Here is a 113655-nt window from a genome sequence, read left to right as displayed (position 1 = left end):
GGGCGGTGTCCCTGGGTTCGCGGTCACCGGTCCACAGCCGTGGGGTGACCCCGCGTTCGGCGTCGAACTCGGCGTCCAGCTCCGCGCGGACGGAGGTGTCCTCCTCCTGCGGCCCCGCGGGCGGGGTGTGGCCGGGCGAGACGCCGCCCAGCTCGTCGGGGTCGGTGAGCAGCCTGCGGTAGAGGGCGGAGCGCCGCTGGAGCTCGGCGTGGGTGCCGATGTCGGCGAGCCGGCCGTCGTCGAGGACGGCGATGCGGTCGGCGAGGTTGAGGGTGGAGCGGCGGTGGGCGATCAGCAGCGTCGTACGGCCGCGCATCACGCTCTTCAGCGCCTCGTGGATCTCGTGCTCGACGCGGGCGTCCACGGCGGAGGTGGCGTCGTCCAGGACCAGCAGGCGCGGGTCGGTGAGGATCGCGCGGGCCAGGGCGACGCGCTGGCGCTGGCCGCCGGAGAGGGTCAGTCCGTGCTCGCCGACGGTCGTGTCGTAGCCGTCGGGCAGTTCGCTGATGAACCGGTCGGCCTGGGCGGCGCGGGCGGCGGCGGTGATCTCCTCGTCGGTGGCGTCCGGGCGGCCGTAGGCGATGTTGGCGCGCACGGTGTCGGAGAAGAGGAAGGAGTCCTCGGGGACCAGGCCGATGGCCGCGCGCAGGGACTCGGTGGTCAGCTCGCGGACGTCGTGGCCGCCGACGAGGACGGCGCCGCGTGTGACGTCGTAGAAGCGCGGCAGGAGGAGGGAGACGGTGGACTTGCCGGAGCCCGAGGCGCCGACGACGGCGAGGGTCTCGCCGGGGCGGATGTCGAAGCTGAGGCCGTCGAGGACGGGCCGGCCGGGGTCGTAACCGAAGGAGACGTCGTCGAACTCGACGGTCGCCGGGGCGTCGGCGGGCAGCTCCCTGGTGCCGTCGGTGAGGGACGGCTCGGTGTCGATCAGGTCCAGGACGCGTTCGGTGGCGGCGCGGGCCTGCTGGCCGACGGTGAGGACCACGGCGAGCATCCGGACCGGGCCGACCAGCTGGGCGAGGTAGGTGGAGAAGGCGACGAACGTGCCCAGCGTGATGTGTCCGCCCACCGCGAGCCAGCCGCCGAGCGCCAGCATCGCCACCTGGCCGAGCGCGGGGACGGCCTGGAGGGCCGGGGTGTACCGGGAGTTCAGCCGGACGGTGCGCAGCCGCCCGGCGAACAGCCGCCGTCCGACCTCGCGCAGCTTGCCGGTCTCCTGCTCCTCCTGCCCGAAGCCCTTCACCACGCGGACCCCGCCGACCGCGCCGTCGACCACTCCGGCCACGGCGCCGGCCTGTGCCTGCGCGTACCAGGTGGAGGGGTGCAGCCTGACGCGGCTGCGTTTGGCGATCCACCACAGGGCGGGGGCGACGGCCAGGGCGACGGCGGTCAGCGGCAGGGACAGCCACGCCATGATCACGAGGGAGATCAGGAACAGCAGGAGGTTGCCGATGGTCATCGGCAGCATGAAGAGCAGGCCCTGGATCAGCTGGAGGTCGCTGGTGGCGCGGCCGACGACCTGCCCGGTGGACAGCTCGTCCTGACGTCTGCCGTCGAGCCGGGTGATCGTGTCGTACATCTCGGTGCGCAGGTCGTGCTGCACGTCGAGGGCGAGCCGGCCGCCGTAGTAGCGGCGGACGTAGGTGAGGACGTAGACGACGAGCGCGGCGCCGACGAGCAGACCGGCCCAGGTGGTCATGGACCTGGTCCTGTCACCGATGACGTCGTCGATGACCACCTTGGTGATCAGCGGGACCAGTGCCATGACGGCCATGCCGCCGAGGGAGGAGCCGAGCGCGAGGACGACGTCCCCCCGATGACGCCAGGCGTACCCGGTCAGTCGTCCTGCCCATCCCCGTTGCGCTGTCACTCGGGTGCCCTCCGGTCGTCCTGATCTACCGGAAGGCACCAACGCGGCCGATGGCGGATTTCATCCCTCCGCAGCATTCCGGGGAGTACACGCAGAGCGTAGTGACAGGTCCTTGTCACACAATCGCCACGTTCCCTCCACTCGCTTGACTGCATGTGCATGCCACTCTCTCGGGTATCCCCATCGTGCAACCCGCGTAGATCGGACACCCCACATGCTCGCGATACGCATACGCCGCCGCAACGCGGTGGCACTCGCCACGGCCGCCGTCCTCGCCGGCCTCACCGCCCCCGCCCTGACCCCCACGGCCACGGCCACCGCGGCCACCTACGACGCCGCGTACTACGACGCCGCCGCCGACAAGACGGGCGACGCCCTCAAGGACGCCCTCCACACGATCATCAGCGACCAGACCAAGCTCTCGTACTCGGCCGTCTGGAACGCCCTGAAGGTCACCGACCAGGACCCCGCCAACAGCAACAACGTGATCCTGCTGTACTCCGGGATCTCCCGCAGCAAGTCCCTCAACGGCGGGGACACCGGCGACTGGAACCGCGAGCACGTGTGGGCCAAGTCGCACGGCGACTTCGGCACCTCCACCGGCCCCGGCACCGACCTGCACCACCTGCGCCCCGAGGACGTCCGGGTCAACTCCGTCCGCAGCAACAAGGACTTCGACAACGGCGGCAGCTCGTTCACCAACGGCGGCGGCAGCCTGACCGACTCGAACTCCTTCGAGCCGCGCGACGCGGTGAAGGGCGACGTGGCCCGCATGATCCTCTACATGGCCGTCCGCTACGAGGGCACCGACGGCTGGCCCGACCTGGAGCCCAACGACTCCGTCACCAACGGCAGCGCCCCGTACATCGGCAAGCTCTCCGTCCTCAAGTCCTGGCACCAGGAGGACCCGCCGGACGCCTTCGAACGGCGCCGCAACGACGTCATCCACGACTCCTACCAGCACAACCGCAACCCGTTCATCGACCACCCGGAGTGGGTCGAGTCGATCTGGTGAACCGGACACCGGCACCGGCTGCCACGGTGGCCGGTGCCGGGGCGGTACCCCCTCATGCCCGACGCGTCTCAGGGACCCGCGGCCCCACCCGCGGGCGGCACCGCCCGGACCTCGGCGTCCCAGGCGCGGGCCGCGACGGTCTCGGGATGGTCCTCGCCCAGGATCGCGGCCCGCTGCCCGGCCACCTCGCGCGCGCTCTCGGCGGCCTGCTCCCGCTTGCCCTGCGCGTACTGGGCCCGGCTGAGCTGGATGAGCACCCCGAGGACCAGCGGATGGTCGTCCCCGTACCCGGCCCGCTGTCCGGCGAGCACCCGACGGAAGAGGTCCTCGGCCTCGGCGCCCCGGCCGGAGCGCAGGAGCCCCCGCGCCAGTGCGTCGCGCGCCCACACGGTGACCAGGTGGTCGGGGCCGAGACGGCGTTCGCAGTCCCCCACCAGCTCCTCTGCCGCCGTCGTGTAACCATCGAACTCGTCCTGAGTGAGGCGGAGTTCCAGCACCTCACAGCGGGTCTTGAGGGTGGCGACGTGGTCCTCGCCGAGCATGTGGCGGCGACCGTCCAGGACTGCTTCCAGCAGCGTACGGGCTTGTGTCAGGTCACCCAGTCGGTGCAGCACCCGCTGCAGTTCGTAGGCCGCGTCCAGGGTGCGCGCGTCATGGGGTCCGAGCGTGCGCAGCGCGCCCTGGTGGATCGGCCGCAGGAGGCCGGCGGCTTCGGCGTACCGGCCGAGTCTGAACAGGACGGTGCCCTGACCCGACCGGGCCTCGACGGTCGCCGGGTTCTCGTCCCCCAGGTGCTCCGCGGCCGTCTTCCCCACGGTGGAGGCCAGGGCCAGCGCGGCGGTCCAGTCCCCCGCCTCGTACACCAGCCGCGCGACGCGCGCCGCGATCCGTACGGATTCCGCCGTCACCAGGCCGTGGCGGTGGGACCGGTGCAGCAGGCCGGTCGCGTGCGGTGCCAGGAGCCGCACCTGGGAGCGGGCCCGCGGTGACGCGGCGCCCTCCCGCGGCAGTGCCGCCCGCAGCAGCCGGCCCGCCGCTCCCGCCAGCAGCTCGCGCTCCGCGTCGGGCACGCCCGCGGCGACACTGTCCAGCAGGACCCCGTGGGCCTTCACACAGCGGTGCCCGTCCGTCTCGACCATGTCGATCAGCGAGTGGTCGAGGAGCGCGCGCAGGGCCGGTTCGACCCTGGCGGCGGTCAGCGGCGGATCGAGGTGTTCGAGGCCGGCCCCGCCCTGTGCCGCCGGCATCAGCAGCGACAGCGGCACGGGGTCCGCCGCCCAGAAGGACAGCAGCCGCAGCAGGGCCGTCGCCTCCGGCAGGCCGCCTTCCGCCAGGCTGTCCAGCGACAGCTGCCACGTGCGGCCCACGAGGTGACGGGACTGTCCTCCGCCGGTTGCCGACGCTCCCCGGTCGACCAGGGCCGTCGACTCCTCGGTCAGTTTCCGGTCGTACTCGTCCATGGACCACGACTCCAGCAGCTGGTGGGCCAGATGTGCCCCGGCCAGGGTCAGTGCCAGGGGCAGGCAGCCCAGGCGCCGGGCGACCTTCCGCGCGGACTCCCGCGTACCCGCGTCCGGAGCCAGATCACGCAGGACCAGGGTCGCGTCCTCCAGGGGAAGCACACCGAGCCGGTGGCTGCTCGTCCCCGGCGTGCGCCACAGCGGGGAGGTCGCGTGGCGGGTGGTCACCAGCACCGTCCCCGAGGGGCTCGGGCGCAGCCAGGCGCCTTCCTCCAGGATGCCGGGGTCGTCGGCGTTGTCGAGGACCAGCAGCCAGGGTTGTGCCGAGTGGTCCAGGTAGTGCCAGACCAGGTCGGCCGCGGCGCGTCGGCCGCCGGCCGCGGCGGCCAGTTCGCCGTCGGCGGCACCGCGGTCACCGGCGACGGCGAGCATGCCGGCGCGCAGGGACACCCGTTCGGAGGCGTTGACCCACAGGCCGACGCGGCCGTGGTCCCGTACGGCCTCGGTGAACAGGGTGTGGGCGACGGCCGTCTTGCCGCAGCCGCCCATGCCGTGCAGGACCTGGACGCCGCCGCCGGGTCCGGTCACAGCGGCCCGTAGGCGCTCCATGAGGTCGGTGCGGTCCCGCAGGACGCCGGGCACGCGGCCGACCAGGGGCATGCGGACGGAGTCGGGAGCGGTTCCCCGGGGTTCGGCCGGGCCCGTCCACGGGTGACCGAACAGCGGGGCCGAGCCCGGGGCGTAGTGGTGGACGTGTTCCTCGATGTACTGGTCGCCACCGGTCTGGTAGACCCGGGCGCTGCCCGAGGCGCGGCCCTCCATCGGCCTCGGCAGGCTCACCGTTCGGTGATGTGCTGGTCGCGCCCGGCCTGGTAGACCCGGGCGCTGCCCGACGCGCGGGCCCGCAGGTGGATGTGGGGTGTATCCGGTTCCTCCGGCATCGACGGGGCCAACTCGTCCAGGAGGCTGCGCAGTTCGTCGGCGACATCCGGCCGGGCGAGCAGCAGGCGCCGTACGCGGCCCTGCCACTCGGCGGTCAGCTCGGCCTCGGCTTCGGCGTCACCGGCCCGGCGCGCGAGGAGCAGTTCCTCACGGCCTGCGTCCAGTTCCTCACCGACGCTCTCGGCTCTGGCGGGCTGGAAACGGCGCCACAGGGCGACCATGCCGTCCCGCGCCGATTCCCAGGCACTCGTCACCATCAACGTGACGACGGTCGTGCCCGCCGTCCCTGCCAGTGCGGCGATCTCCGGATCCATGGTCCTCCCCTACGGCCGATCCCCGATCCTAGAGCCCCGGGCCGCTCGCGGCACGGGGATTCACTCCCCGTGCGCCGGCGCGAACATCCGCAGCACGGCGGGGAGTACGACCACCGACGGGCCCGGTGCCGTCAGGGACTTCGCCAGGTCCGCGCGCCGCTCCTCGTACTCGGGCAGCGCGGTCCGCAGCAGCCGCCAGAAGTCCTCCCGGTGCCCGGACACCTTCACGTGGGCCCGTTCGTGGCCACGTCCGACGGTGGCCCGGCCGGGAAGCCTGCGACCTCAGGGAACATATCGCTCACCGGATCACCTCCGCAGCCGATCGAATGATCAACATTCTGCACGTGCGGGGAAGTCGGCCACCCGTGGAGAGCCGGTCCGGTGACGCCGGGCGCGTACGCCCCGCGCGGACGTCTCCGCCGCTCGGCGGGAGCACGCCGCCGAGCCTCCGGTTCGCTCCATCAGGTGGTGTGAGCGGCGACGCCGGGCGATCGGCTCCGGCCCGCCGCGACCATGGAACGGCCCCGGCACACCCGCCGGGGCCGTTCCATTCCCCCCCACGACCGCCTTGCTGGAGAGTTCCGTGAAGACTCGTTCCTGGTCCCTCGCCGCCGTCCTCGCCCTGGCCGCGCTCCTGTTGCCCGCCCACACGGCGTCCGCCGCCCCGGCCGCGCCCCCTTCCTGCCCCGACGGGTCCGTGTGCTTCTGGAGCAAGGAGGGCTTCGGCGGCGACTACTGGGAGTGGACCGCGCGCAGCGGCTACCGCGACATGCCGCCCCGTCTCCACGACCACGTCGGCTCGGTCGTCGCGAGCACCCGGGCCTGCTTCGTGAACTGGCAGCCGGTCGAGAAGCGGGACGTCTTCAACGGCGACTGGCGCTCCCGCTACCTCGGCGACTTCGGCGGGCGCATCGACGGGGTGGGTCCGGGCGGCTGCTGACCGGCCGGATTCAGTCCAGGTGCGTCGGCGCGAACATCCGCAGGACCGCCGGGAGCACGACCACCTGGGGCCCGGGCGTCGACAGCGCCTTCGCGAGGTCCTGTTCCAGGGTCTCGGGGCTGGTGCGCACACCCGGTACGCCGAAGGACTCCGCGAGGGCCACGTAGTCGGGGCGGGTGGGTTCCGTCGCCGTGGGTTCGCCGGAGGCGTCGGTCATGTACTCGCGCAGGATGCCGTGGTCGCCGTCGTCGACGATCAGCCAGGTGACGTCGAGGTCGTACTGGCGGGCCGTGGCCAGCTCGGCGACGGAGTACAGGGCGCCGCCGTCGCCGGAGACCGCCAGCACCGGGCGGGTGGGGTCGGCGACCGCCGCGCCGAGGGCGGCCGGGAAGCCGTAGCCGAGGCCGCCGGCGCCCTGCGCGGAGTGCAGGTGGTTGGGGCCCATGGCGTCGAACGCGGACCAGGCCCAGTAGGCCAGGGTCGTCATGTCCCAGAAGGACGGCGAGCCGGTGGGCAGGGCGCGGCGGACCGCTGTCAGCACCTGCTGTTCCAGGGCGAGTTCCTGGGCGGCGATGCGCTCACGGACACGGTCCAGAACCCCCCGTACCCGCTCGGGAGCCGCCGCGTCCTCGCGCGGTTCCACCGTCTCCAGGAGCGCCTGGAGCGCGAGGCGGGCGTCGGCGTGGATGCCGAGGCCCGGGTGGTTGGACTCCAGCTTGCCGAGGTCGGCCTCGATCTGGATCACCCGGCCGCGGGGCTTGAACGTGTGGCGGTCGGAGGAGAGTTCGCCGAGACCGGAGCCGACGACCAGCAGGACGTCGGCATCCTCCAGGAAGTCGGTGGTGTGGCGGTCCTGGAGCCAGGACCGCAGCGACAGCGGGTGCGTCCAGGGGAAGGCGCCCTTGCCGCCGGGGGTGGTGGCCACCGGGGCCTGGATCCGCTCGGCGAGCTGCCTCAGCTTGCCGGAGGCGTCCGAGCGGACCACTCCCCCGCCGGCGACGATCGCCGGCCGGGCGGCGTTCGCCAGCAGGTGGGCGGCGAGCGCGGTGAGTTCGGGGCGTGGGGGCAGCTCGTCGGGGGTGGCGTCCATCGCCGTCACCACGGGCAGGGTCGTCTCCGCGAGCAGGACGTCCTGCGGGATCTCCACCCACACCGGGCCGTGCGGGACGGTCAGCGCCGACTGCCAGGCCGCCGCGATCACGGACGGGATCTGGGACTGCGTACGGGCCGTGTGGACGGACTTGACCACACCGCGGAACGCGGCCGACTGGTCGGGGAGTTCGTGCAGGTAGCCGTGGCGGCCACCGCCCAGGCCGGCCGTCGGGACCTGGCTGCAGATCGCCAGTACCGGCGCCGAGGCCGCCGCCGACTCCTGGAGCGCGGCCAGCGAGGTGAGGGCGCCCGGGCCGGCCGACAGCAGCAGCGGGGCCGCCTCGCCGGTGATCCGGCCGTACGCGTCCGCCGCGAAACCGGCGTTGTTCTCCACGCGCAGACCGATGTACCGCAGGTCGGAGCGGCGCAGGGCGTCGAACACGCCGGGGGCGTGCCGGCCGGGCAGGCCGAAGACGGTGGTCGCGCCGAGCCCGGCCAGGGTCTCCACGACCAGGTCCCCGCCGTTGCGGCCGGGGGGAGGATTCAGCGCGGCCTCCGTCTGCGCGGCGGTCGGGCGGAGCACCAGGTCGTGGTCGTGGGTCACTGCGTACGGGCCTCTGCAATCCGGCGGGACATGATCGTGGTCAGTTCGTACGCCGTGTGGGAGGCGGCGACCGAGGTGATCTCGGCGTGATCGTACGCGGGCGCCACCTCGACGACGTCCGCCGAGACCAGGTTGCAGGAGGCGAGTCCGCGCAGGATCTCGAGGAGCTCGCGGGAGGTCATGCCGCCGGCCTCGGGGGTGCCGGTGCCGGGGGCGTGGGCCGGGTCCAGGCAGTCGATGTCGATGGAGATGTACAGCGGGCGGTCGCCGATGCGCTGCCGCAGCTGGTCGGCGACCTCGTCGGCGCCCCGGCGGTAGACGTCGGCGGAGGTGACGATGCCGAAGCCCATCTTCTCGTCGTCGGTGAGGTCCTGCTTGCCGTAGAGCGGGCCGCGGGTACCGACGTGGGAGAGGGCGGAGGTGTCGAGGATGCCCTCCTCGACCGCGCGGCGGAACGGGGTGCCGTGGGTGTACTCGGCGCCGAAGTAGGTGTCCCAGGTGTCGAGGTGGGCGTCGAAGTGGAGCAGGGCGACGGGGCCGTGCTTCCTGGCGACGGAGCGGAGCAGCGGCAGGGCGATGGTGTGGTCGCCGCCCAGGGTCATCAGGCGGGCGCCGGTGCCGAGGAGGTCGTCGGCGGCGGCCTCGATCGTCTCCACGGCCTCGTTGATGTCGAAGGGGTTCACGGCGATGTCACCACCGTCCGCGACCTGGGCGAGGGCGAAGGGGGAGGCGTCCTGCGCGGGGTTGTAGGGGCGCAGCAGCCGGGACGCCTCACGGATGGCGTTGCCTCCGAAGCGGGCGCCCGGCCGGTAGGAGACGCCCGAGTCGAACGGCACGCCCACCACGGCGACGTCGGCGCGGCCGACCTCGTCGAGACGCGGCAGCCGGGCGAAGGTCGCGGGACCGGCGTACCGCGGGACGCGGGAGGAGTCGACGGGGCCGCGGGGCGTCTCGTTGCTGCTCATGGGTACTGCCTTCTTTCCTGCTCTTCGCCTTGGCTCATGCGTCCGCCCGCACCCGCGGGCTGCCGGTCCGTCCCGACCATAGAGGGGCGGAAAGCATCTGCGAAGTGTACGTTTCATCCATTCCCGCCGCACGGAATGGAGGAAGTGTCCAGCATGTCGGACCCCATGGTTCCGCCCACGCCGCCCGTGCCCCTGGAGGCCCTGCTGGCCCGCGCGGACCTCGGCCTGCGCCGGGTCGCCGGGCCCGACGACCCCGGCACCGTCGTGCACTGGGCGCACGCCTCGGAGATGGCGGACCCGTACCCGTATCTGCTGGGCGGGGAGCTGCTGCTGTCGGCGGGGGCGCACATCCCTCAGGGGGCGGGCGCGGGGTACTTCGACGCGTACGTCTCGCGGATCATGGCGGCGGGCGGGGCGGCGCTCGGGTTCGGCGTGGCACCGGTGCACGAGGCGGTGCCCAAGGCGCTGGTGGAGGCCTGCGAGATGCACGGTCTGCCGTTGCTGGAGGTGCCGCCGCGGACCACGTTCTCGGGGGTGGCGCGGGCGGTCTGGCAGCTGATGGCGCAGGCCCGGCTGGCGGAGCTGCGCCGGGTCACGGAGGCCCAGCAGAGCCTCGCCACCGCCGCCGCCCGCCCGGACCCGCTCCGGCCGGTGCTCCACCAACTGGCCCAGCGGACCGGCGGCTGGGCCGTGTTGTTCGCCCCGGACACCACCGAACTGGCCACCGCGGGAACCACCCCACCCCCCGAGGCAAGACAGTCCCTGACCACCCTGGCCGCGGTGGTACGACCCCCCGCCCCGACTGCGGGCAGTCATGCCGCCGCAGCCGCGGGCAGTCGTGCCGCTGGGGCGATGGGGGTCCCCCCGCTCGAGCGAAGCCGAGAGTGGGGGAGGGTGGGCGCGGCGGCACCCGGCAAACGCCGGCAAGTGAAACCCTCACCCGGCGAGCACCGACAAGCGGCGCCCACCCCCGCCTCCGCCAGCGACACAGTCAGCGGCACCCACCTCGCCGCCTACGCCCTGGGCGCACAGCAGGGCTTCGTACTCGGCGTGGCCTCACCCCACCGCGCCCCCGGCGACCACACCATCGCCTCCGTCGCAGCCGCCCTGCTCTCCCTCCTCACCGGCCGGCAACGGAGCGGCACCGCAGCGGCCCACTCCTCCGCACTCGTACGGCTGCTGCTGGGCAGTCCGCCCGGGGACGTGGCCCCCCTGCTCGGCGGGGAGCGGTGGCAGGTGGTCCACGCCCGGCCGGACGGCCACACCGCACCGGACCCCCTGGCCGCCTCCGCGCTCGGCACAGCGCTCGGCTCGCCCCTGGTCGACCCGGCCGGCGAGACCGTACGCGTCCTGGTGCCGGCCGACCGCCCCGTGGGGCCGCTGCCGGGCTGGACCCTCGGCGTCAGCACCGCCGCCGCCCCGCCCGACTGGCCGGACGCCGACATCCAGGCCGCCCGCGCCCTGGCCCGGGCCCGCGCCACTCGCGCCCCGCTGCTCCGGCACGGCGAGCGCCCCGCCCTCGCCGACCTCGTCCCGCCGCACGACGCGGACGCCCACGCCCGGTCGCTGCTCGCGCCGATAGCGGCCGCTCCCGCCCTCACCGACACCCTGCGCACCTGGCTCTCCCTGCACGGCAGCTGGGACCGTACGGCGGTGGCGTTGTCGGTGCACCGCAACACCGTGCGGCAGCGGATCGCGCGGTGCGCGGCACTGCTGGAGGCGGACCTGGACGACCCGGACGTACGGATGGAGCTGTGGTTCGCGCTGCGCCGGACGTGAGGACCTGAGTAGCCGTACGGAGTCGACTGAGTACGTGACGCACGTCCCAGCGCGCGATACGCCAGGGACGCCCACGGGCCGCTGCTCCACAATGGGGGCATGCCGATACCCGGGACACCCAGCCGCGCCGAACTCGTCGAACACCTAATCACCACGCGTATCGCGGGCGATGTCGCCACGCCGCGCGAGAACAACCTCTCCCACTACCGCAAACTGGCGAACGGCGACCGCCACTTCTGGCTCGGACTGGAACTCGGCGACCGCTGGACCGACGAGCAGGACGTGCTGGCGGTGATGGCGGAGCGGGTCGGCGTCAACGACGATCCCGAGCACCGGTACGGGCAGGACACCATCGACCCGGAGCTGACCGTGGCCGGGATCGAGCGCATGGCCGGGCGGCTGCGCAAGGCGGCGGAGGGGCAGCAGCGGGTGCTGTTCGCGACCGGTCACCCGGGCGGGCTGCTGGACGTGCACCGTGCGACGGCCGCCGCGCTGCGGGCCGCCGGCTGCGAGATCGTGGTCATCCCGAACGGGCTGACCACGGACGAGGGTTATGTGATGCAGTTCGCGGACGTGGCGGTGCTGGAGCACGGCGCCACGCTGTGGCACACCCACTCCGGTGAGCCGATGAAGGCCATCCTGGCCGCCCTGGAGCGCGAGGGCCGCCCGCTGCCCGACCTGGTCGTCGCCGACCACGGCTGGGCGGGTGCGGCCGGGCAGTACGGCGTCGACTCCGTCGGCTACGCCGACTGCAACGACCCGGCCCTCTTCGTCGCCGAGTCCGAGGGCACCGTTCAGGTCACGGTCCCCCTCGACGACCACGTCACCAGCCCCCGCCACTACGACCCGATGACCGCGTACCTGCTGGCGGAGGCCGGTCTGGCGCGGTGAAACGCCCCGTCGGCCGGGCGCGGGGGACACGCCCGGCCGACGGGGCAGCCGGTGAACGCGGGGATCAGTTGAGGAACGGGACGGCGTCGGCGGCGTCGGCGTGCCAGTTGGTGGCGATCGGCCGGTCGACCGTGGCGGTGTCGGGGAGGCGGAGCGTGACGGCGTTCTCCTCGTCGCCGGCGACCGAGAGGTGGAGCCGGTCGAACTGCACGCCGTTGTCGTTGTTGGTGGACTTGGGGCTGATGCCGGCGTAGGCGACGGCGGAGCCGGCGAGGACGACGTCGTCGCTGACGCTGTGCTCGGCGGGCGAGACCTCGGTGTCGGGGTGGGAGCCGAAGGAGGCGGAGGGGAACACGCCTTCCAGGTGGCAGATGATGCCGGGCTTGGCCTTGGCGGTGATCAGGTAGTAGCCGCCCGCCTGCGTCTTGGACGTGACCTTGAAGGTCAGGTCGCTGGTCGCGCAGGCCTGGGTGGTGGAGCGGCCGCTGTCGGCGGTGGCCGTGGCGGTGGCGGCGCCGCCGAGGGCGAGCGCGGCGACGGCGGCCAGGGCCAGACGGGCGGAGCGGGTGGTGAGGCGTGAACGCATGGTGGTCTCCATGGTGTGACGTGGTGGATCGGCCGGCGGGCTGCCGGGATGACCGCAGCTTGTGCCGTGATCCGTCCCACCCGCCACATCAGCCGCCCATCACGGGACGCCGGAACGCTGGAACGGCCTCTGACCAGCACGGATGCCGACCGCCTGGAACGGTCCCCTGGGACGCGGACAGCCGTCCGGCCCCCGCGCGGGACACGATGCCGTCGGCGGATCCCGTCGCCGTTCGGTGAGGGGAGCGGTTCTCCCGGAGTGACGCCGTCCACGCGGTGTTCCGCTGGGAGAAACGCTCCCATCGTGTTGCGGGGGCGGGTGCCTGGCGGCCGTCCGACGAATTCGCCAACGGCGTCGGGACACGTGCGGGGGCCGCTTCCGCACGTCACGTGGAGGGGAAGGGGACGTCCGGGGCCGGCTCAGGGGCGCGGGACCCGGACCACGCCCTCCTGGATGACCGAGACCGCGAGGCGGCCGTCCTGGGTGTGGATGCGGGCCTGACCGAGGCCGCGGCCGCCGTGGGCCGACGGGGACTGCTGGTCGTACAGGAGCCACTCGTCGGCGCGGAACGGGCGGTGGAACCACATCGCGTGGTCCAGGGACGCGCCGACGACGTCGCCGACGGCCCAGCCGCCGCGGCCGTGGGCGAGGAGGACGGAGTCCAGCAGCGTCATGTCGGAGACGTACGTGGCGAGGACGACGTGCAGCAGGGGGTCGTCCGCGAGCTTGCCGTTGGTGCGGAACCACACCTGGGAGTGGGGTTCGCGGGGCTCGCCGAAGCGGCCGTAGGGCGGCTCGTCGACGTAGCGCAGGTCGACGGCGGCGCGTGCCTGAAGGAAGCGCTCCACGACCTCGGGCGCGAGGTGGGCGTACCCGCGCAGGCGCTCCTGCGACGTGGGCAGCGTGGCCGGGTCGGGGGACGGCGGCATCGGTTCCTGGTGGTCCAGGCCCTCCTCGTACGTCTGGAAGGACGCCGAGAGGTGGAAGATCGGCTTTCCGTGCTGGACCGCGACCACCCGCCGGGTGGTGAAGGAGCGGCCGTCGCGGATCCGGTCGACGGTGTAGACGATCGGGGCGCCGGGGTCGCCGGGGCGCAGGAAGTACGCGTGCAGGGAGTGGGCGGGCCGGTCCTCGGGGACGGTCCGCCCGGCGGCGACCAGCGCCTGCGCCGCGACCTGCCCGCCGAAGACGCGGGGGACGACGGCGGGGCGGGAGTGGCCGCGGAAGATGTTCTCCTCGATCTGCTCGAGGTCGAGCAGATCGAGGAGTTCCTGGAGTGCCTGACTCATGGGGTCAGTTGTATACGGCAGGGATTTCCGGGACCTTACAGCCCCATGTCCTTGGCGATGATCGACTTCATGATCTCGCTGGTGCCGCCGTAGATGCGGTTGACGCGGTTGTCCGCGTACAGACGGGCGATCGGGTACTCGTTCATGTAGCCGTAGCCGCCGTGCAGCTGGAGGCAGCGGTCGATGACGCGGTGCGCGACCTCGGTGCAGAACAGCTTGGCGCTGGCGGCCTCGGCGGGGGTGAGCTCGCCGGCGTCCAGGGCCTCGGTGGCGCGGTCGGCGACGGCCTCGGCGGCGTCCACCTCGGCCTGGCAGGCGGCCAGCTCGAACTTGGTGTTCTGGAAGTGGGCGACCGGCTTGCCGAAGACGGTGCGTTCCTGCACGTACTGCTTGGCGAACCGGACGGCGGCCTTGGCCTGCGCGTAGGCGCCGAAGGCGATGCCCCAGCGCTCGGAGGCGAGGTTGTGGCCGAGGTAGGAGAAGCCCTTGTTCTCCTCGCCGAGCAGGTCCTCGACGGGCACCTTGACGTCGACGAACGCCAGCTCGGCGGTGTCGGAGGTCTTCAGGCCGAGCTTGTCGAGCTTGCGGCCCACCGAGTAGCCCTCGGACTTGGTGTCGACGGCGAACAGGGAGATGCCGTGGCGGCGGTCCTCGGCCGTCGGGGCGGCGGTGCGGGCGCAGACGATCACCTTGTCGGCGTGCACACCGCCGGTGATGAAGGTCTTGGCGCCGTTGAGGACGTAGTGCGTGCCGTCCTCGCTGAGCTTGGCGGTGGTCTTCATGCCCGCGAGGTCGGAGCCGGTGCCCGGCTCGGTCATCGCGATGGCCCACATCTCCTCGCCGGAGACGAACTTCGGCAGGAAGCGCTTCTTCTGCTCGTCGGTGGCCAGCATCTTGAGGTAGGGCAGGGCGAGCAGCACGTGCACGCCGGAGCCGCCGAACTGGACGCCCGCGCGGGCGGTCTCCTCGTAGAGGACGGCCTCGAACTTGTGGGTGTCCATGCCCGCGCCGCCGAACTCCTCGGGCACGCTGATGCCGAAGATGCCCAGCTCACCGAGCTTGTAGTAGAAGTCGCGGGGCGCCTGGCCCGCCGCGAACCACTCGTCGTAGACGGGGACGACCTCGGCCTCGATGAAGGCGCGGATGGTCTCCCGGAACGCCTCGTGATCCTCGTTGAAAACCGTACGGCGCACTGTCCGCCACCTCCAGTACCTGGGCATGTCTAAGCGCTTGCTCAGATCAAAGGTACCGGCGAGTATCCACAGCCGTCCAGAGCGGAGGCCCCGTAACGCTCGTCACTCCGCCGGGGTCATCGCGAGCCCGCCGCCGCGAAGGCCCCCCGGGCCATCCGGTGCAGCAGCTCGGCGGTGCCGGCCCGGCCGGGCAGGGAGCCGGGGCGGGTCAGGTGCGGGGTGGAGTTGAGCAGGCCGAACACCGAGTGGACCGCCGAGCGGGCGGCCGGTTCGGCCAGCTCCGGGTACAGCTCGCGGACCACCCCCACCCACAGCTCGACGTACTGCCGCTGCAGCTGGCGGACCAGCTTGCGGTCGGTGTCCCGGAGGCGGTCCAGCTCACGGTCGTGCAGGGTGATGAGGGGGCGGTCGTCGAGCGCGAAGTCGATGTGCCCCTCGATCAGCGAGTCGAGGACCGTCTCGGGGGCCGCGACCCCGTCGGCCTCCTCCAGGCGCCGCTTCGCGCCGGTCAGCAGCTGCCCGCTGATCCCCACCAGCAGTTCCGCGAGCATCGCGTCCTTGCCCGCGAAGTGCCGGTAGAGCCCGGGGCCGCTGATGCCGACCGCGGCGCCTATCTCGTCGACCCCGACGCCGTGGAAGCCGCGTTCGGCGAAGAGCCGCGCGGCCTCCTTGAGGATCTGCTCGCGGCGGGTGGGGGCGTCGGTTCTGGTGGCCATGAAGACGATTCTAGACAGGGAGGTTAGCGGTCGTTAACCTGGAGGAAATGCGTTAACGCTCATTAACAAGGTGAGGGGACCCGCAGGATGCATGAGGCACCGGAGCTTCACAGCGCGGCCGATCCCGCGTCGGAGGCCTTTCGGGCCAACGAGGAGGCGCACCGCGCGCTCGTCGAGGAGCTGCGCGGCAAGCTGGCCGCGGCGGCGCTCGGCGGCGGCGAGCGGGCGCGGGCACGGCACACCGCGCGGGGGAAGCTGCTCCCGCGCGAGCGCGTGGACACGCTCCTCGACCCCGGATCGCCCTTCCTGGAGCTGGCCCCGCTGGCGGCCGACGGGATGTACGAGGGGCAGGCCCCGGCGGCCGGCGTGATCGCCGGGATCGGGCGGGTGAGCGGCCGGGAGTGCGTGGTCGTGGCCAACGACGCCACCGTCAAGGGCGGCACGTACTACCCGATGACGGTGAAGAAGCACCTGCGCGCGCAGGAGGTGGCGCTCGACAACCGGCTCCCCTGCGTCTACCTGGTGGACTCGGGCGGTGCCTTCCTGCCGATGCAGGACGAGGTGTTCCCGGACCGGGACCACTTCGGGCGGATCTTCTACAACCAGGCCCGGATGTCCGGCGCCGGCATCCCGCAGATCGCGGCGGTGCTCGGCTCGTGCACGGCGGGCGGGGCGTACGTCCCGGCGATGAGCGACGAGGCGGTGATCGTCCGCAATCAGGGCACGATCTTCCTGGGCGGCCCGCCGCTGGTGAAGGCGGCCACCGGTGAGGTGGTCACGGCGGAGGAGCTGGGCGGCGGCGAGGTCCACTCGCGGGTGTCGGGCGTGACCGACCACCTCGCGGAGGACGACGCGCACGCGCTGCGGATCGTCCGCACCATCGTGTCCACGCTGCCCGCGCGGGGCTCCCTGCCCTGGCGGGTGGAGCCGGCGGTCGAGCCCAAGGTGGACCCGGCGGGGCTGTACGGGGCGGTGCCGGTCGACTCCCGCACGCCGTACGACGTACGCGAGGTCATCGCGCGCATCACCGACGGCTCCCGTTTCGCCGAGTTCAAGTCGGAGTTCGGGCAGACCCTGATCACCGGCTTCGCCCGGATCCACGGCCACCCGGTGGGCATCGTCGCCAACAACGGCATCCTGTTCTCCGAGTCGGCGCAGAAGGGCGCCCACTTCATCGAGCTGTGCGACCAGCGCGGCATCCCGCTGGTGTTCCTGCAGAACATCTCGGGCTTCATGGTGGGCCGGGACTACGAGGCGGGCGGTATCGCCAAGCACGGCGCCAAGATGGTCACGGCGGTCGCCTGCACACGGGTGCCGAAGCTGACGGTGGTGGTCGGCGGGTCGTACGGGGCGGGCAACTACTCGATGTGCGGGCGGGCGTACTCGCCCCGGTTCCTGTGGATGTGGCCCAACGCCAAGATCTCGGTCATGGGCGGTGAGCAGGCCGCCTCGGTCCTCGCGACCGTGAAGCGGGACCAGCTTCAGGGGCGCGGCGAGGAGTGGGCGGCGGAGGACGAGGACGCTTTCAAGGCCCCGATCCGTGCTCAGTACGAGCGTCAGGGGAACGCCTACTACGCGACGGCCCGCCTCTGGGACGACGGCGTGATCGACCCGATGGAGACCCGGCAGGTCCTGGGCCTGGCCCTGACCGCGTGCGCCAACGCGCCACTGGGCGATCCCCAGTTCGGCGTCTTCCGGATGTGAGGGGACGGACGAAGATGTTCGAGACAGTGCTTGTGGCCAACCGGGGCGAGATCGCGGTCCGCGTCATCCGCACGCTGCGGTCGACGGGCGTGCGCTCGGTGGCCGTGTACTCCGACGCGGACGCCGACGCCCGGCACGTCCGGGAGGCCGACACGGCCGTACGGATCGGACCGGCGGCGGCCTCGGAGAGCTACCTGTCGGTGGAGCGGCTGCTTCGGGCCGCCGCCCGCAGCGGCGCGCAGGCGGTCCACCCCGGGTACGGCTTCCTCGCCGAGAACGCCGCCTTCGCGCGGGCGTGCGCCCAGGCGGGGCTGGTGTTCATCGGACCCCCGGCGGACGCGATCGCCCTGATGGGCGACAAGATCCGCGCGAAGGAGACGGTGCAGGCGGCCGGGGTGCCGGTGGTCCCCGGCTCCAGCGGCAGCGGCCTCACGGACGAGCAGCTCGCCGACGCGGCCCGGGGGATCGGCATGCCGGTGCTGCTGAAGCCGTCGGCCGGCGGTGGCGGCAAGGGCATGCGCCTGGTGCGGGACGCGGCGCGGCTGGCCGACGAGATCGCCGCCGCGCGGCGCGAGGCCCGCGCCTCCTTCGGTGACGACACCCTGCTGGTCGAGCGGTGGATCGACCGCCCCCGGCACATCGAGATCCAGGTGCTGGCCGACGGCCACGGAGGCGTCGTGCACCTGGGGGAGCGCGAGTGCTCGCTGCAGCGCCGCCACCAGAAGATCATCGAGGAGGCGCCCAGTGTGCTCCTCGACGAGGAGACCCGGGCCGCGATGGGCGAGGCGGCGGTCCAGGCGGCCCGCTCCTGCGGCTACCGGGGCGCGGGCACGGTGGAGTTCATCGTCCCGGGCACCGACCCGTCGTCGTACTACTTCATGGAGATGAACACCCGCCTCCAGGTGGAGCACCCGGTCACCGAGCTGATCACCGGGCTCGACCTGGTGGAGTGGCAGCTGCGGGTGGCGGCGGGCGAGCCGCTCGGCTTCGGGCAGGAGGACATCACGCTGACCGGTCACGCGGTGGAGGCCCGCGTCTGCGCCGAGGACCCCGCGCGAGGCTTCCTCCCCTCCGGGGGCACGGTGCTGAGGCTGCGCGAACCGCAGGGCGACGGGGTGCGCACCGACTCCGGGCTGAGCGAGGGCACGGAGGTCGGCAGCCTCTACGACCCGATGCTGTCCAAGGTGATCGCGTACGGCCCCGACCGGGCGAGTGCGCTGCGCGGGCTCCGGGCGGCGCTCGCGGGGACGGTGACGCTGGGCGTGCAGACCAACGCCGGGTTCCTGCGGCGGCTGCTGGCGCATCCGGCCGTGGTGTCGGGCGAGCTGGACACGGGGCTGGTCGAGCGTGAGGTGGACGGGCTCGTACCGGACGGGGTGCCGGCGGAGGCGTACGCGGCGGCGGCGCTGCTGCGCCAGGCCTCCCTCGGCCGGTCCGCCGGCAGGTCCGGCTGGGCCGATCCGTTCGACGCCGCCGACGGCTGGCGCATGGGCGGTGAGCGGGCGTGGACGGCACATCACCTGCGGGTGCCGGGCCACGACCCGGTGACCGTGCGCGTGCGCAGCACACCGGACGGCGGTACGGAACTGCTGCTGCCCGGGGCCGACGTCCCGCTGCGGGGGTCCGCGGGCGTACGGGGCGAGGACCGGTTCACGTTCGCACTCGACGGCGTCACCCACACCTTCGCCACCGTGGCGGACGGCACCTGGCTGGGCCGCGACGGCGACGCCTGGCACGTGCGTGACCACGACCCGGTCGCCGCGTCCCTCACCCGCGCCGGCCGGGCGGGCGCCGACTCGCTGACCGCGCCGATGCCGGGCACGGTGACGGTGGTGAAGGTCGCCGTCGGCGACGAGGTGGCCGCCGGCCAGAGCCTGCTGGTGGTGGAGGCGATGAAGATGGAGCACGTCATCTCCGCCCCGCACGCCGGCACGGTCACCGAACTGGACGTGGCCCCTGGCACGACGGTCGCCATGGACCAGGTGCTGGCCGTGATCGCACCCGTGGAGGAGGAGACGGCATGAACGCCCCGGAACTGGGCCTGCCCATGGCCGTACCGGCCGGGGGACTGCCCGCGCGGGTCCGCATCCACGAGGTGGGCGCGCGCGACGGACTGCAGAACGAGAAGGCGACCGTCCCGACGGCCGTCAAGGCGGAGTTCGTCCGCCGCCTGGCCGGGACCGGTCTGAGCACCATCGAGGCGACGAGCTTCGTGCACCCCACGTGGGTGCCCCAGCTGGCGGACGCCGAGGAGCTGTACCCGGCCGTGGCCGGCCTGCCGGTGTCGCTGCCGGTGCTGGTGCCGAACGAGCGCGGCCTGGACCGCGCGCTGGCGCTGGGCGCCCGGCGGGTGGCGGTGTTCGCCAGCGCCACGGAGTCCTTCGCCAAGGCCAACCTCAACCGCACGGTGGACGGGGCGCTGGCCATGTTCGAGCCGGTGGTGCGGCGGGCGAAGGCGGAGGACGTCCACGTCCGCGGTTACCTGTCGATGTGCTTCGGCGACCCGTGGGAGGGCGCGGTACCGGTCCCGCAGGTGGTGAAGGTCTGCCGGGCCCTGCTGGACATGGGCTGTGACGAGCTGAGCCTGGGCGACACCATCGGGGTGGCGACCCCGGGCCATGTGACGGCCCTGCTCACCGCGCTCACCGAGGCGGACGTCCCCGTGTCCGCGCTCGGCGTGCACTTCCACGACACCTACGGCCAGGCGCTGTCCAACACGCTGGCCGCGCTCCAGCAGGGCGTCACCACGGTCGACGCCTCGGCCGGCGGTCTCGGCGGCTGCCCGTACGCCAAGTCCGCCACCGGCAATCTCGCCACCGAGGACCTCGTGTGGATGCTGCGGGGCCTCGGCATCGACACCGGGGTCGATCTCGGCCGTCTGGTCGCCACAAGCGTCTGGATGGCCGCCCACCTGGGCCGACCCAGCCCGTCCCGCACCGTACGAGCCCTCTCCCACCAGGAGTCGTGAAGGACCATGGACCACAAGCTCTCCCCCGAACTGGAAGAACTCCGCCGCACGGTCGAGGAGTTCGCACACGATGTGGTGGCGCCGAAGATCGGTGACTTCTACGAGCGGCACGAGTTCCCGTACGAGATCGTGCGGGAGATGGGCCGGATGGGCCTCTTCGGGCTGCCGTTCCCGGAGGAGTACGGCGGCATGGGCGGGGACTACTTCGCGCTCGGCGTGGCCCTGGAGGAGCTGGCGCGGGTCGACTCCTCGGTGGCCATCACCCTGGAGGCGGGCGTCTCCCTGGGCGCGATGCCGCTCCATCTCTTCGGCACCGAGGCGCAGAAGCGCGAGTGGCTCCCCCGGCTGTGCTCGGGCGAGATCCTCGGCGCGTTCGGTCTGACCGAGCCGGACGGCGGCAGCGACGCGGGCGCGACCCGTACGACGGCCCGGCTGGACGAGTCGACGAACGAGTGGGTCATCAACGGCACCAAGTGCTTCATCACCAACTCGGGCACGGACATCACCGGGTTGGTCACGGTCACCGCGGTGACCGGCCGCAAGCCCGACGGCAGGCCGCTGATCTCGGCGATCGTCGTCCCGTCGGGCACGCCGGGCTTCACCGTGGCGGCCCCGTACTCGAAGGTCGGCTGGAACGCCTCGGACACGCGTGAGCTGTCCTTCGCCGACGTCCGCGTCCCGGCCGCCAACCTCCTCGGCGAGGAGGGCCGCGGTTACGCGCAGTTCCTGCGCATCCTGGACGAGGGCCGCATCGCCATCGCCGCGCTGGGCACGGGTCTGGCGCAGGGCTGTGTGGACGAGTCGGTGAAGTACGCCAAGGAGCGGCACGCCTTCGGCCGGCCGATCGGCGCCAACCAGGCGATCCAGTTCAAGATCGCCGACATGGAGATGAAGGCCCACACGGCCCGCCTCGCCTGGCGCGACGCGGCCAGCCGTCTGGTGGCCGGCGAGCCGTTCAAGAAGGAGGCGGCCCTGGCCAAGCTGTACTCGTCCACGGTCGCCGTGGACAACGCCCGGGACGCCACCCAGATCCATGGCGGCTACGGCTTCATGAACGAGTACCCGGTGGCCCGTATGTGGCGCGACTCGAAGATCCTGGAGATCGGTGAGGGCACGAGCGAGGTCCAGCGGATGCTGATCGCCCGGGAGCTGGGTCTGGCGGGCTGACCCGCCGCCCGCCCGGGCCCTGACGGACACCGGCCCCGCGCCCTTCGGCGCGGGGCCGGCCGGCGTGTGCGGGCGCCCGTACCGCCCGGTCGACGAGGAGGCGTCGCGCCTCCGCGACACCCGAGACGGCCTCGGGGTTGTGCACGATCTCCATTCCCTTTCGGTCACGGTTCCATCACGAACTCCCCTCCTCCGCTCCCGGAACAACACAGTCCGTCCATAGCGGACTTGACCGGCCGTCAGGGGAAAAGAAAGATCACGAACGTTGCCACGGAGCACGCGACCGGTGCGCCGGGCACAGAGCCGAGGGGGGCGTATCCGGGTCCGCGCGACAGCTTCCAGCAGCGCATGCCGCCGTACGGGGCGGCGTGCACGGACACTCGGGGGGACCTGTTCCACAGTGCCGCGCCACGATCCGGTGGCGGACGTTCCACTGACCCGCACCCCCTGAAGGGCTGCCCCGCCGTCGAGCGGCCGCGCACCCGCGGCCGTCGCACGCCCCGCGCGCCGTCACCGCTCACGGCCGGGCGGACGGTGCCGCGCCCGACGCAGCCGCACAGGCCACGAACGACCTCATGACCGGCGGGCCCCACCGGGCCCGCTCCGTGCCGGACCGACAGGAGAAGACGGATCCATGGCTGACGAAATGGTGCTTCGCGCCCAGAGATTCATCAACACCACGTACAACAACGGCGCGACCCTGGGCATAGGCAAGCTGGAGGAGAACGGCCAGACCGGCTGGCCCGTGATGTACGCCCTGACCCGGGCGCTCCAGTACGAGATGGGCATCACCTCCCTGTCCAACTCCTTCGGCCCGACCACCCTCGGGAAGCTGGGGGAGCTGTACGGCAAGCTCGACGAGACGACCGTCCCGTCGGCCAACTTCTGCCGCATCATCCAGTCCGCCCTGTACTGCAAGGGCTACGACGGCGGCGAGATCGACGGAAAGTACAACGACCGGGTCAAGGACGCGGTCGTGAAGCTCAACCAGAACATGGGCGTCTCGGGCACCTACCCGGGCAGCTCCCTGTGGCCCAAGGTGGTCAAGGGCCTGTTCAACATGGACGCCTACGTCACCGTCAGCAACGGATCGGACACCATCCGCTCCATCCAGCAGTGGCTGAACGGCAAGTACGTCCTGCGCAAGGACTTCTACATCATCCCCTGCGACGGCCACCACTCCCGCGACGTGGCCAAGTCGATGCTGTTCGCGATCCAGTACGAGCTGGGCATGGCGGACGGCGTCGCCAACGGCGTGTTCGGACCGGGCACCCAGTCCGGCCTGAAGAGCCACACCGTGTCGAACGGCACCACCGGCGTCTGGGCGCAGCTCTTCACCGCGGCCATGATCCTGAACAAGCGGAACGTCCCCTTCGGCAACTTCACCTCCACGGTGCAGTCCGGCGTGGAGACCTTCCAGTCCTTCAGCAAGCTCCCCGTGACCGGCAAGGGCGACTTCCAGACCTGGGCCTCGCTGCTCGTCTCCTACGGCGACCAGTCCCGCAAGGGCACGGCCTGCGACGGCGTCACCAAGATCACGCCCGCGCGTGCGCAGGCGCTGAAGGACGCCGGCTACAAGTACATCGGCCGCTACCTCTTCAACCCCTCCGCCACGGACCTGCCGGAGAAGCAGATCCAGCCGGGCGAGCTCGCCACCATCAAGGAGTACGGGCTCAACTGCTTCCCGATCTTCCAGACGTGGAGCCGCTCCGCGGACTACTTCAGCCACAACCAGGGCACCATCGACGCGTTCCGCGCGATCGAGTGGGCCAAGTACCACGGTTTCAAGGCCGGCACCATCATCTACTTCGCCGTCGACTACGACGCGATGGACGGCGAGGTGACGTCCTACGTCATCCCACACTTCCGCGGGATCATGCGCACGATCGGCGAGAACTCCGGCTACGGCGTCGGCGTCTACGGTCCGCGCAACGTCTGCCAGCGCGTCGCCGACGCCGGCTACGCGGCGGCGAGCTTCGTCTCCGACATGTCCAGCGGCTTCTCCGGCAACCTCGGCTACCCGCTGCCCACCAACTGGGCGTTCGACCAGATCTCCACCGTCACGGTCGGCTCGGGCTCGGGCTCGATCGAGATCGACAACAACATCGTGTCCGGACGGGACTACGGCCAGAGCGACTTCGCCCCGGGCGCCGACCTCAACGAGCTGGACACGAACCTGGACAAGGACGCCTACCGGGCCCCGATGCTCCAGGACGTGAAGAGGTACCTGGAGTCGATCGGTGTCCCGGAGACCGGCGGCGACGGCTGGACCGACAAGGACTGGGCCTCCCTGGGCGGCATCTCCACCACCGAGGCGTTCGGCGCGGTGATGGACTCGGACTGGCTGTTCACCTCGCTGGCCCGGTCGCTGCGGATGCGCAAGGCGCTCATCCAGGCCCCGGTCCTGTGGGAGCTGCGCAAGCTCAACCCGCTCGACTTCGCCTCCGACGCGGCGGTCCTCGCGGGCCAGATGGACGACTGCAGCACCGGCTGGGGGCAGATCTTCGCCTCGACCGCCATCAAGGCCCGCAACTACTGCATCGGCGAAGGCATCATCAACGGCGAGGGACTGGACTACAACTCCAAGACCGACCTCCGCAAGGTCTGGGACCAGCTCCACGACGACCAGGAGTACAACGTCCGCACCGTCGCCTACGTGCTGCTCTGGAACTCGGAGCTGCTCGGCATCGACCGGCCCGACCTGAGCGGCAACGTCCACGTCACGGAGGCCGTGCTCGGCCGGTACAACGGCACCGGTCCGGACGCCGAGCAGTACGGCCAGGAGCTGATGGGTCTGTACAACGTCCTGGAGCAGTACAACGCGTTGTCGCGCGCCTAGTGGCGGCGGCGGACGGAGGAGGGCCGGTCGCGATGACCGGACGGTGGCAGGTCGCCCTGGGCGGGCGGGCCCGAACCGGCGGACGACGACCCCATGGTGCTCCGGCTGCCGGTCGTCGCCGTCGTCCCGTACGTCCTGCTCCGGCTGTCCGTGAACCGTTCCTTCAAGCGCCGCAGTCCGCTCGAACCCCGCACCTACTGGCTGCTCAGCGCCCTGGCCACCTTCCTGCCGACCACGGCGCTCATCATCTACTCACCGTGAGAAGGGAACAATGACGTGCACACCGAGAGGCGCGGCAGCGTGAACGGCATGTCGAGACGAGTCCTGGTGAAGACCACCGGGGTGATCACCGCCGCGGTCGCCGCGGGGCTCGTCGCCCCCGGCACCGCCCTGGCCGGCCCCCGGGCCGGTGCGACGACCGGGCCCGTGGCCGCGCCGGGGAAGAAGGCGCCCACATCGGCGAACGGCTGGTCCCTGGAGAAGGAGGCCAACCACGTCTCCACGGTGTGGACCCGTCCGGTGTCCGGCACCGGACTGGAGGCCGACGTGCGGATCGGCGACGTGGAGGCGCTGCTGCTGCACGTCGTCCGGCGCTACCACTACGAGGTCGAGCAGCTGCACCCGGGCGACCTCGCGGGCTGGCAGCCGATCGGCGGTCTGGCCGAGGACCGTCCGGAGTCGAACCTCGCCTCCGGCACCGCGGTGCGGATCCGTCCGGGCGCCGGCGCGAGCGGTTCGCTCTTCCCGCTGCAGGTGCTGACCGTGCGGGACATCCTCGCCGACTGCGAGGGCGTGGTGCGCTGGGGCGGCGACGACGACCGCGTCGACGAGTCGCTGTTCTACATCGACCTCGGCCCGGACGACGTACGGGTGCGGGAGGTCGCCGGCCGGTTCCGCGTCCGGGAGGTCACGCCCGGTCTGGGTGCCGGCGCCACCGTGGACGTGCTGGCCCCGTCCCGGCGGGAGCGCGCGAACCGCCTGCACCGGCAGCAGCGGGCGCACTGACCGGACACCGCCGGGGGCCGTCCCGTCGCCGAAGCCGGCGACGGGACGGCCCTTCGTCGTACGCGGGCGGCGGCCACGGCCGGACGGTGCACCGGTATCCGGCCACGGACGACGGCGGCCCCCGGCACGGTGAGGGCGCCGGGCACGCGGCGCGGTCCGGTCTTCCGGGCGCGCTCCGGGACGGCCACGAGGTGGTGCCGGTGATGCGGTACGGCGCCGGTCGCCAGGCGGACACCGGCGAACAGCGGGAACGGGGTGCCGGGTTCTCCGGCGAGGCGGGAGGATCATCTTCCGTCCGGCGGGATCGCGACCCGCGTCACGAGGAGGGCCACCTTCGACGAACTCTTGAGGTTAGGCTAACCTAATCACGTTTCAGGCCATCGGCCCCGCACGCACGAAAGCAGACCCGCCCATGTCGAACGCCAGTACCGCCCGCTTCTCCCGTCGGGGACTGCTCGCCGCCGGTGGCGCCCTTGGACTCGGTGCCGTGCTCACCGCCTGCGGGGACGACGACGCGAAGAGCGGCGGCTCGGACGCGACGGGGTCCGGCGACGCCAAGTCCGGTCCGTGGTCCTTCAAGGACGACCGCGGCACCACCGTGAAGCTCGACAGGGTCCCGACGAAGATCGTGGCGTTCACCGGTGTCGCCGCCGCGCTGTACGACTACGGCGTCGAGGTGAAGGGCGTCTTCGGGCCGACGAAGACGACGGACGGCAAGGCCGACGTCCAGGCCGGCGACATGGACGTCAGCAAGCTGACAATCTTCGGCAACAAGTTCGACAGCTTCAACGTCGAGCAGTACGCGGCCTTCGGGCCCGAGGTGCTCATCAGCACGACGTTCGACGACGCCGGGACGCTCTGGTACGTACCCGAGGCATCCAAGGACAAGATCGCCAAGCTCGCCCCGAGCGTGGCCGTCTCCGTCTACGACCTCCAGCTGCCCGAGCCGCTGCGGCGCATGGCCGAGCTGGCCGAATCGCTGGGCGCCGACATGAAGGCCGCGAAGGTCGTCGAGGCGAAGAAGAAGTTCGAGGCCGCCGCCGAGCGGCTGCGCAAGGCCGCGAAGGCCCGGCCGGAGATCAGGGTGCTGGCCGGTTCCGCGGCGCAGGACGTCTTCTACGTCTCCGGCTCCAACTTCTCCATCGACCTGGAGTACTTCAAGTCCCTCGGCGTGAACCTGGTGGAGCCCCCGGAGGAGGCCAAGAAGGCGACCGGCGGCTGGTTCGAGACGCTGAGCTGGGAGAACGTCGACAAGTACCCGGCCGACGTCATCATCATGGACGACCGCGCCTCGACCATCCAGCCCGCCGACATCACCGAGGCGACCTGGAAGAAGCTCCCCGCGGTCAAGGCCGGCCAGGTCATCGCCCGCTCGCCCGAGCCGATCCTGTCCTACGACAAGTGCACGCCGCTGCTCGACAACCTCGCCGAGGCCATCGAGAAGGCCGAGAAGGTCGGCTGACCACGCCCGCCGGAAACCCTCCCTCCCCGGAGCCGCACGTGACCACCGCCGTGGCCGCCCCGTTCCGTTTCCTCGCCCTCCAGGTCGTGACGGCGAGGCGGCTCGGCCCGTCCCTGGTCCGGGTCACCTTCGCGGGCCCCGATCCGCGGGACTTCCGCTCCGACGGGCGTGACCGGTCCCTGTCGCTGTCCCTGCCGCATCCGGGGCAGAGCGAGCCGGTCGTGCCGGTCGAGCCGGGACGGGGGTCCCCCCGCTCGAGCGAAGTCGGGAGTGGGGGAGGCTGGTGGCAGGACCGGCACGAACTCCCCGACGGCGTGCGGGCCGTGATGCGCTCGTACACGCTCCGGGAGCTGCGCGCGGACACCGGGAGGCACACCACCGAGGCCGGCATCGACTTCGTGCCGCACGGCGTCACCGAGGAGGCCGGCGCGTCCGCCGAGGCGGGCCCGGCCTCCCGCCGGGCCGCCCGCGCCGGCACCGGTGACCGGGTACTGCTGCCCGGCCCCGCGATCGCCGACGACCGCGCGATCCGCCTCCGCCCGCCAAAGGACACCGACCTCGTCCTCCTCCGGGCCGACGAGACCGCCCTGCCCGCCACCGCCGCCGTCCTCAAGGCCCTGCCGGCCGGCACCCGTACCCGGGTCCGGCCGGAGGTGCCGCACCCCGGGGACGTCCAGGACCCGGTGACCGACGCCGACGCCGAGGTCACGTGGTTCGTCGGGGACGCGCACGACCAGGGAGCCCCCACGGCCCCGGACGCCCTCCGCACCGCCGAACTCCCGCCCGCCGAGCGGCCGTACGTACGGATCGCCGGGGAGGCGGATTGTGCGGCGGCTGCGGCGGCACTTCACGGGTGAGCGGGGGATCGACCGCGGGCGGGTGACGTTCGCGGGCTGCCGACGACGCGGGCCGGCCGAGGAGCGGTTGCGCGAACGGGGGTAGCGCAAAACGGATTTGACCCCGATTACACCTGGTGCAGGAGTGACAACAGTCACGGCCGAGGCAGGTTTAAGTCCGAAAAAGTTAGGTTAGGCTCACCTAAGTTTTTCACCACCGGCCCTTTCCCGCACCGGATCGTCCCCACCGGAGGACCCCCACATGCGCTCGCACCTGCTCAACGACACCACCGCGGAGCACTACCGCCGCTCCGTGACCGAAGGAGTCGAGCGGGTGGCGGCCAAACTCGCCACCACCGACCGGCCGTTCACCGGCGTCACCGTCGACGCGCTCTCCCCCCGCATCGACGGCATCGACCTCGACCGGCCGCTGTACGACACCACCGCCGTACTGGACGAACTGGAGGACGTCTACCTCCGGGACGCCGTCTACTTCCACCACCCCCGCTACCTCGCCCACCTCAACTGCCCGGTCGTCATCCCGGCCGTGCTCGGCGAGGCGGTGCTCTCCGCCGTCAACTCCTCCCTGGACACCTGGGACCAGTCGGCCGGCGGCACCCTCATCGAGCGGAAGATCATCGACTGGACGGCGGGCCGCATCGGCCTCGGCCCGGCCGCCGACGGCGTGTTCACCTCCGGCGGCACCCAGTCCAACCTCCAGGCACTGCTGCTGGCCCGCGAGGAGGCCAAGCCGGGGCGGGAAGGAGGGGCCGACCTGGCCGCACTGCGGATCTTCGCCTCCGAGGCCAGTCACTTCAGCGTGAAGAAGTCCGCGAAACTGCTCGGTCTCGGACCCGACGCCGTGGTGGCGATACCCGTCGACCACGACAAGCGCATGCAGACCGTCGCCCTCGCCCGCGAGCTGGAGCGCTGCGCCGAGGCGGGCCTGGTCCCCATGGCCGTCGTCGCCACCGCCGGCACCACCGACTTCGGCTCCATCGACCCGCTGCCGGAGATCGCCGAACTGTGCGCGCAGTACGGCACCTGGATGCACGTCGACGCCGCCTACGGCTGCGGCCTGCTCGCCTCGCTGAAGTACCGGGACCGCGTCGACGGCATCGAGCGCGCCGACTCCGTCACCGTCGACTACCACAAGTCCTTCTTCCAGCCGGTCAGTTCGTCGGCCGTGCTGGTGCGCGACGCGGCCACGCTGCGGCACGCCACGTACCACGCCGAGTACCTCAACCCGCGCCGCATGGTGCAGGAACGTATCCCCAACCAGGTGGACAAGTCCCTGCAGACCACCCGCCGCTTCGACGCGCTCAAGCTGTGGATGACGCTGCGCGTGATGGGCGCCGACGGCATCGGGCAGCTCTTCGACGAGGTGTGCGACCTGGCCGCCGAGGGCTGGAAACTGCTGGCCACCGATCCCCGCTTCGACGTCGTGGTCGAGCCGAGCCTGTCCACCCTGGTCTTCCGCTTCATCCCGGCCGCCGTCACCGACCCCGCCGAGATCGACCGGGCCAACCTGTACGCCCGCAAGGCCCTGTTCGCCTCCGGTGACGCGGTGGTCGCGGGCACCAAGGTGGCGGGGCGCCACTACCTGAAGTTCACCCTGCTGAACCCCGAGACCACGACGTCCGACATCACCACCGTCCTCGATCTGATCGCCGGCCACGCCGAGCAGTACCTGGGAGAGTCCCTTGACCGCGCTTCCTGACACCACGAACACGACCCACGACTTCGTGGGGATCGGACTGGGCCCCTTCAACCTCGGCCTCGCCTGCCTCACCGAGCCCATCGGCGAACTGAACGGCGTCTTCCTGGAGTCCAAGCCCGACTTCGCGTGGCACGCCGGGATGTTCCTCGACGGCGCCCACCTGCAGACCCCGTTCATGTCGGACCTGGTCACCCTGGCCGATCCGACGTCCCCGTACTCCTTCCTCAACTACCTGAAGGAGAAGGGCCGGCTGTACTCGTTCTACATACGCGAGAACTTCTACCCGCTGCGGGTCGAGTACGACGACTACTGCCGCTGGGCCGCCGGCAAGCTGAGCAGCATCCGCTTCGGCACGACGGTCACCGAGGTGACGTACGACGAGAGCGACGAGCTGTACGCCGTGGCGACGGCGGCCGGTGAGACGTACCGCGCCCGGCACCTGGTGCTCGGCACCGGGACCGTGCCGTTCGTCCCTCAGCCGTGCCGCGGCCTCGACGGCGACCTCTTCCACAACGCGCGGTACATGCAGCGCAAGGCGGAGCTGCTGAAGAAGGAGTCGGTCACGGTCGTCGGCAGCGGACAGAGCGCCGCCGAGATCTACTACGAGCTGCTCTCCGAGATCGACGTCCACGGCTACCGGCTGAACTGGGTCACCCGCTCCCCGCGGTTCTTCCCGCTGGAGTACACCAAGCTGACCCTGGAGATGACCTCCCCCGACTACATCGACTACTTCCGCGCGCTGCCCGAGGAGACCCGCTACCGGCTGGAGAAGCAGCAGAAGGGCCTGTTCAAGGGCATCAACTCGGAGCTGATCGACGCCATCTTCGACCTGCTGTACCAGAAGAACGTCGAGAGCGGCGACCGCGGCGTCCCCACCCGGCTGCTCACCAACTCCTCGCTCACCACCGCCCGGTACGAGGACGGCGGCTACACGCTCGGCTTCCACCAGGACGAGCAGGACAAGGACTTCGAGATCCGCACCGAGGGCCTGGTGCTGGCCACCGGCTACCACTACGAGCCGCCGGCCTTCCTCGACCCGGTCCGCGAGCGGATCCGCTTCGACGGCCACGGCCGCTTCGACGTGAGCCGCGACTACGCCATCGACGTCACCGGCCACGGCATCTTCCTGCAGAACGCCGGCGTCCACACGCACAGCGTCACCAGCCCCGACCTGGGAATGGGCCCGTACCGGAACGCGACCATCATCCGCGAACTGCTCGGCACCGAGTACTACCCCGTCGAGAAGACCATCGCGTTCCAGGAGTTCGCCGTATGAGCAGGACGAGCATCGGTACGTTCACCGTCCGCCCCCTGGACCCGCTGAAGGACGCCGGGCTGCTGCACCGCTGGGTCACCGACCCCAAGGCGGCCTTCTGGATGATGCAGGACGCGCGGCTCCAGGACGTCGAGCGTGAGTACATGCGGATCGCCGCCCACGAGCACCACCACGCCTACCTGGGCCTGCACGACGGCGAACCGGCCTTCCTGATGGAGAAGTACGACCCGCGGTACGTCGAACTCGTCGGCCTGTACGACCCCGAGCCCGGCGATGTCGGCATGCACTTCCTGGTCGCCCCCACCGACCGGCCGGTCCACGGCTTCACCCGGGCCGTCATCACCGCCGTGATGGAGGAGCTGTTCGCCGACCCGGACACCCGGCGGGTCGTGGTCGAGCCGGACGTGACCAACAAGGCCGTGCACGCGCTGAACGAGGCCGTCGGCTTCGCACCCGTACGTGAGATCGACAAGCCGGAGAAGCGCGCGCTGCTGAGCTTCTGCACGCGCGCACAGTTCGAGGCCGCCCGAGGAGTATCCGCATGACCCTGTCCGACGCCGTGGCGCATCTGTCCCCCCACCGCTGGGCGCGGGCCAACCGCCTGCTGATCCGCAAGGCGCTCGCCGAGTTCGCGCACGAGCGGCTCATCACGCCGGAGGCCACCGGCGACGGCGGGTACGTCGTCCGCAGCGACGACGGTCTGACCCGGTACGCCTTCACGGCGAAGCTCCGCGCGCTGGACCACTGGGTGATCGACGCAGCCTCGATCACCCGTCACCGCGACGACACCGAACTCCCGCTCGCGGCACTCGACTTCTTCATCGAGCTGCAGAAGTCGCTGGGCCTGAGCGAGGAGATCCTGCCGGTGTACCTGGAGGAGATCTCCTCCACCCTCTCCGGCACCTGCTACAAGCTCACCAAGCCGCAGGTCCCGGTCGCCGAGCTGGTCGACGCCGGCTTCCAGGCCATCGAGACCGGGATGACCGAGGGCCACCCCTGCTTCGTCGCCAACAACGGGCGGCTCGGCTTCGGCGTCCACGAGTACCTGTCGTACGCGCCGGAGACCGCGAACCCGGTCCGGCTGGTGTGGCTGGCCGCGCACCGCTCACGGGCCGCGTTCACGGCGGGGGCGGGGATCGCGTACGAGTCGTTCATCCGGCAGGAGCTGGGTGAGGAGACCGTCGAGGGCTTCCACGGCGTCCTGCGCGACCAGGACCTCGACCCCGAGGACTACCTCCTCGTCCCCGTCCACCCCTGGCAGTGGTGGAACAAGCTGTCCGTCACCTTCGCCGCCGAGGTGGCGCGCGGGCACCTGGTCTGCCTGGGCGAGGGCGACGACGAGTACCTGGCCCAGCAGTCCATCCGTACCTTCTTCAACACCTCGCACCCCGAGAAGCACTATGTGAAGACGGCCCTGTCCGTCCTCAACATGGGCTTCATGCGCGGACTGTCCGCCGCCTACATGGAGGCGACCCCGGCGATCAACGACTGGCTGGCCCGGATCATCGACAACGATCCGGTGCTGCGGGCCACCGGGCTGTCGATCATCCGCGAGCGGGCCGCCGTGGGCTACCGGCACCTGGAGTACGAGCAGGCCACGGACCGCTACTCACCGTACCGGAAGATGCTGGCCGCGCTGTGGCGGGAGAGCCCGGTGCCCTCCCTCGAGGACGGCGAGTCGCTCGCCACCATGGCCTCGCTGGTCCACGTCGACCACGAGGGGAAGTCCTTCGCGGGCGCGCTGATCGAACGGTCGGGGCTCGCTCCGGCCGAGTGGCTGCGGCACTACCTGCGGGCGTACTACGTCCCGCTGCTGCACAGCTTCTACGCCTACGACCTGGTGTACATGCCGCACGGCGAGAACGTGATCCTCGTGCTGGAGGACGGGGTGGTGCGGCGGGCGGTCTACAAGGACATCGCCGAGGAGATCGCGGTGATGGACCCGGACGCGGTGCTGCCGCCGGAGGTGTCCCGCATCCGGGTGGAGGTCCCGGACGACACGAAGCTCCTGTCGATCTTCACGGACGTCTTCGACTGCTTCTTCCGCTTCCTCGCGGCGGACCTCGCCGAGGAGGGCGTCCTGGACGAGGACGCCTTCTGGGGCACGGTCGCGGACATCACCCGCGAGTACCAGGCCTCGGTCCCCGAACTCGCCGACAAGTTCACCCGGTACGACATGTTCGCCCCCGAGTTCGCCCTCTCCTGCCTCAACCGCCTCCAGCTCCGCGACAACAAGCAGATGGTGGACCTCACGGACCCGTCCGGCGCGCTCCAGCTGGTGGGCACCCTGAAGAACCCCCTCGCGGGGCGCTGACCCACCAACGGACGGGCACCCCGGAGTACGGTCCTTGGGGGTGCCCGTCGGCACGGACACCCTTGAACTCCGCGGCTCCGCAAGGGAAGCCGGACGGGTGCGGACCGCCCTCCCGCAGATCCGGTGGAACAATCCCCCCATGGCGGAAATCATCCAGAAGGACGGCACCTGGACCTTCGACGGGGACGCCCTGCGGCTGACTCCCGGGCGGGACAAGAACGTCGGACTGCTCCGCAGGACCCTGGGTGAACTGGTGCTGCCGCTGACGGCGTTGGCGGGCATCTCGCTGGAGCAGGGCAAGAGGACGGGACGGCTCAGGCTGCGGCTGCGCGACGGCGCCGACCCCCTGCTGCACGCGACCGGCGGCCGGCTCACCGAGCCGCACGACCCCTACCAGCTGATCGTCGACTCCGACCGCTACGGCGTCGCCGAGTACTTCACGGAGGAGGTCCGCACCGCCCTGCTGCTGGACCGGATCCCCGCCGACCCGGTGACCGGGTATCTGCTGCCCGGTCCGTCCGTGCCGCTGTCCGTCTCCGCCGGGGACGGCACGGTGAGTTTCGACGGCGAGCGCATCCGGCTGGAGTGGAACTGGAAGGCGGAGGACGCCAAGGCCGCCGGCGGCACCCGCACCCTGGCGATGGCGGACCTGACCGGCGTGGAGTGGCAGCCGGCGGTCGGACTGGAGAACGGCCACCTCCGCTTCTCCGTGCGGCACTCCCCCACCAAGGCGCCCGCCAAGTACGACCCCAACGCGGTGGAGCTGTGGGGCTTCAAGAAGGACCCGTTGATGGCGCTCGTCGCCGCCGCCGTCCAGGCCCGTCTGCCGCACCCGGCCGCACCCGTCGACGAGCCCCCGCGGGAGCTCGCGGCCGCCCGGCCGCAGGCGGCCCCCGCCCCGGCCGAGGACGACCACGACGCCCTGCTGCGCCGGCTGCGGGAGCTGGGCGAGCTGCACCGGTCCGGGGTGCTGACGGACGAGGAGTTCACCCTCGCCAAGCAGGCGATCCTCAAGCGCATGTAGCCGAGCCTGAGCACCGCCGGTGAGTCCTGCCCGGAATCGGGCACGATTCTTGCGAAACCGCGGCCGGTACCTCAGGATCATCGGGTGCACGACGAACTCGTTGATCATCTGACGCGGTCCACGCCCCTCAGCCGGGGCGAGGCGCTGCGCGTGGTCCAGGACGTGCTCGCCTACTTCGACGAGACGACCGAGGAGTACGTCCGTCGCCGCCACCGCGAGCTCCAGGCCCAGGGCCTGGTGAACGCGACGATCTTCGAACGGATCGAGGCGGACCTCAGATACCGCGCGGTGGCCCCGCCCGAGCTCTCGCTCCGGCAACTGCGCCGCATCGTCTACGGCTAGGAACATACTCATATGTGCGGAATCGTCGGATACATCGGCAGGCGTGAGGTCGCTCCCCTGCTGCTCGAGGGCCTGCAGCGCCTGGAGTACCGCGGCTACGACTCGGCGGGCATCGCCGTCACGTCGCCGAAGGCGTCCGGCCTGAAGATGGTCAAGGCCAAGGGCCGGGTGCGCGACCTGGAGGCCAAGGTTCCGGCGCGCTTCAAGGGCACCACCGGCATCGCCCACACCCGCTGGGCCACCCACGGCGCCCCCTCCGACGTGAACGCCCACCCGCACCTGGACGCCGAGGGCAAGGTCGCCGTCGTCCACAACGGCATCATCGACAACGCCTCCGACCTGCGCCGCAAGCTGGAGGCGGACGGGGTCGAGTTCCTCTCCGAGACGGACACCGAGGTCCTCGTCCACCTCGTCGCCCGCTCGACGGCCGAGAAGCTGGAGGACAAGGTCCGCGAGACCGTGCGCCTCATCGAGGGAACGTACGGCATCGCCGTTCTGCACGCCGACTTCCCGGACCGCATCGTGGTGGCCCGCAACGGCTCGCCGGTCGTGCTCGGCATCGGCGAGAAGGAGATGTTCGTCGCCTCGGACATCGCCGCGCTGGTCGCCCACACCCGCCAGATCGTGACGCTGGACGACGGCGAGATGGCGACGCTGAAGGCCGACGACTTCCGCACCTACACCACCGAGGGCACCCGTACGACCGCCGAGCCGACCACCGTGGAGTGGGAGGCGGCGTCGTACGACATGGGTGGCCACGACACCTACATGCACAAGGAGATCCACGAGCAGGCCGAGGCCGTGGACCGCGTGCTGCGCGGCCGGATCGACGACCGCTTCTCCACCGTGCACCTGGGCGGCCTCAACCTGGACGCCCGCGAGGCGCGCCGGATCCGCCGGGTGAAGATCCTGGGCTGCGGCACCTCGTACCACGCCGGCATGATCGGCGCGCAGATGATCGAGGAGCTGGCCCGGATCCCCGCCGACGCCGAGCCGGCCTCCGAGTTCCGCTACCGCAACGCGGTCGTGGACCCCGACACCCTGTACGTCGCGGTCTCGCAGTCCGGTGAGACGTACGACGTGCTGGCGGCCGTGCAGGAGCTGAAGCGCAAGGGCGCGCGGGTGCTGGGCGTGGTCAACGTCGTCGGCTCCGCGATCGCCCGCGAGGCGGACGGCGGCGTCTACGTCCACGCCGGGCCCGAGGTCTGCGTGGTGTCCACCAAGTGCTTCACCAACACCACGGTCGCCTTCGCCCTGCTCGCCCTGCACCTGGGCCGCACCCGGGACCTGTCGGTGCGTGACGGCAAGCGGATCATCGAGGGCCTGCGCAGGCTCCCGGCCCAGATCTCCGAGATCATGGAGCAGGAGGAGGAGATCAAGAAGCTGGCCCTGGAGTACGCCGAGGCCCGCTCGATGCTCTTCATCGGCCGCGTGAGGGGCTACCCGGTGGCCCGTGAGGCCTCCCTGAAGCTCAAGGAGGTCTCCTACATCCACGCCGAGGCGTACCCGGCCTCCGAGCTGAAGCACGGCCCGCTGGCCCTGATCGAGCCGGCCCTCCCCACGGTCGCGATCGTCCCGGACGACGACCTGCTGGAGAAGAACCGCGCGGCCATGGAGGAGATCAAGGCCCGCAGCGGCCGGATCGTGGCGGTCGCCCACCAGGCCCAGGAGAAGGCCGACCACACGATCCTCGTCCCCAAGAACGAGGACGAACTCGACCCCATCCTCATGGGCATCCCCCTCCAACTCCTCGCCTACCACACGGCCTTGGCCCTCGGCAGGGACATCGACAAGCCGCGCAACCTGGCGAAGTCGGTCACGGTCGAGTAGGACACCTCGCAGAAGCGAACCGCTGCGCTGCCCCGGTCCCCGGTGCAGCGCAGCACCCGTCCCGGGCCGAACACGGCCCCCGCGAACACGAACCGCCCCACCCTCCGCCACCCCGGCCGGCCCGACACCCCAGGGGCGCGGGGAACCGCGCGACCAGCCCCCACGCACCCACACGGGCCGAAGCACAGCCACGGGCCCCACGTACCGCCACCCCGCACAGGGGCCCATGAGACTTACGGAATGACGACAACCGGCCGCTGCGCCCGCTTCGCCAGCCTCCCGGCGACGGACCCGAAAAGCCGCCCCACGAGACCGTGGGTGGAACCCACGACGATCGCGTCGGCGGCGTACTCCCGCCCCACCTCTTCGAGTTCATGGCAGATGTCCCCACCACGCTCGACGAGGATCCACGGCACCTCGGCCAGATAGTCCGCACAGGCGAGCTCGAGTCCGAGCACCTCCGTGCGGTGGTCGGGGACGTCCACGAAGACCGGCGGCTCGCACCCCGCCCACACCGTGGTGGGCAGCCGGTTGGCGACGTGGACGATGATCAGGCCCGAGCCGAAGCGCCGGGCCATGCCGATGGCGTAGGCGAGGGCCCGTTCACTGGAGGTGGAGCCGTCGAAGCCGACGACCACACCGTGCCGGAACGCGGGATCGCAGGGATGGCGTGGCTCCTCCGCCGCCAGGGGTTCGGCCGCCGTGGGATCGGCGACCGGCCGCTTGCGGTCCGCGGGTTCGAAGAATTCGTGACCGGCCATGGCTGTCTCGGGGTTGTGATCCTTTGTGGGGGACGACAGTGTGCGGCGGAGCTGTGTCCGGGAATTACCTTCCCAACCCCATACCCCCAAGGGTACGGCGGCACGCCTCCTAAGCCCAGATCCCGCGCATACCGGCAGGCGGGTTCCCCGGAGCATGCACGAGGGTCCGCCCGTCACGCAATGGTTGCTGCCCTGTACAGGTGGTTTGCACGGGATTCACCTGCCGGTGGGAGTGGGCCGTGCCGAGTGGTCCGCCGCGGCCCCGCGGTGACCGAAGGGCCGGCCGTGCGTTGAGTCCTGTGAGCCGCGCCACGGAGCCGCTTCGTGCCGGCTGCCCCCGGAAGGGCCGGAGCCCTTGCGGGGCCGGCGCGGGCGGGCCGGAACCGGGGTGCGGCGGGACCGGTGGCACGGTGGCGGGGAGACACCGGTCAACTGACCGGTTTCCGCACCTCCACCCGTATCTTTTCAGCCAACTTCTGGCTTGTGCGCATCCCCCGCCGCACATACCCCCCAACCCCCGTTCGACCTGCACGAAAAGGGTCCGACGGGCCCTGCGCACCCTACGTGGATTGGCCACTGCGACAAGGCGCACTTCCCCACACGGCCCACGAGTGCAACGCTTCGTGATCGAATGCTTCACGCCAAGTTGCCAAGTCGACAATGCACCGGGTGCCGAACCGGCCACCGGCGCGTGACGGGACGCAGTAGATTCGATCTTGATGTCTTACGGCGGGGGACTCGTGCAGGACCGAGGGGAAACGTGTTGGAGCGACAGACCCGAAGGATAGAGGGTGCCGCGACCACCGAGGGGGGCTTAGCAGTATGAGCCACGACTCCACCGCCGCGCCGGAGACGGCGGCCAGGAAACTCTCCGGGCGCCGCCGCAAGGAGATCGTCGCGGTGCTGCTGTTCAGCGGCGGCCCCATCTTCGAGAGTTCCATACCGCTGTCGGTGTTCGGGGTTGACCGCCAGGACGCCGGCGTACCGCGCTACCGCTTGCTCGTGAGCGGAGGCGAAGAGGGCCCGCTGCGGACGACGGGAGGCCTGGAACTCACCGCGCCGCATGGCCTGGAGGCGATATCCCGGGCGGGCACCGTCGTGGTGCCGGCCTGGCGTTCGATCACCTCGCCACCGCCGGAGGAGGCCCTGGACGCACTGCGCCGGGCCCATGAGGAGGGTGCCCGCATCGTCGGGCTGTGCACCGGCGCCTTCGTCCTCGCGGCGGCGGGCCTGCTGGACGGCCGTCCCGCGACCACACACTGGATGTACGCGCCGACGCTGGCGAAACGCTATCCGTCGGTGCACGTCGATCCACGGGAACTCTTCGTGGACGACGGCGACGTGCTGACGTCCGCGGGCACGGCGGCCGGAATCGATCTGTGCCTGCACATCGTGCGCACCGATCACGGCAACGAGGCGGCCGGCGCGCTGGCCCGCCGCCTGGTGGTGCCGCCGCGCCGCAGCGGAGGCCAGGAGCGCTACCTGGACAGGTCTTTACCGGAGGAGATCGGCGCCGACCCGCTCGCCGAGGTCGTCGCCTGGGCGCTGGAGCACCTCCACGAACAGTTCGACGTGGAGACGCTGGCGGCACGCGCGTACATGAGCCGTCGTACGTTCGACCGCCGCTTCCGCTCGCTGACCGGCAGCGCGCCGCTGCAGTGGCTGATCACGCAGCGGGTGCTCCAGGCGCAGCGCCTGCTGGAGACATCGGACTACTCGGTGGACGAGGTCGCCGGCCGCTGCGGCTTCCGCTCGCCGGTCGCGCTGCGCGGCCACTTCCGGCGCCAGCTGGGTTCGTCCCCGGCCGCCTACCGGTCCGCGTACCGCGCGCGGCGCCCGCAGGCCGACCGGAACCAGGACACCGAGGGCACCCCGGGCGCCCTCCCGTCCGGCCAGCAGGGACACCAGGCGCCGCCCGCCCTGCACCCGGACAACCCGCTCCCGCACCAGTCCCGCCGCACGGCGGCGGCCAGCGCCCTGGGTCCGTCCCTGACGGCCTCGGCCTTCCCGGGCCAGCGCAGCGCTCCGTGAGCCGACAGCGGTGAACGACGGGCGGAGGCCATGGCCTCCGCCCGTCGGCCCGTCGGGCCCGTGCCGACGGGGCCACGCCCGGCCCGAGCGGGGCCCGGGGCGGCAGCCCCTGTGACGTTCACACCCGCACCACGGGTACCGCCACCCGGTCCCGCGCGGCGCGGCGCCCCGTAAGGTTAGACACATGAACGATCGCATGGTGTGGATCGACTGCGAGATGACCGGCCTCTCGCTGTCGGACGACGCGCTCATCGAAGTGGCCGCCCTCGTCACCGACTCCGAACTGAACGTGCTCGGCGAGGGCGTGGACATCGTCATCCGCCCGCCGGAGCAGGCCCTGGAGACGATGCCGGAGGTGGTGCGGGAGATGCACACCGCGTCCGGACTGCTCGCCGAACTGGAGGGCGGCACGACGCTCGAGGAGGCCGAGCAGCGGGTCCTCGACTACGTGAGGGAACACGTCAAGGAGCCCGGCAAGGCCCCCCTGTGCGGCAACTCCGTCGGCACCGACCGCGGTTTCCTGCTGCGGGACATGCCGACCCTGGAGGACTACCTCCACTACCGCATCGTGGACGTGTCCAGCATCAAGGAGCTGGCCCGCCGCTGGTACCCGAGGGCGTACTACAACAGCCCCGAGAAGAGCGGCAACCACCGCGCCCTCGCCGACATCCGCGAGTCCATCGCGGAGCTGCGCTACTACCGCGAGGCCGTCTTCGTACCGCAGCCGGGGCCCGACTCGGACACCGCGAGGAAGATCGCCGCCAAACACGTACTGCCTGCCCGGTAGGGACACCGAGGGGTCCTGGGAGGCACTCGCGGAAAGCCGTGCGCGAGCACCCCTTCGGACCCTGTACACTTTTTCTCGGCCGGTCGGAGAAGTCACTGACCTCAACCGACAAGGCCATGGTGGGTGTAGCTCAGCTGGTAGAGCACCTGGTTGTGGTCCAGGAAGTCGCGGGTTCAAGTCCCGTCACTCACCCTCACCAGTCAGCCGGTGACCTTGTATCGAGGTCACCGGCTGAACTTGTTTCCGGCACCGGGATGTCAGCGGGCCGACCTGTGGTCGTCGGCGAACAGGCACAGGGCCGATGACCGGCACCGGGACCGCAGGGACCACGAGCGGGCCCCCGGCCCCCGGCGGTGGGAGCGCGGGGCACACCGCGTCGCCGTCGGCACCTTCCGCACCGGCGGGGCCCGAAGGCCCCGGACCCCGGCACGGAGCACCGAGGCGTCACGACGAGGCGCGGCCCACCAGCTCCGTCGCCAGCACCATCTGCCGACGCTCCAGCTCCCGGGACGCCGGCGGGCGGCGGTCGGCGACCTCGGCGAGGAGGAGGTCGATCATCGCGCGTCCCATCTCCTCTATCGGCTGGCGCACGCTGGTCAGCGGCGGGTCCATGTGGCGGGCGATGGCGGAGTCGTCGTAGCCGACCAGGGCCACGTCGTCGGGGATGCGGCGGCCCGCGTCGCGCAGGGCGTGCCGGGCGCCGGCCGCGGTGACGTCCGAGGCGGCGAAGACGGCGTCCAGGTCGGGGCGGCGTTCCAGCAGGGCCGCCATCGCGCGCCGGCCGCCGTCCTCGGAGAAGTCACCCGGTTCGATCAGCAGGTCGTCCGTCTCGTGGCCCGCCTCGCGCAGGGCGTCGCGGTAGCCGTCGATGCGCCGCTGGGCGCCGTACACGTCGAGGCGGCCGGTGATGTGGGCTATGGTGCGCCGGCCCCGGCCGATGAGGTGTTCGACGGCCTGGCGGGCGCCGCCGTAGTTGTCCGAGTCCACGGAGGTGAGTGTTTCGGCGGCCGAGCGGGGGCCGCTGATCACGGCCGGGATCTCCAGCTGGGACAGCATGTCGGGCAGCGGGTCGTCGGCGTGCACCGAGACCAGCAGCACCCCGTCCACCCGGTGGGCGGCGAGGTACTCGGCGAGCCGCTGCCGTTCCCGGTCGCTGCCCGCGAAGATCAGCAGCAGTTGCATCGGGGAGTCGGAGAGCGCCGCGCCGACACCCCGGAGCATGTCGGAGAAGTACGGCTCGGCGAAGAACCGGGTCTCCGGCTCGGGCACGACGAGGGCGATGGCGTCCGTGCGGTTGGCGGCCAGGGCGCGGGCGGCCGTGTTCGGGACGTAACCGAGCTCGGAGACCGCGGCTTCCACGGCGGCGCGTGTGGCGTCGCTCACCCGGGGCGAACCGTTGATCACCCGGGAGACCGTGCCGCGGCCGACACCGGCGCGCGCGGCCACCTCTTCGAGGGTGGGCCGGCCGCCGCTCCGGCCCCGCGCTCCGTGGCTTGCCATCGGCTCCGCCTTCCGTCGTATGTCACGCTGGCCTGGAATGTAACAGCCCCGTCGGTGACGGTGGCCACCGCCGGGAGCGACTCCGGCGGACTCCGGGTTTCCGGGGGCGGATGTCCGGCGTCAAGTTAACAGGCAGATAACTGAAGGCACTTTGCCGCGTCTGTTCCCTTGACACCCCCGCCCGGACCCGCGACTCTTCAACACATCACTTGTGGGAGCGCTCCCACGGTACCTGACACATACACAACCCGCACGTTCCCCGCCCGAGCCGCAACGCGCAAGATACGGGTCCAACAAAGCCGTTGGCCGGGGGGTCGGCACGTCAGGGCAACAGGAGGACGCAATGCGAGCACGTACCCTCCCCCTCTCCCGTCAGCGGTCGGGTGGGGGGAAGCCCATCACCCGCAAGGCGCTGGCCGTCGCGGCGGCGGTGGCGCTGAGCACCGGGCTGCTGGCCGGCTGTGCCGACGACGGCAGTGACGGCGGTTCCGGATCCTCGTCCGACAGCGAGGGCAAGACCAAGATCACGCTTGGTCTGTTCGGCACCATGGGCTTCCAGGAGGCCGGTCTCTACGCCGAGTACGAGAAGCTGAACCCGGACATCAAGATCGAGCAGACCGTCGTCGAGCGGAACGAGAACTACTACCCCGCTCTGCTGAACCACCTCACCACCAACAGCGGTCTGATGGACGTCCAGGCCATCGAGGTCGCCAACATCGCCGAGGTCGTCGGCACCCAGGCGGACAAGTTCGCGGACATGTCCAAGGCCGAGGGCGTGAAGAAGGACGGCTGGCTGCCCTGGAAGTGGGAGCAGGCCACCACCAAGGACGGCCAGACCATCGGTCTCGGCACCGACGTCGGCCCGATGGCCATCTGTTACCGCAAGGACCTCTTCGAGAAGGCCGGCCTGCCGACCGACCGCGAGGAGGTCGGCAAGCTGTGGGCCGGTGACTGGAACAAGTTCATCGAGACCGGTGAGAAGTACAAGAAGGGCGCCGGCAAGGACTCCTTCTTCATGGACTCCCCCGGCGGCCTGCTCAACGCCGTCCTCAGCAGCGAGGAGGAGAAGTTCTACGACGCCTCCGGCGAGGTCATCTACAAGACCAACCCGGCCGTCAAGGACGCCTTCAACCTGACCGCCGAGGCCGCCGAGAAGGGCCTGGTCCAGTCGCAGACGCAGTTCCAGCCGGCCTGGGACACGACCATCGCCAACAGCAAGTTCGCCACCGTCGCCTGCCCGCCGTGGATGCTCGGCACCATCAAGGGCAAGGCCAAGCCGGACGCCGCGGGCAAGTGGGACGTGGCCGTGGCGCCCAAGTCCGGCAACTGGGGCGGCTCCTTCCTCGGCGTGCCGAAGAGCGGCAAGAACGTCGAGGAGGCGCAGAAGCTGGTGGCCTGGCTGACCGCGCCCGAGCAGCAGGCGAAGCTGTTCAAGGTGCAGGGCAGCTTCCCGAGCGCCCCGGCCGCGTACGACAGCCCCGAGGTGACCGGCGCGAAGAACGAGATGACCGGTGACTCCCCGATCGGCGAGATCTTCTCCGAGGCCGCCAAGCAGATCCCGGTCCAGGTCATCGGCCCGAAGGACCAGATCATCCAGCAGGGCCTGACGGACAACGGCGTCATCCTGGTGACCAAGGGCAAGTCCGCCGAAGAGGCCTGGGAGACGGCCACCAAGACCATCGACAACAGCCTGGACAAGTGACCCACATGGCCACCCGCCACGACACCGCCGCGCTCCCCGTCAAGGGGGGCGCGGCCCCGGGCCGTCCGCCCGGGGGCTCCGCGCCCGCGGACAAGGAACAACGACGCCGGGCCAAGCTGTCCCGGCGCTGGCAGCGCGACATGCGCTGGAGCCCGTACGCGTTCGTCTCGCCGTTCTTCCTGCTGTTCATCGCCTTCGGCCTGTTCCCGCTGATCTACACGGGCTGGGCCTCGCTGCACCAGGTGGAGCTGACCGCCCCGACCGACATGAGCTGGGTCGGGCTGAAGAACTACACCCGGATCTTCGACGACGAGTTCTTCTGGAACGCCGCGCAGAACACCCTGACCATCGGCATCATCGCGACCGTTCCGCAGTTGCTGATCGCGATGGGCATCGCCCACATCCTCAACTACAAGCTGCGGGCCTCGACCTTCTACCGGGTCGCGATGCTCGCGCCGTACGCCACCTCGATCGCCTCCGCCTCCCTGGTCTTCGTACTGCTCTTCGGCTACGACTACGGCATGATCAACTGGGGTCTCGACCTCATCGGGATCGACCCGGTCGACTGGCAGGGCGACAAGTGGCCCTCGCAGTTCGCCGTCTCGGCGATCATCATCTGGCGCTGGACCGGCTACAACGCGCTGATCTACCTGGCCGCGATGCAGGCGATCCCGCAGGACCTGTACGAGTCGGCGGCGCTGGACGGCGCCAGCCGCTGGAAGCAGTTCATCCACGTGACGCTGCCCTCGCTGCGTCCGACGATCCTGTTCACGGTGGTGGTCTCCACCATCGGCGCCAGCCAGGTCTTCGGAGAGCCGCTGCTGTTCGACGCCAACAAGGGCGCGTCCGGCGGCGCCGAGCACCAGTTCCAGACGCTCGGCCTGTACCTGTACGAGCAGGGCTGGGTGAACCAGCACCTGGGCCGCGCCTCGGCGATCGCCTGGACGATGTTCGCGATCCTGATCGTCATCGGCATCATCAACCAGCTCATCTCGCGCCGGCTGCGCGCCAGTAGTTAAGGAGTTGTGGCCGTGACGACGACTGTGACGCCCCCCGAGACCACCCCCGCCAAGGAGTCCAGGCGCCCGCGCCTGCCGAAGTCCGCGCGGGCCGGCGGAACGCTGCACGGCGGCCCGATCGCGTACGCGATCCTGATCGTGTTCACGCTCGTGTCGCTGTTCCCGCTGGCGTGGACCGCGATCGCCGCCTCCCGGGACAACCAGCGGCTGGCGGAGAACCCGCCGCCGCTCTGGTTCGGTTCCAACCTGTTCAAGAACCTGGAGATCGCCTGGAAGGACGCCAACCTCGGTGAGGCCTTCCTCAACACCACGATCGTGGCGGGCATCTCGGCGGTGACCATCGTCGTGCTGTCGACGATCGCCGGGTTCGCCTTCGCCAAGCTGCGCTTCAAGGGCCGCAACGCGCTGATGCTGATCGTGATCGGCACGATGATGGTGCCGCCGCAGCTCAGCATCATCCCGCTGTACATGATGGTCGCCAAGCTCGACTGGTCCGACCAGCTGCAGGCGGTCATCTTCCCGTCCCTGGTGAGCGCGTTCGGTGTGTTCTTCATGCGGCAGTACCTGCTCCAGGCGCTGCCGGACGAGGTCATCGAGGCGGCCAGGGTGGACGGCGCGAGCAGCTGGCGCGTGATCTGGCACGTGGTGTTCCCGGCCGCGCGGCCGGCGATGGCCGTGCTGGGCATGCTGATGTTCGTGCAGACCTGGAACGACTTCCTGTGGCCGTTCCTGGTGCTGACCCAGACCGGCAACCCGACCGTGCAGGTGGCGGTCGCGGGCCTCGGCCGCGGGTACACCCCGGACCAGTCCCTGATCATGGCGGGTGCGCTGCTGGGTACGCTGCCCCTGCTGCTGGTCTTCACGATCTTCGGCAAGCAGATCGTGGGCGGCATCATGCAGGGCGCCGTCAAGGGCTGACGCCCGCTTCGCCTTCGTACCCCTGGGGGCCGGGTCACCGCCGCCTCGGCCCCTCCCCCCTCCTTTCGTACTCGTCGGTCTTCCACGACCTCCTATGGGAGCGCTTCCATGTCTGACTCCGCAACGCCGGCGACCCCGGTGACCTTTCCCCCCGCCTTCCTCTGGGGCGCCGCGACCTCCGCGTACCAGATCGAGGGGGCGGTGCGGGAGGACGGGCGTACGCCTTCCATCTGGGACACCTTCAGCCACACGCCGGGCAAGACGGCCGGCGGCGAGACCGGTGACATCGCCAACGACCACTACCACCGCTACCGCGATGACGTGGCGATGATGGCGGACCTCAACCTGAACGCCTACCGCTTCTCCGTCTCCTGGTCGCGGGTGCAGCCCACCGGCCGCGGCCCCGCCGTGCAGCGCGGTCTGGACTTCTACCGCAAGCTGGTCGACGAGCTGCTGGCGAAGGGCATCAAGCCGGCCGTCACCCTCTACCACTGGGACCTGCCGCAGGAGCTGGAGGACGCGGGCGGCTGGCCGGAGCGCGACACCGCCTACCGCTTCGCCGAGTACGCGGGGATCGTCGGCGAGGCGCTCGGCGACCGCGTGGAGAACTGGATCACGCTCAACGAGCCCTGGTGCAGCGCCTTCCTGGGGTACGCCTCCGGTGTGCACGCCCCCGGCCGCACCGACCCGGCGGCCGCGCTGAAGGCCGCCCACCACCTGAACCTGGCGCACGGCCTGGGCACCAAGGCGCTGCGCTCGGTGATGCCGGCCCGCAACTCCGTCGCGCTCAGCCTCAACACCTCGGTGGTCCGGCCGCTCTCGCCGAGCGACCCGGCGGACGTGGCGGCGGCGCGCAAGATCGACGACCTGTCCGGCGGCATCTTCCACGGCCCCATCCTGCACGGCGCGTACCCGGAGACGCTGCTGGAAGCGACCTCGTCGATCACCGACTGGTCGTGCATCCAGGACGGCGACCTGGACCTGATCCACCAGCCGCTGGACGCGCTCGGCCTCAACTACTACACGCCCACCCTGGTCTCGGCGGCGGACCCGGACGCCAAGGGCCCGCGGGCAGACGGTCACGGGGCGAGCGAGCACTCGCCGTGGCCCGCCACGGACGACGTCGCCTTCCACCAGTCACCGGGCGAGCAGACCGAGATGGGCTGGTCCGTCGACCCGACCGGCCTGCACGAGCTGATCATGCGCTACCACCGTGAGGCTCCCGGACTGCCGATCTACATCACCGAGAACGGCGCGGCCTTCGACGACAAGCCGGACGCCGACGGCAGGGTGCACGACCCGGACCGCGTCGCCTATCTGCACGGCCACCTCTCGGCGGTGCGCCGGGCCATCGCCGACGGCGCGGACGTGCGCGGCTACTACCTGTGGTCCCTGATGGACAACTTCGAGTGGGCGTACGGCTACGACAAGCGCTTCGGCGCGGTGTACGTCGACTACGTGACCCAGCAGCGGACCCCGAAGTCCAGCGCCCTGTGGTACGCGCGGGCCGCGAAGTCGGGAGCGCTTCCGGAGCCGGAGCACATCTGACCGACTCCGGCTCCGGGAGACGGGGGAACGGGGAACGGGGGGGCGCGGCACTCCGAGGGAGTGCCGCGCCCCGTTTCGTGCGCCGGGCGGATTACTTGTAGGGCGCGAACGCCTTCGAGAAGGCGAACTTGTCCTGGAGGACCGAGCTGCAGGTGGGGTCGGCGGCCGGCTTGGTGCCGCCGGCGCACTGCTGGTCACGGGTGCCGGACCACATGGACAGCCAGCCCAGGCCCTTGGACTTGGCGAAGTTCACCAGCTGGGTGGCGTCGTCGACCTCGAAGATCTCGGTGACGACGTCGTTGACGCCGATCATGGGGGTGACGGCGACCGTCTTCCAGGCGTCGGCGTCGCTCAGTCCGAGGACGCCCTTGATCTGGGCCTGGGTGGCGGTGGCGGCCTGCTCGGCGTAGGTGCCCATGTCGTCGCTGTAGGCGGGGCCGTAGTCCATCGCCATGATGTTGACGGCGTCGATCCGTACGCCGTTCTTCTTCGCGTCGGCGAGCAGGTTCACGCCGTCCTGGGTGAGGCCCTCCGGCATCACCGGGAGGGTGAAGGAGACGTCCAGGTCCGGGTGGGCCTTCTGGAGCTCGGCGATCGCCTGGGCACGGCGGGTGTTGGCCGCCGTATTGGGCAGGGCGCCGCCCTCGACGTCGAAGTCGACCTTGGTGAGCTTGTAGGTGTCGACGACCTTGGTGTAGGCGGCGGCCAGCGCGTCCGCCGAGGCGCAGGTGGTGCCCAGTTCGGAGCCGGCCGCGCCGCCGAAGGAGACCCGGACGTCGCCGCCCTGGGCGCGCAGCGCGCCGATCTGCCCGGCCACCGCGTTGTTGCCGAGGTCGCTGACGCCACCCCACTTGGGGGTGCAGCCGCCGCCGTCGGTGATGAAGGCGAGGTTGTAGTTCTTCACGCCGGTCGCCTCGGCGCTCGCGACCAGGTCGAAGGCGGGGAAGAGGGAGGTGTCGACGTACGGTGCGAAGCCGGCGCCGGTGCCGGTGCCGGTGCCGGTTCCGGTTCCGGTGCTTTCGGTGGGTTCGGCGGTCGGCTCCTGCGTCCCGGTCGGCTCCTCGGTGGGGGTCGGCTGTGTGGTGGGGGTGGGGGCGTCGGTGGGACGGCCGCTGGGTTCGGGCGTGGGGGCGCCGTCCGTGCCGCACCGGGCGCCGTCGACCAGGCAGCCGGTCGGGTTCCCGGTGCCCTTGGCGACGAAGCCGACGGTGACGGACTCGCCGGCGGCCAGGCCGTCGGTGTCCCACTTGGCCGACCGCACGGTGACGTGCCGGCCGCTCACACTCGACTCGGCGTTCCACAGCGAGCCGAGCTCGGTGCCGGCGGGCAGGTCGAACTCCAGCTTCCAGTCCTGGTCGCGCTCACCGCTGTTGTTGGTCACCACGTACTGGGCGGTGTAGCCGGTCGACCACTCGCTGGTCCTGGTGTACGCCGCGCCGACGCCGGCCGCCTGGGCGGTGCTGGTGAACAGGAACGCGCCGCCGCCGGCGACGGCCGCGGCGACCACGCCGCCGATCGCCTTGTTCCTGCCGCTGACCCTGCGCCGGTGCGTGCTCATCGCGTGCCTGCCTTCGTTGCCGTTCGGGGGTGTGCGGCAGCACGCTAGCGAGCCGGATTCGGACAAACTTCCTGTTCCGGGAGGCCGTTGAGGATCTTAGGGTGCGCTTAAGGAAGGGATCGGGGCCGGTTAAAGGAGGCGACCAGCCGGCCCGGTCCGCGACGGCGGCGTACGGTCCCCCGGTGCCCACGCCGCCGGGGTGCCCGCTCGCGTCCGTCGAGCTGGATCCAGATCCGCACCTCGGTCCCGCCGAGCACGGACGAGCCGATCCGTACGTCCCCGCCGGTCGACTCGGCGAGCCGGCGCACGATGTCCAGGCCGAGCCCGGTGGAGCCGTCGTTCCCGGAGCCCCGGCCGCGGGCCATCGCCCCCTCGGGGTCGGGTATGCCGGGGCCCGCGTCGGAGACCAGCACGATCACCGCGTCCTCGCCGTTGTGCACGTCGACCGCGAACGCGGTGCCCTCGGCGGTGTGCCGGAAGACGTTGCCGAGCAGCGCGTCGAGGGACGCGGCCAGGTCGGTGCGGGCCACGGGTATGCGCACCGGCCGGTCGGCGCCGGCCACCCGCCATTTGCGGCCCTCGTCCTCGGCGAGCGCCGACCAGAAGCCCATCCGCTCGCGCACCACCTCGGCCGCGTCGCAGCCGGCGCCTGGTCCGGCGGCGGCCGTCTGCGGCTTGGCGTCGCGGGCGGTGCGGATGATGGTGTCCACCTCCCGCTCCAGCTGCTCGACCGCCGCCCGGGTCTGCTCGGCGGCCGGGCCGTCACCGAGGGAGGCGGCGTTGAGCCGCAGCACGGTCAGCGGCGTACGCAGCCGGTGGGACAGGTCGGCGGCCAGTTCCCGCTCGTTGGCGAGCAGTTGGACGACCTGGTCGGCCATGGAGTTGAACGCCACGGCCGCGAGCCGCAGTTCGGTCGGCCCCTCCTCGGGCACCCGGGCGCCCAGCTTGCCCTCGCCCAGTTCGTGCGCCCCCTCGACCAGCCGCTGCGCGGGCCGCACCATCCGTACGCCCAGCCGGTCGGCGACCGCGACCGAGCCGAGGATCAGGGCGACCCCGACCGCGGCGAGCACCGCCCAGGCGGTGCCGACGCCGTTGGTGACCTCGGACTCGGGGACGAACACCTCGACGATGGCGATCTCCCCGCTGCTGAGCGCGACCGGCTGGAGCAGGGTCGAGCCGCCGGACACCGTGGAGGTGGAGGCGCGGCCCAGTTTCCGCACGGCCTCGATGTCCTCCTCGGCGGCCCGCCGCTGCCCTATGTCGAGGGCCTCGCTGCCGTCGCCGGCCGGGATGTGCACGGCCATCGCGGCGTCGGAACCGGCGGAGGCGACGACGCGTTCGAGCTGGTCGCGGTCGGTGGTGATGGACAGCGCGGGGGCGACGGCCGCCGCCTCCCGCTCGGCGCCCGCGAAGGCGCGGTCGCGTGCCATCTCCCGGATGACCAGACCGAGCGGCACCGCGAAGGCGACCACGACCATCGCGGTCACCGCCAGCGACACCTTCACCAGGGCCCATCTCATCGCGGTGGCTCCGCTCCGGGCGTGTGCGGCGTGTGCGGCGTCTGCGCGGCGGGCGGTTCCAGCTTCACGCCGACGCCCCGCAGGGTGTGCAGGTAGCGGGGCCGCGCGGCGGTCTCCCCCAGCTTCCGGCGCAGCCAGGACAGGTGGACGTCGATGGTCTGGTCGTCGCCGTAGGACTGCTGCCACACCTCGGCGAGCAGCTCCTTGCGGGGGACGACCACGCCTGGCCGTCCGGCGAGGAAGGCGAGCAGGTCGAACTCGCGCCGGGTCAGGTCCAGGCGTATGCCGTCCAGTTCGGCCCGGCGGCGCAGCGGGTCGACGGTCAGGCCGCCGACCCGGATGACCGGAGAGGGCGCCGCCTCCCCTCCGCCGGCTCGGGCCCTGCGCAGCACGGCCGCCATGCGGGCCGACAGGTGCTCCACCGAGAAGGGCTTGGTCAGATAGTCGTCCGCGCCGGCGTTCAACAGCCGTACGACCTCGGTCTCGTCGTCCCGGGCGGTGGCGACTATCACCGGTACGTCGGTGATGCCGCGCAGCATCTTCAGGGCCTCGGAGCCGTCGAGATCGGGCAGTCCGAGGTCCAGGACGACCACGTCGAAACGGTAGTGGGCGACCTCGCGCAGCGCCTCAAGCGCCGTGCCCACACTGCGCACGGTGTGCGAGGCGTCGGTGAGCTGCCGGATGAGCGCCGAGCGTACGAACTGGTCGTCCTCGACCACGAGAACACTTGCCATGCGCCGCACCGTACGCCATGCCGGACGGGCCGGGTGCGGGCCTGTGGACAACTCCGGACACCTCCGCCGGCGCGACACCCCCGAGGCGGATGGGGCAGTATGGGCCGACGATGCGCAGAGGACTCGTACATGTACTGGCCTGGCTGCTCGCCACGGGCGCGGCGGTCACACTGTCGTGGTGGGGCGTCAGCACCGTGATGGAGGGCACCGCCTACGACCCGCCCCGCGCCCTGCCCATCGCGGCGGCCGAGTCGGCCGACTCGGCCGACGAGAAGTCGCAGGCGGTGTCGTCGTCGACGCGGCGGCCGTCGGGGGCAAAGCGTTCGAAGGAACCCGAGGGGACGCGGAAGCCGTCGGCGAAGCCCGACGGGGCGTCGTCCCCCGAGCCGGATCCGAAGCCGTCCCGGACCACCACGCCCCCGCCTCCCCCCTCCCCCACCACTCCGGCCGCCTCCGGCCAGGTGAAGGGTTACGACACCAAGGGCGGCCGGGCGGTGTTCGACCTCGGCGAGACCTCCGCGTCGCTGGTGTCGGCGACACCGGGGGCCGGCTGGTCGATGCAGGTGTGGAAGACGGAGACGTGGATCCGGGTGGAGTTCTCCTCGGGCGCGGACCGGGTGTCGGTCTTCTGCACCTGGCACGACGGACCGCCGCGGGTGGAGATCGGAACGTACTGACGTACTGAGGGGTTCCGTCACGGGTGCCGCGGACGGATGGTCCTTGATCCGTACGCGTCGGCCGGCCGCCCGGTCACTGGAACACGGACGCGGGTGGCGCCGGTGAGGCGACCGCCGCCAGGTCCGTCACGGGGGCGGCCCCGCCGGTGAAGTCGGTGAGGTCCCTGCCGTGCTGGACGCGGCCCGGGTGCGGGTCGGAGGCGGCCCGGCGGGTCAGCTCGGCGATCGGCAGGGGGGCGTCGGAGGCGACCAGGACGGCGTTGCCGAAGCGTTTGCCGCGCAGCACCGCGGGGTCGGCGATCAGCGCGAGTTCGGCGAACCGGGCGGCGGCGGTGGCGATCTGGCCGCGCAGATGCGCGAGCGGCGGTCCGTCGGCGAGGTTGGCGGCGTAGACCCCGCCGGGGGCGAGGGCCCTGCGGACGTCGTCGAGGAACTCGGTCGAGGTGAGGTGGGCGGGGGTGCGGGCCCCGCTGAAGACGTCGGCGACGACGAGTCCGGCCCAGCCGTCCGGCACCTTGGCGAGCCCTTCACGGGCGTCCACCGAACGCACCCGGATGCGGGCCCTCGCGTCCAGCGGCAGTTCCCGCCGGACCAATCGCACCAGCGCCGCGTCCCGTTCGACGACCTGCTGGGTGGAGCGGGGCCGGGTGGCGGCGACGTACCGGGCGAGGGTGAAGGCGCCGCCGCCGAGGTGCACGGCCCGCAGGGGCTTGCCGGGCGGGGCGACGAGATCGACGACATGGCCGAACCGGCGCTGGTACTCGAAGGACAGATACGCCGGGTCGTCGAGGTCGACGTGCGACTGCGGCGCGTCGTCGATCAGCAGCGTCCAGGCCCGCGCCCGCTCCCGGTCCGGAACGAGCCGCGCGAGCCCTCCGTCGACCGGCTCGACAACGGCCTCGACGGATGCCTGGTGACGTCCACTGTTCCTGGTCCTTCCCATCCCCCCATGCTTTCAGCCTCTCCGGCGTCCGAGGAGCGGGGGTCCGGGGCGGAGCCCCCGAGGGATGGGAACGGGCAAGGGCGGCGGGGGCGAAACCCCTCCCCGAGCCCACAGCTCACGCACACCCGTCCGCAGCCTCGATCATCCGCTGGGCCTCGTCCAGCGCCTCCCGCAGCGCCGCGGGATCCGTCGCCGGCTCCACCTCCCCCGGCGGCAGCAGCCAGTACGCCCCCTCCCCCGCCGGTTCCGGCGCCGGTCTCAGCCCGCAGCCGTCCGTCTCCGTACAGACACTGCCCGGCACGTCCCAGGCCGCGGCCGTCCCCGGCGGCACCAGGAAGCCAAGGGTGTCGCACCCGTCGTCGTGCAGCACCGGCCCCACCGCGTCCCCGGCTCCGCGCCGCAGGATGTCGACCGCCTCCAGGCCCTGTCGCGCCGGAACCGTGACCACGTCACAGTCCGTACTCGGCGGTTCCAACGAATCCCTGCTCCGACTGGTCATCATCCCGGCCTCCAACGCGCACATCGGGCCCCCGGTCCACAGGGCTCAACGAGCCGGAACGTCAACGGCTACGACGAAAGTCCGCCGCAAAGGATGGCAGTTCATGGCAGATCGCGGATGACATATCCGGATTGTTGCCAAACTCCGCGTAGTGACTCCGTCACAACAGGTACGTTCTAGCCCGCCGGAAACAGGACAGCACACGTACAAATCATCCTGATTCCGGCATGGTTCGACGGTTCGCAGAGAGGACCCGGCCATGGCGTCGTCAACGGTGCCCTCGTCCCAGCCCCCCCGGCCCCCGCGGCCGAACCTCGTCTTCCGGCAACTGCGCGGAGCGCGCTCGCCGGCCGAGTTCGCCGCGGTGGTCCGGCGGGCCGCCCGTGAGATCGGCGAGCGGGTCAGCTGTGACGCGCGGTATGTGCACCGGGTGGAGGCGGGTGAGATCCGCTGCCCGAACTACGCCTACGAACGGGTGCTCCTGCACCTGTTCCCCGGCCGCACGCTGACCGACCTGGGCTTCGCGCCCCGCTCGTCGGTGCGCGGGCGTGGGGCGCGGGCCGCCGGGGACATGCCCCCGGCCCCCACCGGGAACCCGGCGAACGTCACGAGTGAGAACAGCGGGGCGTACGAGCCGTATGAGACGCAGGACCGGTACGACACGTACGACACGCACGACTACGAGGAGAGCGACGTGCTGCGTCGCGCATTCATGACCGGCGGGGGCGCCACGGTGGCCGCCGCCTCGCTGAGCCCGTACGGGTTCGCCTCGGACGCGTCGGCGGCGCAGCGCGCCGTACGCCGCGCGGGGGCGAGCGACGCGGGCGCCCTGGAGGAAGCCGTCCGCCGCATCCGGTTGCTGGACGACCGGCACGGGGCGGACGGGCTGTACCGCCGCGCGGCGGCCCCCTTGCGTGCCGCCTACGCGCTGCTGGACGCGGGGACGATCCGGCAGCGGACGGCGGACCGGCTGTACTCGGGCGCCGGTGAACTCGCCATCTCGGTGGGCTGGCTGGCGCACGACTCGGGCCGCTTCGACGACGCGCGCTCCCACTACGCGGAGGCGCTGGCGACCGCGCGGGTGACCGGGGATCCGGCCGTGGAGGCGCACGCCTTCTGCAATACGGCGTTCCTCGCGCGGGACGCGGGCCGGCCCCGGGAGGCGGTGCGGGCGGCGCAGGCCGCGCAGCGGGCCGCGCGTCCGCTCGGCTCCCCGCGGCTGATGTCGCTGCTGGCACTGCGGGAGGCGGGCGGCTGGGCGGGGCTCACCGACCGTACGGGCTGTGAGCAGGCGCTGGCCCGGGCGGGCGCCTACTTCGAGCGCGGGACCTCGGAGGCGGATCCGGAGTGGATGAGCTTCTACGGGGAGGCGGAGCTGGAAGGGCTGGAGGCGCAGTGCTGGTCGACGCTGGGCGACTGGCCGCGTGCGGCGCGGCATGCGCGGCGGGCGGCGGAACTGCAGGATCCGCACTTCACCCGGAACATCGCGTTGTACACGGCGGAGCTGGCGGACGATCTGGCCCGCGGGGGTCGGCCGGACGAGGCGGCCGAGGCCGGGATGCGGGCACTGGATCTGCTGAACGAGGTCCAGTCGTCGCGGGTGCGGACGATGCTGGCGGGCACGTCCCGTGTTCTTCTCCCCCACAGGCGTGCGTCAGGCGTATCGGCCTTCCTGGACCGCCACGAAGCACTTCCCCGGGCGGTGTGACCGCCTGCGTGGCTGCGGGCAATCGTGCCACCGAGGCGACACCCACCCTCCAACGACCGCTGGACACACCACGCCTCCGTAGCTGCGGGCAATCGTGCCGCTGGGGCGACACCCACCCTCCAACGACCGCTGGACACGCCACGCCTCCGTAGCTGCGGGCAATCGTGCCGCTGGGGCGGCACGGGTGGGCGCAGCGGCATCCCGCAAGCGCCGGGCCGCGCGACCCACCCCCGGCCCGCACCAGCGCGGGGCACCCCGAAGCACCGGGCCACGCAACCAGGGACCAGGCGTCAGGCAGCCGCCAGGTGCCCCGTCTCGTTCCAGGACTCCACGGCCGGCTCCCCGTACGCCCAGCCCAGCACCGACAGCGAGGTCGGATTCAGGCGGATACGGGCCGCGAAATCGATCGGGAGACCGAGCCAACGCGCACCGATCGAGCGCAGCATGTGACCGTGGGCGAAGACCAGCACGTCACGGTCGGCGGACCGGGCCCAGGCCACCACCTCGTCCGCGCGGGCCGTCACCTCGGCCAGGGTCTCGCCCTCCGGAACTCCGTCCCGCCAGATCAGCCAGCCGGGACGGGACGCCTGTATCTCCGCCGGCGTCATGCCCTCGTACGCCCCGTAGTCCCACTCCATGAGCGTGTCCCAGGTCTCCGCGCGGTCGCCGAAGCCGGCCAGCTCGCAGGTCTCCCGCGCGCGAACCAGCGGACTGGTGCGCACCTCGACGCCGGGCAGCCCGTCGTACGGCACCCGGTGCAGGCGCTCGCCGAGCAGCTTTGCGCCCCGCCGGCCCTCCTCCAGGAGCGGCACATCGGTCCTGCCGGTGTGCTTGCCGGACAGCGACCACTCGGTCTGTCCGTGCCGGGCCAGCAGGATGCGCGGTGCCATGGGAGACCTTCCGGGTGAAAATTCGCAGGCGGGACTCCCCCATCATCGCGCACCCTGGTCGCGGGCAACCCGGAGGGCGATCCCGGCGTCTCTCAGGGCCGAGGGCGTGTCACGGGGGACGCGCGCACACCGTAGAGTGGCTGGCCGCTGACGGAGCGCCGCGCGAGAACAAAGGGGAGCGATCGGATGCCGCACACCGAGACACCGGGCATCGAGGCTGCCCCGGCGACCCGGCTGCGCTGGTGGACGGAGCTGCCGCTCATCCTCCTGGTGTACGCCTGCTACTCGGCGGGCCGGCTGGTCGTCCGGGGCGACGTCTCCGACGCCGTCGACCACGGCCTGGCGATCCTGCGCATCGAGAAGGCGCTGTACCTCAACGCCGAGCACCCGCTGAACCGTCTCTTCACACGCGAGCCGTGGATCGGCATACCGGCCGACTTCTGGTACGCGTCGCTGCACTACCTGGTGACCCCGGCGATCCTCATCTGGCTGTTCCGCTCCCACGCGGTGCGCTACCGCGCCGCCCGCACCTGGCTGATGGCGTCCACCTTCATCGGTCTCATCGGCTTCACCCTGCTGCCCACCTGCCCGCCCCGGCTGCTCGACGCGAGCCACGGCTTCGTGGACACGATGGCCCACTACAGCGCGTACGGCTGGTGGGGCGGCGAGGCGAGCGCCCCGCGCGGGCTCGGCGGCATGACGAACCAGTACGCGGCGATGCCGAGCCTGCACGTGGGCTGGGCGCTGTGGTGCGGAGTGGTCCTCTGGCGGTACGGGCGCACGCGCCTGACGAAGACGGCCGCCGTCGTCTACCCGCTGGTGACCACGATCGTGGTGATGGGCACCGCGAACCACTACTTCCTCGACGCGGCGGCGGGCGCCGCCGTCATGGGCGCCGGCCTGCTGCTGGCCCCCGTCGTGACGCGGTCGGCGGACCGGGCGAAGGCCCGCTTCCTGCCCCGCCCCGCGGTCGCCCCGGCGGACTCCTCCGTCACGGGTTCCCCGATTGTCAGTGCCGGATGCCAGACTTCCGCGGGTGAGCGATTTCCACGGCAGCGGCACCCCGAGTCGCGGTACGGACCAGGGACCGAATCGGGTGCCTCCCCCTCGGACGCGGGAGAAGGCGCTCCGGCACCGGCTCGCTGAGCTGCGCGGCCCGGAGGTCCCGGCCAAGGCGCTGGACGCGCGCGCCCTGGCCGCCCTCGCCGCCAACCCGGGCTGCAGACGGCGCGCGATCCTCGACGGCGCCGGGGTGGACAAGGCGGTGCTGGCCGACGCGCTGGGCTCGCCGTCGGTCTTCGGCCAGTCCCAGTTCGCGTTCGTGCGGGGCAACGCGTTCGAGGCGAAGGTCAAGGCGGACGGCGGTACGGAGCTGCTGCGCCTCGCCCACGAGAAGCTGGACCGCGCGGCCGAACCGCCCGCCGGCGCGCGCGTGCCCGATCTCACCGCGCAGGGCCCGCAGGGCCGCACGGCCCGTACGGAGCTGGCGCTGCGCGAGGCCACCGAGGTGCCCGGCGCCTGGACGCTGCTCGACCACCCCATGCTCGCGCTCGACGTGGCCGGCTCCCCCGTCTTCCTGGAGCCGGACGCGGTGGTGGTGCACCCGGACGGCAGCTGGACGGTCGTGGAGATCAAGTCCTTCCCGATGCTGGACGGCGCCGCGGACCCGGCGAAGGTCGGCGCGGCGGCCCGCCAGGCCGCGGTGTACGTGCTGGCCCTGGAGCAGGTCGCCGCGCGGCTGGACCCGGCGCCTCGCGTACGCCACCGGATCCTGCTGGTGTGCCCGAAGGACTTCTCCAACCTGCCGACCGCGTCCGCCGTGGACGTGCGCAAGCAGCGCGCGGTGACCGCCCGTCAGCTGGACCGGCTGACCAGGATCGAGGAGATCGCCGACGCGCTCCCCGAGGGCACGTGCTTCTCGCCGGAGCTGCCCGCCGAGCGGCTGACCGAGGCCGTGGAGTCGGTCCCGGCGACCTACGCGCCGGAGTGCCTGTCCGCGTGCGAGCTGGCCTTCCACTGCCGGGACCGTTCTCGCGCGCAGGACATGGTGACCCGCCTGGGCCGTCCGGTACGGGCGGAGCTGGGGGGTCTGACGACGATCGGGGAGGTGCTGGCGGCGGCCCGCGGAGAGGCCGGTGATCCCGACGACCCGGCGGTGGCGGCACTGCGCAGGGCGGCGGCCCTGCGCGCGGAGGCTCTGGAAGCGGCAGCTCTCCTGGAGGTGGCTCCTTGTCCCTGATCGCCACCCTCGCCCGTCTGGAGGCCGTCAGCACCGGCCGCGCCCAGCCCGCCGCCACCGTCCGGCACCGGCACCTGTCGACGCGGCCCCTGGTGTTCGTGCCGCTCATCACCGCCGGTGAGGCGGGTGCCCCGCTCGGCGCGCTGGTGGGCACCGACCGGGACGCGCCACGGCTGCTGGTCGTACCGCAGCCGCGCGACCGCGATCTGCGGTTCGCGTTCCTGGCCGAGCTGGCCGATGTGGTGCTGCCGTACGTCGACGGTTTCGCGGACGCCGTGGAGGCCGCCGAGCGCTCCGAGACCGACCCGGAGACCGGCAAGCGGGTCAAGGTCGAGGTGGAGCTGTGCGCGGACGCGCCCCAGCTGATCGTGCCGTCCCGGGCCGGCATCGACCTCGTACGACTCCTGGGCCGGTCCATGCGGTTCCGGCGCACGGCGGAGCAGGACCCGGAGGCCCCCTTCCCCGCGCCCCCGCGCGTACCGCTGCTCGGGCGGTGGCTGACGCACTTCGGGGAGCGGGCCCGGGTGCCCGGCTCCTCGCTGCTGCTGGCCATGACCGACGTACTGGGCCGGCACTGGGCGACCGGGCAGTCCACGCTGGAGGACCAGCACCTGGGGGCGCTGCTCGCCTGGATCGACCCGCCCGAGGGACGCTCGGGGGCGGAGGCCGCGCAGGAGGCCGAGCTCGCGCGGGACGCCGACGGCCAGCTGAGGTGCCCGCCCGCGGGCCCGGCGACCGACCCGGCGTTCGACAACAAGCTGCTCGCCCCGGCCATCGAGCGCTACGACCGGGCCCGTACGGCGCTCGCGGCGGCGGAGGACGGTCTGGAGGCCGACGACCGCCTCGGCGCCCTGACCGCGGCCGAACGGGAGATCCGCGCGCTGGTGGAGAGCCGTACGCGACCCACGTGGGACGCGGTGTGGCGGGGGCTGGACCTGCTGGCGAAGCTCCCGGAGGGTGCGCGCGTCGAGGAGCGGTGGACGCGCGACCGCTGGTCGTTCACCGGTCACCGGGACCGTGTCCTGGCCGGTGAGCCGCCGCAGCCGCGCCGCGACGACGCGGTGACCGCGGCCAACAAGCTCGCCACGCGTGAGCGGGAGCAGGCCCGGCTGGAGGCGCAGGAGGCGCTCGACGACCCGCTGGTGATGGCGGCCCGGCGGCTGTCCGGGGAGGCGTTCGCGGGCGAGGTGGTCGACGTGGTGATGGCGTACAGCGAGAGCAAGCGGCCGAGCCCGCGCCCGCTGGTCACCGTCCGCACGGACGACCGCCCGCATCTCGGCGAGCGCGTGAGGGCGTACCGCTCGCTGGGCGGGAAGCCGCAGGCCATGGAGTTCGTGGGCTACGAGGACGGTCCGGAGGGCGGCCTGCTCGTCCTGCGCGTCATGGACAAGATGGGCCGGGGCAAGGAGCCGGAGGAGGGTTCGGTCCCGGAGAAGGGCGACCGCGTGTGCTTCACGCTGTTCGAGCACGAACCGCGCGGCGGGGCGAAGCTGCCCGACCCGGAGGAGACACCGTGGACCCATGGCGGACCACCCGGTGAGGAGGCGGCCGTACCGGAGCCCGCCGACCCGGTGACCGAGGAGGACGTGCTGTGACCGCCCCTGCCCGGCAGGCCGTGTTCGACCCGGGTGCGGCCGCGACCCGCGCCACCGACGCGATCCTCCGCGACACGCTGCGCGGCGCCGCGCGCGGGGTGGTCGTCGACTCCCCGCCCGGCGCCGGCAAGTCCACCCTGGTGGTGCGCGCGGCCCTGGAACTGGCGGAGGCCGGCCGCCCGCTGATGGTGGTGGCGCAGACCAACGCCCAGGTCGACGACCTGGTCCTCCGCCTCGCCGAGAAGAACCCCGACCTGCCCGTGGGCCGGCTGCACAGCAGCGACACGGACCCCTACGACAAGGCACTCGACGCGCTGGACAACGTCCGCAAGTCGGCGAAGGCGGCCGACCTCGCCGGCCTGCCCGTGGTGATCTCCACGGCGGCGAAGTGGGCGCACGTCAAGGGTGTCGAGCCGTGGGAGCACGCGATCGTCGACGAGGCGTACCAGATGCGCTCGGACGCGCTGCTCGCGGTGGCCAACCTGTTCGAGCGGGCGCTGTTCGTGGGCGACCCGGGCCAGTTGGACCCGTTCTCCATCGTGGGCAGCGAGCAGTGGGCCGGCCTGTCGTACGACCCGTCCGCGTCGGCGGTCTCCACCCTGCTCGCCCACAACCCGGAACTGCCGCAGCACCGCCTGCCGGTGTCCTGGCGTCTCCCGGCGTCGGCGGCCCCCCTGGTGTCGGACGCGTTCTACCCGTACACCCCGTTCCGCAGCGGCACGAGCCACGGCGACCGCACGCTCTCCTTCGGCGTCCCGTCGGACGGTTCGGCCCCGGACCGGGTGATCGACGAGGCGGCGGAGTCCGGCTGGGGCCTTCTGGAACTCCCCGCCCGCCACACCCCGCGCACGGACCCGGAGGCGGTCCACGCGGTCGCGCTGGTGGTCCGCCGCCTCCTGGACCGGGGCGGAGCGGCGACCTCCGAACGCTCCCCGGACCCCACCCCCCTCACCGCCGACCGCATCGCCGTGGGCACCGCCCACCGCGACCAGGCGGCAGCGGTACGGGCGGCCCTCACGGAACTCGGCGTGCCGGACGTCACCGTCGACACGGCCAACCGCCTCCAGGGCCGCGAATACGACGTCACGGTCGTCCTCCACCCCCTCTCCGGCCGCCCCGACGCCACCGCCTTCCACCTGGAGACGGGCCGCCTGTGCGTCCTGGCCTCCCGCCACCGCCACGCCTGCATCGTCATCTGCCGCGAGGGGGTGACCGGCCTCCTGGACGACTACCCGTCCACGGAACCGGTCCAGTTGGGCACGCTGGTGAAGTTTCCGGACGGCTGGGAGGCTAACCACGCTGTGCTGGCGCATCTGGCCGAGCACCGGGTGAAGTGGCGGCCAGGGGCCCTGGCCTGACGAGGATCTTTCCATTTTGCGTCAAACTAGAACGAACTTGCCGCGAAGGCCTGCGATCAGACGAGCCAAGTCGCGGGCAGTCACCCTCGCGGAATGTACGGTACACACTAGATGACCGGACATAACGGCTTTCGCCATCACTGCCGACGAAACAGGCGAACACGCGATTTCACAAAGATACGCCATGACGTATCGAGCATGCGTCACCCAATCCGCCACGGCTCTTCCTTAACCGCACGGCCTACCAGTACCGCGCCTCTGCGGCACTCAACAGAAGACACATTTGTGCACAATAATGTCCCCTCGTGTCGTGCTTGTCGCCAGAAACGCTGCATCGTTCGACCCAGTAAGGGCGCTCACAACGATGCTTCGGTTCGAAAATTTGATTGGCTCGCCCGTTTCAGCGTCCCAGACGCGCACTGCCTCGTCTGCCCCGGCCGCAAAAAGCACTGCCACTTCGCCCACCTTGGCTGTTGTGAGCGCATAGACTTCAGTGCCGCATTCAATCGGCGCGCCCACCGGCACGACCGGCACGTCGGTAGTAGCTCGCCACCTCTGCAGAACACCGGCTTGATCGCTGGAGACAAAAAGGGGATCCTCAGTCGGTAGCGCTTGAATAATACGCACTGGGGATGCATGTGCCAGAATCGGCTCCCCAATCTGATCACCAGTCACCGGATCCCAGCACCAAATCCTGCCGGCGTCGTCACCAGAAACGACGATGCCCTGGCTGTCCAACAGCGGCACGAAGGCAACGGCCATCATGCTGCCTGGCTCTTCCCTCTCCGGCGAGGTCCCCAGCAACTCACCGGTAGTTCCGTCCCAGCGATACACCACTCCGTTGTGTCCCGCACCAAAGAGCATGGAGCGGCCATCAGGCGAGGTCCCGGCACTCAAGGCCCAGACGGTCCAACCATCCCATGTCATATCAGGACGATATTGCCCAGTCAGAGCGTCCCACCACTCAATGCCGCTTTCCGTAGCGACAGCCAGCAGCAGACCTTCTCCAGGAACCGGGACCAGCACCTGGTCATTGCAGCCTGGTACTCCCTCGCCGTCGCACCAGATCATCTCTCCGGTATCAATGTCCCAACGACCAACCTGTGATCCGTCCTGCACGGCGGCAAAGAGGAGTGACTGCCCACCTGGAGCATGTCCGAGCAGAGGACCTACCACCTGCCCAACTCCTGAAGAGATGCTGGCGATCTCAAGCCCCACAAGCTGCCGCATCTTCGATCCTTTCATCGCCGTCCACCCTTACCCCTAAGTGTCCATGACCACTGTCCGGGCAGTATGCCGTTGGCCATGGCCTTGGTCACAACGTTCATGGCACTACCCCGACCTGCAGCCTTTCTGACCTCTTTCAAGTAGGTGGAATCGACTGTGCGCCCGAAGACTTGACCGTTGGTTCCGTGGAACTTTTCCGTCTCTCGCACACCAAGAAATTTCGAGAGATTCTTGGAGCACTTAACACTGCACACCTGAGTTGTAACAAAGGCATTTTGCACCTTTACTATCTTTCCACCGAGGTCCTTCTTTTGGAAATTAACATCAGCCTTATACCTCGCGGCCACTTCCTCGGCGTGCATCCCACTCTGCCCCTTACCTGGCTTTACAACAGCAACCCCAAGTTTATCCAATTTAGTTTCGAGGTCTGCTTTTATTCCCGCACTGGAAAAAACAATGAACCGCGGACTAGGCGTCCTCCCCTTACCCTCGTCCACATCGGGGAGTGTTCAATGAACGGCGGATCCGATGATCAAGGAGACGCCAGATGAGCGACACCACCATCGAGCAGATACCGCACACCTCGCCGATACCGGGGTATCACCCAGTTCACACCAGATGTACTTACCCAGGTCGCCCTCCCGGGCCAGCGGCTGCCAGCCCCATACGTCGGCACAGGCCCGGACCAGGGCCAGCCCTCGGCCGCCCTCACGGTCGACGGCCAGGTCGAGCGGCTGCAGTGGCTCCGGCGGGAGGGGGTCGGCGTCCCAGGCTCCGATGCGTAGGACGCCCGTACCCGACCAGTGGACGCATAGAGCGGCGGGGCCCTTGGTGTGGCGTACGGCGTTGCCGACCAGTTCCGTGGCCAGAAGTTCGGCCACGTCGACCAGGCGGATCAGGCCGTGCATGGTCAGGATCAGTCGGAGGGTGCGGCGGCAGATGGTGACGGCTCGGGGGTCGTTGGGGATGGAGAGGGAGTACTCCCACGGGTCGTTTTCGGGCATGCGGATTCCTTCCGGCATCAGGGGGTTGAGGGTGGGGCCGGTGTCATTGCCGCGTCCGTCATGGCAGGACAGAGCGGTGCGCTTCCGGCACCCCACATTGCGCAGTGTGCGCGGTACGTCACTGAAGGTATGGCATAGATTTATTACGCGGCAAGGCGGTCGCGTAATCTGACCCCGAACGGGTCGCCCGATCAGAGCCGTTGAGGCGAGGAGGAAGTCATGCCGCCCAGACGGCAACCCACGGCGCGCCATGCGCGTTTGGGTGCGGAGTTGAAGAAGCTGCGCGAGGCTGCCGGGCTCAAGGCCACCGAGGCGGCAAGCCTGCTCGGCGTGAACTCCGTACAGATGAGCCAGATGGAGTCCGGTATCGCCGGCGTGAGCGAGGAGCGACTGCGATGCCTTGCCGCGCACTACGCCTGTACCGACGTCGAGTTGCTGTCGGCGCTCGTGGCGATGGCCACCGGTCGCACGCGCGGCTGGTGGGAGGAGTACCGAGGCGCACTGCCCAACTCGTTCTTGGACCTCTCCGAGTTGGAGCATCACGCCTCCTTCCGGTGGGACGTCGACTTCCTGCACGTCCCGGGGCTTCTGCAGACCGAGGACTATGCACACGGCCTCTTCGCCTACGTGAATCCCGACTTCCCCGACAGCGAGAGGGCTCGTCGGGTGGAACACCGCATGCGGCGCAGAGTCGTCATCGAACGTTCCGAACCGGTGCCGTACACGGCAGTGATCCATGAAGCGGCTCTCCGTATCCGCGTAGGCAGCCGTCCCGCTTCGAGGGCTCAGCTGAACCGCATCCTGGAAATGTCCGAAGCCGACGGAGTCACCGTTCGTGTCATCCCCTTCGACCTGGACGATTTCGGCGGAGCTGGGAGCGCCATGGTGTACGCGGGCGGGCCCGTTCCTCAGCTGGACACCGTCGTGCGTGATGGCCCGAACGGCACGGTCTTCATCGACGCGGCGGCACAGCTGGGCCACTTTCGAACACTCTTCCGTAGGGTGGAGGCGGCGTCACTCGAACCGGAGCGTTCGCGTGACTTCATCCGCACGCTGGCGAAGGAGCTGTGAGGTCCGCCATGACGACCCCGGGCATCTGGAAGAAGTCGTCCCACTCGGGCGGTGGTGAGGGCAACGCCTGCATAGAGATCGCCCACCACCACCCCCACATAGCCGTCCGCGACTCCAAGGACCCGGAGCGGGCCACGCTCACCTTCCCGACCTCCGCGTTCACCGCGTTCACCGCCCACCTCAGCACCTTCGAGGTCCCGGGCAAGGAATAGCGGCCCACGCGGTCCTGGCGCATCCAGCGGCGCTGAAACCCGCCGCCCAACTACCCAGTGCCGTACCAGACTTCGCCGCACGTCAGTTCGATATCCGCGCCCCTTGCGCCCCGGTGACCGTGTCGGAATCACCTCTCCGTCCAGCGGAGTCCCCGAGGTGCTCCGCGAGCGCCTCCAGGTGGCCGTCCGTGAGGTGGAGGCACGCGGATACGAGGTGGTTCTCGGAGCATGCATGGACGGCTCGGGACATGTCAGTACTCCCGCCGCCGCACGCGCGGACGAGCTGATGTCGATGCTGACCGATCCCCGGATCGGAGCCGTGGCGCCGCCGTGGGGCGGCGAGCTGGCGATCGATCTTCTGCCGCTGCTCGACTGGGACCGGCTGCGCGACGCCGAACCGACCTGGCTCGTGGGGTTCTCCGACCTGTCGACCGCCATCACCCCGCTGACCCTCCTCACCGGGACCGCGACCGTCCACGGCAACAACCTCATGGACACTCCCTACCGGCCCCCCGACGGGCTGGTCTCCTGGCTCGACATCGTCAGCGCACCGTCCGGGCACCGGTTCACACAGATCCCGCCGGGTCGTCACAGGACCACCGGCTGGGACGACTACACCTCCCGGCCTGAGATGCGGGAGTACACACTCGACTCCCCCGGCACATGGACGCGACTGGACGGAAGCGGGGATCTGGAAGTCGGGGGCCGCCTGATCGGGAGCTGCATCGAGACGCTGTGCAACCTCGACACGTCCGGCTTCGCACGGGCCGAGGCCGCGGACGGGCTGCTGGTGTACGTGGAGGCCGCCGGCGACGACGCCTTCGCCATCTGCCGGAACCTGCACGGCATGCGGCTGGCCGGCTTCTTCGACGCGGCGAACGCGGTGCTCGTCGGACGGACCTCGGCGCCGAACGCCTCTTCACTGTCCCAGCACCAGGCCGTGCTGGACGCGCTCGGCCCCCTGAATGTGCCGATCGTCGCCGACGTGGAATGCGGCCACGTCCCTCCGTACATGCCGATCGTCAACGGGGCGCACGGCCGCCTGGTCCACACGTCGACGCGGAACGAACTCACCCAGACCCTGGTCTGACACAAGCCGCCTCCGGCGGCGGACTGAACCGTTCCGGGTTCGGTAGGCACATCAAGGCTCTACCGGACCCGGAACAGTTCAATATAGATATCTGTATAGTCTGAGGCGTGGGAAATCCGTGGCAGATCGAGATCGAGCCGGAGGTCCAGCAGTGGCTGGCGCTCCTTTCGGACCCGCATTACGACAAGGCTGAGCGTGCCGCTGACATGCTTGCCGCTCAGCCGACGACTCTCGGAGAGCCGTACTCACGCCATCTCGGCGGCAAGCTCCGCGAGCTGCGCTTCACCATGGACGGGAACGCGGTCCGCATCACCTACTGGCTTGCTTCCGAGCGGCGAATCGTGCTCCTGACGGTGTTCCGCAAGACCAGACAGCGCGAGGGCGCCGAGGTCGAGCGTGCTCAACAGGCACAGAAGGTGTGCGAAGCAGACCACGGACCCGCCGAGCACAGCTATGACCGAACGGAGGAGGAGAGCTCGTGAACCACTCCCAGTGGAAGACACGTCGGACCCGAAAGCTCCTGGGTGAGCAGGTCGAAGAATCCCCCGCCTATGCGGAGGCCGGGTACGCCTTCGCCCTCGGCCAGGCCGTCTACGACCGGCGCACGGGGCTCGGCCTGTCACAAAGCGAGCTGGCGCGGCGCGCGGGCATGACCCAGCCCCAGATCTCCAACATCGAGGGCGGCGACTCAGTGCCGACCCTGCCGCTGCTCACCCGCCTGGCCAAGGCACTGGACGCGTCACTGACCATCGACCTGGACGGTGACCACTCGACCTTCGTCTTCACCCCGCACAACGATCACCGGTCGGACGAGGCACCGCCGGGCGCAGCCTCCTCAGTGGCCTGAACCGCTGTCGAACGCTTTCCGCAGGACGGAAGGCGGTGTCACTCGATCCCGAGCGTTCGCGTGACTTCATCCACAGGCCGGCGAAGGAGCTGTGAGGACGTGCTGATCCCGGGTGCTCGGCAGAAGTCATCCTTCTCCGGCGGCGGACAGAGCGATGCATACGGCCCGGACGGCTGGGAAGCCATTCACGCGGTGCCCGAGGGCACAGCCCTCAGGCCCTCTTGCGAGGGCGCGGGACAATGGACGGTGGCCCGCCCTCCAGGGGGGTCGACCGCGACGTACGAAGGAGAAGTCATGGCGGAGCACACGCCGCGCCGGGAGCAGCCGCGGCTACGCCCCGCGCCCCTGCTGTTCGAGCCCGCGGAGGCGGCCTCGGATCCCGAGCACTTCTTCGACCTGGAGTCGATCGAGGATCCCCGTGCGCTGCTGGAGCGGGCGACCGAGCTGACGCTCGCGTTCCGTGCCGCCGCGGACCGGGCGACGGAGTTCCAGGCGGTGGCGGCGGCCCAGCTCGCCGACCCCCGGCGCTTCGACCGGCTGACACCGGCGGACATCGCCGAGCGGGCCGAGTGGACCGAGGACTACGCGAAGAAGATGGTCGAGTTCGGCCAGGGCCTGATGCGGAGCGGCGAGGGCGGTCCCGAGCGCGCCGATCCCGCATAGAGGGCATATGCCGGGCGGGCAAGATACCCCCTTTCCCGCCCCCGCGTCCCCGGTTCCCGCGACCCTGCGCAAGCGTTCCCTCACAGCGGGTAGATCTGTCCGTCATGAGCAGCCCACGGAACGCCTCCGACGCCAGCGGCGTCACCCCCGACGGTGCCGTCTGGCTCGCCTCGGCGGGCACGTATCCGCGCAGCACGCTCTCGCACTGGGGGGAGCGGCCGGACGCCCCGGTCGTGCTGCCCTGCGGTGCGGTCTTCGACGTGGTGAGCGCGCCCGCGGTCTTCGGGCGCCGGATGCTGGACCGGATGTGGGAGGAGGGTCCGGGCTCGGGCCCGGTGGCGGAGTTCCGGGGGCGGATGCTGCTGTTCGCCGCGCCCGGCACGGCGCAGCGGCTCCCGGCGCTCATGGAGTGGGAGGAGTGGGGTGCCCACGGCACGCGGACCGACGGGGTCCCGCCCCTGCTGTGCCACGGCCCCGGCGACGCGGTGACCGTCCCCGCGCCCACCCCCCGCTCCTGCTCCCGCTGGCTCGTCGCCCCCGACACCCGCCACCCCTGGCTGCCGGGCCCGGAGGTACTGCTGTGGGCGGCCGTCCGGGCGGCCCGCGCGGCCGTGCGGATATCGATTTTTCCTCCCGCCGGGCGTGATGCTAATGTCTACGACGTCAGCAGGCGCCGCTAGCTCAGTTGGTTAGAGCAGCTGACTCTTAATCAGCGGGTCCGGGGTTCGAGTCCCTGGCGGCGCACGACACGGAGAAGGCCCCTCGCGCGAGCGAGGGGCCTTCTCCGCATCTACCGGGTGTTGATCCGCACCGTCCACGCCCCCGACGCCGTGCGCCCCTCCACCTCCACCCGTACGGACTCCCCGGGCACCGTGAAGCTCTCGCCGAGGGTGACCGGTGCGTCGGCGAGCGGTGGATAGACCGAGTCCTCCCCGCACGCCCCGGTGTGCGGATGGGCGTCGACGACCTCGATGGGGCCGCGTCCCGACCGGGTGCCGCTGCTCACCCTGTACACCAGCACCCCCTGCCGGCAGGTCGCGTGGTCGTTGCCGACCGGCCCGCGGGCCTCGAAGGCGAGCACGCTGTCGGGGCCGGTGCGCACGACCGCGAGCTTGGTGCCCCGCCCCAGACCGAAGGACGGCGCCCCGGCGGCACCCGTCACCGGCGTCCCCGGTCCCGCGCCCAGCGGCTCCAGCGTCAGCCGTACCGGCCCCGCGTCCTGCACGCACCGCACCTGCCGGGGCTCCAGCCAGCCCAGCTTCCACTTGTGCCAGCCGAAGAGGTCCGGCGCGAGGGCGAACTGGCTGCCCATCAGGTCCCAGTCGCCGACGTGGGTGTCCCAGTCGCCCTTGCCGTCCACGGGCCGGTGGTAGAGGTCGGGCAGGTCGAAGACGTGCCCGGTCTCGTGCGCGAGGACGAGCCGGTCCGGGGGATGGTTCTCGAACACGGTGACGAACCGGCGGATGTCGGTGCCGTCGACGCGCAGCGGGGTGTCCAGGTTGACGACCTTCGTGGCGTCGGAGTCCACGCCCGGCGCGTCCGGGTCGGCGACGAAGTACACGATGTCGTAGCGCGAGAAGTCGACGTGCCGGTCGGTCACGGCGAGCGCGTCCCGCAGGTAGGCGGCCCGGTGGGCGACGGTCCAGTCGCGCTGTATGGCGTACTCCATGGAGGGGCGCGGCATGCGGAACCACTGCCGCAGGGCGTGCGGGCGCAGGGTGAACCTGCCGTAGGAGGCACGCTCGAAGAAGCGGCTGGTGGCGGGGAAGTGGTCGGCGGCGAGTTCGGCGGGCGTGGTCAGGGGGTGGGAGTCGGGGAAGGAGAGGAAGACCATCACCGCGTCCAGGCTCCGGGCGGGGCGGGGGTAGGCGGCGTTCCAGGTGTCCAGGCCCTCGGAGTGGTGGGCGGAGGTGCGGGTGAGGGCGCAGGGTGCCGCGGAGAACGGCTCGGCGACGGAGGGGACGCTCACCATCGAGGTCGCCGCGAGCGCCGACATCGTGGTGCACATCGCGGCGGTGCTGCGCAGCCGGGGCCGTACGCCTGATACGCCTGAGCCTCCCGATCCACCCGATCGGCTCAGTCGTTCCCGGAGGGTCTCACGGCCGAGTCCTCTCGGGGTGAGCTGACGCGGCACGGGGACCTCCGGGAGACGGTTCACGGGACACCGCACCCAGACTGTGTGGATTTGTCGTACCGCGCCTTGTTCGGCTGCACCGGACGAGTGAGAAACGCGGGTATCCGAGCGGGACCGGGCGGGACCGGCACCATGCGTACTCACGGAACGTCACAACTGGTCGGAGGCCCGCAGAACCTGTCCACCCGCGAGCAGAAACGATCGGGCAGAGATGCGGATCCGCCCTGGAGACCGGACAGTGACTGGAAGGCCCCGGCGTGGGCCTCTATGATCGGCACACTTTCCTGAAACTCTGAGACTTTCTGCACGGACAGCGATCGAGTGCACTGCGGGAGCGAGCGGTGAGCGGAACGTCCGAAGGGCCGGCGCCCGCGACAGGACTCAACCGGCCGACCGTCACAGAGAGTGAGATCGCTACGTCTCCGCGTACGGAATCCCCGCCCCCGCCGTCCCCCGCCGCCCCACCCTCCCCGTCGTACCGCTCCGTCTTCACGGCCGCGCCGCTCGCCATGGCCGTGGTCGACCGCGAGGGCACGGTGACCGGCGCCAACGCGGCCCTCGCCACCCTGCTGGGCCGCGACCGGGAAACCCTGACCGGTGCCGTCGCCGCCGATCTGGTCGACCTGGCCTCCGACGCCCGCACCTGGCACGCCTACCGGGAGCTGCTGCGCGGACGGCGGGCCAAGCTGCGCTGCACGCGCCGGCTGAAGCACCCGGAGGGGCACGCGCTGTGGGTGCGGGTGACGGTCGCCCCGCTGCCCTCCGACGACGGGGGCGTGCTGCTGTCGGTCACCGACATCGGCGACCACCGCGAACTCCAGGCCCAGCTGCGGCACGTACGGATGCACGACCCGGTGACCCGGCTGCCCAACCGCACCCTGTTCTTCGAACGGCTGACGGCCGCGCTGGAGGCGGAGTCGTACGAGGAGGGCGGCACCGGCCGGATCGGGCTGTGCTACCTCGACCTGGACGGCTTCAAGGCCGTCAACGACACCCTCGGCCACCGCATCGGCGACCAGCTGCTGGCCGCCGTCGCCGAACGGCTGACGCACTGCGCGGAGGAGACGGGCCGGGCCAGGGCCGGCACCCCGCTGGTCGCCCGGCTCGGCGGGGACGAGTTCGCGCTGCTGGTCGAGGACTCCACCGGCACCGAACAGCTCGCCGACCTCGCCGAGTCACTGCTCGACGCGATCCAGGCGCCCTTCGACCTCTCCGGGCGGCGGCTGTCGGTGTCCGCGTCGATCGGGGTGGTCGAGCGGCACGCCGCCGGGACCACGCCCACCGCGCTGATGCAGGCCGCCGACACCACGCTGTACTGGGCGAAGGCCGACGGCAAGGCCCGCTGGACCCTGTTCGACCCGGAACGCAACGCCTCCCGCGTGACCCGCCAGGCCCTTGCGTCCACCCTTCGTCCGGCCATCGACCGGGGCGAGTTCGCGCTGGAGTACCAGCCGCTGGTGGGCATGGAGGACGACCGGGTGCACGGCGTGGAGGCGCTGATCCGCTGGCACCACCCCCGGTTCGGCACACTGACGCCGAATCGGTTCATCTCGCTCGCGGAGGAGGACGGCTCGATCGTGCCGCTCGGCCGCTGGGTGCTGCGCACCGCCTGCCGGCAGGCCCGCGACTGGCAGGTGGAGCACCCGGACGAGCCGCCGATCTTCGTCAGCGTGAACGTGGCGGTCCGTCAGGTCTGGGACTCCGACCTGGTGGCGGACGTCGCCGACACCCTGAAGGAGACGGGCCTCGCGCCGCAGCTGCTCCAGCTGGAGCTGACCGAGTCGGCGGTGATGGGCTCGTCCGGCCGGCCGATCCAGGCCCTGAAGGCGCTCAGCGACATGGGTGTGCGCATCGCCATCGACGACTTCGGCACCGGCTACTCGAACCTGGCCTACCTCAGTCGGCTGCCGGTGTCGGTACTGAAGCTGGACGGTTCCTTCGTCCGCGGCTTCCAGTACGAGGAGCGCGCCACCGCCCCGCCGAACCCGGCGGACGAGGTCATCGTCGAGGCGATGGTGCAGCTCGCCCACCGGCTCGGCCTGACGGTCACCGCCGAGTGCGTGGAGACCTCGGCGCAGGCCACCCGGCTGCGCCGGATCGGGTGCGACACCGGTCAGGGCTGGCTGTACTCCCGTCCGGTGCCGCCGGACCGCATCTCCGAGCTGCTGGGCACGCCCGGGGTTCAGGCGGGCGTGGGCAATCCGTAGGCGTCGGCGATGAGTTCGTAGGAGCGCAGGCGTACGTCGCCGCTGTGGGCGTTGGCGGTGAGCATCAGCTCGTCGGCGCCGGTGCGCTTGTGCAGCTCGTCCAGGCCGGTGCGGACCTCGTCGGGGGTGCCGTGGATGACGTTGGCGTTCCAGGAGTCGACGAACTCCCGCTCCATCGGGCTGAAGTCGTACGCCTCCGCCTCCTCCGGGGTCGGGACGAGTCCCGGGCGGCCGGTGCGCAGCCGGACCATGTTGAGCGCGGCGGCCAGCACCTGGCGGCGGGCCTCCTTCTCGTCGTCCGTCGCGAGCGCGGAGACGCCGATGAGGGCGTAGGGCGCGTCGAGGACCCCGCTCGGCCGGAAGGTCTCGCGGTACAGGTCCAGCGCGGGGACGGTGTTCTGCGCCGAGAAGTGGTGGGCGAAGGCGAACGGCAGGCCGAGCATGCCGGCCAGCCGGGCGCTGAAGCCGGAGGAGCCGAGCAGCCAGATCGGCGGCCGGTGCGGGGACTGCACACCGCCCGGCGAGGTCGCCTGCACCGGACCGGGGACGGCGTGGATGCGGTGGTAGGGGTGGCCGTCGGGGAAGTCGTCGTCCAGGAAGCGGGTGAGCTCGGCGAGTTGCTGGGGGAAGTCGTCGGCGCCCTCGTTCAGCCGGTCGCTGCGGCGCAGGGCCGCCGCCGTGGCCCCGTCGGTGCCGGGGGCGCGGCCGAGGCCGAGGTCGACGCGGCCCGGCGCCATGGCCTCCAGGGTGCCGAACTGCTCGGCGATGACCAGCGGCGCGTGGTTGGGCAGCATCACTCCGCCGGAGCCGAGGCGGATGCGCTCGGTGTGGGCGGCGAGGTGCGCCAGGATCACGGCGGGCGAGGAGGAGGCCACGCCCGGCATGGAGTGGTGCTCGGCGACCCAGTACCGGTGGAAACCGCGGGCCTCGGCGAGGCGTGCGATGTCCACACCGGTGCGCAGGGCGTCGCTCGCGGTCCGGCCCGCGCCGACGGTCACCAGGTCCAGCACGGAGAGCGGGACGGGTGCGGTGCCGTGGGCGGTGCCCCGGATCTCCTCTGCGGCGTCTGCGGCCATGGTGGGGTGCCTCCTGTGGGGTGTGACGATCGCTGCGCGACGTAACAGGAGACGGTCCCCGGTTATTCCCCCCGGGGGCCGGCCGCCCCGTGACACCCGGCGGCGTGCGCGCCCGACGATCATGCGATACGATCATCCTGCTCGCTGAGGGGGTCGCCCCCGACAGTGATCGCGCGTTGGTGGTCCAAGGAAAGACGCCCCGCTTCCTGCGGGGAGATGCAGGTGCAAGGCCTGCCCGGCGCTCGACGAGAACCCCGGCCCCGCTCCAGCGGGACCGGGGTTCTTCCGTGTCCGCCTCACGGCACCGTCTCCGCGGACCCCGCGGACCGGGACGGGAACGTCACCCGGTCCGCGGCAGGGCACGGATCAGCCGAGCTTGGCCTCCTGCGCCTCGATGACGGCGGTCGGCTGCTCGAACGCCTCGCCCCGGCCGACCGCCGCGATGTTGAAGGACGAGAATCCGGCGAGCGTGGTGCCCTGGCGGAAGACGACGACCTTCGTGTCGGCGGAGGTGCCGTCCAGCTTGGTGCCCACCGTCCAGGCGACCGTGTCCTCGCCGGCCGTGAGCTTCTCCTCGGTGACCTTGGTGACCTGCTGCTTCTCACCGTCGATCGACATGGCGAAGCCGTCGGCGCACTTCTTGCCGGCCTCCCGCAGCGCGGCGAGGGTCCGCTCCGCGCCGTCGGCGTCGTAGGACCGCAGGGAGGTCATCGTCTTGGTGATGTCGAGGGAGTCGAGCATCGCCTCCTCGGCCTCCTTCTCCGTCAGCCCCGCGAGGTCCGGCATGCCCTTCTTCGCCGCCTCGGATTCCTGGGTGACGAGCCGCTGGGCGCTCGCCGCCGGCTTGCCCGTCGGCACGGACGCCAGCGCCTGGGCGACCGGCTCGCACTCGGCCTGCTCGACGGAGAGGGTGCCGGGGTCGGAGACGGCGTCCTTGCCCGGCTCGGTGACCTTGTGGTCCTCAAGGTCGGCCGAGGCGATCACGAGCTTCTCCAGTTCGGCGGCGGTCAGCGCCTTCGCGGCCGGAGCGCCGGCCGCGGCGTCGCCCTTCGCCGCCTTGTCCCCGCCGTTCCCGCCCTTCTCGTCACCGCCGCCACAAGCGGTGGCCAGCAGGGCGAGGGCGGCGGCGGAAGCGGTCAGGACGGTACGGCGGACGACGGTGGCTCTCACAGTGATGATGACTCCCTGAATCCGAGATTCGACGCCCCGCACCGGGGCGCGGTACAGGGCTCACGGGAGTAGGACCGCCATGAGTCGATCAAGGTTGTACTCAGGCCTGGACCTGCACGATCGGTTCCTGTGTGAACAGCGCCCCCAGCCCGGGAGCGTTCACCCTGCGGTCCGCCAGCCTCAGGGCCTCCCAGGCGGTGACCTGGTTGGCGGTGAGGACCGGCTTGCCGAGTTCCTTCTCCAGGGCGGGGATGTGGGCGATCGTGTGCAGGGCCGTGTCCGGCAGGAGCAGCGCGTCCGCGTCCGGGGTGTCGGCCGCGCGGGCCAGCGCGAACAGCTCCTCCTCCCCCCAGGCGCCGACCTCCGCCGCCGTGACGATCCCGGAGCCGCGCACCCCGGTCACCTCCACCCCGCCGGCCCGCAGGAACTCGGCGAAGAGCACGGCCACGTCGTCCGGGTAGGTCGCGCCGACGGCGACCCGCCGCGCCCCGACCTCCCGCACCGCGTGCACGAAGGCGAACGACGTCGACGACGCCGGCATGCCCGCCGCCCGGGCGAGGCCGCGCACCTGCTCGTGGGCGCCGTCCCAGCCGTGCACGAAGCTGCCGCTGGTGCAGGCCCACACCACCGCCTCGGCGCCGGAGAGGCGCAGCTGCTGGAGGCCGGCCGCCAGCCGCTCGGGCGAGCCCATCTCCCGCAGCGCGTCCACCCGGTGCGCGTCCTCACCGATGTCGGTGTGCACCAGGTCCACCCGGATGTCGCTGCCCAGCAACTGCTCGATACGCGGATAGTCGTCCTCTGCGGAGTGGTCCGGGTAGAGGAATCCCAGTGCGGTCATGTCCAGCCTTCCTGCTGCTTCTCTTCCGACGCTTCAGACACTTCCGGCAGTACGGAGCCGGACGTCCGGCCCGGCAGTACGGCCCCGGAGCGTGCCGACGCGTCGATCAGCGCCTGATACGGTCCCATCGCCCGGGTACCCAATCGGCGCAACGCCGCCCACATGGTCACCTGGTTGGCCGAGATGACTGGTATGCGCAGTTCGGCTTCGAGCTGCGGGATGACGTCGTAGGTCGGCAGATTGGTGCAGGAGAGGAACAGCGCGTCCGCCGCGCCGAGCCGGCCGCGCACCGCCGCCCGCCGCGCCATGTCCACCACCTCGCGGTAGGTGACCTTCCAGATCTGCCGGGTCAGGCCCATGTACGCGCAGCCGGTGACCGTGACGCCGGCCCGCGCGACATAGCCCTCCAGCGCCCGGGTGACCGACACGGTGTACGGCGTGACCAGGGCGACCCGGCGCACGTCCAGTTCCACCAGCGCCTCGAGGAGCGCGCCGGAGGTGGTGACGGCCGGGACCGCGCCGGCCCGGCTCATCGCCTCGCACATCGCGCGCTCGCCGACGATCCCGCCGACGAAGCTGCCCGACGTGCAGGCGTAGGCGACGACCTCGGGCGCGACCGCGGCGAGGGTGCGCACCGCGTCGCCGAGGGTCTCGTGCTCGCTGATCAGCCGGGCGAGGTCGAGGCTCACCTCGACCGGCACGTACGGCGTGCGGGTCAGGTGCAGGGACACCTCGTCCGGCACCCAGCGCCACAGCTCGCGGTCCAGCGCGAAGTCGAAGGGGGCGACGACACCGACACCGCGTTGCGGGCCGGGGCCGCCGAGAAAGGAGACGTCCATGCCGGCACCGGCCTCACACTGGGAGAGGAACACACAACGGATCGTGAGAACGCCCGTGTTGACGACGGTAGGCTGGGGTGCGAGCGTGGTCAATCCACGCATCCCGGACTCCGGCCGTCCCGCTGACGAGAACCCCGAGAAGGCGGCTCATGACCACCCCCACGCTGCTCGTGCTCGACGCCGATCCGCTCCCCCGTCTCGGCCGGCTCACCGGCCGGGTGCGGGTGGAGCACGCGGACGCCTCGACGCTCGCCGGGCGTCTGCCGTCCGCGGACGTGCTGCTGGTGTGGGACTTCACCTCGCGCGCGGTGCGTGCCGCCTGGCCGGGCGAGGGGCCCCGGCCGCGCTGGGTGCACACGGCGAGCGCGGGCGTGGATCATCTGCTCTGTCCGGAACTCGCCGCCTCCGACACGGTGGTCACCAACGCGCGCGGGATCTTCGACCGGCCGATCGCCGAGTACGTCGCCGCCCTCGTCCTCGCCTTCGCCAAGGACCTGCCGCGGACGCTCCGGTTCCAGCGGGAGCGGACCTGGCGGCACCGGGAGTCCCGCAAGGTCGCCGGGACCCGTGCCGTCGTGGTCGGCTCCGGGCCGATCGGCCGGGCGATCGCCGGCACGCTCACCGCGCTCGGCGTCAGGGCCGCCCTGGTCGGGCGCACCCCGCGGGCCGGCGTGCACGGCCCGGACGACCTCGACCGGCTGCTGGCCCGCGCGGACTGGGTGATCGCCGCCGCACCGCTGACGGAGTCGACGCGCGGCATGTTCGACGCCCGCCGCTTCGGCGTGATGCAGCCGTCCGCGCACTTCGTCAACGTCGGCCGGGGACAGCTGGTCGTGGAGGACGCGCTGGCCGAGGCGCTGCGGCGGCGCTGGATCGCGGGCGCCGCACTGGACGTCTTCGACACCGAGCCGCTCACCCCGGACAGTCCCCTGTGGCACCTCCCGGATCTGATCGTGTCGCCGCACATGAGCGGGGACACGGCCGGCTGGCGGGACGAACTCGGCGAGCAGTTCGTGGAGTTGTTCGAGCTGTGGGCGGCGGGCAGGCCGCTGGTGAACGTGGTCGACAAACGGCGCGGGTACGTACCGGGTCACTGACGTATCCAGGAGGCCGGATGTCCGAGCTCACCGAGCTGACCGCCGTACGACTCCTCGACGGCTACCGCAGGGGCGAGTTCGGCCCGGTGGAGGTGGTCCGGGCGGCGCTGCGGCGGGCGGAGGAGATCCAGCCGGAGGTGAACGCGTTCGTCCGGCTGTTCGCCGAGGACGCGTTGGAGCGGGCCGCCGCGTCCCAGGAGCGGTGGCGGCGCGGTGAGCCGTGCGGGCTGCTGGACGGGGTGCCGGTCACGGTGAAGGACATCCTGCTGCTGCGCGGCGCCCCGACCCTGAAGGGCTCGCGGACCGTCGATCCGGCGGCGGGCCGCTGGGACGAGGACGCGCCGTCGGTGGCCCGGCTGCGCGAGCACGGCGCGGTGTTCCTGGGGAAGACGACCACCCCCGAGTTCGGCTGGAAGGGGGTGACGGACTCCCCGCTGAGCGGTGTCACGCGCAACCCGCACGATCCGACGCGTACGGCGGGCGGGTCCAGCGGGGGCGCGGCGGCGGCCGTGGCGCTGGGCGCGGGGTCCCTCGCGCTGGGCACGGACGGCGGGGGCAGCGTCCGGATCCCGGCGGCGTTCTGCGGGATCTTCGCGCTGAAGCCGACGTACGGAAGGGTGCCGCTGTATCCGGCGAGCGCGTTCGGCACGCTGGCGCACGTGGGTCCGATGACCCGGGACGCGGCGGACGCGGCGCTGCTGATGGAGGTGATCGGCGGCCCGGACTCCCGTGACTGGTCGGCGCTCGGACCGGCGCCCGGGTCCTTCCCGGCAGGGCTCGCGGGCGGGGTGCGGGGGCTGCGGGTGGCGTACTCGCCGTCGCTGGGCGGGCAGGTGGCGGTACGTCCACAGGTCGCGGCGGCGGTGCGGCGGGCGGTGGAGCGGCTGGCCGGGCTCGGCGCGTACGTGGAGGAGACCGACCCCGACCTCACCGATCCGGTGGAGGCCTTCCACACCCTGTGGTTCGCCGGTGCCGCGCGGGTGACCCAGCACCTCGCCCGGGAACAGCGGGAGCTGCTCGATCCGGGGCTGCGGGAGATCCGCGGTGCCGGGGCCCGGTACTCGGCGCTGGACTACCTGGCCGCGGTGGACGTCCGGATGGACCTGGGCCGCCGGATGGGCCGCTTCCACGACACCTACGACCTGCTGGTCACCCCGACCCTGCCGGTCACGGCGTTCGAGGCGGGCGCGGAGGTGCCGAAGGGCTCCGGGCACCGGCGGTGGACGGGGTGGACGCCGTTCACGTACCCCTTCAACATGACCCAGCAGCCCGCGGCCACCGTCCCGGTGGGAGTCGACGGGGACGGGCTGCCCATCGGCCTGCAGCTGGTGGCCGCCCGCCACCGCGACGATCTGGTGCTGCGGGCCGCGCACGCGCTGTACGGGGCGCCGGTCGAGTAGTGGCCGGCGTGGGGCTGGGCGGGGGAGGGTCGCGCCGCCCGGCGCTTGCGGGGTGCCTCCCCCACTCTCGGCCGCGCTCGAGCGGGAGGTGCCCCCACCGCCCACCCGTGCCGCCCTGGGGGTACCTCCCAGGCCGTTCGGGCACTGGGGGAGGCAGGACTGCCCGCAGCCGCGGCGCGGCTACGGCGCCCTCCGGAAGCCGAGCGTCTCCCCGGCCGCACCCGTGCGCCACAGGTCGTTGCAGCCGTCGGCCATGGCGTCCAGCCCCTCCACCACCTGGCCCCAGACGATGCCGGGGACCCAGCCCACGTCACCGTTGAGGAGCAGGTTGTTGCGCTCGTAGAACAGGGCCAGGTCCACGACCGTCGTGCCGGGGCTGACCTCGCGGTCGTAGCCGTAGGACTTCGTGCCCAACTCGGCGCCCGCGAAGGAGAAATAACACAGGTCGCCCGGAATGGGGGTGACGGTCGGGTTCTCCAGGGGCGGTTCCGCGTCCGCGAAGGGCGGGAAGAGGGCGTAGATCTCGTTGCGGGCGTACTTGGCGTGGTAGACGTCGCCGGCCAGCGGGAGGGATTTCCAGACGGCTTCGCAGGTGACCGGCGCCCGGTCGTCGAGCAGTCGGGCCGTGCAGCTGATTCCACGCTCGACCAGGGAGATCTCGAGATATCGGTCTGCCATGTCCTCCATCGTCCCGCGCCGGTCAAGACCGCCGGACCGCCGAACGGGGCTGAAACTGGCCGGAATAACCCGCATCGCTTCGGGTAGCTGCGCCGCCATGGCTCCACCACTACAACCACTGAGACGATTCCGAGAAGCCTCCGGGCCCTCACGTCGGTCGCTGCTCGCGGGGGTCGCGGCGCTCGGCGCGCTGGGTGCCGCGGGCTGTTCCCGCGTGCCGACGGCGGCGGCCACGGGCGGCGGTGACCTGCTGGACCGGCTGAAGGCGGCGGGCGTCGTCCGCCTGGGCATAGCCGGCGAGATCCCGTTCGGTTACATCGACAGGAACGGCGAACTGACCGGCGAGGCGCCGGAGCTGGCCAAGGTCATCTTCAAACGGCTCGGCGTGGACCGGGTGCAGCCCGTGCCCACCGAGTTCGGCTCGCTGATACCCGGGCTGAACTCCCAGCAGTTCGATGTCGTGGCCGCCGGGATGTACGTCAATCCCGAGCGCTGTGAGCAGGTCGTCTTCTCCGACCCCGACTACCAGATGCTCGATTCGTTCATCGTGCGCAAGGGCAATCCGAAAGGTCTGCACGACTACCGGGACGTCGTCGAGAAGAAGGCGAAGTTCGCCACCGGCACCGGGTACGCGGAGATCGCGTACGCCGTCGAGGCCGGGTACGAGGAGAGTGACATCCTGATCGTCCCCGATCAGGTCGCCGGCCTGAACGCCGTCGAGGCCGGACGTGCCGATGTCTTCGCCGGGACCGCCCTCACCACCCGCGAGGTGGTGAAGAAGTCGAGCAAGGCGGAGGTCACGGAGGCCTTCAAACCGATCGTCGACGGGGAGCCGCATGTCGACGGCGGCGCGTTCGCCTTCCGGCCGACCGAGACGAAGCTGCGGGACGCCTTCAACTCCGAACTGCGCAAGCTCAAGAAGAGCGGCGAACTGCTCCGCATCCTCAAGCCGTTCGGTTTCACCGAGGACGAGATGACGGATCTGACCGCGAAGGAGTTGTGCGGCGGATGACATCGGGGCTCTGGGAACTCGTACTCGACGGCGTCTGGGTCACGGTCCAGCTGCTCGTCCTCAGCTCGCTGCTGGCGACGGCGGTCTCCTTCGTGGTCGGCGTCGCGCGCACCCACCGGCTGTGGATCGTCCGCTTCCTCGCCGGCTTCTACACCGAGGTGTTCCGCGGGACCTCGGCACTGGTGATGATCTTCTGGGTGTTCTTCGTGCTGCCCCCGGCCTTCGGCTGGCAGCTGGTGCCGCTGTGGGCGGGCACGCTGGCACTCGGTCTGACCTACGGGGCGTACGGCTCGGAGATCGTGCGCGGTGCCCTCGCCGCGGTCGACCCGGCCCAGCGTGAGGGCGGTATCGCGCTCAGCTTCACGCCCTGGCAGCGGATGAAGCTGATCCTGCTGCCGCAGGCGGTGCCGGAGATGATCCCGCCGTTCTCCAACCTGCTGATCGAGCTGCTCAAGGGCACCGCCCTGGTGTCGGTCATGGGCATGGGCGACCTGGCGTTCAGCGGCAACCTGGTGCGCCTGGCGCTGCAGGAGAGCGCGGAGATCTACACGTACATCCTGTTGGTCTACTTCGTGATCGCCTTCCTGCTCACCCGGATCATGCGCGGTCTGGAGAAGAAGCTGAAGGCGGGGGTCGGCAAGGCCGCGGTCCGTGACCCGGACGTGGAGCTGAAACGGCCCGAGACGACCGACGTGGGGGGTGCCGTCCGATGAAGTGGGACTGGAGCGCGGTCTCCGACTTCATGCCGCACTTCTGGGAGGGTCTGCTGGTCACCCTGCAGATCCTGGCCCTCGGCTCGCTGATCTCGTTCGTGCTGGGCCTGGTGTGGGCTCTGCTGATGCGGGTGCCGACGCGCTGGGTGACCTGGCCGGTCGGGGCGGTGACGGAGTTCGTCCGCAACACCCCGCTGCTGGTGCAGCTGTTCTTCCTGTTCTACGTGCTGCCCGAGTGGGGCGTGACCTTCTCCGCGCTGACCACCGGTGTCTTCGCCATCGGGCTGCACTACTCGACGTACACGATGCAGGTCTACCGCGCGGGCATCGAGGCCGTGCCGGTGGGCCAGTGGGAGGCGGCGACGGCGCTGAACCTGCCGCTGCGCCGGACGTGGACCGCGGTGATCCTGCCGCAGGCCGTGCGCAGGGTGGTGCCCGCGCTCGGCAACTACGTCATCTCGATGCTGAAGGACACGCCGCTGCTGATGGCCATCACCGTGCTGGAGATGCTCGGTGAGGCTCGGCTGTTCTCCCAGCAGAACTTCCAGTTCACCGAGCCCCTGACGGTGATCGGCGTGGCCTTCATCGTCATCTCCTACCTGGCCTCCCTTGCCCTGCGAGCCCTGGAGCGACGCCTTGTCCACTGACACCCACGCCCCGTTCGACAAGAAGCCCGGGAATCCCGGGAAGTCCGGGAACTCGAGGAGCAACGGCGAGCTGATCCGTCTGGAGCAGGTCACCAAGCGGTTCGGGGACCACACCGTCCTGGACCACCTGGACTTCTCCGTGGACGCCGGCAAGCACGTCACGCTGATCGGTCCGTCCGGTTCGGGCAAGACCACGATCCTGCGGCTGCTGATGACGCTGCTGAAGCCCGACGAGGGCACCATCACCGTCGACGGGGAGCAGCTGTTCCCGGCGCCCGAGAAGCAGGTCCGCGAGGTCCGCAAGAAGATCGGGATGGTGTTCCAGCAGTTCAACCTGTTCCCGAACATGACGGTGCTGCGGAACATCACCGAGGCCCCGGTCACCGTGCTCGGCATGTCCAAGGACGCGGCCGAGGAGCGGGCGCGGGAACTGCTGGAGATGGTCGGGCTGACCGACCACCTCGACAAGCACCCCGCGCAGCTGTCCGGTGGTCAGCAGCAGCGGGTGGCGATCGCGCGGGCGCTGGCGATGCGGCCGCAGGTGCTGCTCCTCGACGAGGTGACCTCGGCGCTGGACCCGGAGCTGGTCGCGGGCGTCCTGGACGTGCTGCGGGACATCGCCCGCTCCACCGACATCACCATGCTCTGTGTGACCCACGAGATGAACTTCGCCCGCGACATCTCCGACCAGGTGCTGATGTTCGACTCGGGCCGGATCATCGAGGCGGGTCCGCCGGAGAAGATCTTCAGCGAGCCGGAGCACGACCGGACGCGGGAGTTTCTCAGCGCGGTGCTGTAACTACGGGCCGTGAGCAGGGCGATGCCCGAGGTCCACGCCATGGAGCATTCCCCTGGCATATGCCAGGGGGTCGGCGCCGCAGATGAGGGGGCCGCGATCTCGTCAACACCCGCTCCCCGGGGGCCGTTCGACGGCTATCGTGGAGGGGATTCGCTGACCGGATTGCGGCCCCAAGAGCGAGCGCAGGGGGAAACCGTGGCGCTGAGGCACGAGCCGACCGCGTCGTACCACTCGGTCCAGGACGCGCTGCGCGTCCTGGAGACGGTGGCGCGGCACACCACAGGAGTCACCGACACCGACATCACCCGCGAGACCGGCCTCGGCCCGGAGCGACTGACCACGCTCCTGCGGATGCTGCGCCGCGAGGCCTACGTCGAGCAGATCGCCGACGGCGCGTACGTCACCGGGGCGGCCTTCGCCCGCCTGGGCGCCGCCGAGGGACACGAGGAGGCACTGCGCGAGAAGCTCCAGCGCACCCTGGACCGGCTCCGCGACCGTGTGGGCGCCGCCGTCTACCTCAGCCGGTACGTCGACGGCGAGGTCAAGGTCACCCAGTACGCCGACGGCCCGGCCATCCCGAAGGTCAACGAGTGGGTGGACTTCCGTTACTCCGCGCACGCCACCGCGGTGGGCAAGAGCCTGCTCACCCAGCTGGACCACGACGGCCGGCGCGACCATCTCGCCCGGCACAGGATGGCCCGGCTCACCTCGCGCACCATCACCAGTGACACGCTGCTGCTCTCCCGGCTGGCGGCGCAGCCGTCCACCGTGCCGGTGCTGGACCTCCAGGAGTACGCGGTCGGCACGGTCTGCGCGGCCGTCCCGATCACGGTCGGCTCCTCGGTGGGCTGTCTGGCGCTGTCCCTGCCCCTGGCGCACGCCCACCGCCTGCGCCAGGCCGCCGACACGCTCAACCGCAACGCGGCCCCGGTGCTGCTGTCGCTGACGCTCTAGCGGTGGTGCGGACCACCCCCGAGGACCGGGTATTATTTTTCCTGTCGCCGCCCGCGAAAGCGGACGGCGGGAGTCATGCGCCGCTAGCTCAGTTGGTTAGAGCAGCTGACTCTTAATCAGCGGGTCCGGGGTTCGAGTCCCTGGCGGCGCACCGAGAAGGGCCTCTCGTGGGAGCGAGAGGCCCTTTGACGTGTCCGGGCGGGGATCGGAACGTCAGAACGTGACGTCGGAGCAGGCGTAGAACGCGTTGCCCGTGTCGTGGACCGTCCACACCGCGAGGATCACGTGCTGTCCGCTGAGCCCGGACGGCAGCCGGCCGCTGTGCGACAGCGTCTGCGGGGGACGCTGTCCGTTGTAGGGGACGGTCAGGAACGGCGTGAGGTTGAGGTCGGAGCGGGCCAGGTTGTGGTTCTGGTTCCAGCCCGGCCTGGTGACGTAGTACTTGAAGTCGGTGGTGGCGTGCATGGCCGTGAACTGCCACCGGAAGGTGTAGTTCTGGCCGCCGGACACCCGGGTCGTGGGCCAGGCGCCGCCCGAGGGGGTCTTCGGGCTGTCGAGCTGGGCGAACGGCGTGTTGTTGGCCGAGCAGAGCCGCCCGTCGGCGGGGCCGGAGGCGGGGAAGCCCTTCGGGCCCTCGACGCTCTGCGGCTCCCACTGGATGGATCCGCAGTTGGTCACCGAGCCGTTCTGGCAGAGCTTCTGCCGGCTGACCGGCAGATCGGTGTAGCCGTGGCCGCTGGCACCACCGGAGGAGAGCACAAGCGCTCCGGTCGTGGCCAGTCCCACCGCGGCTGCGTACATCTTGGTCCTTGTGCGCATGCTGCCGCTCCTGGTGAACGTGGGGGAGTTTCCGTGAGCCGTGCAGGTAGGTCTAGACCAAGTCTGAGATTATGGGCGCGGACTGAACATGTCCATACCAATCGCAGGGCCTGTTCCCCGGCCGTTCACGGCCCCGTGTCCCCCCGTCCCGCGCAGAACGCCACCGTCAGGTCCTTCACCAGCACCTTGCGTTCGTAGTCGTCCAGCTCCACCAGCCCCCGCACGGTCAGCCGGGTCACCGTGTCCTCCACCGAGTCCACGACCGAGCCGAGCACGCTCGCCCGGTGCTGGGCGTCCAGCGCGGCGATCCGGCGCCGGTGCATCGCGGCGGCCACCTCGGGCGCGTACTCCACCCGGACCGGCCGCACCGCGAACACCTCCACCCCCACCGGCGCGGTGTCCGCCGCCACCAGCCGGGTCAGCGCGTCCTGCGCCGCCTCCACCGCGCCCTTGCCCGCGCCCGGCGCCGCCACCGGCACCCGCACCAGCGCCGCCTCGACGCACGCGCGCAGATACGCCTCATGGTCCTCGACGCTCAGCGTCGCCCGCGCGGTGTCCCGCACCCGCCACACCACCAGTACGGCCACCCGCAGCGCGACCCCACTGCGGTCGGCCGCCCGCATCGGCTCACCGCGCCAGTGCCGCAGCCGTACGTCGACCCGGCGGCGCAGCAGCAGCGGGTTGACCCACATCAGCCCGGTCCGCCGGACGGTCCCCCGGTAGCGGCCGAACAGGCCGAGCACCCAGGCCCGCCCGGTCCGCCCGCGGGCCAGTCCGCCGAACCCGAACAGGCCGAGGGCCCCGGCCCCCGCGTACGCCGCCCACTGCGCGGGGCCGGGTCCCGCCGCACCGGCGCGCGCCACCGGCCCGAACACCTCCGCCACCGGCGGCGGCAGCACACCCGCCCACCACGAGGTGGCCACGCAGCCGGCCGCCCCGCACACGCCGGCGAGCACCCCCGCGACGCCGGGCAGCACCCGGGCGGGCCGTTCCACCAGCTCGGGTTCGATCCGCGGGACGGCGGGCCGGGGCCGCTCCCCCGTGCCCCGCCCCTGTGGGGCCTTCCCGTCCGCGTCCGCCCGGCGGGCGACGACCGCCGGGCGCAGGCGCACCGGCTCCGGCTCGGGGGCGTCGCGGAACAGCAGGTGGACGGGGATCTCGGTGGTGGACTCGGTGTGGATGAGCCGGACCGGCCGGGCGGCCGGCGGGCCGCCCGGCGGGCCGTCGTCCGCCGGGCCGCCGGGCTCGGGGACGTGTTCGGGAGCGTTCTCGGGGATGTTCTCGGGGACAGGGGATGTCGTCGTGGTCATGCGTGCCTCCAGCCTCCGCGCCAGATGCGTCACATCGGTCACTTCCGGGGACGTCATGAGAGAAAGAGCCGCCGCCAGGTCTCCGGGCCCGGGTAGCCGTCCGCCGCTCCGCCGCGCCAGCCCTGGGCCCGCTGGAAGGCCTCCACATTGCGGCGGTCGGCCTCGCTCCAGCGCGGTCCCGGCCCCTTCGTGTAGTACCGGCCGAACCCCTTCCGCACCAGCTGCCTCCCCAGCCGCGTGACGTGGTCGTCGACGGCGCCGGGCCGGAACAGCGCCCGGCCCGGATAGCCCGGCACCCCGTGCGAGGCGGAGGCGGACGACGGGGTGGAGGAAGCGGAAGCGGAATCTCCGCTTAGGGAGTCCCGGCCCCCGCCGGTCACCAGCAGCTCCCAGGTCAGCGGCCCCGGAAGCCCGTCCGCCGCCGCGCCCCGCCACCCCTGGGCCTCCTGGAACGCCCGGGTCGCCCTGCGGTCCGCGTCCGTCCAGCGCGGTCCGGGGGGAGCGGGATAGAACCGCCCGGCACCGCGGGCGACGAGCATCCGGCCGAGCTCGGCGACGTACTCGTTCTCCGCGCCGGGGCCGAAATAAGCCACTCCGGGGAACGGGATCCGCCCCGCCGGCGGGGACGCCCCCGCCCCCGCCGCACCGTCGCTCACCCCCTTGTAGCGGTACGGGACATAGCGCGCGGAGTTGCTCCAGTAGGCGTACGGGGTGGTCCTCCGGAGGGTGTGCGGCGCGGTCTGCTCATAGGCGACGTATTGGGAGCGGGTGGTGTTCGTCCAGCCGCCGAAAAGGACCGCATGGGATCCGCCGTAGGGGTCGGCCGCATTGTGGAACAGCAGCATGTCGCCCGGCTGGAGTTCGTCCTTGGTGATTCTTTCGGCGTATTTCCCGAGGCTTCCGGTCCATTCGTTCCCGGGTAGTCGCCAGGCCATCGAGACATAACCCGAACAGTCCTGCCGATAACCGTCGGACCAGTACGAGGCCACGCCGTACGGAACCTTTTGGGTGACCCAGTTCCGGGCCCGCTCGACGATGTCCGCACGGGTGATCGCGGGCACCCGCGCGGGGCGTGCGGGGCTCGCGGGCGGGGCCGCCTGGCCGCTTGGACCGTACAGCGGGGACCGCCTCCCCTGCGGGGTGTCGGGCTCGTCACCTGCGGGAACGTCCGGGCCGGCGGGCCGCTGGGCCTGGGGGACGGCGACCGCGGGGGCGGTGGGCGCGGCGATCGCGGCGGATGCCACGGCGGCCACGACGAGAGCGGTCCTGTGCGCCGCCGGATGGCCGGGAAAGCGGCCGGTCCGGGAATACGGAAACACGTGTCGCCAGTGCGCGCAGCCGGGGCAGTCGCAGTCGTCCGCCGGATCGATCTCCTCGAACACCGGAGACTCCATGCGATTCCCCTCACACTCCCGGTCGATTCCGTCACGTCCGTGCACGACGGTCAGTTTCGCAACTGTCTTCCGCACGCGCATGTTGACGGTCCGAATGATGTACGGGCGGTGGACCGGGCCCGTACCCGGAATGGACCACGGGTGGCGGCCGGACGGCCGGCGGTCGGAAGCACCCGCCGGGGTCCTGTAGAGTGACGCCGTCAGCGCGCGCCGCTAGCTCAGTTGGTTAGAGCAGCTGACTCTTAATCAGCGGGTCCGGGGTTCGAGTCCCTGGCGGCGCACCGACAGGACGGGCTCCTCGTGCAGACGAGGGGCCCGTCGGCTTTTGGCCGGATACCCCCTCGCGGCCGTTGAACGCAACCCACTCGGCGCACGTATGCAACATCGGCCCCCCACGCCTCCCCGGGCATTCACAATGGGCCCGTATGACCGGTGAACACCGTGTTTCGCACCTTGCGATCATGATGGGCACCGTAGAACCTGGGTCCTTCGAGTTGCTGCGGGTTCGCGGCGATTGGGGGGCAAGAAACCGGTTGCCGGTGATGCGGGACGAGGGGTCCCGCTTCATGGAGCGACGCCGAGGGGGGCATCATGCAACCGGAACAGCGCTGTGCCGTGTCTATAAGGTGTGCGTGACGTGGTGACAGCGGTCTACCACTGATACGTCCGTGACGGTCGAGGGGGACCGGACCGGACGTGAGGAAGCGACGAAGCACGCGGCGACCGCCGTGTGTTGGGGGGATGACTCATGACGTCGACGCCGACGGGCGCCCAGAGGGACGACGACCCGTCCCAGACCACCCAGCTCAGGGTGCCCGGCCATCGGAACTGGAACACGGGGACGTTCCGCCGGATCAAGAAGGCGCTGCCGAGATACGACTACGAGCACTACAGCCGGCTCTCGGGACCCCTCACCCAGCCCGATCCGAACAGACCGTACAAGGTGCAGTACCGCTCGCTGATCTCGCAGGAGCCGCACCGCATCCGGATCGCGCTGATGCTGGCCGCCGCCCCGGTGCTGTCGCTGGTGCTGCTGTTCTGGCTGCTGCAGCCCTCGCACTGGACCGAGCGGGACTACGTGGAGTTCGAGTGGCTGCCGGCCCTCGACATCGTCATGCTCGTCTCGATCGGCCTGATCGAGTTCTTCCGCTGCATGAACGTGCTGTCGAACGCGCACGCCACGCTGGTCGCCCGCGACCCGATCCCGGTGGTGCCCGAGACCGGCACCCGGGTCGCCTTCCTCACCTCCTTCGTGCCCGGCAAGGAGCCGCTGGAGATGGTGACGAAGACCCTGGAGGCGGCCGTCAGGATCCGCCACCGGGGCCTGATGCACGTCTGGCTGCTCGACGAGGGCGACGACCCCGAGGTGAAGGAGGTCTGCGCCCGTCTCGGCGTGCACCACTTCTCCCGCAAGGGCGTCGCGAAGTGGAACCAGAAGAAGGGCGCCCACCGCGCGAAGACCAAGCACGGCAACTACAACGCCTGGCTGGACGCGCACGGCGACGACTACGACTTCTTCGCCTCGGTCGACACCGACCACGTGCCGATGCCGAACTACCTGGAGCGGATGCTCGGCTTCTTCCGCGACCCGGACGTCGGCTTCGTCATCGGCCCGCAGGTGTACGGCAACTACGACAACTTCGTCACCAAGGCCGCCGAGTCCCAGCAGTTCCTCTTCCACGCGCTGATCCAGCGCGCCGGCAACCGCTACGGCTCGCCGATGTTCGTGGGCACCTCCAACGCCGTACGCATCAAGGCGCTGAAGCAGATCGGCGGTCTGTACGACTCGATCACCGAGGACATGGCGACCGGCTTCGAGATGCACCGCCACAAGAACCCGGCGACGGGGCGGAAGTGGCGCTCGGTCTACACCCCGGACGTGCTCGCGGTCGGTGAGGGCCCCAACGCCTGGACCGACTTCTTCACCCAGCAGATGCGCTGGTCGCGCGGTACGTACGAGACGATCCTCAAGCAGTACTGGAAGGGCTGGTACTCGCTCCCGCCGAGCAAGCTCTTCAACTACACGATGATGATCATCTTCTACCCGATGTCGGCCCTGAACTGGATCCTCGCGGCGATGAGCTGCGCGCTGTTCCTGGGCCTGGGCGCCTCGGGTGTGAACATCGACCCGGCCGTCTGGCTGATGCTCTACGGCAACGCCTCCGCCCTGCAGATCGGCCTGTACGTCTGGAACCGCCGGCACAACGTCTCGCCGCACGAGCCGGAGGGCTCCGGCGGTGTGGCCGGCATGGTGATGTCCGCGCTGTCCGCGCCGCTGTACGCGAAGGCGCTGATCGACTCCGTCCTGCGCAGGAAGAGCAAGTTCGTGGTCACCCCGAAGGGTGACTCGGCCAGCCCGGACACCTGGTTCGGGACCTTCCGGTACCACTGGTACTTCATCCTGATCTTCGCCGGCTCCATCACCGCGGGCTTCGTCTACGGACACTCGCACCCGGCGATGGTGATCTGGGCGACCTTCGCCCTGCTGATCACCGCCGCGCCGATGTTCGCCTGGCGGCACGGCATGCGGCAGGACCGGAAGAAGCCCGGCGCCCACGCCGGGGGCGGGCAGCCGGACGCCGTCGAGGCGCCCCGCACGCAGCAGCTGCCGCAGATGCCGCAGCAGCACGCCCCGCAGGACCGGCCCACCTGGGCCGCCTCGCACGGCGGACCCGGAGGCACCGGGGACACCCCCGGAAACGACCAGACCATGCAGATCGCCCTTGGTGGACTTGGGGGACGTAAGGAATGAAGGACCGTGCAGGCCGCCGTCGAGCCCGTCGGATCGCGATAGGCACGGCGGTGGTGCTGGCGCTGGCCGGAATGAACGGGCCGTGGCTCTACCGCTTCAGCACCGAGAAATACCACCAGTACAAGATCGACCAGCCCGAGTACAAGGCCGCGAACGGCAAGTGGGAGATCGTCGAGTTCCCCGAGGAGTACCGGCAGAACACCATTCACGCGGCGCTGCTGCGCACCGGGAAGGTGCTGCTCGTCGCCGGTTCGGGCAACAACCAGGACAACTTCGACGCGAAGAAGTACGACACCCGGATCTGGGACCCCGTCAAGGGGACCGTCAAGAAGGTGCCGACGCCCACCGACCTGTTCTGCACCGGCCACACCCAGCTCGCCAACGGCAACCTGCTGATCGCGGGCGGTACCAAGCGGTACGAGAAGCTCAAGGGTGACGTGAAGAAGGCCGGCGGCCTGATGATCGTCCACAACGAGAACCCGGACAAGCCGATCACCCTGCCCGCCGGAACCAGGTTCACCGGCAAGGAGAACGGCAAGACCTTCGTCTCGAAGGACCCGGTGCTCGTCCCGCGCGCCGAGAAGGAGTTCGACCCGGCGACCGGAGAGTTCCTGGGCAACACCCCGGGCGTCGGCCGTATCTACGTCGAGGCGCAGAAGGAAGGCGCCGCGTACGAGACCGGCACGCAGGACAACTACAAGGTGCGGGGCCTGTCCGGCGCCGATGCGCGCAACACGTACGGCATCGCCGAGAAGCTCGCCCTGGACAAGAAGGACTTCCAGGGCATCCGGGACGCCTACGAGTTCGACCCGGTCGCCGAGAAGTACATCAAGGTCGACCCGATGAAGGAGGCCCGCTGGTACCCGACGCTCACCACCCTGAGCGACGGCAGGATCCTCAGCGTCTCCGGCCTCGACGACATCGGCCAGCTGGTCCCGGGCAAGAACGAGGTCTACGACCCGGAGACCAAGGAGTGGACCTACACCGACAAGGTCCGCCAGTTCCCGACGTACCCGGCGCTGTTCCTGATGCAGAACGGCAAGGTCTTCTACTCGGGTTCGAACGCCGGCTACGGACCGGACGACGTGGGCCGCGACCCGGGCGTCTGGGACGTGGAGACCAACAAGTTCGAGAAGATCCCCGGGCTGAGCGACCCCGACCTGATGGAGACGTCCGGCACGGTGCTGCTGCCGCCCGCGCAGGACGAGAAGTACATGGTGATCGGCGGCGGCGGGGTCGGCGAGTCCGAGCTGTCCAGCGAGAAGACCCGGATCGTCGACCTCAAGGCCGACGACCCGAAGTTCGTCGACGGCCCGTCGCTGGAGAAGGGCACGCGCTACCCGCAGGCGTCGATCCTGCCGAACGACGAGGTGCTGGTCACGGGCGGCTCGGAGGACTACCGGGGCCGTGGCGACTCCAACATCCTCGAGGCGAGGATCTACGACACGGAGAAGAACGAGTTCAAGCGGGTCGCCGACCCGCTGGTGGGCCGCAACTACCACTCGGGCTCGATCCTGTTGCCCGACGGCCGCCTGATGGTCTTCGGCTCCGACTCGCTCTACGCCGACAAGGCGAACACCAAGCCGGGCGAGTTCGAGCAGCGCATCGAGATCTACACGCCGCCGTACCTGTACGGCGACAACGAGCAGCCCGACCTGTCGGGCGGGCCGAAGACCATCGAGCGCGGTGGGTCCGGCACGTTCACCTCCGCGGACGCGGCGTCGGTCAAGAGCGTGCGGTTGATCCGGCCGAGTGCGTCCACGCACGTCACGGACGTGGATCAGCGGTCGATCGCGTTGGACTTCGAGGCCGACGGGGACAAGATCACCGTGACGGTGCCGGAGGGGAAGAACCTGGTTCAGTCCGGGTGGTACATGCTGTTCGTCAATGACGGGGCGGGTGTGCCGAGCAAGGCGCAGTGGGTGAAGGTGCCGTAGCGCTGCGCGGCTCGGCCGTTTCTTCGTCCGCGGGTCCGTCGTGGCCGGTCGCGCAGTTCCCCGCGCCCCTTGGGCACGGGGAACTCGCCGTCACCCGGATCCCTCGGCCAGTTTCAGGGCGTAGTCCGCCCACCACTCGCCCGCCTTCGGGCCGCCCTTGCATTCGCCGTCCGACTCTCCCGGGCGCTTGACCCACAGGTAGGCGTCGACCAGGGGGTCGGACGTCTTCGTCGTCGGGGTTTCGCCGAGGGCGCGACCGGGCGGGTTGCACCAGCGTTCGTCCGCGGCGCCCCCGGTGTAGGGGCCGTTGCCGTTGCGGCTGGTGTCGATGACGAAGTGCTTGTCGCCGATCTTGGCGGAGAGCCGCTTGCCGTAGGCGATGGACTCCTCGGTGGAGTAGAAGTTGGAGACGTTCACCGAGAAGCCGTCGGCCTGGTCGACGCCCGCCCACTTCAGCGGCTCGTGGATCTGGTCGGGGTCGCCCCAGCCGGCGTTGCCCGCGTCCAGGTAGACCTTGGTGTTCTTCAGGCCCTTCAGCTTGGCGACGGCGCCCTTGAGGAGGTCGTAGCGCTCCTCGTGGAACTCGTCCGGGGTGCAGCCGTCCACCAGGTGCAGCACCGCGTCGGGTTCCAGGATCACGGTCGCCGGACGGTCCCCGATGCCCTTGGCGACACCGTCGACGAAGTCACGGTAGTCGTCGCCGTCGGCGGCGCCGCCCTGCGAGTACTGGCCGCAGTCGCGGTGCGGGACGTTGTAGAGGACCAGCAGCGCGGTGCGGCCCGCCTTGTCCGCGCCCTCGGTGAAGCCGCGGGCCTGCTCCTCGGGGTTCTCCGGGCTGATCCACTCGCCGACGGGCTGCTGGGCTATCTTGCGGATCTGGTCGGCCTGCGACTTCTTGCCGTCCTTCACCAGCTCGGCGACCTGCCGTGCGGCGTTGCCGTCCGGGTTGACCCAGAACGGGCCGGACTCCTTCGGCTGCTGCGTGATCCCCGCGCCGGCGTCCGGCTCGTCCCCCTTGTCGTCCGAGGAGGAACACCCGGTCATCAGCAGCGCTGCCCCCAGCACCACCGCGGACGCCCGCCCCCCGGCGAACGTCCTGACCCCCCTGCTGCCGTACATCGAGCCCCCCTTGGGTGCACTTGTTCCATGTGCTCCGAGCCCCAATCCTGACATACGTCCCGCGACGCCCACGAGGCCGAACCCCACCTTGTCCGACGTCTGTTACAGCGCGGTGGCCCAGGCGCTCCCGGCCGTGCCGCACCGCCCGGTGGCGGGGAGCCACCTGCGGGGATCACGGACCGCCACCGGTCCGGGACCCGGCGCCGGTCGCCCCCGGGCCCGGCAGGGCTTCCGTTCCGGAGCCGCGCCCACGGACCCGGCCGGCCCGGGTCCCGCGCGGCCGAGGGCCGGCCCGGTCGGCGGCATCCGGGGAGCGGGTCGCCGGCCGGGGCAGGCGGGGCCTGGTCGGCGGGGCCCGGAGTTCAGGGCCCGGTCGGCGGGGAACGGGGCCCGGAGTTCAGGGCCCGGTCGGCGGGGAACGGGGCCCGGAGTTCAGGGCCCGGTCGGCGGGGCCCGGGGGGCGGGTCGCCGGCCGGGGCAGGCGGGGCCCGGAGTTCAGGGCCCGGTCGGCGGGGCCCCGGGGGCGGGTCGCCGGCCGGGGCAGGTGAGGTCCGGAGTTCAGGGCCCGGTCGGCGGGTCCGGTTGGCGGGGCCCCGGGGGCGGGTCGCCGGCCGGGGCAGGTGAGGTCCGGAGTTCAGGGCCCGGTCGGCGGGTCCGGTTGGCGGGGCCCCGGGGGCGGGTCGCCGGCCGGGGCAGGTGGGGTCCGGAGTTCAGGGCCCGGTTCCGGTCAGGTACGCCGAGACGATCGCGTCGGCCGTGCAGCCGCCGGTGACCCGGTCGGGTTCCTCGCCGCAGGCGACCAGCCGGAGTTCGGCCCGTCCCTCGTGGCGCGGCCCGGCGGCCCGCCGGGCGTCGAACCGTTCGCGGGCGAGGACCCGGACGTCCTCCACGGTGAACTCGGCGGCCCCGGTGTCCGCGCGGGCCACCCGGATCTTCCGGCCGGGCCCGAGCGCGTCCACGGGGTGGAGGGCGGCGGACCCCGCCATCAGCGCGGTGCCGGGCTCCCCCGGTGTCACCCCGTCCGCGTACCAGCGGACCGCGCCCGGCCGGCCGTGCCCGTCGGCCACCACCGGTACGTGGACGCCGAGGGCCGGGATGTCGAGGCGCTGCGGCACCGCGGCGGCCAGGGGGCGGTGCGCGGGCGGCAGTTCGGTCCTGGGCGGTCGCCCGGCCGCCGCCATGTCGCCGGCGGCGGCCCCGGACATCCCGGCGGGTACGTCGCTCCGCTCACCGCCCCACAGCCACAGCCCGAGCAGCAGCACCACCCAGGCCACACCGGCGGGCAGCCGCCCGTTGCCGGACGGGAAGCCCGTACGGAGAGTGTTTCGCGGGGAACCCATCGTGTACCTCCAGATATCTGGAGGGTCCCGCGCGGGGTGCGGCGCCGCATCCTCGTGAGCACGACGACTACCCCGTACGGGTGAACGGCGTCAGATCAGGTCGACGAGGTCCGCGATGGAGTCCACGACCTTGGACGGCCGGTACGGCCAGTTCTCCACCTGCTCGGTCCGGGTCAGCCCGGTGAGCACCAGGAACGTCTGCATCCCGGCCTCGATGCCGGCCAGGACGTCGGTGTCCATCCGGTCGCCGATCATCGCGCTGCTCTCGGAGTGGGCCCCGATGGTGTTGAGCCCGGTGCGCATCATCAGCGGGTTCGGCTTGCCCGCGAAGTAGGGCTGCTTGCCGGTCGCCTTGGTGATGAGCGCGGCCACCGCGCCGGTCGCCGGGAGCGGGCCCTCGGCGGAGGGGCCGGTCTCGTCGGGGTTGGTGCAGATGAAACGGGCGCCGTCGTTGATGAGGCGGACCGCCTTCGTCATCGCCTCGAAGGAGTACGTTCGCGTTTCTCCCAGAACCACGTAGTCGGGCTCGTGGTCGGTGAGGATGTAGCCGATGTCGTGCAGCGCGGTGGTCAGTCCGGCCTCGCCGATGACGTACGCCGAGCCGCTGGGGCGCTGGTCGTCCAGGAACTTGGCGGTGGCGAGGGCGGAGGTCCAGATGTTCTCGATCGGGACTTCCAGGCCCATGCGGCGCAGCCGGGCGTGCAGGTCGCGCCCGGTGTAGATCGAGTTGTTGGTGAGGACCAGGAAGGGCTTCCCGGACTCGCGCAGCTTCTTGATGAAGGCGTCGGCGCCGGGGATCGGTACGCCCTCGTGGATCAGCACCCCGTCCATGTCGGTGAGCCACGATTCGATCGGCTTGCGGTCTGCCATGTGCGGGATCTCCTGCCGTGCGCGGTCCTGCGTGCGTCCCAGCCTAAACAGATCCGGATCTTGGGGGAACGCCGGATACGGCTCGGCCCGCAGCACCGCGGGCGGCGTCCCCGCGGGCAGTCGTGCCTCCCCCTCCGGGGGAGGCACCCCGTGAGCGCCGGGCCGCGCACCCCGCCCGGCGTTCCCGGCCGGCCCTACCCGTCCCCCCGCCCGAACACCGGCGCCAGCACCAGTTGGGCCGCGCCCTCGGCAACCCCGCCGGAGGCGACCCGTACCGGTACCGCCGCGTCCCCCGTGCGTCGTGACCGCGCGTCCAGTACGGCCCGTACACCCCGTACGAACGCCTCCGGACTCCCCTCGACCGTCCGCCCCCCGAGCAGGACACGGTCGATGTCCAGCAGCCCCACCAGATTCGCCGCGCCGGCCCCCAGTACCCGCGCCGCCTCGTCCGTCTCCCCCCGCGCCACGGCCCCGAGGCACAGCGCCTCCACACACCCCCGGTCACCGCACCCGCACCGCGGCCCGTCCAGCTGCACCACCTGGTGCCCGAACTCCCCCGCCCCGGTCCGCGGGCCCCGGTACACGCTGCCGCCGATCACCAGCCCGGCCCCCAGCCCCGTACCGAGGTGCAGATAGGCGAAGGAACCGCCCTCGCCGCCGACCGCCAGTCCCAGCGCCGCCGCGTTGGTGTCCTTGTCGACGACCACCGGTACGCCGAGCCGCCGGGCCAGCGCGTCCCGGAGCGGGAAGCCGTCCCACTCGGGGAAGCCGGTGACCCGGTGCAGTACGCCCTTCTCGTGGTCGAGCGGTCCGGGAAGGGCGACCCCGGCGCCGAGCGGGGACCGGTTCGCCCCGGCCGTCCCCGGCGTCCGCAGCGCCTCGACCGTCCCGGCCACCCGTGCCAGTACCGCCTCCGCCCCCGCGCCCAGGTCCAGCGTGGCCCTTCGCCGGTCCACCACCGTCCCGTCGAGGTCGACCAGTACCGCCCGCACCTCGTCCCGGTCCAGGTGGACGCCCACCGCGTGCCCCGCCTCCGGGACCAGCCGCAGCACCGTGCGCGGCTTGCCGCCCGTGGACGCCCGGCGCCCCGCCTCGGCCGCGAGCCCGTCCGCCCGCAGCCGGGCGGTGATCTTGCTGACCGCCTGTGGGGTGAGGCCGGTCCGCTCGGCGAGTTCCAGCCGGCTGATCCCCTCCGCTCCCGCGGTCCGCAGCAGGTCGAGCACGAGCGCGGTGTTGTGGCTGCGCAGGGCGAGCAGGTTCACCCCCAGGGGGGTCGCGTGCGCCCCGCCGATACCGTCGTTCGTCCTGTTCACCCGGCCATTCTCTCCTCTGCTTGCACTTTGGCAACAGCGTTGCGAAAGTAGAGCCATGACTGGCACTCCCCTCCGCGTCGGCCTCGTCGGCTACGGCCTCGCGGGCTCCGTGTTCCACGCCCCGCTGATCGCCGCGACCGAGGGCCTCGCGCTCGACACGGTGGTCACCTCGAACCCCGAGCGGCAGCAACAGGCCCGCGACGGGTTCCCGGACGTACGCGTCGCCGCGACCCCGGACGAGCTGTTCGCCCGCGCCGGCGAACTGGACCTGATCGTCATCGCGTCCCCGAACAGGACGCACGTCCCGCTCGCCACGGCCGCCCTGAAGGCCGGTCTGCCGGTCGTCGTCGACAAGCCGCTCTCCGGCACGGCGGCCGAGGCGCGCGAGCTGGCGGCGCTGGCCGAGGAGCGCGGCCTGCTCCTGTCCGTCTTCCAGAACCGTCGCTGGGACAACGACTTCCTCACCCTGCGCAAGCTGATCGACGAGGGCGAACTCGGCGCCGTGCACCGCTTCGAGTCCCGCTTCGAGCGCTGGCGTCCGCAGCTCAAGGGCGGCTGGCGGGAGTCCGGCGACCCCGCAGAGATCGGAGGTCTGCTCTACGACCTCGGCAGCCACGTCGTCGACCAGGCGCTGGTCCTCTTCGGCCCGGTGACCGCCGTCTACGCCGAGGCGGACATCCGGCGCGACGGTGCGCGGACCGACGACGACACGTTCATCGCGCTGACGCACGCGAACGGCGTCCGCTCCCACCTCTACGCCTCGGCGACCACCGCCCAGCTCGGCCCGCGCTTCCGCGTCCTGGGCTCGAAGGCCGGCTACGTCAAGCACGGCCTCGACCCCCAGGAGGCCGCCCTGCGCGACGGCCTGCGCCCCGGCGCGACCGGCGCCGGCTGGGGCACGGAACCCGAGGAGCTGTGGGGCCGTATCGGCGCCGGGGAGTCCCCGGTGACGGGCGGCGGACAGCCCGTGCCGACCCTCCCCGGCGACTACCCCGCCTACTACGCGGCCGTGGCGAAGGCCCTGCTGGCGGGCGCTCCCAACCCGGTGACCGCGCGGGAGGCGGCCGCCGCCCTGGACGTACTGGAGGCCGCCCGCCGGTCGGCCCTGGAGAAGGTGACGGTGACGCTGTGACCACCCCGAAGCAGACCCCGGAACTCACCCCGGGCGTGGAGGAGCTGGAGGCGCAGGAACGCCGCCTGGTCCTCCCCCGGTTCACGTACGACGACGCGTGGGCGCTCGGCTCCCTGCTGGTGGAGATGGCGCGCGAGCGCCAGGCCCCCGTCGCCGTCGACATCCACCGCGCGGGCCAGCAGCTCTTCCACGCCGCCCTGCCCGGCTCCACCCCCGACAACGACGTCTGGATCGCCCGCAAGCGCCGGGTGGTGGAGCGCTACGGCTCCGCCTCCTACCTGGTGGGCGCCCGCCACCGCGCCAAGGGCACGACGTTCGAGGCGTCCTCCCGCCTGGACCCCGACACCTACGCGGCCCACGGCGGCTCCTTCCCCATCACGGTGGAGGGCGTGGGCGTCATCGGCGCGGTGACGGTCTCGGGCCTTCCCCAGCTCCAGGACCACCAGATGGTGGTGGAGGCCCTGGAGCACTTCCTGACCCGCTCGTAGCACCACAGGGGCGCGGGGCTGTGCCGGTATGCGGCTCCGCCGCGTGGGCGCGCGGGGGTCTGGGAGCGAAGCCCCCAGGGACGGGAAGGGAAGGGGCGGCGGGGGCGAAAACCCGAGCCCGGGCTCAGGCGTCCTTGAACTCCTGCCGCTGCCGCCCCAGCCCCCCGATCTCCAGCTCGACCACGTCCCCCGCCCGCAGATACGGCTTCGGCTCCGGCTGCCCCAGAGCCACCCCCGCCGGCGTCCCGGTGTTGATGACGTCACCGGGATGGAGCGTCATGAACTGGCTGACGTACCGCACGACCTCACCCACCGGGAAGATCTGCTCGGCGGTCGTCCCGTCCTGCTTCAGCTCCCCGTTGACCCACAGCCGCAGCGACAGGTCCTGCGGATCGCCGACCTCGTCCGCCGTCACCAGCCACGGCCCCAGCGGGTTGAACGTCTCGCAGTTCTTCCCCTTGTCCCAGGTCCCGCCCCGCTCGATCTGGAACTCCCGCTCGGAGACGTCGTGCGCGACGGCGTACCCGGCGACATGCGCGAGCCCGTCCTCCGCCGACTCCAGATACCGCGCCGTACGCCCGATCACGACCGCCAGTTCGACCTCCCAGTCGGTCTTCACCGACCCGCGCGGCACCAGCACCGTGTCGTCGGGGCCGACGACCGTGTCCGCCGCCTTGAAGAAGATCACCGGCTCGGCGGGCGGCTCGGCCCCCGTCTCGCGGGCGTGGTCGTGGTAGTTCAGCCCGATGCAGACGATCTTCCCGATCCGCGCCACCGGCGGCCCGGTCCGGAGCTCCTCCCCGTCCAGCGCGAGCAGCTCGCCGCTGTCGGCGGCGGCCCTGATCCGGCCGAGCGCGGCCTCGTCGGCGAGCAGCGCCCCGTCGATGTCCGCGACGAGACCCGACAGGTCACGCAGGGTTCCCTCGTCGTCGAGCAGCGCGGGCCGCTCCTGTCCCGCCGTACCGACTCGCAGCAGTTTCATGATTCACGTCTCCCTCGATCGCGGGCCCGCCCGATGAACACGGCCCGGATGCGGCGAGGCGCAGCCATCGGATGACTGGTCGATCCTCCAAGCCCGCGTTCCACTCCGCAAGACCCGGTTCACGTACTGGACCGCAAGCTCCCGTGCACCCGACCCCCAGGGGCGCGGGGAACCGCGCACACCCAGCCCCGTACCCCCACACCTGCCGGCCAACGGCAACCCCGACTTCCCAGGGGCGCGGGGAACTGCGCACCCAGCCCCCACACCCGTCAGCCAACGGCAACCCCGACCCGGCCCGGCTCGGCCCGCGCTCAGCGGTACAGCACGGCCCGCTCCGCCACGCTCCACGTCGTACTGGTCACCATGTACAGCGCGGCCGCCAGCGGCATGACGGCGACGGTGACGAGCGTGAAGAAGGACATGAACGGCATCACCCTGGTCACCGCCCCCAGTCCCGGCACCTGCTCCCCCGCACCGGCCGTCACGGGGTTGGCGGCCATCATCCGCCGGGACAGCCGGTAGCCGAACCAGGCGACCACGGTGACGACCGCGAACAGTCCGACGTACACGAGTCCGGGCCCGCCGAACACCCCGCCGTCCCCGAGCGCGTCCGCCCACCTGTCGCCGAGCGGCGCCTCGAACAGCCGGTGTCCGAGCAGCTCGTTGGCCCGTCCGCCGATCGTCTCGCTGGAGAAGAGGTGGTACAGCAGGAAGAACGCGGGCAGTTGGAGCAGGCTGGGCAGGCATCCGGAGAGCGGCGACACCTTCTCCCGCGCGTGCAGTTCCAGTACGGCCCGCTGCAGCTTCTCGGGGTCGCGGCCGTGTTTGCGGCGCAGCTCGGCGATGCGCGGCTGGAGCGCCGCCCGGGCCTTCTGTCCGCGCGCGGCGGCCCGGGACAAGGGGTGGACGAGGAGTCGTACGAGGGCGGTGAACAGGACGATCGCGGCGGCCGCCGCGGAGACGCCGAACAGCGGCTGGAGCAGGTCGGCCAGGTGCTCGACCAGGCTGGCGAAGACGGACATGGGTGAGCCCTCCGGGGGTCTCGTCGTGCCGGGAGTACGGATGGCGGCATGACGACCCGCAGCAGGGCGTGGTGAACGTACGTGAACGTACGGAAGAAGTGCCCTACGCGGCGGTCGCCGGGAGGGCGTGCCCCGGTGCCCGGGGTCTGGTGCGCCCCTTGGCGTCGGGGTCGCGCTGGGGCAGGAAGGCGGTGCGCCGGTCACGGTCACGCAGGGCCGTACGCACCCGGGTGGGCGCCACGGCGGGCACCCGGCGGGCGAGGACGAGCGCGCAGACGGTGAGCGCGGTACCGGCGGCGGCGGTCGCGGCGAGCGCGACGTCGACCACGGAGAGCCCGCCGGCGGCCGGCAGCAGGAGCAGGACGACCTGAACGACAGGCAGGAGCACGGCGACGAGCCGGACCGTCCGTCCGCGCATCACCCGCCCCCTCCCCCGCTCGTCTTCCGCTGTCTTCCTTATGCCGGATCGATCTCGACGGGCTGCAGCAGACGCTTCGGCTTGAGCAGTGCCCGGCTGACCGGATCCGCCGGGTCCGGATTGAGTCCGGGTCCCGGCAACACCTCAACGTCCGGTACGGGCACGATGGTTCCGCAGGCCGGACATTCGCCGTACGGGCCGAGTTCGGTACCGCAGTCGGCGTGCCGGAAGACCCGCAACCGGACCCGCGTGATGTGCTCGCGCCCCCACAGCCCGAGCGCCCGCAGAGTGGGCCACAGCGCGGTCCCGCGGTCGGTGAGGACGTACTCGTCCCGTGGTGGCGACTCCTGGTACCGGCGCTTCTCCAGGATCCCCTGCGCGGTCAGCGTCCGGAGGCGGGCGGCGAGGACCGCGCGCGGGATGCCGAGGTGGACGAGGAAGTCGTTGTAGCGCCGCACGCCGTAGAACGCGTCGCGGATGACGAGCAGCGTCCAGCGTTCCCCGATGACCTCGAGGGCGCTCGCGATCGAGCACTCCTGTGCCGCGTAGTCCTTGCCCAGTGTCATGCCGTCCACTGTAACCACTTTCCCCGCTGTTGGTTCAATGACCGAACTTGGAGTGCTACGGTTGGCCGCCCAGGAAGGTTCAATGAACGAACCCAGTCGACCCGGAAGCCCTCGTCACAGCGAGCCGATCCCGCAGAGGACCCCTGACAGACATGACCGGCACCGATTCCTCCCCCGCGACCGCGCGGACCGACGCCCCCACCGCCGTACGACCGGACGTCACCGCCCCCCGCCAGGACCCGCCCCCACACCCCGGCGCCACCCTCGCCCTGACCAGCGTCGCCACCGCCGTGGCGCTGATGACGTACACCGCGCCGATCGTCACGCTCCCCGACACCGCGGCCGCCCTGCACACCCCGCTGTCCGCCCAGGCCTGGCTGCTCAACGGCACCCCGCTGGGCCTGGCCGCCCTGCTCCTGGTCGCCGGCAGCCTCGCCGACGACTACGGCCGCCGCCGGATCTTCGTCTCCGGCACCCTCGCCCTCGGCATCACCACCGCACTGGGCGCCCTCGCCACCACCACCTGGCTGTTCACCCTGGCCCGCATCGCCCAGGGCGCGGCCAGCGCGGCCCTGCTGGCCAGCAGCCTCGGCCTGATCGTGCACGCCTTCCCGACACCGGCCGGCCGGCTGCGGGCGACAGGCGTGTGGGGCGCGTTCGTCACCGGCGGCATCGCGGTGGGCCCGCTGCTCGCCGCGGGGATACCCGACTGGCGCGCGGTGTACGGCGTCCTGGGCGCTGCCGCACTGGTCATCGCCGTTCTCGGCACCCGCGCACTCACCGAATCACGCTCACCGCGCGGAGGCCGGCCGGACTTCGCCGGGGCCGTCACCTTCGGCCTGGCCCTCGTCTCCCTGGTCGCGGCCCTCACCCTGGGCCGGGACGGCTGGCTGCGCACACCGGTGTGGCTGCTGCTCGCGGCGGCCGTCGTGCTCCTGACCGCGTTCGCACTGGTGGAGCGCCGCACCGCCACCCCCATGATCGACCTGTCCCTGCTGCGCCGCCCCGGCTTCCTCGCCTCCTCCGTCGGCGGCCTGTTCACGGGTCTGTCCGTGATCGGCCTGTTCAGCTTCCTGCCGGCGGTGCTCCAGCGCAGCCTCGGCATGTCCGCGATGGACACGGCATGGCTGACCCTGCTGTGGGCGGGCCTCGCCTTCGTCGTCGCCCTCCAGGCCCGCCGCCTGGCCGGCCGCGTCCCCACCCGGATCCAGCTGGCGATCGCCTTCGTCCTCCACGCGGTCGGTGTCCTGACGATGCTGGGCGCAGTCGGCGCGGGCTCCGCGGCCCGCTTCGTCCCGGGCATGATCGTCGCCGGGGCCGGCAGCGGCCTGCTCAACGCGGCGCTCCCCCTGCTCGCCGTCGAATCGGTCCCGCCGACCCGGGCCGCGATGGGATCCGGCGCCCAGCAGACCTTCCGCTACATCGGCTCCTGCGCCGGCGTCGCCCTGACCATCGCCGTCGCGACCTCGTCGAGCGGCGGGCCGGCCCGGGGCACGGACATCGCGATGGTGGTCTCGGTGGTCCTGGCACTGGTGGCGGCGGTGGCGGTCGTGGGCCTGCGGGAACGGGCGTAGGACGGCCCGCGGGACCCGACGCTCTCTCACCTTCTGTCACCGGTCGGCAGTACGGTGTCCCCCATGCGCCCCGACACGCCTGCCGAAAACGTCGACCACACCGCCGAAGCCGCCCGCCTGGAGCGGATCGCCGACCTCTACCCCGAGGACGCCGAGGCCCTGCTCCTGCGGGCCGCCGCCCACCGCGAACTCTCCGGCGACCGCCCCGCCGCGACCGCCCTCTACGACCGCCTGCTGGCCTCTTCCCTGGAACTGGACGACCCGTATCTGGTACGGGCCCTCAAGGCGTCCAACCTCCGGGAGTACGGCCACGAGGCGGAGGCCCGCGCGATCATCGACGGCATCCGCACGGCGGCCCCGCGCGACGCGGCCCCCTGGGTGATCGTCGCGGAGTCCCTGGAAGCGCACGACGAGCTGGAACAGGCGCAGGAGACGTTCACGCAGGCGGTACGCCTCCTCCTGACCGGCGTCGGGAAACCCCCGCGCGCCACCCACCCGCTCCTCTTCGGCCGCCACCGCGTGCGCAGGATGCTGGGCGCGGCGCACGACGAGTGGGACGCCCTGGCGGACACCGTCCACACCCTCCCGATCACCCTGGACGAACTCCACGACCCGAAGCGGGTGTGGTCCCTGGGCTCGGAGAACCCGGTGGAACTGGAGGCGGAGATCATCCGCCTGCGCGCGGAGCTGGGCGCGTACCGGGAGGCGTTGTCCCGCCCGTTCCCGGTGGCGGTGCTGCACTGGCCGGCCGGCGAACTGGCGGAACTGCTGTCGGCGTACCCGGCGCTCGCGGAGGAGTACCCGTCGCACGGGGAGCACCTGACGTCGATAGAGGCGGCCCTGCGCGAACTGGCCGCGTCCGGCACCGCGAACCTGGGCATCGTGACGGGCACGGTCCCGTCGTACGAGGCCTTCGCCGCCTCGGAGCTCACCTCCCCCACCGACCCGGCCCTGCTCCCGCAGTACGCCACGACGCTGGCGGCCCGGGGCCGGGCGGTGGCGTGGCCCCCGGAGCGGCCGGCGGCGTGCTGGTGCGGTTCGGGGCGGGCGTACGGGGAGTGCCACGGCGCGGACGTGTGACGGCTCCCCGGGGCGGAAACCTGCGGGTCAGGCCGTCGCCGGGTCGCCGACGGTCACCCGCTCACCCGGGGCGCACCGCACCAGGCGCGCGTCGTGGCCACGGCGCCCCGCCTCCGCGAGGAAGTCCTCCAGCGGGGATCGGAAGACCGTGTAGTCGCTGTGGTGGACGGGCAGCGCGCGTCGTGGGCGCAGCAGGTCGAGCAGGTCGGCGCCCTGCCCGGCGTCCATGGTGACCACCAGGCCGCCGGGCAGGGTCGTACCGCCGAGGTGCAGGACGGCCAGGTGGATGTCCGGGTAGCGCGCGGCGATCTCGCGCAGTCCGTCGTACATCAGGGTGTCGCCGGAGAGGTAGAGGACCAGCCGGGTCTCCCCCGAGCGGTCGCCGAACTCCAGCATGCTGCCCATCACGGGCGGCAGCAGGGCCCGCAGCGGGCCGGGCGCGTGGCGGCCGGGCAGCGAGGTGACCCGCACGGAGGAGTCCCCGTGCCGCAGCGCCTGACTCTGCCAGGTACGCAGCCCGGTGGCGCGGCGGAACCCGTACAGGCCCTTCAGCAGGCGGGCACCGTGCGGGGTGGTGACGAACGGCAGGCCCCGGTCCAGCCCGCGCCGGGCCACCCGGTCGAAGTGGTCGCCGTGCAGATGCGAGAGCACGACGGCGTCCAGGTCCGCGTGGGGCAGGTCCGCCACGTCCAGGGCGGGCTCGGTCAGCCGGCGTGAGCGGAGTCCGTACCCGAGGTGGGCAAACTGCCCGCGGTGCAGGAAGTTCGGATCGGTCAGCAGCGTCAGCTCCCCGTAGCGGATCAGCAGGGTGGCGTTGCCGATGAAGAGGATCTCCGCAGTGCCCTCGGGCGGATGCTGCCGCACGGCCGGCTCCCTCCGTCGTTCACGGGTCCCCGTACGCCCCGAGTGCGCGGCAGCGACGGATCCACACCCGCGCCGGCCGGTCACCCCGCCGGAACCCCGTCCGCCGGAACCCCCGCGTCCGGGGTGCGCGCCGGCTGCGCCGGCTCATGACATCGCTTCCTCGCGGTCAGGCCCGGCGGGCGTGGGACGTGAGGCGATCGGCGAGCGCGGTGACGAGGTCGCGCAGTTCATCGGGGCGCTCGATGACGAACGGCCGGTCGAGTGAGGCGAGTACCGGAGGCAACCAGTCGAGCCGCTCCGCCCGCAGCTCGACGCGCAGCCAGCGCTCGGTCGCCCGGTCCTGTCCTGCCGCGGGCTCGTGCTCCTCCAGGCTCGCGATGCCGGCGGGCAGGTGGGCGCGGATCTGCTCGACCGTCCCGTGGATCCGCAAGGTCACCTCATGCCGGTACTCGGCCGTGGCGAATCCTGACAACACGCGCTGTGCCGGACCGGGACCCACGGGCGCTTCGAACGAGCCGGGCAGGGTCCGCGCGTCCGCGATGCGATCGAGCCGGAAGGTCCGGTCCTCGCCGATCCGGGCGTCCCTGCCCGTGACGTACCACCGGCCCGCGTGCGCGACGATCCCGTACGCGTGCAGCGTGCGTTCACTGCGCCGTCCGTCGCGGCCGGTGTAGCGGATCGAGACCGGCCGGCGGTGGCGCACCGCGTCGGCGAGGGTGAGCAGGACCCCGGCGTCCGGGCTGTCGAACTCTCCGGGCGGTTCCGTGAAGGCGAGGGATTCCAGGAGGGTGTCGAGCCGGCGTGCGATGTGCCGGGGCAGCACCCGCCGGATCTTCGCCGATGCCGTCTCGTTCGCCGCGTGCTGCGCCGTCGTCAGCCCTGCTCGGCGGCCGGCGACCAGGCCGAGCAGCACGGCCAGCGCCTCGTCGTCGCTGAGCATGAGCGGAGGCAAGCGGTACCCGGGGGCGAGCCGGTACCCGCCGTAGCGGCCGCGCACCGATTCCACGGGCACGTCCAGGTCGATCAGCTGGTCCACATAGCGCCGCACGGTACGCCCCCCGACGCCGAGCCGGTCGGCCAGTTCGGCCACCGTCCGGGTGCCGCCCGACTGCAGCAGCTCCAGGAGTGTCAGCACGCGGGCAGTGGGTCGGGGCATGTACACAACCTAACGCGGATACAGGACCGATTCTGTCCACTATTTCTCCTAGCCTGCGACGTGCACGCCACCAGCACAACCAAGGAGATCCCCATGGAGTTCGTCTCGATCCGCATCATCACCAGCGACGTCGCACGCCTCGTCGAGTTCTACGAGCGAGCCACAGGGGTGCGGGCGACGTGGGCCACCGAGGACTTCGCCGAACTCAGGACCGCGGGCGCCACCCTCGCGATCGCCGGCACCCGCACCGTCCCGCTGTTCGCCCCGGGCTCCGCCCGCCCGGCGGACAACCACAGCGTGATCACCGAGTTCCTCGTCGACGACGTGGACCGCGTTCACCGGAACCTGACCGGTTTCGTCACCGACTTCGTCAACGAGCCCACCACGATGCCCTGGGGCAACCGGTCGCTGCTGTTCCGCGACCCCGACGGCAACCTCGTCAACTTCTTCACCCCCGTCACCCCGGCTGCCATCGAGAAGTTCGCACGCTGACACCACGCAGAGCCGCGGTCCCCTGCCAGGATCGAGTTCGTCAGACACCGCTCAGCGGCAGACACCGCGTAGCGGCCCCGCCGGCGGTCAGCACACCTCACCCGGCGCGGCGTAGCCGTACCCGCGTCCGACGTCTCCCCCTCGCGGGGGAGACGGATCCCCCGCGCACGGGATCTCCCGCACCACCCCGGCGGCTGTACTGGACGCAGCCGACACCAACGCCGAGAGAAGGACACCCGATGCGCACCTGGACGAGACGACGCCTGCTGCTCTCCGCCGCCTCGACGGCCGGACTCGCCGCGACGGCGTCCGTACCCGTACCGGCCCACGCCGTGACCGGGACGCCTCCCGCGCCCGACGACGCCGTGGTGCGGCGTCTGAACGCCCTGCCGGGCGTGCGGATCGTGGAGGAACGGCCGGGCGCCGAGCCGGGGTACCGCTTCTTCGTGCTCGGGCTGCGCCAGCCGGTCGACCACACCGACCCCTCGGCCGGTACGTTCGAGCAGCGCCTCACCCTGCTCCACACCTCCGCCGAGTGCCCCACCGTCCTGTTCACGACCGGTTACGAGGCCACGCCCACGCCCCGGCGCACCGAACCGACCGTCCTCCTGGGCGGTAACCAGCTCCAGGTCGAGCACCGTTACTTCGGCACCTCGATCCCCCGGCCCCACGACTACTCCCACCTGACCGTCCGCCAGGCCGCCGACGACCACCACCGCGTCGTCCGGGCCTTCCGCCGGCTCTACCCCGGCGCGTGGATCTCCACCGGCGGCAGCAAGGGTGGCATGGCGAGCGTGTACCACCGCCGCTTCCACCCCCACGACGTGGACGGCACCGTGGCCTACGCGGCCCCGAACAACGTCGACGACCGCGACGACTCCGCCTACCTCCGCTTCCTGGCCACCGTGGGCACACCCGCCGACCGCCAGGCGATCGAAGCGGTCCAGCGCCGGCTCCTCCTCCACCGTGCGGAGCTGGTCACCCGCTACGAGGCCGCGACGACCGCCACCGGGGACGGCTTCCGCATCGTCGGCAGCGCCGACAAGGCGTTCGAGGTCGCCGTCCTGCGCGTTCCCTTCATGTTCTGGCAGAACGGCGGCAGCCCGGCGGACCTCGCCGCCGTACCCGGCCCGGACGCCACCACCGACGAGCTGTACACCTGGCTGGACCGCACGACGGGCCTGGCCCTCTACGCCGACACGAACGCCCGCGCGTACATCCCGTACTGGTACCAGCTCGGCACCCAACTGGGTTACCTCAGCGTCCCCACCGCCCACCTGGCCGATCTGCTGCGCCACCCGGACGCCATCGAGCCGCGTACCTTCGTCCCCCGCGACATCCCCCTGCGCTTCGACACCGGCGCGATGCCGGACATCGACCGCTGGGTCCGCCGCAGCGGCAGCCGCCTGCTGTTCGTCAACGGGACGCGGGACCCCTCGGTCGCCGAACCCTTCCGCCCCGGCCCCCGCGACTCCCGCCTCCTGTGGGCCCCCGGAGCCAACCACCACACGAGCATCGCCGCACTCTCCGCGACGGACCGCGCCGAGGCCACCGCCATGCTCACCCGCTGGGCCGCCCGCGGCACGCGGGCGCCGCGTCCGTGAGCACCGTGCGCCCATGGACCACCCCGACACCCCGCCCACCCGGACCTGCCGCCGCCTCCCCCTCAACCACGAGTCCCACCCCTGAGCGGTGAAAGATCGGTTTCCGAGCCGGAGCCCCAGCTGTCGGCCAGTGTGCGGTCGAGGAGGGGGAGCAGGCGGTCCCAGTGGCGCTGCAGCCCGGCCATGAGCGCGGGCCGGACCTCTTCTCCGATGTGCTCGGGAAGTTCGATCAGCGGTGCCGGGCCGTGCCGGTAGAAGAAGTTGGGCACGAGTACGCAGTACCCGTGCCCGGCCAGTTCGCAGGCCATCTCCCGCAGCACGGGCCGGATGCCGAAGCCGTCCGCGTACATCAGCACCCCCGGGCGCCGCCCGCCCCCGTCGGGGAAGGCGGCGAAGGCGTCGGCCCGGCCGTCCGTGGTGGGAATGTGCAGCGTCCTGGTGAGCATGAATTCTCCTGTCGTGATTGATGTATCGGGCCTGTGAACAGCCGCCCGGCCCGTGCGCCCGCCTCCCGCGACCGGGTTGGCTGTCTCGCGGGAGCAGCCGCGGAGCGCGACCCCGGCGCTCCCACTTCTCACCTGGGTGACCTCGTCGGCGCCCTCATCGGCGAGGTCCCACAACGCGGGGACTCAATCCCCGATGTCGTCCAGGGCCGACCGCGCTGCCGCAGTGAACTCGCCCATCCGCTCCGAGAGCCGGGCCACTTCGACGGCGTGACGCTCCACGAAGCGGACGTTGCCGTCCGGGGCGTTCGCCGGCGAGTCACGCAGGGCAAGGAGGGTCGTCTGCATCGACTTGAGCGTGGTGTAGACGCTCCGCGCGACCTGCTCCACCGTCTCCGGCCCCTCGACGGCGAGATTGGCCCAAGCGGCCTGCGCAAGCGCCAACTGCCCTTGGGCATGCTGCATCCTGCGATCGACTTCCTCGGTGTCCCTCTCGCCCACGAACGCACGACCGGCCAGCTTCAGAGCGTGCCGGCACTCGGTCGCCGGAGCGAGGAAGGCGCTGTAAGCGTCCCGACGCACCTGCCTACGCCAGTGCGCATGCTCGGCCCTCGCCTGGGCCTGCACCTGCTGCCGCGCCGACCACCCTGTGATCGCCGAGGCGAGGACGGTGCCCGCCACACCGACTGTCGCTCCGAGCAACGCCGCTAATCCTTGATCCACGAGGGGTGTGTCTACCGCACTCGTCACCTCATTGCCATGCTGTCACCTTCTGGCGCGAGCACCCGTAGCTCACGGCTCCTGATCGGAAGCGCTCTGCTCCCAGTACCTCCGGTGATGGCGAAAGTACTCCGGGTGGACCCGGTGGCTGTCCTTCACGGTGAGCTTCGGCAGGAGCCTCGCGCCTGCGAGGTCTGATCGCACGATGACGGACCAGTCTTCATCCACTGTGATCGCGCCAATGTCGAGTCGCACATGACAGTTGGGGCAAAGACACAGGATGTTGGGCTCGACGTCGGGGCCGTGATGGGGCTTCCCCAGAGGTCGTATGTGGGCGCCCTGACTGTATGGGCTACCATCCGGACCCGTCAGACGCAGGCCACACAGCTGACACTCCCCGTCATAGAGTTGCTTGATCCGTTGTGCGGCAGCCGTGTCCCTGATCAGGCGGCGCACTCGCATGCTGCGCGAGCGCGGGAACTTCTCCACGTCCCACTGCTCACCAGGCGGCTCTTCGCCTTCCTGCTGTCCGTCGCCTTGCTCATCTTGCTCGTGGTCGAGCTCTTCCAATACGTCGATGACATGCCGTTCGACCGGCGTCTGCACCTGCTCCTGGTCACGCAAGCGCCTCAGGTCAAACTGGCAGATATCAATCGGCGAACCATCAGGAGCCGGGTACTTGGAGGGCGCCGTGCGCACCTCCGTGATCTCGTACAGGCCGTCGTATCTGTAGGAGTCGAAGGGCGAGTACCGCGGATCTCCCTCGTAGCCTCGGATCACGCGGATGGGATGGCCACGCTCATAGCTGAGCAGGAGCGCAGCATTGTCCGGGTAGGACCACGACTGGCTGCGGAGGAGCCTTCCGGTGGATTCGTCCTTGTCCTTCCCCTCCGAAGCCCCCGTGTATCGGATCCACTCCCAGTGGTCCTCGTCGTCCACATAGCCGCCGTGCAGGACGATCGCATCCCCGACCTTGCTGCCGTCCTTGTCGAGCAGCCAAGAGATGCCTTTCTGGTTCGTCTGGTGCAGTTTCGCGTGCTGCACATTTTTTCGCCGATGGAAGACCATGCCGACGGGCACGCCCTCTATATGTCCGATGACACGTTCGATTTTCACCCATCCATACTGGATCGAGAGTGATCGTTTTTTACCGAACTCCTCCTCAGCGAAGCCGAGTTGTGACCGTCCAGCGGACAGTGTCGGCCAACCTCACCCTGGGCTGTCAGAGCTCTCTGTTACACATGAGCCGAGTTGTCCGGCGTGATCAAAGGAGTTCGTGTGTCTGAGCTGGAGGATCTGTCCCAACCTGCCGCGGGCCTGTATGAGCAACTGATCACGCTCCGTTTCGAGCAGAAGCTTCAGCAGCTCTCCCAACTTGGCTGGCATCCAATGAGCGAAGCAGTGGGCTCGGAGTCGGTCCCTCACGTACTTGCACGACACGTCTCACACACCGTGCGTCGCGTTCTGCAGAACTTGCCTGCTGAGGAGCGCGTGCACGCGGCCAACCACATCCTGGAGTCCATCGGCACGCTGAAGGGCGCCCAAGAATGGGTGGACCTCGTCGCAGATGGCCCTCAGCAGCTCCTAGCGATCACGCGGCAGGAGGCGCCAGGAGTCTTCGCCGTACGCCCCGGCATCCCGCTCTCAGATACCGCGCTCCTGACCAACTCTCCCGAGGACCCCAGCCTCGGATTCGAACTGCGCGCAGAGCTCGCTACGGCCGACCGCGTGGATCTCCTGTGCGCCTTCGTCAAGTGGCACGGGTTGCGGGTCATTGAGCGGTCCTTGCGTGCGGCTTATGAGCGGGGGGTGCCGATACGGGTCTTGACCACGACGTACATTGGCGCCACTGAGCGGCGGGCGTTGGACCGCTTGGTCGAGGACTTCGGAGCCGAGGTCAAGGTCAACTACGAGACGCGTTCGACGCGGCTCCACGCCAAGGCCTGGCTGTTCCGACGGGACAGCGGTTACGACACCGCGTACGTCGGTAGCTCAAATCTGTCGAAGGCCGCTCTCCTCGATGGTCTGGAGTGGAACGTTCGCTTGTCCTCCGTAGCCACGCCCGATGTGATGCGGAAGTTTGAAGCGACGTTCGAGTCGTACTGGAATGACCCGTCCTTCGAGGTATACGACCCTGACACCGATGGCAGTCGCCTGCAAGAAGCGCTGGCAGTGGCTGGCGGTGCGCCGTCAGCAGACAGGGTCATCACACTGTCCGGCCTTGAGGTACGGCCGTATCCCTATCAGCGAGACATGCTTGAGCGCCTTGACGTCGAGCGTGAGGTCCATGATCGGCACCAGAACCTCTTGGTAGCGGCGACCGGCACGGGCAAGACCGTCATGGCTGCACTTGACTACAGGCAGCTCCGCGAGAGACGTGGGCGCGATTTGCACCTCCTGTTCGTCGCTCATCGCAAGGAAATCTTGCAGCAGTCCTTGCGGACCTATCAGGACATCTTGCTCGATGCGAACTTCGGGGAGCCCCTGCATAGCGGCGAGATCCCAGAGCGCTGGACGCACGTGTTTGCGAGCGTCCAGTCACTCAACGCACGGATGCTTGATCGTCTCGCACCCGATCACTTCGACGTCATCGTGATCGATGAGTTCCACCACGGAACTTCACCGACCTACCGGAAAATCATTGATCACTTCCGGCCGATGGAGTTGCTGGGCCTGACTGCCACGCCGGAGCGCATGGACGGAAAAAACATTCAGGACGAGTTCTTCGACGGTCGTATCGCCGCCGAGATGCGACTGTGGGAAGCCCTGGACAACAAGCTCCTGTGCCCCTTCCACTACTTCGGCATCAGTGACACCACTGACCTGAGCGACGTGGAGTGGAAGCGCGGAGCGTATGACGTCAGCGCGCTCAGCAACGTTCTGACAGGCAACAAGGTCCGCGCTGGCCTCGTCGTCAAGGCCGTCGAGGAAAAGGTGGCAGACCCCCACCACATGCGAGCCTTGGGGTTTTGCGTCTCCGTCGCTCATGCGCACTTCATGGCGGAGGCCTTCCGTTCGGCTGGCTTCAACGCCGTCGCGGTCTCCGGGGAGACGCCGGCCGATCAGCGGCGGCAGGCGCTCGCGGACCTGAGATCAGGAGCACTTCAGGTGGTCTTCTCGGTCGACCTCTTCAACGAAGGCGTCGATGTCCCGGATGTGGACACCTTGCTTCTCCTCCGTCCGACGTCGAGCGCGACTGTGTTCCTTCAGCAGCTCGGTCGTGGACTACGGCGTTCCGGCAACAAAGCCGTGCTGACCGTGCTGGACTTCATCGGCCAGCACCGTAAGGAGTTCCGTTTCGAGAACCAGTTCCGTGCCCTCACGAACCTGACGCGCAAGCGGCTGCTGGACCACATCGAGCATGACTTCCCGAAGCTCCCCTCCGGCTGCGAGATCGTGCTGGAGGAGAAGGCGAAGCACACCATCATCGCCAACATCAAGGACCAGCTCAGCGTCAACGTGACCACTCTGGCGCGTGAAGTGGCCGACTACGGAGAGCCCCTTCTCGGCCGCTACCTGGAGGAGAGCGGCCGAGACATTCAGGAGGTGTACCGAGGAAACGGGAACTCCTGGACGGGGCTACTCCGACGCTCCGACCTGACGGACCGCGAGGCACCTGAAGGGGAGGCCACTCTCCTCAAGCGGGTGCCTGCGTTCCTGCATGTCGACGACCCTCTGCGAGTGGACGCCTACACACGCATACTCGAAGACGACGCCGCTTCTTACAGTGACCTCGATGAACAAGGGAAGGCTTACGCCCGCATGCTGTTCTTCCAGCTGTGGCCGCTGGGCGGCATTACGAGGAAGGGCTTTGCAAGCTACGAAGCGGGGTTTTCCGCCCTCCGAAAGCAGCAGGCCTTCCGTAGCGAGCTACGCCAGGTACTGGCCTACAACCTCGCCCATACCGAGCACGTACCGATTCCCCTCCTCGGCGTGGCCGGTGACCGGAGTATCCCCCTGACCGTGCATGCCTCCTACAGTCGAGAAGAGATTCTTCCTGCACTCGGCCAGGCGGACATCGGAGGCTTTATGCCCGGTGACTTTCGCGAGGGCGTGAAGTGGTGCGAGTCAATCGCGACGGATGCGCTCCTCATCACCTTGGAGAAGGATGAGAAGGACTTTTCCCCTCAAACTCGCTACCACGACTTCGCACTGAGTGAGACGCAGTTCCACTGGGAGTCCCAGAACCAAACCTCCGAGACGTCCCCGACCGGGTTGAGGTATCAACATCATGTCGCCGAGGGTAGCCAGGTGTTGCTCTTCGTCCGCCGCTACAAGACCACTGATATAGGCGGCGCTCAGCCTTGGATGCTTCTGGGACCTGCTGAGTACCAGAGCCATGAGGGCAGCAAACCGATGGCCATCACCTGGAAGTTGAAACATGAGCTCCCGGCGGATGTGCTGTCGTACGCCAAGGCAGTAGCGGCGGGCTGACCGTCAGCGGGAGACGCGGGTCGCCTCCAACTCGGCCTCGAAGTGTGTCTGGGCGCGGTCCAGGATTTCATCCGTGTCATGGCCGTGCGTCTGGAGCCAGTGCAGCAGGTCGGCGATGACATCGATGGCGGCTGCTTCTGCCGCCATCGCACCCAGCCGACTGCGCCGGGAGGTGCTGAACAGCTCGCCGTCACCATAGGAGCTGAGAACCTTGGCGGCTCTCGTAATGCGCGCGCCAGCATGTCCATCGAGTGCGGCCGGGGTGGCGACGAACTCGCACCACGTCACCTTGCTGTCGTCGTGCAGTTCGATGCCCCAGCGTTCCGTCAGGGCGTCAATGAGCGCCATGCCTCGTCCACTTTCCGCGTCGTCACTCGCCTCTACGAGCACGGGAAGGGAACGGGCGTCCGGGTCTCGCAGCTCGATGCGGAGGCGGGCGTCTCTCAGGGAGACGGTGAGGTTGGCGGGGGTGCCGCAACCGACGTGCGTGATCACGTTGGACACGAGCTCACTGACACACAGTTGGGCTGAGTCACCGAGTTCTTGCAGCCCCCAGTCACTCAGCCGGGTCCGTACGAGACCGCGTAGGACTGCGACCTCCTCTGGTTCAGCAAGGAACGAAAACCCCCAGGACGCCAAGGGGATGTTGGCGGATTCATCCACGGTTCTACTCCTGCCTGGGACACGATGGTTACTCCATGAAGCACGTCCCACACCGAGAGTTGCATTGAAACTCTCAAAATGGAACTCTCATTAGCGGCTTGCTGGAGCGCGTTACTGCCGTACGCGCCCCCGGCGCACACCGTCTTGCCGTTCTTCCCGGCGGGCGCCAATGATCATTCGACGGACAAGAAGGGCTTGATCCATGGCAGTTGGACCCACCACCCGAAGGCGCCAATTGGGCGCCGACCTGCGACGACTCCGTGAGCTGAAGGGGTTGACGCTAGAGGAAGCGGGTGCCCGAGTCGGCATCTCGAAAGCAACCCTCAGCCGCTACGAAACCAAGGAAGGCACAGTCAAGTGGCCAGCCGTCGACGCCTTGTGCCGTGAGTACGGAGCGACAGACGAGGAACGCCTTGCATTGGTCGAGCTGGCCAAGGGCGCCAAGATCCAAGGCTGGTGGCGCTCCCTCGCCGATCCCATCCCCGAGTCCATGAACCTCATGCTCACCCTCGAAGACGAGGTTGTGCGCGAGGATCACTACGCCTGCATGTACATCCCCGGACTGCTCCAAACCCGCGTATACGCCGAAGCCGTCCACCGCGCCTCGGAAGTGCGGTGCGAGGAGCGCGAGGTCCAACACATGGTCGACATTCGTATGAAGCGGCAGGAGTTGCTGGACCGCCAGGAGCCGCCGCGCATCTGGGCCGTGATCGACGAGGCAGCGTTGCGGCGGCAGGTAGGCGGCCCGGAGGTCATGCGGAAGCAGTTGCAACACCTGCTCGCGTTGACTGAACGCCCGCACATCAACGTGCAGGTTCTTCCTTTCGCGCGAGGCGCTCACGCAGCCGCCGTCGGTAGCTTCGCCTTCCTACGCGGACAAGCTCCCGAACTGGATGTGGTGTACGTAGACCTCCTCGGCGGTGGGTTGTTCATGGAGAAGCCGGAGGAACTGGAGCGTTATAGGTTGGCGTTCGAGTACCTCAGCGCACAGGCACTCGATTTTGAGTCCTCCACAGACCTCATCGAGCGGATCAGCAAGGAGCCCTGATGACGGCACCGTCACAGCCCACCTGGTTCAAGTCCTCCTACAGCGGCGGCAGCGGCACCGAGTGCGTGGAGTGCGCATACACCGCGACCGGCACACTGATACGTGACTCAAAGCGGGCGAATGGTCCCGTTCTCCACGTCGCGACGGAGCCTTGGCTCATGTTCGTACGGTCTGTGACGCACGGTGCGCCGAGATAGCGCCAGAGGCGAGTGTGAACCGTTCCGGGTTCGGTAGGGACTCGATCATTTGAGAGGATCGAGTCATGGCACGTCCTTCCCAGTACCCGCTTGAGCTGCGCCGTCGTGCG

The 113655-nt window shown here is 70.9% G+C and carries 99 protein-coding genes, 4 tRNA genes and 3 pseudogenes (1 of these 106 only partly in view); 62 read left to right on the top strand and 44 right to left on the bottom strand.

What is annotated here, in order from left to right; translation table 11 throughout:
- Positions 1-1870 carry the 5' portion of an ABC transporter ATP-binding protein gene (locus ACH4VX_RS20035; protein ID WP_398368739.1) on the bottom strand. 1838 nt of this gene lie to the left of the window's left edge, so the window shows 1870 of its 3708 coding nt (coding positions 1-1870); its start codon is at positions 1868-1870; its stop codon lies off the left edge, out of view.
- Between the two features lie 214 nt (positions 1871-2084).
- On the opposite strand from ACH4VX_RS20035, the gene ACH4VX_RS20030 reads away from it, so the two are divergent.
- Positions 2085-2885, top strand: coding sequence for an endonuclease I family protein (locus ACH4VX_RS20030; protein WP_398368738.1), 801 nt, complete (start codon positions 2085-2087; stop codon positions 2883-2885).
- A 68-nt stretch (positions 2886-2953) separates the two neighbouring features.
- On the opposite strand, the gene ACH4VX_RS20025 is transcribed toward ACH4VX_RS20030, so the two are convergent.
- The 3 genes and pseudogenes from ACH4VX_RS20025 to ACH4VX_RS20015 all read right to left on the bottom strand — a co-directional run.
- Complete coding sequence (locus ACH4VX_RS20025) at positions 2954-5185, bottom strand: tetratricopeptide repeat protein (protein WP_398368737.1); 2232 nt, start codon at positions 5183-5185, stop codon at positions 2954-2956.
- Entirely contained in the window at positions 5182-5601 is a 420-nt protein-coding gene (locus ACH4VX_RS20020) for a hypothetical protein (RefSeq protein WP_398368736.1), read from the bottom strand. The genes ACH4VX_RS20025 and ACH4VX_RS20020 overlap by 4 nt, the downstream gene beginning before the upstream one ends.
- 60 nt (positions 5602-5661) lie before the next feature.
- Positions 5662-5832, bottom strand: a pseudogene (locus tag ACH4VX_RS20015) (hypothetical protein); the annotation flags it as partial.
- 352 nt (positions 5833-6184) lie between these two features.
- Between ACH4VX_RS20015 and ACH4VX_RS20010 the strand changes: the two are divergent.
- Positions 6185-6541 carry a peptidase inhibitor family I36 protein gene (locus ACH4VX_RS20010; RefSeq protein ID WP_398368735.1) on the top strand — a complete coding sequence of 119 codons (357 nt, stop codon included), beginning with the start codon at positions 6185-6187 and terminating at the stop codon, positions 6539-6541.
- A gap of 10 nt (positions 6542-6551) precedes the next feature.
- Here the strand turns inward: ACH4VX_RS20010 and ACH4VX_RS20005 are convergent, their stop codons facing one another.
- Positions 6552-8237 carry a thiamine pyrophosphate-binding protein gene (locus tag ACH4VX_RS20005; protein WP_398368734.1) on the bottom strand — a complete coding sequence of 562 codons (1686 nt, stop codon included), beginning with the start codon at positions 8235-8237 and terminating at the stop codon, positions 6552-6554.
- The gene (speB, locus tag ACH4VX_RS20000; RefSeq protein ID WP_398368733.1) at positions 8234-9202 is read right to left on the bottom strand and encodes an agmatinase; all 969 of its coding nucleotides are present in this window, start codon (positions 9200-9202) and stop codon (positions 8234-8236) included. Before speB ends, ACH4VX_RS20005 begins: the two co-directional genes overlap by 4 nt.
- Before the next feature lie 153 nt (positions 9203-9355).
- Between speB and ACH4VX_RS19995 the strand changes: the two genes are divergently transcribed.
- Both ACH4VX_RS19995 and ACH4VX_RS19990 read left to right on the top strand, forming a co-directional pair.
- Entirely contained in the window at positions 9356-10981 is a 1626-nt protein-coding gene (locus tag ACH4VX_RS19995) for a helix-turn-helix domain-containing protein (protein ID WP_398368732.1), read from the top strand.
- Positions 10982-11080: 99 nt separating this feature from the next.
- Positions 11081-11872 carry a phosphatase gene (locus ACH4VX_RS19990; RefSeq protein ID WP_398368731.1) on the top strand — a complete coding sequence of 264 codons (792 nt, stop codon included), beginning with the start codon at positions 11081-11083 and terminating at the stop codon, positions 11870-11872.
- Between the two features lie 64 nt (positions 11873-11936).
- On the opposite strand, the gene ACH4VX_RS19985 is transcribed toward ACH4VX_RS19990, so the two are convergent.
- From ACH4VX_RS19985 to ACH4VX_RS19970, 4 genes are all read right to left on the bottom strand, one after another.
- Positions 11937-12458: a DUF4232 domain-containing protein gene (locus ACH4VX_RS19985; RefSeq protein WP_398368730.1), complete on the bottom strand. Its 522-nt coding sequence runs from the start codon at positions 12456-12458 to the stop codon at positions 11937-11939.
- A gap of 419 nt (positions 12459-12877) precedes the next feature.
- Positions 12878-13747: an acyl-CoA thioesterase gene (locus ACH4VX_RS19980; protein ID WP_398368729.1), complete on the bottom strand. Its 870-nt coding sequence runs from the start codon at positions 13745-13747 to the stop codon at positions 12878-12880.
- Between the two features lie 35 nt (positions 13748-13782).
- On the bottom strand, positions 13783-14940 hold the full coding sequence (locus ACH4VX_RS19975) for an acyl-CoA dehydrogenase family protein (RefSeq protein WP_398368728.1): 1158 nt from the start codon (positions 14938-14940) through the stop codon (positions 13783-13785).
- Positions 14941-15056: 116 nt separating this feature from the next.
- Positions 15057-15656 (bottom strand): TetR/AcrR family transcriptional regulator, encoded by a 600-nt coding sequence (locus ACH4VX_RS19970; protein WP_398368727.1) that lies wholly within the window; start codon positions 15654-15656, stop codon positions 15057-15059.
- A gap of 87 nt (positions 15657-15743) precedes the next feature.
- On the opposite strand from ACH4VX_RS19970, the gene ACH4VX_RS19965 reads away from it, so the two are divergent.
- The 16 genes and pseudogenes from ACH4VX_RS19965 (at position 15744) to glmS (ending at position 36143) form a co-directional block, all read left to right on the top strand.
- Positions 15744-17360, top strand: a complete 1617-nt coding sequence (locus ACH4VX_RS19965) for a carboxyl transferase domain-containing protein (protein WP_398368726.1) — start codon at positions 15744-15746, stop codon at positions 17358-17360.
- Between the two features lie 14 nt (positions 17361-17374).
- On the top strand, positions 17375-19384 hold the full coding sequence (locus tag ACH4VX_RS19960; protein WP_398368725.1) for an acetyl/propionyl/methylcrotonyl-CoA carboxylase subunit alpha: 2010 nt from the start codon (positions 17375-17377) through the stop codon (positions 19382-19384).
- Positions 19381-20328: a hydroxymethylglutaryl-CoA lyase gene (locus ACH4VX_RS19955; RefSeq protein ID WP_398368724.1), complete on the top strand. Its 948-nt coding sequence runs from the start codon at positions 19381-19383 to the stop codon at positions 20326-20328. The genes ACH4VX_RS19960 and ACH4VX_RS19955 overlap by 4 nt, the downstream gene beginning before the upstream one ends.
- 6 nt (positions 20329-20334) lie before the next feature.
- Positions 20335-21495: an acyl-CoA dehydrogenase family protein gene (locus ACH4VX_RS19950; RefSeq protein WP_398368723.1), complete on the top strand. Its 1161-nt coding sequence runs from the start codon at positions 20335-20337 to the stop codon at positions 21493-21495.
- Positions 21496-22129: 634 nt separating this feature from the next.
- Positions 22130-24334, top strand: coding sequence for a glycoside hydrolase domain-containing protein (locus ACH4VX_RS19945; protein ID WP_398368722.1), 2205 nt, complete (start codon positions 22130-22132; stop codon positions 24332-24334).
- A 93-nt stretch (positions 24335-24427) separates the two neighbouring features.
- Positions 24428-24595 carry a hypothetical protein gene (locus ACH4VX_RS19940; protein ID WP_398368721.1) on the top strand — a complete coding sequence of 56 codons (168 nt, stop codon included), beginning with the start codon at positions 24428-24430 and terminating at the stop codon, positions 24593-24595.
- Positions 24596-24643: 48 nt separating this feature from the next.
- The gene (locus ACH4VX_RS19935; protein WP_398368720.1) at positions 24644-25339 is read left to right on the top strand and encodes a hypothetical protein; all 696 of its coding nucleotides are present in this window, start codon (positions 24644-24646) and stop codon (positions 25337-25339) included.
- A gap of 412 nt (positions 25340-25751) precedes the next feature.
- Positions 25752-26801: an ABC transporter substrate-binding protein gene (locus tag ACH4VX_RS19930; RefSeq protein ID WP_398368719.1), complete on the top strand. Its 1050-nt coding sequence runs from the start codon at positions 25752-25754 to the stop codon at positions 26799-26801.
- Between the two features lie 38 nt (positions 26802-26839).
- Positions 26840-27743 (top strand): annotated as a pseudogene (locus ACH4VX_RS19925) (siderophore-interacting protein).
- A 156-nt stretch (positions 27744-27899) separates the two neighbouring features.
- Positions 27900-29357 (top strand): lysine decarboxylase DesA, encoded by a 1458-nt coding sequence (desA, locus tag ACH4VX_RS19920; protein WP_398368718.1) that lies wholly within the window; start codon positions 27900-27902, stop codon positions 29355-29357.
- Positions 29341-30633: a lysine N(6)-hydroxylase/L-ornithine N(5)-oxygenase family protein gene (locus ACH4VX_RS19915; protein ID WP_398368717.1), complete on the top strand. Its 1293-nt coding sequence runs from the start codon at positions 29341-29343 to the stop codon at positions 30631-30633. The genes desA and ACH4VX_RS19915 overlap by 17 nt, the downstream gene beginning before the upstream one ends.
- Positions 30630-31178, top strand: a complete 549-nt coding sequence (locus ACH4VX_RS19910) for a GNAT family N-acetyltransferase (RefSeq protein WP_398368716.1) — start codon at positions 30630-30632, stop codon at positions 31176-31178. Before ACH4VX_RS19915 ends, ACH4VX_RS19910 begins: the two co-directional genes overlap by 4 nt.
- On the top strand, positions 31175-32947 hold the full coding sequence (locus ACH4VX_RS19905; protein WP_398368715.1) for an IucA/IucC family protein: 1773 nt from the start codon (positions 31175-31177) through the stop codon (positions 32945-32947). The genes ACH4VX_RS19910 and ACH4VX_RS19905 overlap by 4 nt, the downstream gene beginning before the upstream one ends.
- Before the next feature lie 139 nt (positions 32948-33086).
- The gene (locus tag ACH4VX_RS19900; RefSeq protein ID WP_398368714.1) at positions 33087-33971 is read left to right on the top strand and encodes a DUF4429 domain-containing protein; all 885 of its coding nucleotides are present in this window, start codon (positions 33087-33089) and stop codon (positions 33969-33971) included.
- 84 nt (positions 33972-34055) lie between these two features.
- Positions 34056-34313, top strand: coding sequence for a hypothetical protein (locus ACH4VX_RS19895; RefSeq protein WP_030217181.1), 258 nt, complete (start codon positions 34056-34058; stop codon positions 34311-34313).
- 12 nt (positions 34314-34325) lie between these two features.
- Positions 34326-36143, top strand: coding sequence for a glutamine--fructose-6-phosphate transaminase (isomerizing) (gene glmS / locus ACH4VX_RS19890; protein WP_398368713.1), 1818 nt, complete (start codon positions 34326-34328; stop codon positions 36141-36143).
- A gap of 233 nt (positions 36144-36376) precedes the next feature.
- On the opposite strand, the gene ACH4VX_RS19885 is transcribed toward glmS, so the two are convergent.
- The gene (locus ACH4VX_RS19885) at positions 36377-36904 is read right to left on the bottom strand and encodes a universal stress protein (RefSeq protein ID WP_383344950.1); all 528 of its coding nucleotides are present in this window, start codon (positions 36902-36904) and stop codon (positions 36377-36379) included.
- An 822-nt stretch (positions 36905-37726) separates the two neighbouring features.
- On the opposite strand from ACH4VX_RS19885, the gene ACH4VX_RS19880 reads away from it, so the two are divergent.
- The 3 genes from ACH4VX_RS19880 (at position 37727) to ACH4VX_RS19870 (ending at position 39914) form a co-directional block, all read left to right on the top strand.
- The gene (locus ACH4VX_RS19880) at positions 37727-38935 is read left to right on the top strand and encodes a GlxA family transcriptional regulator (protein ID WP_398368712.1); all 1209 of its coding nucleotides are present in this window, start codon (positions 37727-37729) and stop codon (positions 38933-38935) included.
- Between the two features lie 184 nt (positions 38936-39119).
- Positions 39120-39722 carry an oligoribonuclease gene (gene orn, locus ACH4VX_RS19875; RefSeq protein WP_398368711.1) on the top strand — a complete coding sequence of 201 codons (603 nt, stop codon included), beginning with the start codon at positions 39120-39122 and terminating at the stop codon, positions 39720-39722.
- Positions 39723-39841: 119 nt separating this feature from the next.
- A tRNA-His gene (locus tag ACH4VX_RS19870) sits at positions 39842-39914 on the top strand.
- A 252-nt stretch (positions 39915-40166) separates the two neighbouring features.
- Here the strand turns inward: ACH4VX_RS19870 and ACH4VX_RS19865 are convergent.
- Entirely contained in the window at positions 40167-41222 is a 1056-nt protein-coding gene (locus ACH4VX_RS19865) for a LacI family DNA-binding transcriptional regulator (RefSeq protein ID WP_398368710.1), read from the bottom strand.
- Between the two features lie 343 nt (positions 41223-41565).
- Here ACH4VX_RS19865 and ACH4VX_RS19860 point away from each other — a divergent pair, with 343 nt between their 5' ends.
- The 4 genes from ACH4VX_RS19860 (at position 41566) to ACH4VX_RS19845 (ending at position 46409) form a co-directional block, all read left to right on the top strand.
- Complete coding sequence (locus ACH4VX_RS19860; RefSeq protein WP_398368709.1) at positions 41566-42924, top strand: ABC transporter substrate-binding protein; 1359 nt, start codon at positions 41566-41568, stop codon at positions 42922-42924.
- A gap of 5 nt (positions 42925-42929) precedes the next feature.
- Positions 42930-43943, top strand: coding sequence for a carbohydrate ABC transporter permease (locus tag ACH4VX_RS19855; protein ID WP_398368895.1), 1014 nt, complete (start codon positions 42930-42932; stop codon positions 43941-43943).
- Positions 43944-43955: 12 nt separating this feature from the next.
- The gene (locus tag ACH4VX_RS19850; RefSeq protein ID WP_398368708.1) at positions 43956-44861 is read left to right on the top strand and encodes a carbohydrate ABC transporter permease; all 906 of its coding nucleotides are present in this window, start codon (positions 43956-43958) and stop codon (positions 44859-44861) included.
- A gap of 108 nt (positions 44862-44969) precedes the next feature.
- The gene (locus ACH4VX_RS19845; protein WP_398368707.1) at positions 44970-46409 is read left to right on the top strand and encodes a GH1 family beta-glucosidase; all 1440 of its coding nucleotides are present in this window, start codon (positions 44970-44972) and stop codon (positions 46407-46409) included.
- 91 nt (positions 46410-46500) lie between these two features.
- On the opposite strand, the gene ACH4VX_RS19840 is transcribed toward ACH4VX_RS19845, so the two are convergent.
- The 3 genes from ACH4VX_RS19840 to ACH4VX_RS19830 all read right to left on the bottom strand — a co-directional run bounded on the left by ACH4VX_RS19840 (position 46501) and on the right by ACH4VX_RS19830 (position 50221).
- Positions 46501-47967: a cellulose binding domain-containing protein gene (locus ACH4VX_RS19840; protein ID WP_398368706.1), complete on the bottom strand. Its 1467-nt coding sequence runs from the start codon at positions 47965-47967 to the stop codon at positions 46501-46503.
- A 107-nt stretch (positions 47968-48074) separates the two neighbouring features.
- Positions 48075-49487, bottom strand: coding sequence for a sensor histidine kinase (locus tag ACH4VX_RS19835; protein WP_398368705.1), 1413 nt, complete (start codon positions 49485-49487; stop codon positions 48075-48077).
- Positions 49484-50221 (bottom strand): response regulator transcription factor, encoded by a 738-nt coding sequence (locus tag ACH4VX_RS19830; RefSeq protein ID WP_398368704.1) that lies wholly within the window; start codon positions 50219-50221, stop codon positions 49484-49486. Before ACH4VX_RS19830 ends, ACH4VX_RS19835 begins: the two co-directional genes overlap by 4 nt.
- A 110-nt stretch (positions 50222-50331) precedes the next feature.
- Here ACH4VX_RS19830 and ACH4VX_RS19825 point away from each other — a divergent pair, with 110 nt between their 5' ends.
- Entirely contained in the window at positions 50332-50898 is a 567-nt protein-coding gene (locus ACH4VX_RS19825) for a hypothetical protein (protein ID WP_398368703.1), read from the top strand.
- A gap of 73 nt (positions 50899-50971) precedes the next feature.
- Here ACH4VX_RS19825 and ACH4VX_RS19820 read toward each other — a convergent pair whose 3' ends face one another.
- Together ACH4VX_RS19820 and ACH4VX_RS19815 are read right to left on the bottom strand one after the other, a co-directional pair.
- Positions 50972-51841, bottom strand: a complete 870-nt coding sequence (locus ACH4VX_RS19820; protein ID WP_398368702.1) for a spermidine synthase — start codon at positions 51839-51841, stop codon at positions 50972-50974.
- A gap of 115 nt (positions 51842-51956) precedes the next feature.
- A complete protein-coding gene (locus ACH4VX_RS19815; protein WP_398368701.1) occupies positions 51957-52364 on the bottom strand; it encodes a hypothetical protein in 408 nt (135 codons plus the stop codon).
- A 235-nt stretch (positions 52365-52599) separates the two neighbouring features.
- Between ACH4VX_RS19815 and ACH4VX_RS19810 the strand changes: the two genes are divergently transcribed.
- Positions 52600-54048 carry a hypothetical protein gene (locus tag ACH4VX_RS19810; protein WP_398368700.1) on the top strand — a complete coding sequence of 483 codons (1449 nt, stop codon included), beginning with the start codon at positions 52600-52602 and terminating at the stop codon, positions 54046-54048.
- A gap of 290 nt (positions 54049-54338) precedes the next feature.
- On the opposite strand, the gene ACH4VX_RS19805 is transcribed toward ACH4VX_RS19810, so the two are convergent.
- Positions 54339-54938 carry a histidine phosphatase family protein gene (locus ACH4VX_RS19805; RefSeq protein WP_398368699.1) on the bottom strand — a complete coding sequence of 200 codons (600 nt, stop codon included), beginning with the start codon at positions 54936-54938 and terminating at the stop codon, positions 54339-54341.
- Positions 54939-55124: 186 nt separating this feature from the next.
- Between ACH4VX_RS19805 and ACH4VX_RS19800 the strand changes: the two genes are divergently transcribed.
- The 4 genes from ACH4VX_RS19800 to ACH4VX_RS19785 are packed head-to-tail and all read left to right on the top strand — an operon-like array spanning position 55125 to position 60130.
- Positions 55125-56084: a phosphatase PAP2 family protein gene (locus ACH4VX_RS19800; protein WP_398368698.1), complete on the top strand. Its 960-nt coding sequence runs from the start codon at positions 55125-55127 to the stop codon at positions 56082-56084.
- Positions 56035-57177: a hypothetical protein gene (locus tag ACH4VX_RS19795; RefSeq protein ID WP_398368697.1), complete on the top strand. Its 1143-nt coding sequence runs from the start codon at positions 56035-56037 to the stop codon at positions 57175-57177. The genes ACH4VX_RS19800 and ACH4VX_RS19795 overlap by 50 nt, the downstream gene beginning before the upstream one ends.
- Entirely contained in the window at positions 57168-58772 is a 1605-nt protein-coding gene (locus tag ACH4VX_RS19790) for a hypothetical protein (protein ID WP_398368696.1), read from the top strand. Before ACH4VX_RS19795 ends, ACH4VX_RS19790 begins: the two co-directional genes overlap by 10 nt.
- Positions 58769-60130 (top strand): AAA family ATPase, encoded by a 1362-nt coding sequence (locus tag ACH4VX_RS19785; protein WP_398368695.1) that lies wholly within the window; start codon positions 58769-58771, stop codon positions 60128-60130. The genes ACH4VX_RS19790 and ACH4VX_RS19785 overlap by 4 nt, the downstream gene beginning before the upstream one ends.
- A 267-nt stretch (positions 60131-60397) precedes the next feature.
- On the opposite strand, the gene ACH4VX_RS19780 is transcribed toward ACH4VX_RS19785, so the two are convergent.
- From ACH4VX_RS19780 to ACH4VX_RS19770, 3 genes are read right to left on the bottom strand one after another with little or no spacing between them, the layout of a single operon-like run.
- Complete coding sequence (locus ACH4VX_RS19780; RefSeq protein ID WP_398368694.1) at positions 60398-61375, bottom strand: WD40 repeat domain-containing protein; 978 nt, start codon at positions 61373-61375, stop codon at positions 60398-60400.
- Positions 61372-61854 carry a hypothetical protein gene (locus ACH4VX_RS19775; RefSeq protein ID WP_398368693.1) on the bottom strand — a complete coding sequence of 161 codons (483 nt, stop codon included), beginning with the start codon at positions 61852-61854 and terminating at the stop codon, positions 61372-61374. Before ACH4VX_RS19775 ends, ACH4VX_RS19780 begins: the two co-directional genes overlap by 4 nt.
- Before the next feature lie 12 nt (positions 61855-61866).
- Complete coding sequence (locus ACH4VX_RS19770; protein WP_398368692.1) at positions 61867-62361, bottom strand: ATP-binding protein; 495 nt, start codon at positions 62359-62361, stop codon at positions 61867-61869.
- A gap of 219 nt (positions 62362-62580) precedes the next feature.
- Between ACH4VX_RS19770 and ACH4VX_RS19765 the strand changes: the two genes are divergently transcribed.
- The 8 genes from ACH4VX_RS19765 (at position 62581) to ACH4VX_RS19730 (ending at position 66988) form a co-directional block, all read left to right on the top strand.
- Positions 62581-63432 carry a helix-turn-helix domain-containing protein gene (locus ACH4VX_RS19765; protein WP_398368691.1) on the top strand — a complete coding sequence of 284 codons (852 nt, stop codon included), beginning with the start codon at positions 62581-62583 and terminating at the stop codon, positions 63430-63432.
- A gap of 8 nt (positions 63433-63440) precedes the next feature.
- Entirely contained in the window at positions 63441-63644 is a 204-nt protein-coding gene (locus ACH4VX_RS19760; RefSeq protein ID WP_398368690.1) for a DUF397 domain-containing protein, read from the top strand.
- Between the two features lie 127 nt (positions 63645-63771).
- Positions 63772-64734 (top strand): S66 peptidase family protein, encoded by a 963-nt coding sequence (locus tag ACH4VX_RS19755; RefSeq protein ID WP_398368893.1) that lies wholly within the window; start codon positions 63772-63774, stop codon positions 64732-64734.
- A gap of 107 nt (positions 64735-64841) precedes the next feature.
- Positions 64842-65216: a type II toxin-antitoxin system RelE/ParE family toxin gene (locus ACH4VX_RS19750; RefSeq protein ID WP_398368689.1), complete on the top strand. Its 375-nt coding sequence runs from the start codon at positions 64842-64844 to the stop codon at positions 65214-65216.
- Positions 65213-65581 carry a helix-turn-helix domain-containing protein gene (locus ACH4VX_RS19745; RefSeq protein ID WP_398368688.1) on the top strand — a complete coding sequence of 123 codons (369 nt, stop codon included), beginning with the start codon at positions 65213-65215 and terminating at the stop codon, positions 65579-65581. The genes ACH4VX_RS19750 and ACH4VX_RS19745 overlap by 4 nt, the downstream gene beginning before the upstream one ends.
- A gap of 294 nt (positions 65582-65875) precedes the next feature.
- Positions 65876-66244 (top strand): hypothetical protein, encoded by a 369-nt coding sequence (locus tag ACH4VX_RS19740; protein WP_398368687.1) that lies wholly within the window; start codon positions 65876-65878, stop codon positions 66242-66244.
- 104 nt (positions 66245-66348) lie between these two features.
- Positions 66349-66924, top strand: a complete 576-nt coding sequence (locus tag ACH4VX_RS19735; protein WP_398368686.1) for a bifunctional DNA primase/polymerase — start codon at positions 66349-66351, stop codon at positions 66922-66924.
- A tRNA-Lys gene (locus ACH4VX_RS19730) sits at positions 66915-66988 on the top strand. The genes ACH4VX_RS19735 and ACH4VX_RS19730 overlap by 10 nt, the downstream gene beginning before the upstream one ends.
- A 46-nt stretch (positions 66989-67034) precedes the next feature.
- Here the strand turns inward: ACH4VX_RS19730 and ACH4VX_RS19725 are convergent.
- Positions 67035-68252: a M6 family metalloprotease domain-containing protein gene (locus ACH4VX_RS19725; RefSeq protein WP_398368685.1), complete on the bottom strand. Its 1218-nt coding sequence runs from the start codon at positions 68250-68252 to the stop codon at positions 67035-67037.
- A 467-nt stretch (positions 68253-68719) separates the two neighbouring features.
- Here ACH4VX_RS19725 and ACH4VX_RS19720 point away from each other — a divergent pair, with 467 nt between their 5' ends.
- Positions 68720-70585 (top strand): putative bifunctional diguanylate cyclase/phosphodiesterase, encoded by a 1866-nt coding sequence (locus ACH4VX_RS19720; RefSeq protein WP_398368684.1) that lies wholly within the window; start codon positions 68720-68722, stop codon positions 70583-70585.
- Here the strand turns inward: ACH4VX_RS19720 and ACH4VX_RS19715 are convergent.
- The 4 genes from ACH4VX_RS19715 to ACH4VX_RS19700 form a co-directional block, all read right to left on the bottom strand.
- A complete protein-coding gene (locus ACH4VX_RS19715; RefSeq protein ID WP_398368683.1) occupies positions 70561-71661 on the bottom strand; it encodes an LLM class flavin-dependent oxidoreductase in 1101 nt (366 codons plus the stop codon). The genes ACH4VX_RS19720 and ACH4VX_RS19715 overlap by 25 nt on opposite strands.
- 366 nt (positions 71662-72027) lie before the next feature.
- On the bottom strand, positions 72028-72831 hold the full coding sequence (locus ACH4VX_RS19710) for a hypothetical protein (protein ID WP_398368682.1): 804 nt from the start codon (positions 72829-72831) through the stop codon (positions 72028-72030).
- 100 nt (positions 72832-72931) lie between these two features.
- Positions 72932-73669, bottom strand: a complete 738-nt coding sequence (locus ACH4VX_RS19705; protein ID WP_398368681.1) for an aspartate/glutamate racemase family protein — start codon at positions 73667-73669, stop codon at positions 72932-72934.
- On the bottom strand, positions 73666-74508 hold the full coding sequence (locus ACH4VX_RS19700) for an aspartate/glutamate racemase family protein (RefSeq protein ID WP_398368891.1): 843 nt from the start codon (positions 74506-74508) through the stop codon (positions 73666-73668). Before ACH4VX_RS19700 ends, ACH4VX_RS19705 begins: the two co-directional genes overlap by 4 nt.
- A 149-nt stretch (positions 74509-74657) precedes the next feature.
- Here ACH4VX_RS19700 and ACH4VX_RS19695 point away from each other — a divergent pair, with 149 nt between their 5' ends.
- Together ACH4VX_RS19695 and ACH4VX_RS19690 are read left to right on the top strand one after the other, a co-directional pair.
- Positions 74658-75605 carry a D-2-hydroxyacid dehydrogenase gene (locus ACH4VX_RS19695; RefSeq protein ID WP_398368680.1) on the top strand — a complete coding sequence of 316 codons (948 nt, stop codon included), beginning with the start codon at positions 74658-74660 and terminating at the stop codon, positions 75603-75605.
- Between the two features lie 17 nt (positions 75606-75622).
- A complete protein-coding gene (locus ACH4VX_RS19690) occupies positions 75623-77005 on the top strand; it encodes an amidase (RefSeq protein ID WP_398368679.1) in 1383 nt (460 codons plus the stop codon).
- A gap of 180 nt (positions 77006-77185) precedes the next feature.
- On the opposite strand, the gene ACH4VX_RS19685 is transcribed toward ACH4VX_RS19690, so the two are convergent.
- A complete protein-coding gene (locus tag ACH4VX_RS19685; RefSeq protein ID WP_398368678.1) occupies positions 77186-77683 on the bottom strand; it encodes a DUF3830 family protein in 498 nt (165 codons plus the stop codon).
- A 97-nt stretch (positions 77684-77780) separates the two neighbouring features.
- On the opposite strand from ACH4VX_RS19685, the gene ehuB reads away from it, so the two are divergent.
- From ehuB to ACH4VX_RS19655, 6 genes are all read left to right on the top strand, one after another.
- Positions 77781-78695, top strand: a complete 915-nt coding sequence (gene ehuB / locus ACH4VX_RS19680; RefSeq protein WP_398368677.1) for an ectoine/hydroxyectoine ABC transporter substrate-binding protein EhuB — start codon at positions 77781-77783, stop codon at positions 78693-78695.
- Positions 78692-79408 carry an ectoine/hydroxyectoine ABC transporter permease subunit EhuC gene (ehuC, locus tag ACH4VX_RS19675; RefSeq protein WP_398368676.1) on the top strand — a complete coding sequence of 239 codons (717 nt, stop codon included), beginning with the start codon at positions 78692-78694 and terminating at the stop codon, positions 79406-79408. Before ehuB ends, ehuC begins: the two co-directional genes overlap by 4 nt.
- On the top strand, positions 79405-80055 hold the full coding sequence (ehuD, locus tag ACH4VX_RS19670; RefSeq protein WP_398368675.1) for an ectoine/hydroxyectoine ABC transporter permease subunit EhuD: 651 nt from the start codon (positions 79405-79407) through the stop codon (positions 80053-80055). The genes ehuC and ehuD overlap by 4 nt, the downstream gene beginning before the upstream one ends.
- Positions 80045-80854, top strand: a complete 810-nt coding sequence (gene ehuA, locus ACH4VX_RS19665; RefSeq protein ID WP_398368674.1) for an ectoine/hydroxyectoine ABC transporter ATP-binding protein EhuA — start codon at positions 80045-80047, stop codon at positions 80852-80854. The genes ehuD and ehuA overlap by 11 nt, the downstream gene beginning before the upstream one ends.
- Before the next feature lie 195 nt (positions 80855-81049).
- Complete coding sequence (locus tag ACH4VX_RS19660; RefSeq protein WP_398368673.1) at positions 81050-81808, top strand: IclR family transcriptional regulator; 759 nt, start codon at positions 81050-81052, stop codon at positions 81806-81808.
- A gap of 77 nt (positions 81809-81885) precedes the next feature.
- Positions 81886-81959: transfer RNA gene (locus ACH4VX_RS19655), tRNA-Lys, on the top strand.
- A 62-nt stretch (positions 81960-82021) separates the two neighbouring features.
- Here ACH4VX_RS19655 and ACH4VX_RS19650 read toward each other — a convergent pair.
- The 3 genes from ACH4VX_RS19650 to ACH4VX_RS19640 form a co-directional block, all read right to left on the bottom strand.
- Positions 82022-82627, bottom strand: coding sequence for a lytic polysaccharide monooxygenase (locus ACH4VX_RS19650; protein ID WP_398368672.1), 606 nt, complete (start codon positions 82625-82627; stop codon positions 82022-82024).
- 125 nt (positions 82628-82752) lie between these two features.
- Complete coding sequence (locus tag ACH4VX_RS19645; protein ID WP_398368671.1) at positions 82753-83937, bottom strand: SPFH domain-containing protein; 1185 nt, start codon at positions 83935-83937, stop codon at positions 82753-82755.
- Positions 83938-83990: 53 nt separating this feature from the next.
- Complete coding sequence (locus tag ACH4VX_RS19640) at positions 83991-85331, bottom strand: peptidoglycan-binding protein (RefSeq protein WP_398368670.1); 1341 nt, start codon at positions 85329-85331, stop codon at positions 83991-83993.
- Positions 85332-85538: 207 nt separating this feature from the next.
- Between ACH4VX_RS19640 and ACH4VX_RS19635 the strand changes: the two genes are divergently transcribed.
- The 3 genes from ACH4VX_RS19635 (at position 85539) to ACH4VX_RS19625 (ending at position 90020) form a co-directional block, all read left to right on the top strand.
- Positions 85539-85612, top strand: a tRNA-Lys gene (locus ACH4VX_RS19635).
- A gap of 467 nt (positions 85613-86079) precedes the next feature.
- Positions 86080-88083, top strand: a complete 2004-nt coding sequence (locus ACH4VX_RS19630; protein WP_398368669.1) for a glycosyltransferase family 2 protein — start codon at positions 86080-86082, stop codon at positions 88081-88083.
- The gene (locus ACH4VX_RS19625) at positions 88080-90020 is read left to right on the top strand and encodes a galactose oxidase-like domain-containing protein (RefSeq protein WP_398368668.1); all 1941 of its coding nucleotides are present in this window, start codon (positions 88080-88082) and stop codon (positions 90018-90020) included. The genes ACH4VX_RS19630 and ACH4VX_RS19625 overlap by 4 nt, the downstream gene beginning before the upstream one ends.
- A 90-nt stretch (positions 90021-90110) precedes the next feature.
- Here ACH4VX_RS19625 and ACH4VX_RS19620 read toward each other — a convergent pair whose 3' ends face one another.
- The 4 genes from ACH4VX_RS19620 to ACH4VX_RS19605 all read right to left on the bottom strand — a co-directional run bounded on the left by ACH4VX_RS19620 (position 90111) and on the right by ACH4VX_RS19605 (position 94617).
- Positions 90111-91139, bottom strand: a complete 1029-nt coding sequence (locus tag ACH4VX_RS19620) for a glycoside hydrolase family 6 protein (protein WP_398368667.1) — start codon at positions 91137-91139, stop codon at positions 90111-90113.
- A gap of 710 nt (positions 91140-91849) precedes the next feature.
- Positions 91850-92479 carry a sortase domain-bontaining protein gene (locus ACH4VX_RS19615; RefSeq protein ID WP_398368666.1) on the bottom strand — a complete coding sequence of 210 codons (630 nt, stop codon included), beginning with the start codon at positions 92477-92479 and terminating at the stop codon, positions 91850-91852.
- Between the two features lie 90 nt (positions 92480-92569).
- Positions 92570-93349: an HAD-IIA family hydrolase gene (locus ACH4VX_RS19610; RefSeq protein ID WP_398368665.1), complete on the bottom strand. Its 780-nt coding sequence runs from the start codon at positions 93347-93349 to the stop codon at positions 92570-92572.
- 194 nt (positions 93350-93543) lie between these two features.
- Positions 93544-94617 (bottom strand): ROK family protein, encoded by a 1074-nt coding sequence (locus ACH4VX_RS19605; RefSeq protein ID WP_398368889.1) that lies wholly within the window; start codon positions 94615-94617, stop codon positions 93544-93546.
- A 100-nt stretch (positions 94618-94717) separates the two neighbouring features.
- On the opposite strand from ACH4VX_RS19605, the gene ACH4VX_RS19600 reads away from it, so the two are divergent.
- Positions 94718-95794: a Gfo/Idh/MocA family oxidoreductase gene (locus ACH4VX_RS19600; protein WP_398368664.1), complete on the top strand. Its 1077-nt coding sequence runs from the start codon at positions 94718-94720 to the stop codon at positions 95792-95794.
- Positions 95791-96282 carry a heme-degrading domain-containing protein gene (locus ACH4VX_RS19595; protein ID WP_398368663.1) on the top strand — a complete coding sequence of 164 codons (492 nt, stop codon included), beginning with the start codon at positions 95791-95793 and terminating at the stop codon, positions 96280-96282. Before ACH4VX_RS19600 ends, ACH4VX_RS19595 begins: the two co-directional genes overlap by 4 nt.
- A gap of 124 nt (positions 96283-96406) precedes the next feature.
- Here ACH4VX_RS19595 and ACH4VX_RS19590 read toward each other — a convergent pair whose 3' ends face one another.
- From ACH4VX_RS19590 to ACH4VX_RS19575, 4 genes are all read right to left on the bottom strand, one after another.
- A complete protein-coding gene (locus tag ACH4VX_RS19590; RefSeq protein WP_398368662.1) occupies positions 96407-97264 on the bottom strand; it encodes a fumarylacetoacetate hydrolase family protein in 858 nt (285 codons plus the stop codon).
- A gap of 311 nt (positions 97265-97575) precedes the next feature.
- Positions 97576-98286: a YidC/Oxa1 family membrane protein insertase gene (locus ACH4VX_RS19585; protein ID WP_398368661.1), complete on the bottom strand. Its 711-nt coding sequence runs from the start codon at positions 98284-98286 to the stop codon at positions 97576-97578.
- Between the two features lie 103 nt (positions 98287-98389).
- A complete protein-coding gene (locus ACH4VX_RS19580) occupies positions 98390-98704 on the bottom strand; it encodes a DUF6412 domain-containing protein (RefSeq protein WP_398368660.1) in 315 nt (104 codons plus the stop codon).
- Between the two features lie 38 nt (positions 98705-98742).
- Positions 98743-99270 carry a winged helix-turn-helix transcriptional regulator gene (locus ACH4VX_RS19575; protein WP_398368659.1) on the bottom strand — a complete coding sequence of 176 codons (528 nt, stop codon included), beginning with the start codon at positions 99268-99270 and terminating at the stop codon, positions 98743-98745.
- Between the two features lie 152 nt (positions 99271-99422).
- On the opposite strand from ACH4VX_RS19575, the gene ACH4VX_RS19570 reads away from it, so the two are divergent.
- The gene (locus ACH4VX_RS19570) at positions 99423-100844 is read left to right on the top strand and encodes an MFS transporter (RefSeq protein ID WP_398368658.1); all 1422 of its coding nucleotides are present in this window, start codon (positions 99423-99425) and stop codon (positions 100842-100844) included.
- 63 nt (positions 100845-100907) lie between these two features.
- Positions 100908-101924 carry an SEC-C domain-containing protein gene (locus ACH4VX_RS19565; RefSeq protein WP_398368657.1) on the top strand — a complete coding sequence of 339 codons (1017 nt, stop codon included), beginning with the start codon at positions 100908-100910 and terminating at the stop codon, positions 101922-101924.
- A 27-nt stretch (positions 101925-101951) separates the two neighbouring features.
- Here ACH4VX_RS19565 and ACH4VX_RS19560 read toward each other — a convergent pair whose 3' ends face one another.
- Positions 101952-102788 (bottom strand): MBL fold metallo-hydrolase, encoded by an 837-nt coding sequence (locus ACH4VX_RS19560; RefSeq protein ID WP_398368656.1) that lies wholly within the window; start codon positions 102786-102788, stop codon positions 101952-101954.
- A gap of 166 nt (positions 102789-102954) precedes the next feature.
- Positions 102955-103944, bottom strand: a complete 990-nt coding sequence (locus ACH4VX_RS19555; RefSeq protein ID WP_398368655.1) for a helix-turn-helix transcriptional regulator — start codon at positions 103942-103944, stop codon at positions 102955-102957.
- A 93-nt stretch (positions 103945-104037) separates the two neighbouring features.
- Here ACH4VX_RS19555 and ACH4VX_RS19550 point away from each other — a divergent pair, with 93 nt between their 5' ends.
- Both ACH4VX_RS19550 and ACH4VX_RS19545 read left to right on the top strand, forming a co-directional pair.
- Entirely contained in the window at positions 104038-104436 is a 399-nt protein-coding gene (locus tag ACH4VX_RS19550; protein ID WP_398368654.1) for a VOC family protein, read from the top strand.
- Positions 104437-104675: 239 nt separating this feature from the next.
- Positions 104676-106040: a S28 family serine protease gene (locus ACH4VX_RS19545; RefSeq protein WP_398368653.1), complete on the top strand. Its 1365-nt coding sequence runs from the start codon at positions 104676-104678 to the stop codon at positions 106038-106040.
- Positions 106041-106162: 122 nt separating this feature from the next.
- Here the strand turns inward: ACH4VX_RS19545 and ACH4VX_RS19540 are convergent.
- The 3 genes and pseudogenes from ACH4VX_RS19540 to ACH4VX_RS19530 form a co-directional block, all read right to left on the bottom strand.
- A pseudogene (locus ACH4VX_RS19540) lies at positions 106163-106486 on the bottom strand (dienelactone hydrolase family protein); the annotation flags it as partial.
- A gap of 183 nt (positions 106487-106669) precedes the next feature.
- Positions 106670-107164 carry a hypothetical protein gene (locus tag ACH4VX_RS19535; protein ID WP_398368652.1) on the bottom strand — a complete coding sequence of 165 codons (495 nt, stop codon included), beginning with the start codon at positions 107162-107164 and terminating at the stop codon, positions 106670-106672.
- Between the two features lie 111 nt (positions 107165-107275).
- Complete coding sequence (locus ACH4VX_RS19530) at positions 107276-108319, bottom strand: YDG/SRA domain-containing protein (protein ID WP_398368651.1); 1044 nt, start codon at positions 108317-108319, stop codon at positions 107276-107278.
- Positions 108320-108481: 162 nt separating this feature from the next.
- Here ACH4VX_RS19530 and ACH4VX_RS19525 point away from each other — a divergent pair, with 162 nt between their 5' ends.
- Positions 108482-111637: a DUF3427 domain-containing protein gene (locus ACH4VX_RS19525; protein WP_398368650.1), complete on the top strand. Its 3156-nt coding sequence runs from the start codon at positions 108482-108484 to the stop codon at positions 111635-111637.
- Positions 111638-111640: 3 nt separating this feature from the next.
- Here ACH4VX_RS19525 and ACH4VX_RS19520 read toward each other — a convergent pair whose 3' ends face one another.
- The gene (locus ACH4VX_RS19520; RefSeq protein WP_398368649.1) at positions 111641-112300 is read right to left on the bottom strand and encodes an ATP-binding protein; all 660 of its coding nucleotides are present in this window, start codon (positions 112298-112300) and stop codon (positions 111641-111643) included.
- Between the two features lie 202 nt (positions 112301-112502).
- Between ACH4VX_RS19520 and ACH4VX_RS19515 the strand changes: the two genes are divergently transcribed.
- Both ACH4VX_RS19515 and ACH4VX_RS19510 read left to right on the top strand, forming a co-directional pair.
- Positions 112503-113348 carry a helix-turn-helix domain-containing protein gene (locus ACH4VX_RS19515; protein WP_398368648.1) on the top strand — a complete coding sequence of 282 codons (846 nt, stop codon included), beginning with the start codon at positions 112503-112505 and terminating at the stop codon, positions 113346-113348.
- On the top strand, positions 113348-113545 hold the full coding sequence (locus ACH4VX_RS19510) for a DUF397 domain-containing protein (RefSeq protein ID WP_398368647.1): 198 nt from the start codon (positions 113348-113350) through the stop codon (positions 113543-113545). Before ACH4VX_RS19515 ends, ACH4VX_RS19510 begins: the two co-directional genes overlap by 1 nt.
- Positions 113546-113655 lie beyond the last annotated feature (110 nt).

It is taken from the genome of Streptomyces sp. NPDC020731, from assembly GCF_044334705.1.
In the GTDB taxonomy this organism is placed as follows: domain Bacteria; phylum Actinomycetota; class Actinomycetes; order Streptomycetales; family Streptomycetaceae; genus Streptomyces.
This window is presented reverse-complemented; position numbering and strand designations above follow the sequence as displayed.

Bases quoted from the DNA above. Each gene is read 5' to 3' on its own strand.
- ACH4VX_RS19995 (WP_398368732.1), top strand. From the start codon at position 9,356: ATGTCGGACCCCATGGTTCCGCCCACGCCGCCCGTGCCCCTGGAGGCC.
- ACH4VX_RS19965 (WP_398368726.1), top strand. From the start codon at position 15,744: ATGCATGAGGCACCGGAGCTTCACAGCGCGGCCGATCCCGCGTCGGAG.
- ACH4VX_RS19840 (WP_398368706.1), bottom strand. From the start codon at position 47,967: ATGAGCACGCACCGGCGCAGGGTCAGCGGCAGGAACAAGGCGATCGGC.
- ehuB (WP_398368677.1), top strand. From the start codon at position 77,781: ATGGCTCCACCACTACAACCACTGAGACGATTCCGAGAAGCCTCCGGG.
- ACH4VX_RS19810 (WP_398368700.1), top strand. From the start codon at position 52,600: ATGGCGTCGTCAACGGTGCCCTCGTCCCAGCCCCCCCGGCCCCCGCGG.
- ACH4VX_RS19950 (WP_398368723.1), top strand. From the start codon at position 20,335: ATGGACCACAAGCTCTCCCCCGAACTGGAAGAACTCCGCCGCACGGTC.
- ACH4VX_RS19640 (WP_398368670.1), bottom strand. From the start codon at position 85,331: ATGGAGTCTCCGGTGTTCGAGGAGATCGATCCGGCGGACGACTGCGAC.
- ACH4VX_RS19585 (WP_398368661.1), bottom strand. From the start codon at position 98,286: ATGTCCGTCTTCGCCAGCCTGGTCGAGCACCTGGCCGACCTGCTCCAG.
- ACH4VX_RS19985 (WP_398368730.1), bottom strand. From the start codon at position 12,458: ATGCGTTCACGCCTCACCACCCGCTCCGCCCGTCTGGCCCTGGCCGCC.
- ACH4VX_RS19590 (WP_398368662.1), bottom strand. From the start codon at position 97,264: ATGAAACTGCTGCGAGTCGGTACGGCGGGACAGGAGCGGCCCGCGCTG.
- ACH4VX_RS19625 (WP_398368668.1), top strand. From the start codon at position 88,080: ATGAAGGACCGTGCAGGCCGCCGTCGAGCCCGTCGGATCGCGATAGGC.
- ACH4VX_RS19970 (WP_398368727.1), bottom strand. From the start codon at position 15,656: ATGGCCACCAGAACCGACGCCCCCACCCGCCGCGAGCAGATCCTCAAG.
- ACH4VX_RS19830 (WP_398368704.1), bottom strand. From the start codon at position 50,221: ATGGCAAGTGTTCTCGTGGTCGAGGACGACCAGTTCGTACGCTCGGCG.
- ACH4VX_RS19760 (WP_398368690.1), top strand. From the start codon at position 63,441: ATGACGACCCCGGGCATCTGGAAGAAGTCGTCCCACTCGGGCGGTGGT.
- ACH4VX_RS19510 (WP_398368647.1), top strand. From the start codon at position 113,348: ATGACGGCACCGTCACAGCCCACCTGGTTCAAGTCCTCCTACAGCGGC.
- ACH4VX_RS19685 (WP_398368678.1), bottom strand. From the start codon at position 77,683: ATGGCAGACCGATATCTCGAGATCTCCCTGGTCGAGCGTGGAATCAGC.
- ACH4VX_RS19955 (WP_398368724.1), top strand. From the start codon at position 19,381: ATGAACGCCCCGGAACTGGGCCTGCCCATGGCCGTACCGGCCGGGGGA.
- ACH4VX_RS19695 (WP_398368680.1), top strand. From the start codon at position 74,658: ATGACCACCCCCACGCTGCTCGTGCTCGACGCCGATCCGCTCCCCCGT.
- ACH4VX_RS19650 (WP_398368672.1), bottom strand. From the start codon at position 82,627: ATGCGCACAAGGACCAAGATGTACGCAGCCGCGGTGGGACTGGCCACG.
- ACH4VX_RS19880 (WP_398368712.1), top strand. From the start codon at position 37,727: ATGAGCCACGACTCCACCGCCGCGCCGGAGACGGCGGCCAGGAAACTC.
- ACH4VX_RS19620 (WP_398368667.1), bottom strand. From the start codon at position 91,139: ATGTACGGCAGCAGGGGGGTCAGGACGTTCGCCGGGGGGCGGGCGTCC.
- ACH4VX_RS19630 (WP_398368669.1), top strand. From the start codon at position 86,080: ATGACGTCGACGCCGACGGGCGCCCAGAGGGACGACGACCCGTCCCAG.
- ACH4VX_RS19600 (WP_398368664.1), top strand. From the start codon at position 94,718: ATGACTGGCACTCCCCTCCGCGTCGGCCTCGTCGGCTACGGCCTCGCG.
- ACH4VX_RS19740 (WP_398368687.1), top strand. From the start codon at position 65,876: ATGGCGGAGCACACGCCGCGCCGGGAGCAGCCGCGGCTACGCCCCGCG.
- ACH4VX_RS19885 (WP_383344950.1), bottom strand. From the start codon at position 36,904: ATGGCCGGTCACGAATTCTTCGAACCCGCGGACCGCAAGCGGCCGGTC.
- ACH4VX_RS19690 (WP_398368679.1), top strand. From the start codon at position 75,623: ATGTCCGAGCTCACCGAGCTGACCGCCGTACGACTCCTCGACGGCTAC.
- ACH4VX_RS19770 (WP_398368692.1), bottom strand. From the start codon at position 62,361: ATGCCCGAAAACGACCCGTGGGAGTACTCCCTCTCCATCCCCAACGAC.
- ACH4VX_RS19565 (WP_398368657.1), top strand. From the start codon at position 100,908: ATGCGCCCCGACACGCCTGCCGAAAACGTCGACCACACCGCCGAAGCC.
- ACH4VX_RS19960 (WP_398368725.1), top strand. From the start codon at position 17,375: ATGTTCGAGACAGTGCTTGTGGCCAACCGGGGCGAGATCGCGGTCCGC.
- ACH4VX_RS19935 (WP_398368720.1), top strand. From the start codon at position 24,644: ATGTCGAGACGAGTCCTGGTGAAGACCACCGGGGTGATCACCGCCGCG.
- ehuC (WP_398368676.1), top strand. From the start codon at position 78,692: ATGACATCGGGGCTCTGGGAACTCGTACTCGACGGCGTCTGGGTCACG.
- ACH4VX_RS19835 (WP_398368705.1), bottom strand. From the start codon at position 49,487: ATGAGATGGGCCCTGGTGAAGGTGTCGCTGGCGGTGACCGCGATGGTC.
- glmS (WP_398368713.1), top strand. From the start codon at position 34,326: ATGTGCGGAATCGTCGGATACATCGGCAGGCGTGAGGTCGCTCCCCTG.
- ACH4VX_RS19800 (WP_398368698.1), top strand. From the start codon at position 55,125: ATGCCGCACACCGAGACACCGGGCATCGAGGCTGCCCCGGCGACCCGG.
- ACH4VX_RS19820 (WP_398368702.1), bottom strand. From the start codon at position 51,841: ATGGGAAGGACCAGGAACAGTGGACGTCACCAGGCATCCGTCGAGGCC.
- ACH4VX_RS19580 (WP_398368660.1), bottom strand. From the start codon at position 98,704: ATGCGCGGACGGACGGTCCGGCTCGTCGCCGTGCTCCTGCCTGTCGTT.
- ACH4VX_RS19905 (WP_398368715.1), top strand. From the start codon at position 31,175: ATGACCCTGTCCGACGCCGTGGCGCATCTGTCCCCCCACCGCTGGGCG.
- ACH4VX_RS19700 (WP_398368891.1), bottom strand. From the start codon at position 74,508: ATGGACGTCTCCTTTCTCGGCGGCCCCGGCCCGCAACGCGGTGTCGGT.
- ACH4VX_RS19910 (WP_398368716.1), top strand. From the start codon at position 30,630: ATGAGCAGGACGAGCATCGGTACGTTCACCGTCCGCCCCCTGGACCCG.
- ACH4VX_RS19545 (WP_398368653.1), top strand. From the start codon at position 104,676: ATGCGCACCTGGACGAGACGACGCCTGCTGCTCTCCGCCGCCTCGACG.
- ACH4VX_RS19825 (WP_398368703.1), top strand. From the start codon at position 50,332: ATGCGCAGAGGACTCGTACATGTACTGGCCTGGCTGCTCGCCACGGGC.
- ACH4VX_RS19725 (WP_398368685.1), bottom strand. From the start codon at position 68,252: ATGTGCACCACGATGTCGGCGCTCGCGGCGACCTCGATGGTGAGCGTC.
- ACH4VX_RS19815 (WP_398368701.1), bottom strand. From the start codon at position 52,364: ATGTGCGCGTTGGAGGCCGGGATGATGACCAGTCGGAGCAGGGATTCG.
- ACH4VX_RS19860 (WP_398368709.1), top strand. From the start codon at position 41,566: ATGCGAGCACGTACCCTCCCCCTCTCCCGTCAGCGGTCGGGTGGGGGG.
- ACH4VX_RS19805 (WP_398368699.1), bottom strand. From the start codon at position 54,938: ATGGCACCGCGCATCCTGCTGGCCCGGCACGGACAGACCGAGTGGTCG.
- ACH4VX_RS19980 (WP_398368729.1), bottom strand. From the start codon at position 13,747: ATGAGTCAGGCACTCCAGGAACTCCTCGATCTGCTCGACCTCGAGCAG.
- ACH4VX_RS19550 (WP_398368654.1), top strand. From the start codon at position 104,038: ATGGAGTTCGTCTCGATCCGCATCATCACCAGCGACGTCGCACGCCTC.
- ACH4VX_RS19570 (WP_398368658.1), top strand. From the start codon at position 99,423: ATGACCGGCACCGATTCCTCCCCCGCGACCGCGCGGACCGACGCCCCC.
- ACH4VX_RS19855 (WP_398368895.1), top strand. From the start codon at position 42,930: ATGGCCACCCGCCACGACACCGCCGCGCTCCCCGTCAAGGGGGGCGCG.
- ACH4VX_RS19735 (WP_398368686.1), top strand. From the start codon at position 66,349: ATGAGCAGCCCACGGAACGCCTCCGACGCCAGCGGCGTCACCCCCGAC.
- ACH4VX_RS19780 (WP_398368694.1), bottom strand. From the start codon at position 61,375: ATGAAAGGATCGAAGATGCGGCAGCTTGTGGGGCTTGAGATCGCCAGC.
- ACH4VX_RS19615 (WP_398368666.1), bottom strand. From the start codon at position 92,479: ATGGGTTCCCCGCGAAACACTCTCCGTACGGGCTTCCCGTCCGGCAAC.
- ACH4VX_RS19930 (WP_398368719.1), top strand. From the start codon at position 25,752: ATGTCGAACGCCAGTACCGCCCGCTTCTCCCGTCGGGGACTGCTCGCC.
- ACH4VX_RS19765 (WP_398368691.1), top strand. From the start codon at position 62,581: ATGCCGCCCAGACGGCAACCCACGGCGCGCCATGCGCGTTTGGGTGCG.
- ACH4VX_RS19945 (WP_398368722.1), top strand. From the start codon at position 22,130: ATGGCTGACGAAATGGTGCTTCGCGCCCAGAGATTCATCAACACCACG.
- ACH4VX_RS19705 (WP_398368681.1), bottom strand. From the start codon at position 73,669: ATGACCGCACTGGGATTCCTCTACCCGGACCACTCCGCAGAGGACGAC.
- ehuD (WP_398368675.1), top strand. From the start codon at position 79,405: ATGAAGTGGGACTGGAGCGCGGTCTCCGACTTCATGCCGCACTTCTGG.
- desA (WP_398368718.1), top strand. From the start codon at position 27,900: ATGCGCTCGCACCTGCTCAACGACACCACCGCGGAGCACTACCGCCGC.
- ACH4VX_RS20020 (WP_398368736.1), bottom strand. From the start codon at position 5,601: ATGGATCCGGAGATCGCCGCACTGGCAGGGACGGCGGGCACGACCGTC.
- ACH4VX_RS19900 (WP_398368714.1), top strand. From the start codon at position 33,087: ATGGCGGAAATCATCCAGAAGGACGGCACCTGGACCTTCGACGGGGAC.
- orn (WP_398368711.1), top strand. From the start codon at position 39,120: ATGAACGATCGCATGGTGTGGATCGACTGCGAGATGACCGGCCTCTCG.
- ACH4VX_RS19555 (WP_398368655.1), bottom strand. From the start codon at position 103,944: ATGCCCCGACCCACTGCCCGCGTGCTGACACTCCTGGAGCTGCTGCAG.
- ACH4VX_RS19845 (WP_398368707.1), top strand. From the start codon at position 44,970: ATGTCTGACTCCGCAACGCCGGCGACCCCGGTGACCTTTCCCCCCGCC.
- ACH4VX_RS19515 (WP_398368648.1), top strand. From the start codon at position 112,503: ATGGCAGTTGGACCCACCACCCGAAGGCGCCAATTGGGCGCCGACCTG.
- ACH4VX_RS19645 (WP_398368671.1), bottom strand. From the start codon at position 83,937: ATGACCACGACGACATCCCCTGTCCCCGAGAACATCCCCGAGAACGCT.
- ACH4VX_RS20030 (WP_398368738.1), top strand. From the start codon at position 2,085: ATGCTCGCGATACGCATACGCCGCCGCAACGCGGTGGCACTCGCCACG.
- ACH4VX_RS19575 (WP_398368659.1), bottom strand. From the start codon at position 99,270: ATGACACTGGGCAAGGACTACGCGGCACAGGAGTGCTCGATCGCGAGC.
- speB (WP_398368733.1), bottom strand. From the start codon at position 9,202: ATGAGCAGCAACGAGACGCCCCGCGGCCCCGTCGACTCCTCCCGCGTC.
- ACH4VX_RS19865 (WP_398368710.1), bottom strand. From the start codon at position 41,222: ATGGCAAGCCACGGAGCGCGGGGCCGGAGCGGCGGCCGGCCCACCCTC.
- ACH4VX_RS19990 (WP_398368731.1), top strand. From the start codon at position 11,081: ATGCCGATACCCGGGACACCCAGCCGCGCCGAACTCGTCGAACACCTA.
- ACH4VX_RS19940 (WP_398368721.1), top strand. From the start codon at position 24,428: ATGGTGCTCCGGCTGCCGGTCGTCGCCGTCGTCCCGTACGTCCTGCTC.
- ACH4VX_RS19610 (WP_398368665.1), bottom strand. From the start codon at position 93,349: ATGGCAGACCGCAAGCCGATCGAATCGTGGCTCACCGACATGGACGGG.
- ACH4VX_RS19715 (WP_398368683.1), bottom strand. From the start codon at position 71,661: ATGGCCGCAGACGCCGCAGAGGAGATCCGGGGCACCGCCCACGGCACC.